The following is an 84,924-nucleotide window of genomic DNA, read 5'->3' on the forward strand; positions in this document are numbered from 1 at the left end:
TCGATCTCCCCGCCCGGCGGGACCGTGAAGCACGGCCAGGACATCTCGAAGCCGAGGTTGGCCCGCATGCCGTGGAAGAACGTCCCGTCGTCCAGCCGCCCCGAGCTCCACAGCCAGGACGGCCCCCACCAGTCGCGCTCCCCCCAGCTGTGGTCGCGCTCGCCGTGCCCGGAGAAGGCGATCTCCTCGCCGCCGGTCCTGATCGTCCCCGTGACCCCGCAGGGGATCTCGTAGCGCGGGATGAAGCCGTAGGGGTAGACCCCGCCGACGGTCGTCCACTCCAGGTCGAACGCGAGCGAGGTCGTGGCGCCGCCTCCCGGGGCGCCGTCCGTGAGGGCGCCCTCGGTGGGGGTGCCGCCGGTCGCGGGGCCGCTCGTGACGGTGCCGTCCGGGTACGCGTACGCCAGGGCGGGATCGTCCAGCACGGCCGCCGCCCCGGCGTCCAGGGTCAACCGGAAGGAGCGCATGGGGTCCGTCACGTCGTGGGTCGCGGAGAACCCGGCGCCCCGCACCGCCAGGTCCGGGCCCGGGAGCGGGACGTGGTGGTCGGCCAGCAGCACCGTGGGCCGGCCGGGGCCGACCAGGCACGCCCAGTACCAGGCGCGCTTCCAGTTCGGGTACAGGCCCAGCCGGACGTAGCCGGCGAGCGAGCCGTCGGCGGTCGCGAAGTCGAGGTAGAGCGACTCGCTCCACAGCGGCTCGACACCGGGCGGGTGCGTCCCCTCGTCCTCGGGCCGCAGCGGCCACGCCCCATGGTCGACGATCTTCACCAAGGCCACTCCCGCGCAGGCGCCCGATCAGGTACCGGCCCAACCTAACCGACCGCGCGCCCGCCGGACAGGTCGCGCGGGGACCACGGCCGTCGCCCCGCGCGAGCGGGCCGGAGGCCACGGGGGCACGCTCAGGGGCGGGGGACCGGCCGCCGGGCCGGGTCGAGCGGGCACCGGCCCGGCGGCCCCCCTCGGTGCCTCTTAGTGCCCCTTCGGTGACTTCTCGGTGCCTTCTCGGTGCCTTCTCAGGGGCCGCCGCAGCCCCCGCCGCCCCCACCTCCGCCACCGCCTCCGCCGTCTCCCCCACCGCTCCCACCGCTCCCGCCGCTCCCGCCGCCCCCGTCACCGCCGTCACCGCCGTACGCGCCCCAGCCACCGTCGCCCCCGCCGTAACCCCCGCGGCGGCTGTGGCGGGAGCGAGGCGCGGGCCGGGACGTGGGCCGGGGCGCGGGGCGGGGCATGGGGCGGGACGGGAGGGAGGGCCGGGGGCCGTTCAGGGACAGGGCCTCCAACAGCTCCTCGTCCTTCATCCGGCTCAGGCCGTGCAGCGCGACGTCGACGACGTCCGGCGGTTCCTGGACGACCCGCTCGCCGGGCCGGGGCGGCAGCGTCCTGTTCTCGAGATACCGCAGGTGGTGGTGCGCGAGCGCGGCCTTGCCGGCGCGGTTGGGGTGGGTGGGATCGGCCCGGCCCGAGCCCGGGGCGTCGATCAGCCCGATCCGGCGCAGCCGCGCGACCTGGGCCGCGACGGCCGGCCCCGAGGTCACCCTCCCCTTGAGCACCCAGACCGGGAGGTCGCCGCCCTCCCCCTCGACCATCGCGAGGATCTCGGCCTGCACCGGGTGGCGGTCCGCCCGCTCCACCCGGCCGGACACCCGGGACAGGTGCCCGTCGCGTCGCACCCGGACATCCCCTCCGGTGGTGAGCGCGGCCAGCGCGGTGTCGGCCAGCCGCTCGGGCCCGCCCGCCAGCAGCGCCAGGTCGTACACGGTCAGCTCCGGGCCCTCGTAGACGCGGGGGGAGCGCGCGGCCAGGCGCATCGCGATCAGCCCGGCCACCGCCAGCAGCGAGACGCCCACGACGACGACGATCTGAAGAGCGGACATGACCACCTCCGGGACGGTACCGCTGCGTGAGGTTCTCCCTACCCGTTACGACGAACGGTGAAGGGCCCGAGTTTCACGGCTCCGGTTCCGGTCCCGGCGACCCTGGAAACCTGCGGACCGGAACCCGGCGAGCCCGTACGTCACCCGATCCGCGAGCCGGGACCCGGTGCGCGGGGGCCAGGTCAGGAGCCCCCGCCCCGGCGGGTGAGGATCGACCACAGCCGGGACCCGGCCGCGGGTCCCCGGACGACCGGCTCCCGGGCGACCGGCTCCCGGACGACCGGCTCGGGCAGCCGTCCCGCGGCGCGCAGGCGGGCGGCGAAGTCGTGGGCGTCGGCGTGCGAGCCGCCCGGCGGCTTGGGGCGGCCCCGCGCGTAGGCGTGGAACTCCGCGGCGAAGGCGTCACCGAGCGCCGTGACCAGGTCGGGACGGAGCCTGGCCACCGTCCTGCGCCGCTTGGCGATCAGGCTGGCCTCCTGGACCCGCAGCCGTTCCCGGTCGAACCCCGACGGCGCCCGCCCGCCGGCCACCAGGGCCGCGACCAGAACCGTCTGCGCCCCGGCCAGCGCCTCCCGGGCGGCACCGGCCGTGTCCGCACCGGCCGTGTCCGCGCCAGGTGTGTCCGCACCGGGCGTGTCCGCACCGGCCGTGTCCGCACCGGGCGTGGACGGGTCCCGGGACGGGAACCCGTCACCGGGTGAGCGCACATCGCCGGACACGGGCGCGGCGGACGGGAACGCGTCCTCAGGCACGGGCCATCGCCCCGCGGATCCGGGAGAGTTCCCCCTCCAGCGCGCCGTCACTGGGGTAGTCGTCGTCCCATTCGAGCAGCACGCCGGGCGGGTCGACCCGCGCGCACAGCTCGGCGAGGATCCCCAGCACCTCGTCGGGGACGTGGGCGGTGTGGGTGTCGTGCCAGAGCCCGTCGCGCGAGTGCCCGCCCGCGACGTGCACGTAGGCCAGTTCGGCGAGCGGCAGGCCGTCCAGCGCGGCGGTGGCCGACAGGCCGAGGTTGACCTGGTTGGTGTAGAGGTTCGCCACGTCGACCAGGAGCCCGACGCCGGTCGTCTCCACCAGCTCGCCGAGGAAGGCGGCCTCGGTCATCTCGTCCTCGGGCCAGCCGAACAGCGCCGCGACGTTCTCCAGGGCCAGCGGGACGGGGAGCGCGTCCTGCGCCCGCCGGACGTTGTCGGCGACGACGGAGAGCGCCTGGCGGGTGCGCGGGACCGGGAGCAGGTGCCCGGCCTCCATGCCCCCCGCCCGTACGAAGGCGAGGTGCTCGCTGACCAGCGGCGCCTCCAGCGCCCGCGCGCAGTCCGCCAGGTGGGCCAGCCGGCGCGGGTCGGGGGGCTCGGCGCCGCCGACGCCCAGGCCGACGCCGTGCGGGATCACCGGCACCCCGCGGGCCCGCAGCACCCGCAGCGACTCCGGAAGCCGGGCCGGGTCGATGTTCTCGGCGACCACCTCGACGAAGTCGATCCCGGGCAGCCGCTCGACGGTCAGGTCGATCTCGGGGCGCCAGCCGATGCCCACGCCCAGCGCCGCGTGCTCAGCCGCCACCGCAACCACCGCCTCCGCAGCCGCCTCCCCCGCCGCAGCTGGAGCCGGAGGAGCCTCCCGAGTCACCGGAGGAGCCGGAGGATCCGCCGGAGTCGCCCCAGCCGCCGGAGCCCATGTCTCCGCCCCCGCCGCCGTAGTTGACGTCCCACGCGCCGGGGGAGCCGCCGCCGCAGGCGCCCGACGAGCCGCTCGAGTCGGGCCGCTGGAGCTCCTCCTGCAGGCCCGGCTCGCCGAGCTCGCCCAGCCCGTACAGGGCCACCGGGATGCCGACGGCGAAGGCCAGGTCGGCCGTGGCGGGCCGGGCCCCCCGCGCGTGGCTCCTGTAGGCCGCCGCCAGCACGTCGCGACCGCTGCGGCTCAGCGTGTCGCGCAGCATCCGCCTCTGCCGCGAGTAGGAGGACAGGCCGCCGATCGTCGCGAGCAGGCCGATCAGCACGGTGGGCAGGCCCCGCAGACCGGGGCCGGCGATCAGGCAGCCCACGGTGAAGACGGCCGCGGCGACGGAGGCGATCAGGAGCCGGTTCAGCAGGGTCCGCGCGTGGTCGAGCGCGCTGTCGGGGACGAGCAGGCCCAGGCCGAGCAGCCGGTAGCGCAGGCCCTCCATGGCCTTCCCCTCGGCCACCGCACGGCGCAGGTCGCCCACGGGGGCGGAGCCGCCGCGCTGGTGGAGCGTCTCCATGACGGCGTGCTCGACCGGGTCGGGAGAGGGCGGGGCGCCGGCGACCAGGCTCACCAGGCCGCCGCGCGAGATCCGGATCGGTCCGGCCTTGGCCAGCAGGCCGAGCGCGGTGTTGATCACTCGTCGCGGCCCACCGGAGAGGTAGGCGAGCTCGTACGGGGTGGGCGGCCCCGCACTGTTGCCCGCCATCACCGAGCGGACCCGGCGCTGTTCACGGCGGAGTGCGGAGGCCGTCAGGATGACGACCAGGGCGATGGCGACGGCGACGACGAACAAAAGGGACATGTCCGCCTCCTCGGGGGGAAGGTGGGGCGCTGGTTGACGTCCCGGATGTACAGGTAGACGCGCACAGCCTGGCAGAAGTTTCGCCGCCCCTCGACGGCGGGCCGGTGATACGTCGCTCACCGGGAGGTAGAGGCCCGTGACCGGCCCTTTCCCGCCGTCCCGGCCGCCCCCGGCCCTTCGCCCCCGGGCCGGCCGCCGACGTCCGCCGCGTTCCCGGTGCTGTCCCCGGAGCGTCCTCCCGGTACGCCGCCGCCCGCGTCCGGTCCGCGGGAACGCGGGCCGGACGCGGGCGGCGACTCGACGGGAGCGGCGGCGTCAGCCGAGACGGGCCAGGAGCGCCTCGTACTCCTCCCAGAGTTCCTTGGGCATGCGGTCGCCGAAGGTCTCGAAGAAGGCGGGGATGAGCGCGGCCTCCTGCCTCCAGACCTCCTCGTCGACGCTGAGCAGCATCCGCATGTCCTCGGCGGAGATGTCCATGCCCTCGGTGTCGAGCCCGGCGGGGAGCAGGCCGATGGGGGTGCTCACCGCCTCCGCCCGGCCGTTGAGGCGGTCGACGATCCACTTGAGCACGCGGGTGTTCTCGCCGAAGCCGGGCCAGACGAACCTGCCCCGCTCGTCCTTGCGGAACCAGTTCACGTAGTAGACGCGCGGCAGGTCGGCGTTCTCGCGGCGGCCCATCCTGAGCCAGTGCGCGAAGTAGTCGCCCATGTTGTAGCCGCAGAAGGGCAGCATCGCGAACGGGTCGCGGCGCAGCTCGCCCACCTTGCCCTCGGCGGCGGCGGTCTTCTCCGAGGCGATCCCGGCGCCGATGAAGACGCCGTGCTGCCAGCTCAGCGCCTCCGTCACCAGCGGCACCGCGCTGGCCCTGCGGCCGCCGAACAGGATCGCGGAGATCGGCACGCCCGCCGGGTCCTGCCACTCGGGCGCGATCGTCGGGCACTGCGCCGCCGGGACCGTGAAGCGGGCGTTGGGGTGCGCGGCGGGCTCGGCGGAGTCCGGCGTCCAGTCCCGGCCCCGCCAGTCGGTCAGGTGCGCCGGGGGCTCGTCGGTGAGGCCCTCCCACCACACGTCGCCGTCGTCGGTGAGGGCGACGTTGGTGAAGATGCTGTTGCCCCACAGCGTCCTGATCGCGTTGGCGTTGGTGGACTCGCCGGTGCCGGGGGCGACGCCGAAGAACCCCGCCTCGGGGTTGATGGCCCGCAGCCGTCCCCCGTCGTCGAAGCGCATCCAGGCGATGTCGTCGCCGATGGTCTCGACCTTCCACCCCGGCAGGGTCGGCTGGAGCATCGCCAGGTTGGTCTTGCCGCAGGCGCTGGGGAACGCGGCGGCGATGTAGCGCGTCTCCCCCGAGGGCGGGGTGAGCTTGAGGATGAGCATGTGCTCGGCCAGCCAGCCCTCGTCGCGGGCCATCGTGCTGGCGATCCGCAGCGCGTAGCACTTCTTCCCGAGCAGGGCGTTGCCGCCGTAGCCCGAGCCGTAGGACCAGATCTCCCTGGTCTCGGGGAAGTGGCTGATGTACTTGGTGGGGTTGCACGGCCAGGGCACGTCCGGCTGTCCGGGCTCCAGCGGGGCGCCGACCGAGTGGACGGCCTTGACGTAGGCGCCGCGCTCCTCGATGAGGCGCAGCGCGTCCTCGCCCATCCGGGTCATCACCCTCATCGAGACGACCACGTACGGGGAGTCGGTGATCTCCACGCCGAGCTGGGAGATCTCCCCGCCCAGGGGGCCCATGCAGAACGGCACCACGTACATGGTCCGGCCGCGCATGCTGCCCTTGAAGATCTCACCGAAGGTCCGGCGCATCTGGTCCGGGGCGATCCAGTTGTTGGTCGGCCCGGCGTCCTCCTCGCGCTCGGAGCAGATGTAGGTGCGGTCCTCGACCCGGGCGACGTCGCTCGGGTCGGAGGCGGCGTAGAAGCTGTTCTGCCGCCTGGCCAGGCGTTTGAAGGTGCCCTGCTCCACGAGCAGGTTGGTGAGGCGCGTCCATTCGGCCTCGGAGCCGTCGCACCACTCGATCCTGTCCGGCTGTGTCAGTTCGGCGATCTCCCTGACCCATGCGGCCAGCTCGGCATGGCCGGTCGGGGCGGCGGTCACATCTGCGGTAACGGACACTACGTGGGCTCCTTTGCACTTCTCGCGGCCAAAGCATCATTGACGACACACCCGCGTTCGATCCAATTGGCATAGACCATTGAATTCGCGCGGAAGGACGCCCCTGGGCTCTCTACCGATCATCGCCGACAGGGTGTGACCTGGTAGGAGGCGCCTGGTTTCAAAGGCTTTACCCAGAAGAAGTGCGACTAAAAAAAGCCTTCCCGCCAGTGGTATAGGCCAATGAGAAAGGTCTAAACCAATGGACCGGAAGGTTCAGACCAATTTCTCGGCCATTTCCGCTGACCAGGGTCAGGAATTCGCGCCGGGCCCGGCCGCGCGGACGCGGTCGACGTGCCGCAGCGCGTCCCTGAGATCGGCCAGCCAGGTGTCGGTGTGGTCGCCCACCAGGCGTACGCACCAGGCGAGCGCCTCGCTGCGGCTGCGCGCCACCCCGGCCGCGACGAGGGTGTCGAGGACCCGGCGTTCGGACTGCCTGAGCCTGGTCATGACGGGCACCGAGAGTGTGGTGAACATCACTTTCTCCTCCCCCACGGCGACGCCCCAGGAGACCTTCCTGCGGAAGCGGCGCTCGGCCTCGTGGGCGATCTCCATCCGCCGTTCCCTGGTCTCCTCGCGGAAACGCAGGACCCCGCCCTCCACGGCGGCGGCGCGCTCGACCTCCGAGACGCCCTCACCGAACGCCGGGGGCCGGAGCCCGCCGATCACCGTGATCTCCTCCCGGTCCACGACGATCTCCGGGTCGCCCTCGAACCACTCACCGGGCAGCCGTCCCGAGAACCAGCCGCGCACCGTCTCGACCGCTTCGTTGTTTTCCATGTAATCGAGATTACATCGCAATAACCGGCTCGGCCAGCACCCAACGCGACGGGAACGCGACGGGCGGTCAGCGGACGCGGGCGGCGACCTGGGGGCTGATCCGTACCACTCCGGCGAAGTTGCGGGTGGTGACCGGGACGAGCTTGACCACGTCCCCGGTCCTGGGGGCGTGCAGCATCTTCCCCCCGCCCCAGTAGATCGCCACGTGCGAGACGTAGCCGGGGTTGGTGGGGTCGTGCCGCCAGAACAGCAGGTCGCCGGGCTGGGCCTGGGCGAGCGGGATCTGCGGGCCCGAGACGAACTGCTGGTGCGTCACCCGGGGGACCTTGACGCCCGCCTGGGCGTACGCCCACTGGACCAGGCCCGAGCAGTCGAAGCTGTCGGGCCCCTCGGCCCCCCACACGTACGGACGGCCGACCTTGCCGGCGGCGGCGGTGAGCGCGGTGGTGAGCTGGGAGGTGGTCATGAACGACCCCGCCGCCCAGGTCGTGCGGCGCGGCGCCGTCAGCACCGGGTTGATCACGACGACCTGCCCGCCGGGGGGCAGGACCTCCAGCAGGGCCCGGCGCAGCTTCGCGGAGTCCGCCCGGGGGGCGCTCACCACCAGCGCGTTGTTCTGCGGGATGCCCAGCGCCCGGGCGGTCTGGCGGGAGACCACCGCGTCGATGGCGCCCATGCCCATGGTGGCGTAGGCGCCGACGCGCAGGTTGCGCCCGGCGGTGGTGAGAGTCTTGCCCAGCGGCATGCCCCCGTCGCTGCCCAGGACGAAGGAGACGGCGACCTCACCGGCCGAGACGTTGCGCCAGAGCCGGTCCGAGCGCGCGGTCGGCCCGGGGGTGTAGGCCCGGAACGTCGAGGGGTTCACGCCGAGCGTCTGCACCCGCTTGCCGTCCAGGAGCACCTCGGCGGCGTCGGCGCGCTCCACCGCGCGCACCCCGGCCAGCCGGCCGACCCTGGCGATCACCCTGGCGCCGAGCGGGCGCGGCGCGACGACGAACAGGTGCGGCTGCCGCATCGAGGTCAGCGGTGCCACCGGGGACGGCGCCGAGGACGGCACCGACGAGGGTGTCGCGGGCGCCGTGGGCACCGCGGACGCGGTGGGGACGGGCTCGGCCGCCGCGGCGGGCGCGGTGGCCACGGACCTGCGCACGACCGCCGTCCCGGGGTCGGCCTGCGGCATCTGCGTGAGGACCGCCAGGCCCGCGGCGGGCACGCTGACGGTCAGGACCGCGACGACGAAGAAGAGCCGCCGCAGGCGGACGGCACGGTGGTGACGGTGGTACGGGTGCCGGGACGCGGGACCGAGACGGGGACGGTAGGCGAGATCACGACGGGCCTCCCGGATCAGATCGGTGACACGTGGCCGCCGATAGAACACGACATATCCCCTTCCCCGATGACCCAGCCCTACGAGGGTGCCTCACAGCGCACCACAATGCACGCGAACCGCGCAAAAACTGTTCACGCCGGACACGACGATCCGCCGGGACGGAGGTCCCGGCGGATCCGTGGAACGACGGAGGCGGTGGTCAGTTGCCGATGTACGGCACCGCCTCGAGGATCTCCACCGTGTTGGAACGGCCGTTGGGCATCGTGTAGGTCGCCTTCTCGCCGATCTTCTTGCCGTTGATCGCCGCGCCGAGGGGCGACTTGGGCGAGTAGACGTCGATCGGGGCGCCGCTCTCCTCCCGGGAGGCCAGCAGGAAGGCCACCTCCTCGTCGTCACCCTCGAAACGGACGGTGACCGTCATGCCGGGACCGACCACGCCCTCGGTGCGGGGCGCCTCGCCGACCCTGGCACTGTCCAGGATCTGGCGGAGATGGAAGATCCGGGCCTCCATCTTGCCCTGCTCGTCCTTGGCCGCGTGGTAGCCGCCGTTCTCCTTCAGATCCCCCTCTTCGCGGGCGGCCTCGATCTTCTTGGCGATGTCGACGCGCCCGGGCCCCGAGAGGTGCTCAAACTCAGCCTTCAGGCGGTCGTACGCCTCCTGAGTGAGCCAGGTGACGCTCTCGTTGTGGGAGTCGGCCACGGGTTCTCCTTGCTTCCTCTAGGGGGCATGGTGCTTCGGGGGAGTTGCGGACGGGCGAATCTCGAAAGGCTAACAACTTAAGCCCCCGACCGCCTCCCCAAATGTCTCACTATACGAGATAGCAGTACTGGACTTCGACCGAAGTGGCCTGGGCACTGGTCTCTAGCCGTTCGGTAAGCCGGACATGCTCCTCACCAGGGGGGATAGCGACCTCCTTGTTGCCCACCTCGGCATGGTCGACATCGGTGGCCCGCAGCCGGCAGAGCGCCGAGCGGTCCGCCGGCTTGTACGCCTCGAAGGTGACCCGCACGGAATCGCCGCGACTGACGTCGAACGTGATGACCTGCTCGTAGACTTCCGTGTTGCCCTTGGCCGACCACATCACGTAGCCCCACCCGCCGGCGCAGACCGCGCAGAGGATCGCGATCACCACGTGCACGACCAGGCGCCCCCGGCGTTCCGGACGGTCGGGAAAGTCGCCCGGGGTGCCGAGGACGGGACGGTCCTGACGGCCGTTCTCGGCTTCTCTGGTGGCCATGGCGGAATCTCCCTGCACTACCTCGGTGTTATCCGAGACGATTGTCCCTCTCGAGGGTGTCGCCCTCGCGACCGCCCAAGAGAAACTAACCTTTCTTCGGAGTGACGTAAGCCGAGGGCACGCGGGACGAGGCGCCGGAGCGGCGCGGGGGGCACGGCCGGAGCGGCCGTCCGGCCCGCGCGGCGGCCCGAGGGACTCGAAGAGCGTGACCGACACAGAGGAGACACCGAGCACCGTGAGTGCACCACTCAGGCTGATGGCCGTTCACGCGCATCCCGACGACGAGTCGAGCAAGGGCGCCGCCACCATGGCGCGCTACGTGGCCGAGGGCGTGGACGTGCTGGTCTGTACGCTCACCGGAGGCGAGCGCGGGTCGATCCTGAACCCCAAGATGGACCGCCCCGACGTCCTGGAGAACATCGCCGAGGTCCGGCGGCTGGAGATGGAGCGCGCCCGCGAGATCCTCGGCGTGCGCCAGCGCTTCATGGGATTCGTCGACTCCGGCCTGCCCGAGGACGAGAACGAGGCCCTGCCCGAGGGCTGCTTCGCCGTGCAGCCGATCGAGGTCGCCGCGCAGCCGCTGGTGGCGGCCGTCCGGGAGTTCAGGCCGCACGTGATCCTCACCTACGACGACGACGGCGGCTACCCGCACCCCGACCACATCATGACCAACCGCGTCTCGGTGGAGGCCTTCGAGGCGGCCGCCGACCCCGACCGCTACCCCGGCACCGGCGAGCCCTGGCAGCCCCTGAAGCTCTACTACCACATGGGTTTCACCAAGGACCGCTTCGAGGCGCTGCACGAGGCGATGAACGCCCGGGGCATCGGCTCCCCGTACGCCGACTGGATCGCCCGCTGGGAGGACCGGCCGCAGAAGTGGCCGGTGACCACCCGCGTGCCCTGCGGCGACTACTTCGAGGCCCGCGACGAGGCGCTGCTCGCGCACGCCACCCAGGTGGACCCGGACGGTTTCTGGTTCGTCTGCCCGCGCGACCTCCAGCGGGAGATCTGGCCGACCGAGGACTACCACCTGGCCCGCTCGCTCGTGGACGTCGAGCTTCCCGAGAACGACCTGTTCACCGGCGTCCACGCCGACGCGGTCTCGCCCGCCTGCCGCTGACGTGACCGCGAGGGGGCGGTGGCAGACTTGAGGTGTGATTGCATTCGACACCGCCCCCCCGGAGGCCGACGTCAGTCCCGGCCTGCTGGGCTTCCTCGTCGTGGCGGGGCTGGGGTTCGCCCTCTACCTCCTCGTCAAGTCCATGAGGAGGCGGATCTCCAAGATCGAGGTCCCCTCGGAGGCGGAGCTGAGGCGGCAGCGGGACGGCGCCGCGCCCCCGGCACCCGCGTCGTCGGGACCGACGGCCCCCGCCGCCCCCGCGGCTCCCGCGCCTCCGGTGGTGCCTCCCGCGACGCCCACGGCTCCCGCGACGCCCACGGCTCCCGTGGCGCCCCCGGTGGTGCCCCCCGCGACACCGCCCGACGCCCCCTAGGGCCGGCTCCCGCCACACCGACACCTCCTAGGACGATCATGGCCGACGACGCCGACGACACGACGGACGGGACCGGCCCCGCCGTCGCCGTCTCCGACGACCCCGGAGCCTCCCGCTTCGAGATCACGCTGGACGGCGTGGCCGCCGGGTTCGCCGCGTACCGGCTGCGGGCCGGGAGGATCGTCTTCACCCACACCGAGATCCTGCCCGCGTTCGAGGGCAGGGGCCTGGGCGGACGGCTGGCCTCGGCGGCCCTCGACGCGAGCCGGGACTCCGGCCGCCCGGTCGTGCCGCTCTGCCCGTTCATCGCCGGCTACATCCGGCGCCACCCCGCCTACCGCGACCTGGTCGCTGAGGACTACGCCGACCTCCTCGACAAGGAGACCTGAGCCGCCGTACGGCGTCCGCCCGGCCGCCGGAACGGCCCGTCAGTCGCCGAGGGCGTCCGTCGAGGACCAGGCGCGCTCCAGCGCCCTGGGCAGGCCCCAGTGGCCCAGCGGGGTGAGCACCTCGGTCCGGTCGACGATCCCCAGGCAGGCCCAGAGCGGGGTGACCGAGCTGAAGAGCGTCTCGGCCGCGTCCAGATCCTCCGGCTCGTCCATGTCGACGTCGATGTCCTCGGACTCGGCGATGAGCCGGGCGATCCGTTCCGGCGAGGCCAGCACCCCGGGGCCGCGCCTGGCCAGGGCGGCGACCACGGCCAGCCAGTCGGCGTGGTGGATCGCGCAGAGCGCGGCCAGCACCGCGTCCTCCGGGCCGAGCTCCCCCTCCAGGTCGGAGAAGATCTCCACCCGGTCGTCCTCCTCGGGCAGGTCGGAGATCGGCCCCGCGATGCCCGCCGTGACGGTCATCCACAGCTCCTCGTCGTCCTCGGGCAGCGGCTCCGCCTCGTACCCCGCGCAGGCCCGCAGCACGTTGCCGGGATAGCCGGGCCTGCCGAGCATCTCGCGCAGCCGGGTGGCGGCGACCCGCAGGTCCCTGGAGGGCCGCTGGGGGGCGGGCAGCTCGGCCAGGATGCGGCGCAGCTCGCCCAGGGCGAACGCCTCCTCCTCGTCCCAGGCGGCGAAGAGCTCCTCGTCCTGCTCGTCGGAGACGGCCGTGCCGGGGACCCGCCCGTCCGGCAGCGGGCCGGTGAGCCAGCGTTCCTGCAGGTCCGCGTAGTCCTCCCTGGCCCGTTCGTCGCCCCGGGCGAGCGCGTCCGGGTCGATCTCGCCCTCGGCGACCCGCTCCTCCAGGTAGGCGACCAGCCTGCGGAACATCTCCTCGCCGACCGGCCCGCGCTCGTCCTCCTCGGGCCAGACGAAGAAGCTCCGGGTGAGCAGGAGCGGCTCGGTGCCGGTGGACTCCATCCAGCGCTGCACGTCCCCCACGGTCGCGCTACCGGACTCGATCGCGCTGAGCGTCGCCTTCGCCGAGTCCCAGAACGGGGCCGAGAGCGGGTTGCCCGCCGCGAGCAGCGCCCGCCTCAGGTCGGGCAGCGCCACCAGCGCCACCCCGGACGGTACGGCGAGCAGTGCGCGGGCGACGTCACGCCGGGTCAGCCCGGAGGCCGCCCTTCCGGCGTGCGTGCAGACGAAGTCGAGATCCACGCCCAGTGAGCCTACGCCCGAAGTGCCCCGAGCACACCATCCGAGGGTTCGTCGCGCCCGCTTCGGGGGGTGAGCGCGACGTCCGTCCGATCTGCCTGCACAATGGAGGACGGGACCCGCGAGAAGGACACAGGAGAAGATGGCCACGCACCCCTCCGACGAGCTGGCCTTCACCGTCGATCTGGGCGAACCCGGCACCTACGCCGTGGTGCACGTCCGCGGTGAGCTGGACTGGAACAGTGCCCCGACCCTCACCACCATGGTCGAGCACCTCTGGGACTTCCTCAGGGACGGCTGCCTGACGCTCGACCTGGAGCCGATGACGTTCTGCGACTCGATGGGGCTCGGCACCCTCATCGAGATCTCCAAGGGCTGCCGGGAACGGCGGGTGCGCCTCGTGCTGGCCGCCCCGCCGCCGTCACTGCGCCGCACCCTGACGATCACGGGCCTGACCGCGGTGTTCGATCTCCGCGACACCCTCCGGGAGGCGCTGGAGGACCGGCGGGCCGACGCCGACGACGGCCAGGTCGGCGCCCTCGGCTGAGCCCTCGCCACCGGCGGCCCGTGACCGTCGCACCGGCCGCGTCCGGGCGCGGAGGGCGCCCGGATCACCCCTCCACGCCGGTCGCCCGGTGCGGGGCGCCGACCGGCTTGGACTCCGGTGATCCACGCTGGCGCAGGTAGACCGAGAGCACCACCATCGACAGCACCGCCAGGAACTCCGACTGCCAGTTCTGCAGGGTGCGGTCCCAGAAGTCGGCCGAGAGCGCGTACTCCCCCCAGCTCACCGGGTCCTCCAGCCGGGCGAGTCTGCGGGTGTTGTAGGCCGCCGTGCCCGCCACCGACTGGGCCAGCCAGGAGAGCACGAAGATCGTCCCCATGACCAGGCCGAGAGAGCGTCCGTACAGGGCCTGGCGCAGCCCGCCCGCGCCGGCCCAGGCCGGGCTGTCGGCGGTCGCGTGCCGTCCGGTCCCCTGCTCGGCGTCGCTCTCGGTGCCCTCCTGGCCCGGTTTCTTCGACTCGGGCGACCCTCGCTGCACCAGCCAGATGGTCGCCAGGATGAAGAGCAGGAACTGCAGGTACTCCGACTGCCAGTTCTCCGCGACGTCGACCGCGAAGTCGGAGGAGGTGACGTACTCCGTCCACGACAGCGGCGCCGACCCCTCGGCGAGCCGGTCGTCGTTGACGGCGGCGTTCCCGGCGAAGGACTGGCCGATCAGGGCCAGCAGGAAGGCGGCCAGGAAGAACAGGCTGAGGGCGTTGTCCCTGACGAAACGTCTCATCGTGCCCCCTAGCGCCGCAGCAGGCCGATGGCGAAGAAGCAGACCAGCCCGACAACGATGATCGTGACGGTGGCCGCGAACAGGATCCGCATGTCAGGTGCTCACCTCGCAGTCGTAGGGCAGGTCCCGGCGGGGCGCGCACCCGGCACCGCGGACCAGCCAGCCGGTGGGGAAGCGGTGCAGGAAGACCGTGTCGCGCGCCAGCCGGACCCGGGCCTCGTCCCCCCAGACCTCGGCGTCGAGCACCTCACCGCCGGGCAGGTCGAGCTCGACGACGGAGGCGGCGCACGTCCGGCCGCCGGTGGCGAGGCTCCCGGCCGCCTCGGGGGCCAGCAGGGCGCAGGCCCGCTCGGCGTCGCGCGCCTGGAGGGCCTCGTAGAAGCCGCGTGCCGCCTGCCGCGCGGGCCGATCGTCCGAGGACGCGCAGCCCGCCACGCACGCCACGAGGACCGTCACGGCCAGCACGGCGGGAGGAATTCTCATCCGTCGTCTCTGCCCCATCGGACGTGATTATCACACCGCGCCCCACGGGCCCGCCCGTTCACGGGCGTGACACGCCGGGCGTGGCCGGGCGACCGGTACCCGCCGTCGCGGGAGCGGGGCCGTGGCGGCGTGGCGGGCGTGGCGCGGGCCGTGGCGGCGTGGCGCGGGCCGTGGCGGCGTGGCGCGGGCCGTGGCGGCGTGGCGCGGGCCGTGCCGCCGTTTTCGGCGGATCTTCCGGGGCATGCACGACCGTATGCCTGATCTCGACAACACCCTCCCCCTGCTGCTGGAGGGCTACGGCTGGCTGCCGAACCTCCGGCGCCGCACCGGGGACGACGTGGTCCGCACGCGCCTGCTGGGCATGCGCGTGACGGCGCTGTGCGGGCCCGAGGCGGCGCGCTTCTTCTACGACGAGGACCACATCCGGCGCGCCGACGCCCTGCCCGGCCCGATCAAGAGCACGCTGACCGGCCACGGGGCCGTGCACACCCTGGACGGCGCCGACCACCGCCTGCGCAAGGCGATGTTCATGTCCCTCATGACCGAGGAGGGCGTGCGCGCCCTGGTCGGCCACACCGTGGCGGCCTGGGACGACGCGGTGGCCTCGTGGCCCGCCGGGCGCCCGGTCGTGCTCTTCGACGAGGTCGCCCGGGTGCTGACCCGGGGGGTGTGCCGGTGGGCCGGTGTCCCGCTGGCCGGCGGCGACGTGAACGCGACGGCCCGCGCCCTCGTGGCCCTGGTCGACGGCTTCGCCACCGGCGGGCCGCGGCACTGGCGGGCCCGCGCGGCCCGCGGGCGCCTGGAGGCGTGGCTGGCCGGTCTCGTCCGGGACGTGCGGGACGGGGTGCGCTCGGCGCCGGCGGGCTCGGCGGTCGAGGTGGTCGCCGGGCACCGCGGCCCCGGCGGCGAGCCCCTCGACCCGCGCGTGGCCGCGGTGGAACTGCTCAACGTGATCCGGCCGACCGTGGCCGTGTGCTGGTACGTCACGTTCGCGGCCCACGCCCTGCACCGCTGGCCCGAGCAGCGCGCCGCCCTGCGCGAGGTCGACGACCAGAGCCTGTTCGCCGAGATGTTCGCCCAGGAGGTCCGCCGCTTCTACCCGTTCGCCCCGTTCGTCGGCGGCAGGGCCGTACGGGACCTGACCTGGAAGGGACGGCCTATCGGGGCGGGCTCGCTGGTGCTGCTCGACATCTACGGCCAGAACCACGACCCCTCCCTGTGGAAGGACCCCTACACGTTCGACCCGCAACGGTTCGCCGGCCACCGGCCCGGCTCCTTCGACCTGATCCCGCAGGGCGGCGGCGACCCCGACACCGGCCACCGGTGCCCGGGGGACGCGATCAGCGTCGCGCTCCTGCGGGCCCTGAGCGTCCGGCTGGCGCGGCTGGACCACCGGGTGCCCGCCCAGGACCTCCGCATCTCCCTGCGCCGCATCCCGGCCCGTCCGGCGAGCGGGTTCCTGCTCACCCCGGTGCGCCCCGCCGGGAGCTGACCCCGGCGCCGGACCATCCCGCCGCCGGGCCGCCGGGACCGCCCGGCCGCCCGGCCACTGGGCCGCCCGGCCACCGGGCCACCGGGCCGCCCGGTCGCCGGGACCGCCGACGGCGGCGGGCCCGTTCCCGGGGCGTCCGTCCCATGGCCCCCCGGACGGCGGCGGTCCCGCCCGGAAACGGCCGGGAGAGCCGGGGCGGCCTCCAAGAACCCCCGCAAAAGATGAAATGATGGACGGATGCGCGCGAGCGAACGGAACAATGTCATCGTGACCGGCCGCGAGGACGGAACACCCGTGATGCTCGCGCACGGCTTCGGCTGCGACCAGAACCTCTGGCGCCTGGTGGTGCCCGCGCTGGCCGAGCGGTTCCGCGTGGTGCTCTTCGACCACGTGGGGGCGGGCCGGTCGGACATGTCGGCCTGGCACCCGGAGCGCTACTCGACGCTGGACGGCTACGCCGACGACGTGCTGGAGATCTGCCGGGAGCTGGACCTGGACCGGCCGGTGTTCGTGGGCCACTCGGTCAGCTCCATGATCGGCGTACTGGCGGCGATCCAGGAGCCGGACCGCTTCGGCAAGCTGGTCCTGCTCACCCCGTCACCGTGCTACATCGACGACGAGGACGGCTACCGGGGCGGGTTCAGCGCGGCCGACATCGAGGAGCTGCTGGAGTCGCTGGACAGCAACTACCTGGGCTGGTCCGCGGCGATGGCTCCGGTGATCATGGGGAACCCGGACCGCCCCGAGCTGGGCGAGGAGCTGACCAACAGCTTCTGCCGCACCGACCCGCAGATCGCGCGCGTCTTCGCGCGGACGACGTTCCTGTCCGACAACCGGACCGACCTGGCCAAGGTCACCGTGCCGACGCTGGTCGTCGACTGTGCCGTCGACGCCATCGCCCCGCCGGAGGTGGGCGCGTTCGTGAACGCCCAGATCCCCGGCAGCCGGCTGGTCACCCTGGACGCCGTCGGCCACTGCCCCCAGCTCAGCGCGCCGCAGATCACCGCGGAGGCGATCACCTCCTTCGTGGCGGGCCCCGGGTGACGGCCGATTCCGGGCCCGTCCCCCGCCAGGGCGGCGCCCCCGACGTCTCCCAGGCCACGCTGTTCGGGGAGTTGCTGGAGGACAGCGCCGACGACCTGTACGAGCACGCGCCCTGCGGTTACCTGTCCACCCTGCTGGACGGCCAGATCGTCAAGATCAACAAGACCCTGCTGGGCTGGCTCGGCCACACCCGCGAGCAGCTCGTGGGCCGGCGCCGCTTCAGCGACCTGCTCACCGTCGGCGGCAGGCTCTACCACGAGACCCACTTCGCGCCCCTGCTGCGCATGCAGGGCGAGCTGGGCGGGGTGGCCCTGGAGATGCGGACCGCCGAGGGCACCCGGCTGCCCGTCATGGTCACCTCGGTCCTGAAGACCGACGACGCCGGCCGGCCGCTGCTGATCCGCACCACCGTCTTCGACGCCCGCGACCGCCGGGCCTACGAGCGCGAGCTGCTCCGCGCCCGCCAGGAGGCCGAACGCGACCGGGAGCGGCTGAAGCGCCTGGTGGCCACCCTGCAGCGCAGCCTGCTCCCCCCGGTGCTGCCGCGGGTGCCGGGGATGGAGATCGCGGCGCACTACCACATCGCCTCCCCCGACCAGGTGGGCGGCGACTTCTACGACGTGTTCCCGCTCGGCGACGACCGGTGGGGGGTCTTCCTGGGCGACGTGTGCGGCAAGGGGGCCGGGGCCGCGGCGCTGACCTCGCTGACCCGCTACACGCTGCGCGCCGCCGCCGCCCACGACCCCGCCCCCCTCAAGGTGCTGCGCACCCTCAACACCGTGCTGCGCCAGGAGTACACCGACGACGAGATGCGCTTCTGCACGGTCATCTTCGGCCTGGTCGTCCCGGACGGCGACGGCTTCGCCGTCACCCTGGCCAGCGGCGGCCACCCCCCGGCGCTGCTGCTGCGCGCCGACGGCGGCGCCCGGTACCTGCAGACCCCCGAGGGCCTGCTCATCGGCGTCCTGGCCGAGGCGCGGTTCAGCGCCGTCGAGACGCGGCTGGGGCCCGGCGACACCCTGCTCCTCTACACCGACGGGCTGACCGAGGCCCGTACCGGCGACGGCGGCCGGTACGGCGACGAGGCCCTGCTCGCCTTCGCCGGCGGCCTGGCGCCCATCACCCCGCCCGCGGTCGTGGCCGCGACCGCCGAGCTGCTCGGCACCTTCGGCGCCGGCCTGGACGACGACACCGCCCTGCTGGCGCTGGGCGTCCCGGCCAGGTCCGCCGACCAGGTGTGAGCCCGGCCGTGGGGGTAGACGTGGGGAAGGGCCGTGAGGCGCGGGGGACGCGCACCCCGCCAGGAGAGCGTACGCACCGCGTACACGGGAGAGGGACCGATGAACCGCTTGAAGGACGCGACCAGCCCCTACCTGCTGCAGCACGCCGACAATCCCGTGGAGTGGTTCCCCTGGGGGGACGAGGCCTTCGCCGAGGCGCGGCGCCGGGACGTGCCGCTGCTGATCAGTGTCGGCTACAGCGCGTGCCACTGGTGCCACGTGATGGCCCACGAGTCGTTCGAGGACGAGGGCACGGCCGCGTTGATGAACGAGCACTTCGTCAACGTGAAGGTCGACCGCGAGGAACGCCCGGACGTGGACGCGGTCTACATGTCCGCCACCCAGGCGATGAACGGCCACGGGGGGTGGCCGATGACGGTCTTCGCCACCCCGGAGGGCCACCCGTTCTACACCGGGACCTACTTCCCGCGGCAGCAGTTCCAGCACCTGCTCACCGGGGTGTCGAACGCCTGGAACGGTGACCGCGCCGCGGTGCTGCAGCAGGGTTCGAAGATCGTGGAGGCGCTGAACGAGCGCTCGGCGCTACCGTCCGGGCCGCTGCCCACCCCGGACACGCTCGCGCGGGCCGTACGCGGCCTGGCCGGCACCTTCGACGCCGAGCGGGGCGGCTTCGGCGGGGCGCCCAAGTTCCCGCCGTCGATGGCCCTGGAGTTCCTGCTGCGCCACGCCGCGGCGCAGGCGCTCGGCGCGGCCCATGACCAGGGCGGCACGGGGCAGGGCGCCACGGCCCGGCCGGGCGCCGAGGAGGGGGCGGGGGCGACCGGGGAGGCGGCGGCGGCCATGGCCGTCCGCACGCTGGAGGCCATGGCCCGGGGCGGGATCTACGACCAGCTCGCCGGGGGGTTCGCCCGCTACAGCGTGGACGCCGACTGGGTGGTGCCGCACTTCGAGAAGATGCTCTACGACAACGCCCTGCTCCTGCGGGTGTACGCGCACTGGTGGCGCTCGACCGGTTCGGCGCTGGGCAGGCGGGTCGCGCTGGAGACCGCCGACTGGCTGCTGGCCGAGATGCGCACCCCCGAGGGGGGCTTCGCCTCCGCGCTGGACGCCGACAGCGAGGGCGTGGAGGGCAAGTTCTACGCCTGGACGCCCGAGGAGATCCGCCAGGTCCTGGGCGAGGAGGACGGCGACTGGGCGATCGGCCTGTTCGAGGTGACCGGGACGTTCGAGCACGGCACCTCGGTGCTCCAGCTCCTGACGGACCCCGACGACCCCGAGCGGTTCGCCCGGGTGCGCTCGGCGCTGCTTCGGGCGCGGGCCCGCCGGGTGCGGCCCGGACGCGACGACAAGGTGGTGGCCGCCTGGAACGGCCTGGCCGTCGCCGCCCTCGCCGAGGCCGGCGCCCTGTTCGACCGGCCCGACCTCGTCGAGGCGGCCCGGCGGGCGGCCACGCTGGTCGACGAGCTCCATCTGGACGGCGACCGGCTGCTGCGCACCTCCCGGGACGGCCGGGCGGGCCCCAACGCCGGCGTCCTGGAGGACTACGCCGACCTGGCCGAGGGCCTGCTCACCCTGTACGGGGTGACCGGCGAGGTCCGCTGGTTCCGGCGGGCCGGGGCGCTGCTGGACGCGATCCTGGAGCGCTTCTCCGACGGCGCCGGCGGGTTCTACGACACCGCCGAGGACGCCGAGAGCCTCTTCCAGCGCCCGCAGGACCCCACCGACAACGCCACCCCGTCGGGCCAGTTCGCCGCGGCCGGGGCCCTGCTGTCGTACGCGGCGCTGACCGGTTCGGCCCGGCACCGCGAGGCGGCCGAGGCGGCCCTGGGCACGGTGACGGTCCTGGCCGACCGGCACGCGCGGTTCGCCGGCTGGGGCCTGGCGGCGGCCCAGGCGGCGGTGTCCGGCCCGGTCGAGGTGGCGGTCGTGGGCCCGGCGGACGACCCCGCGACGGCGGTGCTGCACCGCACCGCGCTGCTCTCCCCCGTGCCCGGCCTGGTCGTGGCGCTCGGCGAGCCCGGCTCCGGCGAGGTCCCGCTGCTGGAGGGCCGGGGCACGGTGGGCGGCGAGCCCGCGGCCTACGTGTGCCGGGGCTTCACCTGCCGGATGCCCGTCACCACCCGGGCCGCCCTGCTGGCCGAGCTGGCGGGCGGAGCCTGACGCCGGGCCGCCGGGCGGCGGCCGTCCAGAAGGGACGCACGCGGGCCCGGCCGTCCCCGGGGTTCCGGACCCGCGGACCGGGCCGGCGCCGGCCCCCGCTAGGGGGTGCCGAGCCGGCGGCCCAGGCCGTCCAGGCCGAGGTCGTCGTATCCGCCGTCCCGGTCCCAGCCGCCGTCCTGCTCGCTCCAGCCGCCTCCGGGCCCGTCGCCGGGCCCCTGTCCCGGCCCCCGGCCGGGCGGCTCACCGGCGCCGGGCCCCTGGTCGGGGGCCGGGACCTCCCGGTCCGGGGTCGGGTCGCCGCCGGGCTCCGAGCCGCCGTCCTGGCCGGTCCCCGGTGACGGGGAGGGGGCTCCCTGTCCCGCGCCGGAGCCGTAGTCGCCGTACGGGCTGGAGTAGCCGTAGCCGGACGGCTCCCCGAACTCCTTGACCGGCTTGCCCTTCATCGCCTCGGTCATGAAGGCGCGCCAGATCTGCGCCGGGTAGGAGCCGCCGTACAGGGCGCTGCCGTTCACCGTCACGGGCTTGTTGTCGTCGCGGAACATGTCGACGGCCACGGCGAGCTGCGGGGTGAACCCGGCGAACCACACGGCCGCCGACTCGTCGGTGGTGCCGGTCTTGCCCGCCACGGGACGGTCGGTCAGGCGGGCGCCCGAACCGGTCCCGGCCTCGACGACCCGCCGGAGCGCGTAGGTGGCGTCGACGGCGGCCTGCTCGCCGAAGGCGCGCCTGCCCTTGGTGGAGCTCCTGACGGTCCGGCCGTCCGCGTCGGTGATCGAACGGATCACGTGGGCCTCGCGGTGGACGCCCTCGGCGGCGAAGGCGGCGTACCCCGAGGCGTTCTGCACCGCGCTCACCGAGGCCACGCCGAGCGGGAGCGTGGCGGCGCCCCGGTGCGGGGCGAGCTGCTCGGCGGGGATCCCGGCGTTCTGGGCGACCTTGACGACCTTGTCCAGGCCGACCCTCTGGCCCAGGTCGACGAACGCGGTGTTCACCGAGCTCTGCGTCGCCCTGACCAGGTTGACCTGGCCGTAGGAGTAGCCGCCCGAGTTGGGGATGTCGGCGGAGGCGACCCGCAGCGGCGAGTTGCCGTTCACCAGGGTCTCCAGGCCGAAGCCGTTGTCGAGGGCCGCGGCCAGCGCGTACGCCTTGAAGGTCGACCCGGCCTGCACCTTGGCCGAGAAGGAGTTGTCGAACTTGTTGGCGGCGTAGTCGCGGCCGCCGTAGAAGGCCGTGACCTCGCCGGTCGCGGGATCGACGGCGGCCAGGCCGGTGCGGACCTTGCGGGGGGTGCCCTCGGGCAGCACCGAGGTGACGGCGCGCTCGGCGGCGGCCATCAGGTTCTTGTCGAAGGTCGAGACGATCTTCAGTCCGCCCTGGTTGATCACCTCGTCGGTGTATCCCCTGCTCTTGAGCTCGGCCGTCACCTGGTCGAGCATGTAGCCCTCCTGCCCCCTGGGGTCGAAGATCGCCCGGGGTCTCGCCAGGACCGGGAAGGTCGCCGCGGCGGCCTGCTCGGAGGTGATCGCCCCGATGGCGGCCATCGCGTCGATCACCGACCTCCAGCGCTCCCGGGCCGCGTACAGGTCGGCGCCTTCGGGGTCGGCGAACCTGGAGGGCTGCTGGATCACCGCGGCGAGATAGGCGCTCTCGGCCAGGTTCAGCCGGCCGAGGTCCTTGCGGAAGTAGGCCCCGGCCGCGGCGTGCACCCCGTCGGCGCCCCGGCCGAAGTAGATGGTGTTGAGGTACTGCTCCAGCACCCAGTCCTTGGACTTCGACCGGTCCACCTTCAGGGAGATCATGACCTCCTTGAGCTTCCTGACGATGGAACGTTCCTGGCTCAGGCCGCTGTAGTAGTTGCGGACCATCTGCTGGGTGATGGTGGAGCCGCCCTGGAGCTGCTGCCCGGTGACCGTGGACCACATCGCGCGGAAGGTGCCCTTGAGGGAGACGCCCTGGTCCTCGTAGAAGGAGCGGTTCTCCGCGGCGATGACCGCGTTGCGCAGGACCTGCGGCACCTTGTCCAGGGTCACGCTCCTGCGGTTGACGCCCTGGCGGGCCAGCACGGTCCTGCCGTCGCGGTAGTAGATCACCGACCCCTGGGCGGTGGCCTTGGGCTGTGTGCTGTCGGGGATGGGGGTCATCGCCCAGACCACCCCGAGCAGGCCGAACGCCGAGACGACGGCAACGCCGAACAGGACGAGTGTGACCTTCAGGACCCTTCTCCTGGAAACGCTCGTCCGACCCTTCACCACGCGTGACCCCCCGATAGGACCCGTCGCACACCCCGTACGACCTGCAAGGACCGCTAAGGGTAAACGATGGATAACGGTGTCTGGCCCCTGCTTGGCATGGTACGGCTAGCCCCTCGCCTTGCGGGGGACATCGGCCACCAAAGGCAGAACACGGTATGGCACGGGAGTGTCCAAGGCGATCACCGACGACGTCCTGACCACGCCGTGGACGTCGACGATCAGGTCGATCACCCGCTGCAGGTCGGCGTTGCTGCGCGCCACCACGCGGCAGTGCATGTCGTCGCCGCCGGTGATGGTGTGCACCTCCAGCACCTCGGGAATGGCCGCGAGCTGGTCGGAGACCGGGTCGTGGCCGCTGACCTGGCGGATCTGCAGGGTCACGAACGCGGTCACGTCGTAGCCGAGCGCCGCCGGGGCGACGTCCGGCCCGAACCCGGTGATCACCCCGCGGGCCGACAGCCGGTCCAGCCGGGCCTGGACGGTCCCCCTGGCCACCCCCAGCCGCCGCGAGCACTCCAGCACGCCCAGGCGCGGCTCGGCCGCGAGCAGGGTGATGAGCCGCGCGTCGAGCTCGTCGATCGTCATGATGTACAGGCGCTCCGGGATGACCGATGGGTAACTGGGCAGATTGTATAGAATTTCAAGTCACTCTTGCACAGACAGCCCAGTAAAACAGACAGTATGGGCATGAGCGACATCTTCCCCGTGAACGGCATGGATGCCGTGGTCTTCGCCGTGGGCAACGCCAAGCAGGCCGCCCACTACTACTCCAGCGCGTTCGGCATGCGGCTCGTGGCCTACCGCGGCCCCGAGAACGGCAGCCGCGACGAGGTGTCCTACGTGCTCACCTCGGGTTCGGCGCGGTTCGAGTTCCGGGGCGCGGTGCGCCCGGGTACCGGCGTCTCCCGGCACGTGGCCGAGCACGGCGACGGTGTGATCGACCTCGCCATCGACGTCCCCGACGTGGAGCGGGCCTACGCGCACGCGCTCGCCCAGGGCGCCAGGGGCCTGGCGGAGCCGTACGTCATGGAGGACGAGCACGGCAAGGTCGTGGTCGCGGCGATCGCCACCTACGGCGAGACCCGGCACTCGCTGATCGACAGGTCCAACTACAGCGGCCCCTACCTGCCCGGCTTCGTGGCCGCCGAGCCCCTGGTGGCGCCCCCGGCCGTCCGCAACGGCCGGCTGTTCCAGGCGGTCGACCACTGCGTCGGCAACGTGGAACTCGGCAAGATGGACGAGTGGGTGGAGTTCTACCGGCGCGTCATGGGCTTCACCAACATGGCGGAGTTCATCGGCGACGACATCGCCACCGAGTACTCGGCGCTGATGTCCAAGGTCGTCGCGGACGGCACCCGCAAGGTCAAGTTCCCGCTCAACGAGCCGGCCATCTCCAAGAAGAAGTCGCAGATCGACGAGTACCTGGAGTTCTACGGCGGCCCCGGCGTGCAGCACATCGCGCTGGCCACCAACGACATCCTGACCACCGTCGACCACATGCGCGCGGCCGGCGTCGCCTTCCTGGACACGCCCGCCTCCTACTACGACGACCCCGAGCTGCGCGCCCGCATCGGCGAGGTCCGCGCCCCGATCGAGGAGCTCAAGAAGCGCGGCATCCTGGTCGACCGGGACGAGGACGGCTACCTGCTGCAGATCTTCACCAAGCCGGTCCAGGACCGCCCGACCGTGTTCTTCGAGCTGATCGAGCGGCACGGCTCGCTCGGCTTCGGCAAGGGCAACTTCAAGGCGCTCTTCGAGGCCATCGAGCGCGAGCAGGACCTGCGCGGCAACCTCTGACCGCCCCGCCCCGCCCCGCCCCGCCCCGTCCCCGCACGGGCGGCCACCGGACGAACCGCCCCGGGTAACGCCTCCCGGGGCGAACCGGTACCCGTCCTTGGCTTTGCCGTGGCGCCCTCGGGGCGATCAATCCGGAACGGGACCGGCACCCTCACCGCACGACCGGACACGACCCAGAACGAACGGGCGCAACCGGACACGAACAGGTACGAACGGCCACGAACGGGGACCGGGTCCCCTCTCCGGCCTCACGCCCGCCGGGAACCACCGGCGGGCGTTCGCGCCCGGACGCCCGAGTGATCTTCGCCACCCGTGGCCGTACCGATAGTCCCGGCTTTCGTACTTTGTCGGTCGCGCGGGAGGCCCGGCGCCGATCCCGGCGCCCGGACGCCCGCCGCGGACGCCTGACCTGCGCGGGCCGGTCGCGTAGGGTGCCATCACTGGCTCGGCCGTACGGGCCGGGGAAGGGGGCTTGAGGTATGGCGTCCAAGCGGCCGGCCACCACGGCGACCACCGCTCTTCTCGGCGTGCTCGGGATCGTCGGCACGGTCGCCTGCTCGGCGTCGAGCGGGGAGAGCGCCGCCGGCACGACCCCCGCCTCGGCCCCCGTGTCGGTCTCGGCCCCGATCTCCGCCGCGGAACGCGAGTCCGGGCCCGGCGCCCCCGGGATCGGCGACCCCGACTTCCCCACCGACGGCAACGGCGGCTACGACGTGGGCCGCTACCGGCTCAGGCTCGACTACGAGCCCTCCTCCCGGCACCTGTCGGGGACGGCCAGGATCGAGGCGCGGGCCACCCAGCCCCTGACCGGCTTCAACCTCGACCTGTCGGGGTTCACCGTCCGCCGGGTCACCGTCGACGGCAGGCCCGCCAGGTTCGACCGGAGCGGGACCGAGCTCACCGTCACCCCGGCCACCCCCGTCCGGAACGGCGCGTCCTTCGCCGTCGAGGTCACCTACGCCGGGGAGCCCAAGCCGGTCCGCGGCTCCTCCAACCTGGGCACGTACGGATTCATCCCGACCCGCGACGGCGCGTTCGTCACCTGTCAGCCGAACGGCGCCAAGACCTGGTTCCCGGGCAACGACCACCCGTCGGACAAGGCGCGCTACGACTTCTCGATCACCGTCCCGGCCGGCCTGACCGCGCTGGCCAACGGCGAGCTGGTCGGCACGCCCAGGACCACGAACGGCCGGACGACCTTCCAGTGGCGGGAGAACCACCCGATGGCCAGCTACCTGGCCACCATGACGCTGGGCAGGTTCGAGATGCGCCAGGGCAGGACGCCGGGGGGCCTGAAGAACCTGGCCGCCGTCGATCCCAAGTACCGCGGCGAGCTCCAGCACCTCTACGACACCTCGGGCAGGGTCACCGACCACTGGAGCACGCTGTTCGGCCCCTACCCCTTCTCCTCCACCGGCGGCGTGGTCGACGACTTCCCCGCCGGCTACGCCCTGGAGAACCAGACCAAGCCCATGTACGGCGGGTTCGCGCCGGACGACTCGATCATCGCCCACGAGCTGGCCCACCAGTGGTTCGGCGACAGCCTCAGTATCAAGCGCTGGCGGGACCTCTGGCTCAACGAGGGCTTCGCCACCTACGCCGAGTGGCTCTGGTCGGAGCACGAGGGCCGGGCCACCGCCGAGCAGCTCTTCCGCAGGAACCACTCGGCCGCCGCCGACGACCCGATCTGGAGCTACGCCCCGGGCAGGGCCAGGGCCGACGACCTGTTCAACAACTCCGTCTACACCCGGGGCGGCATGACGCTCCACGCGCTCAGGCAGCGCATCGGCGACCCGGCGTTCTTCAGGCTCCTGCGGGAGTGGGCCGCCGAGCACCGCTACGGCAACGTCACCACCCCGCAGTTCATCGCCCTGGCCGAGAGGATCTCCGGCAGGGACCTCGACGCCCTCTTCGACGCCTGGCTGTTCACCCCCAGGAAGCCCACCGCCTGGTGACGCTCCTCCCGGGGTCCTCCCCGCGCGCCGGCCGTCCGGCACGCGCGGATTCCCCGGCCCGTCAGCCTCCCCCGCCCTTCGGCGTCCCGTCACGGCCCGATGACGTGGCCCCGGCACCGGGCCCGGCCACGGTCCCGTGGCGCCGCCGGGGGGCGACCCTGCCCCACGGTTTCACCACGGAGACGACCACCATCAGCGCCAGCGTGCCCACCATGACCACCGAGCCCCTCAGCAGGTCGTCACGGACGGCCGAGTAGGCCGGGTCGAGCAGCTCGGCCCGGCGGATCGCCTCGACCACCCAGCCGCCCAGCCACACCGGCGCGAAGACCATCAGGGCCAGGGTGAGCAGCAGCTTCACCAGCACCCACCGGTACCGCACCAGACCCCACTTCGTCTTCAGCCCCAGCAGCACGCCGGTGACCAGCGAACCGAGGGCGAGCAGGATCAGCACCCACCGGTCGAGCAGGTGGGCGATCTCGTGGACGGGGACCCGCAGCTCGGGTACGGACAGGGCGAAGAGGTTCAGGGCGAGCTGGGTGAGGCCGACGCCCAGCCATCCGACCGAGGTGGTGTAGTGGAGGATGTCGAGGATCTGCTTGCCACGTCTCGTCACGCGCTTCATGCCCCAACGGTCGCGGCCCGTGGCGGTCGGCGGGAATCCCGCTGGAGGCGTGCCGGAGGTATAGCCAGCCATATGGGCAGGCGCCGCCCGCGGCCGTACCCTGCCAGGATGTCCACCCCGTGGGAAGCGATGGCGAGCGGCCCGCAGCGGTTCCTGCTCTCCCTCTGGCCGCTGCGCTGCCTGGCCTACCTGGCGTCGGGAGCGGTGACGGGCGCGGTCGCCCTGGTGGTCGTCGTGGTGCTCGGCACGTCCGGGGTGCTGCTCAGCGTCGTGGTCGCGGGGATCGCGATCCTCGCGGCCCTCGCCCGGCTGACCGGGCCCTACGCCGCCCTGGAGCGGGCGCGGCTGAGGCTGGTGGACGCGCGCTGGGCGCCGCCGCCGGACCGGTGGCGGGTGCTGGGGTACGGCCTGCTCGCCGCGACCGTGCTGTGGCCCGTCGAGCTGGCCGTGTCCGTCGCGACGGTGCTGCTGACGTCGAGCACTCTGTTCGGCCCGGCCGTGGTGCTCCTCCTGCCGCCGGCCGCCGTGCCCGCCGGGCTGCGGCTCGGCGAGTGGATCTGGCTCACGCCGCCGATCGGCGTCGTGGTGACGATCGGATCGGCGTACGTGCTGGCCGCGGTGGCCGGAGCGCGCGCCGCGATCGCCCGCCGGTTCCTCACGACCGGCGGCACCGGCCGGCTCGTCGAGATCCAGCGTTCGCGCAGCAGGCTGGTCGAGGGGTTCGAGACCGAACGCCGCAGGATCGAGCGGGACCTGCACGACGGCGTGCAGCAGAGCCTGCTCGCCCTGTCGATGCGCCTGGGCCTCCTGCGGATGCGCCTGGGCGACGACGCGGAGGTCGGCGCCCTCCACGAGGAGTCCCGGCGGGCGCTGCGGCAGCTTCGCGAGGTGGTGCAGGGCATCCACCCGCACGTGCTGACCGACCGCGGCATCGGCGCGGCCGTCGACGAACTGGCCGCGCAGTCGCCGCTCCCGCTGCGCGTGAGGGTACGGCTGCCCGGCCGCCTGCCGGCCGCCGTGGAGGGCGCCGTGTACTTCACGGTGAGCGAGGCCCTCTCGAACGCCGCCAAGCACAGCGGCGCGCGTGAGGTGGAGGTGACGGTCGGGCTGGTCAGGGGGCTGCTCGAGGTGACGATCACCGACGACGGGCGGGGCGGGGCCGCCGCCGGGCACGGAACCGGGTTGCAGGGTCTGGCGGACCGGGCCGACGCGCTGGGCGGGCGGCTGCTCGTCGCCAGCCCCGCCGGCGGCCCCACCACGCTCCGTCTGGAGATCCCGTGCGGATCGTGATCGCCGAGGACTCCGTGCTGCTGCGCGAGGGGCTCGCGCAGCTTCTGTCCCTGTCGGGCCACGTCGTGGTCGCCCAGGTCGGCGAGGTGCCCGCCCTGCTGGAGGCGGTGGAGGCGCACGAGCCCGACCTGGTCGTCACCGACGTGCGCATGCCGCCCGACCAGCGTGACGAGGGGCTGCGCGCGGCGATCCGCCTGCGGCGGGAGCGGCCGGGCCTGCCGATCCTCGTGCTCAGCCAGTACGTGGCCCAGGAGTACGCGGCCGAGCTGCTCCGTTCGCACGCCGCAGCGATCGGCTACCTGCTGAAGGAGCGGGTGGCCGACACCGCCGAGTTCCTGGCGGCGGTGGAGCAGGTCGCCTCCGGAGGCGTCGTCGTCGATCACGAGGTGGTGCGCCGCCTGCTGAGCCGGAACCGCTCTCCGCTCGCCCGCCTCACCCCGCGCGAGCTCGACGTGCTCCAGCACATGGCGGAGGGCTTCTCGAACGCGGCCATCGCCAGGACGCTGGGCGTCACCGAGGTGGCCGTGTCGAAACACATCGGGAGCCTGTTCGGCAAGCTCGGCCTGCAGCCCGCCGCCGACGACAACCGCCGCGTCCTGGCCGTGCTCGCCTACCTGCGGGCCACCCCGGGGGCGTCAGGACACTGACGGCGGCGGGGACGGCGGGGAACGCGGGCGGAAGGGCGGCGCGTCGGGGGCGGGGCCGCTGCCGTCCCCGCCGCCTCAGGCGCAGACGACCTTGTACCCGTCCGCCCGCAGGGAGCCCAGGACGTCCTCGGAGTGCAGCGGCCCCTTGGTCTCCAGCTGGAGCTGGACCTCGACCTCGCCCGGGTGCATGCCCAGCCGCTGGTGGACGATGTCGAGCACGTTCGTGCCCAGGTCGGCCAGCCGGGACAGCAGCGTCGCCAGCGCGCCCGGCCGGTCCGCCAGCGGCACCCTCAGCGTGAGGTAGCGCCCGGCGGCGGCCAGGCCGTGCCGCAGGACCTTGGCCAGCAGCAGCGGGTCGATGTTGCCCCCCGACAGCACCGCCACCACCGGCGGCTCGAAGACCTCGGGGTGGGCCAGGATCGCGGCCACCCCTGCCACGCCCGCCGGCTCGACGACCTGCTTGGCGCGCTCCAGGCAGAGAACCAGGGCCCGGGAGATCTCGCTCTCGGTGACGGTCACGACGCTGTCCACCAGGTAGTGGATCAGCTCGAAGGGCAGCTCCCCCGGCCGGCCCACCGCGATGCCGTCGGCCATCGTCAGGGCGGGCCTGACGTCGACCGGGTGCCCCGCGGCCAGCGACGCCGGGTAGGCGGCGGCCAGCTCGGCCTGCACGCCCACGATCCGTACCCCCGGCCGCAGCGACTTGACCGCGAGCGCCACCCCGGCGGCCAGCCCGCCGCCGCCCAGCGACATCACGATCGTGCCGACCTCGGGGAGCTGCTCGACGATCTCCAGCCCGATCGTGCCCTGCCCGGCGATGACGTCGGCGTGGTCGAAGGGATGGATGAACACCGCCCCGGTCCGCTCGGCGTGCTCGCGGGCCCGCTCCAGCGCGACGTCCACGGTGTCCCCCGCGAAGACCACCTCCGCGCCGTAGGAGCGGGTCGCGGCCACCTTGGGCAGCGGCGCCCCCCGGGGCATGTAGACGGTCGCGGCCGTCCCGACCAGCCCGGAGGCCAGCGCCACGCCCTGGGCGTGGTTGCCCGCGCTCGCCGCCACCACCCCCCGCCGCCGCTCGTCCCCGGTCAGCCCGGCGATCCTCACGTACGCCCCCCGGATCTTGAACGAGCCGGAGCGCTGCAGGTTCTCGCACTTGAGGTGGACGGGCCCGCCCACGACGCCGGAGAGCACGTGCGAGTGGAGCAGCGGGGTGCGCAGCGCGACGTCGGCCAGCAGCCCGCGCGCGACGACCACGTCGTCGTAGGTCACCTGGGGGACCACCCGGAGGTCTGCCATGCCGTCATCGTACGACCGCCACCCCGCCCGCCCCGCACCGAAGCCCACCGGCGGCCGGTGGGGGCCTCCCCTTCCGCCGCCACCGAGGATCGCCTCACGGGCGGTCGGGGGGCCTCACGGGCGGGCGGGGGGCCTCACGGGCGGTCGGGGGCCGGGCGGGCGGAGAAGACCAGGACCGAGGCCGTGAAGGCGTGGACGTGGTTGTTGCCGCCCACCGGGCCCACCTCGCCGGCGGCGAAGAACCCGGCCACCCCGACCGGTCCCAGCGTGTCGTGGACGGCGACGGCGTCGTGGTCGGCGCTGCCGAACATGGCCGAGCCGCGGCCGTTGCAGGAGAACAGCAGGGCGCCGTCCACCCGGCCGAACTCCTCGCGGTGGGCGTCCAGCAGCTCGTACAGGTCCTCGTCGGCGGTGGCGGCGTCACGGACCTGGAAGCGGACGGTACGGCCGATCTCGACGACGTCGCCGATGGCCACCGCCTCCCGCTCGGGGTCGATGCCGAGCACGCCCCGGATCAGGAAGTCGCCGCGCTCGTGCCGTTCGGCGTACTCGTCCATGGCGACGCCGATCTGCAGGCCGGAGGCGACCAGGTCGCGGTCGTCCTCGTCCAGGGCGCTGACGATCTCCTCCAGCCGGGCCAGGGCGGGCTGCCCGGCGAGCTCCAGCAGGAGGTTGTCCTCGGCGGAGGTGACGGCCATGGTCGGGCCGATCGGGCGGCAGCCCTGGCTGACCACGGTGGCGACGTTGACGTCGCCGCTGAGCAGCACCCCCACCGCGCCCTCGGTGTGGACCTGCCCGTCGGCGAAGAGCCGCACCGCCCCGCGCCCCCGGATGGCGTTGGCCAGGCCGCCGATCAGCGGGAGGTCGCCCAGGACCTCGGCGGAGCGCTCGACGAAGCCGTCGGTGGGGAAGCTGTAGGGGTCGGTGAGCAGGATGGCCGCCCGGTCGTCGGGGGCCCTGTCGGGCAGGCCCACCACCACGAAGCGGTCCTCGGTCTTGAGCGTGTCGAGGGCGAAGGTCGTCAGCCGGGCCCCCTCCAGGGTGGCGGCCCAGGCGCTGACCGCGGGGGTGACCTCGACCCCCTGGCCGTCCCCGATGACCCCGGTGGCGCTGCACCCCACGACGGCGGCGCCCGGCGCCATGGCCATCGCGCGCAGTCCCGCCCGGGAGACCTCGTCCGGGTCCTCCCCGCAGATGAAGAAGCAGAGCAGGTCCGCCGGCCCGGACAGGCCGGACAGCGCCCGGCGCACGGCGGTCTCGGCCGCGGTGACCAGATCGGTCCCCGTCGCGAGGCCGTCGGCGAAACGACTCGTCATCAGCGCCACTCGTCCGCCCCTCCCTGTCGGTCGTGACTCCCGCCGGGGCCGCCGGGCGTCCCGTGGCGGGAGCCGTGACGGGAGCCCTGCGGTGCCCGCTCCTGGAGCGATTGTCCCCACTGCCGGGACAAGCACTCACCCCGATCGCCCGCAATATCGCCGCACCGGATCCTCAAGATCCTCAAGGAGGGGAGGAGTGCCGGACGGGGCGTTGTGGACGTAGGCTCGATCCCGTGCCTCATATCCCAGAGCCACGTACTCTGCGCGAGCTGCGCGCGAGCGGCCATATTCACCGTACGGTAAAGGCCGAGATCCGCGAGAACCTCCTGGCCCGCCTGCGGGCCGGGGAGCCGCGGTTCCCGGGCATCGTGGGCTTCGACGACACCGTCCTGCCCTACCTGGAGCGGGCCCTGCTCGCCGGGCACGACCTGGTCCTGCTCGGAGAGCGCGGCCAGGGCAAGACCCGGTTGATCCGCACCGTGACCGGGCTTCTCGACGAGTGGACCCCCGTCGTCGAGGGCTGCGAGATCAACGACCATCCCTACGAGCCCTCCTGCGCCCGCTGCCGCCGCCTGGCGGCCGGGACGGGCGAGGAGCTGCCGATCTCCTGGAAGCACCGGGACGACCGGTACGGCGAGAAGCTCGCCACCCCCGACACCTCCGTCGGCGACCTGATCGGCGACGTCGACCCCATCAAGATCGCCGAAGGGCGGACGCTCGGCGACCCGGAGACCGTCCACTACGGGCTGGTCCCCCGGAGCAACCGGGGCGTGTTCTCCGTCAACGAGCTGCCCGACCTGGCCGAGCGGATCCAGGTCTCGCTGCTCAACGTGCTGGAGGAGCGCGACATCCAGGTCAGGGGCTACAACCTGCGCCTGCCCCTGGACATCCTGCTGATCGCCAGCGCCAACCCCGAGGACTACACCAACCGGGGCCGGATCATCACCCCGCTGAAGGACCGCTTCGGCGCCGAGATCCGTACCCACTACCCGCTGTCGGTGGAGACCGAGCTCGTCCTGATCCGCCAGGAGGCCGCGCTCGGCGAGGTGGGCGCCGACCTGCCCGACCACCTCGTCGAGGTGATCGCCCGCTTCACCCGGCTGGTCCGGGAGTCCACCGCGGTGGACTCGCGCTCGGGGGTCTCGGCCCGCTTCTCCATCGCCGCGGCCGAGACCGCGGCCGCCTCGGCCGTACGGCGGGCGGCGCTGACCGGCGAGGACCACGCGGTGGCCCGGGTGGCCGACCTGCCGGGCATCGTGCACACCCTGCGCGGCAAGGTGGAGTTCGAGGTCAGCGAGGAGGGCCGGGAGATCGAGGTGCTCTCGCACCTGCTGCGCAGGGCGGTGGCCGAGACCTTCCGCGGCACGCTCGGCGGCAGCGACCTGAACCCGCTGCTGGAGAGGTTCTCCGAGGGGGCCCAGGTCGAGTCGGGGGTGACGGTCCCCGCCGCCGAGCTGCTGCGCCGGGTCGGCCCCGTCCCGGGCCTGGCGAGGATCATGTCCCAGCTCGGCATCGGCGACGAGTCCCCCGGGCACGCCGCCGCAGCGCTGGAGTTCGCCATGGAGGGTCTCTACCTCCTGCGCCGTCTGTCCAAGGACGAGGTGGACGGTACGACGGTCTACCGCACCTAGGGGGTCCGCATGAGCTATCGCTACGGCGAATACCGGGACGGGCCCGATCCGCTCGCCCCGCCCTACGACGTCCGTTCGGCGCTGGACCGGATGGGCGACGCGGTCCTGTCCGGCTCCAACCCCGCCCACGCCCTGCGCGACCTGCTCAGGGAGGGGCTGCCCGGGGCACAGGACCGGCGCGGCCTGGAGGACCTGCTCCGCGAGGTGCGGCGGCGCAGGCGTGAGCTGCGCGAGCGCGGCCGCCTGGACGGCACCCTGGAGAGGGCCAGGGCGCTGCTGGACAAGGCGATCGGCCAGGAGCGGGCCGAGCTGTTCCCCGACCCCTCCGACGACGCCCGGCTGCGCGAGGCCGAGCTGGCCGCGCTCCCCGACGACACCGCGAGCGCCATCCGGGAGCTGGGCGAGTACGGCTGGCGCTCGGAGGCCGCCCGGCGGACCTTCGAGGAACTGCGCGACCTGCTGCGCAGGGAGGTGCTCGACAGCCAGTTCCGCGGCATGCGCCAGGCGCTGGAGAACCCCGACCCGGCCGCCATGGAGCGGGTCAGGGAGATGATGACCGACCTGAACGACATGCTCGACCGGGACGCCCGCGGCGAGCACACCCAGGCCGACTTCGAGCGCTTCATGGAGAAGTACGGGGACATGTTCCCGGAGGCGCCGCGGAACCTGGAGGAGCTGGTCGACACCCTGGCCCGCCGGGCCGCGGCCACCCAGCGCCTGCTGGCCTCGCTGAGCCCGGCCCAGCGCGAGGAGCTCGGCGCGCTGGTCGAGCAGACGCTGCGGCAGGCCGGGCTGGACGAGCAGATGCGCCGCCTGGGCGAGTCCCTCCACGCCCGCCGTCCCGACCTGGCCTGGGACACCCCGGAGCGGTTCGGCGGCGAGGAGCCGATGGGGATGTCCGACGCGGTGGGCGCGCTGGACGAGCTCGCCGACCTGGCGCAGCTGGAGGCCTCGCTCCGCCAGGACTATCCCGGCGCGCGGATGGACGACATCGACGAGGACGCGATCCGGCGTGCCCTGGGCCGTTCCGCCGTGGACGACCTGGAGGCGCTCAGGCGGGTCGAGCGCGAACTGGAGGCCCAGGGGTACCTCCGCCGCCGGCGCGGCAAGGTGGAGCTCACCCCCAAGGCCGTCCGGAGGCTGGGCGAGACCGCGCTGCGCCGCGTCTTCACCTCCCTGGAGGGGGGACGGCGCGGCGACCACGACCAGGTGGACGCGGGCTCGGCCGGGGAGCTCACCGGCTCGTCACGCCCGTGGCGGTTCGGCGACGAGCAGCCGATCGACGTGGTCCGCACCGTGGTCAACGGCGTCCGGCGCTCCGGGGGCACCGGCTCGGTGACCCTGACGGTGGACGACTTCGAGGTGGCCGAGACCGAGCGGCGCACGGCCGCGGCGGTCTGCCTGCTGGTGGACCTGTCGTACTCGATGGCCCTGCGCGGCACCTGGGCCGCCGCCAAGCAGACCGCGATGGCGCTCCAGGCCCTGGTGACCTCGAAGTTCCCCCAGGACTCGGTGCAGATCATCGGTTTCTCCAACTACGCCCGGGTGCTGCAGCCCGACGAGCTGGCGGGCCTGGAGTGGGACATGGTCCAGGGCACGAACCTGCACCACGCCCTGCTGATCGCCGGGCGCCACCTGGACCGCCACCCCGACTTCGAGCCGGTCGTGCTCGTGGTCACCGACGGTGAGCCCACCGCCCACCTGCGGCGCGACGGGTCGGCCGCCTTCGCCTGGCCGCCCGCCTCCGAGACGCTGGAGCTGACCCTCGCCGAGGTCGACAAGATGACCCGGCGCAGGGCCACGCTGAACGTCTTCATGCTCGCCGACGACGAGCGCCTGCGGGACTTCGTGAACGAGGTGGGACGCCGCAACGGCGGCCGGGTCTTCTCCACCGGCGCCGACCGCCTGGGAGAGTACGTGGTCAGCGACTTCCTGCGGACCCGCCGTACCCGCTGATCCGCCGCGCCCGCCGGGCCGCCGCCTCCTGGCGATCGCCGGGGCGGCGGTCAGGCGTCCGCGTAGGCGACGTAGCGGCCGAGCGCGAGGTCGAAGCCGTCGCGGCGGTGGCGGTACGAGCGGTAGCAGGGCCGCCAGGCCGTGCTGTTGCCGACGCCCGCGCGGGCGTCGGCGATGGCGGAGCCGATCCGCTCGGGGGCGAGCAGGAGGCCGCCGCCGAGGTAGCGGGCCCCGGCCAGGACGGTGGGGGTCTCCCGGTCACCGCTCAGGTAGCGGCCGTGGCGCCAGCCGCTCTCCTCGTCCCAGACCAGCGCCTCCCCCCGGGCCAGCCGGACGGTGACGGTGCGCGGGTCACAGGGCCCGGACCACCAGTCCTCCACCTGCTCCCCCAACGCCCTGGTGACTCCGGCCGCGTAGCGGGCCGGTCGCTCGCGCCACTCCTCGCTGTACGGCTCGACATGTCTGATGCTCACGGGGCACTCCCTTGTGCCGTCCTACCCGATGGAAACGCCCGCCCGGCACGACCGCGGCCTCACCGCCGCAGGTCCTCTCACACGGGAACGAGCTCGTCAGCGATCCTACTGACCCGCCCGGGGTACTCAGAGCAAGAATGCGAAGATTGGTCATTTTGTACGATCTTTGGCGCGCGTTGACCCGACCGTGACCGGATCGGAACCCCCCGCCCCGCCCGGCCCCGTCCACCGGTACGCACCATCCGTACCGGAAGGGGAGAGAACATGAGCCCGACGCCCGCCGGGGTCCTCGTCGCGCTGACGCTCGTGGCCCGCGTGTGTCACGAGGTGCGCACGGTGGCCGGTCGGCGACCACCGTGCCTACCCGGGCGAGATCGCCGGAGACTAGTCTCTGGCGCATGACAGACCTGCTGCTCTGGCTGCACATCGGATTCGCCATCTTCGCCCTCGGGCCGATCACCGCCGCCACCATGTCCACCCCCAGATTCATCCGGGCCAAGGACGTCGGCGTCCTGCGGTACCTGCACAAGACCACGCGCGTCTACGGCATCGCGTCCGTCGGGGTCCTCGTGTTCGGGGTGCTGCTGGGCCGCGAGTTCCTCAGCAGGCCGTACCTGTCGGTGTCCATGACGCTCTTCATCGTCGCCGCGGTGCTGCTGGTCATGGTGGACCGCGACCAGGGCACCGCCATCAGGGTCCTGACCAGCGACAGCCCCGACGACGACGCCAAGGTGCAGACCGGCCGGATCGCCGCGCTGTCCGGTGTGATCGTGCTGATCTGGATCGTCATCCTGGTGCTGATGGTCTGGGGGGACCCCGTCTGAGCCGGGCCCTCGGCCGGGCCCCGCTCCGGGCCCGCGTTTTCGAGCCCGGCCCCCGAGCCGGCGTCCTCGAGCCCGCGTCCTCGAACCCGGTCCCCGGACGTGCGTCCTCGAGCCCGGGCCGCGCCCCCGCGGCCCGGGCGGCCGCCCCGCCGGGACGGCCCGGCTAGCCCAGCGCCTGGGCCAGGTCGGCGAGCAGGTCGTCGATCGACTCGATGCCCACCGACAGGCGGACGAGATCGCCGGGCACCTCCAGCGGCGACCCCGCCACGGAGGCGTGCGTCATCCGCCCGGGGTGCTCGATCAGCGACTCCACCCCGCCGAGCGACTCACCCAGGATGAACAGCCTGGTCCGGTCGCACACCTCGACCGCCTCGGCCTCGCCGCCGGCGACCCGGAAGGAGACCATGCCGCCGAAGCGCTTCATCTGCTTGGCCGCCACCTCGTGACCGGGGTGGTCGGGCAGGCCCGGGTAGAGCACCGAGGTCACCCGGGGGTGGGCCAGCAGCAGGTCCACCACCCGCTCGGCGTTCTCGCAGTGACGGTCCATCCGCACCCCGAGCGTCTTGAGGCCGCGCAGCGTCAGCCACGCGTCGAACGGCCCGGGCACCGAGCCCATCGCGTTCTGGTGGTAGGCGAGTTCCTCGCCCACCGCGGCGTCGCGCGCGACGAGCGCGCCGCCGATCACGTCGGAGTGGCCCCCCACGTACTTGGTGGTGGAGTGCACGACGACGTCCGCGCCGAGCGCGAGCGGCTGCTGCAGGTACGGCGAGGCGAAGGTGTTGTCCACCACCAGCAGCGCCCCGCAGTCACGGGCGAGCTGGGCCAGGGCCGCGATGTCGGCGACACCGAGCAGCGGGTTGGTGGGCGTCTCGACCCAGATGAGCCTGGTCTTCTGGGTCATGGCCGCCGCGACCGCCTTCAGGTCACCCAGCGGGACCGGGTCGTAGTGCAGCCCCCAGCGCTCGTGGACCCTCGCGAACAGGCGGTAGGTGCCCCCGTAGGCGTCGTTCGGGATGACCACGTGGTCCCCCGGCCTGCACAGGGCCCGCAGCACCGTGTCCTCGGCCGCCAGGCCCGACGCGAAGGCCAGCCCCCGGGCACCGCCCTCGACCGCCGCCATGGCCTCCTCCAGGGCGGTCCTGGTGGGGTTGGCCGACCGGCTGTACTCGTATCCGGCGCGCAGCCCGCCCACACCGTCCTGCTTGTACGTGGACACCGCGTAGATCGGCGGCACCACGGCCCCCGTGTGGGGGTCGGGGTCCTGACCCGCGTGGATCGCCAGCGTCTCGAATCCATGGTTCATGGGTCCACGCTACTTGCTACGGCCGCGCCCTCACCGCCAGGAGAGCCGCTCCCCACCGGCCCGGGCCGCCCCTCCCCTCACGTCCCCGTCCCGCCGGTCGGCGTGGTCCTCGCCGATCCGCGAGAGCAGCACCGGGTCGGCCAGCACCAGGACCACACCGACCAGAAGGCCGGCGATCAGCAGCAGTATCCCCACGATGGTCATCTCTTCTCCCCGTCTCTTCCCTCCGCGACCCCTCCAGCATCCGCGCCGGGGGCATCGCGCCACCTCCCCTGAAGGTCCGGTCCAGGCCGGGGACGCTCGGCCGAACGGCCGATACGAATGTCGGCCGTCGGGCCTAGGCTCGGTGACCGTGGGAGAGAACAGCCGGCTCGTGTACTGGGTCAAGAGACTCAGCGAGATCGCGTTGATCGGCTGGCTCCTGTTGCTGCTCCTGATCGACGTGCTGCTGTGGGCGTCCGCGCCCGACGGCGTGGGGTGGCTGACCTCGGTGTGCGGGGGCCTGGGCATCGCGGCGGTGCTGCGGCGCCGGCGGCACCGCGTGAGCGACCTGCGCGTCCTGCTGGTGGTGTCGGTCCTGGCCACATTGATCATCGGGAGCTCCGGCGCGGACGGCACGCCGGGCCTGGCCGAGACCGGGGCGCTGCTGATCCTCGTCGTGGGCGGCCTGCGCTCCATCGAGCCGGTCCGGCGGGCCTCGCTGTTCGCGCTGGCCACGATGGTCGTGCTGGAGATCTCGTGCGCGCGCATCCCCGAGGCGAGCGCCGGGGTGGCGGTCGGGTTCCTGATCTTCGTCGGCTGGTCCTTCGCCGCCGGGACCGGCGCCTACCTCCGCTTCCAGATGGAACGCCGCCGCGAGGCCGTCGACTCGGTACGGCGGGCCGAGCGCCTGGAGCTCGCCAGGGAGCTGCACGACCTGGTGGCCCACCACATCACCGGGATCGTGGTGCAGGCCCAGGCGGCCAAGGTCGTCGCCGAGCAGAAACCCGAGGCCGTGGTCCCCTCGCTGGAGGCCATCGCAGGCGCCGGCGCCGACGCCCTGACGTCGATGCGCCGGCTGGTCGGCGTGCTGCGCGCCCAGGACCAGGCCGCCCGCTCACCGGGCAGCACGCTCATGGACATGCGCACGATGGTGGAGCGCTTCTCCTCGGCCGGCCCCCAGGTGGCCTTCGAGATCGGCCAGGGCATTACCGACGACACCGTGGCCCCCGAGGTGATGACCACCCTTCACCGGGTCCTGCAGGAGTCGCTGACCAACGTCCGGCGGCACGCCCCGGGCACCGGCTGGATCGAGGCCGACCTGAAGCTGGCCGACCGCCCCGACCCGGACCCCTGGAGCGGGCACGTCCCCTGGACCGGGACCACCGTGCGGCTGAAGGTGCGCAACTACGGCTCGGTGACCGACGCGCGGATCAGCCGCCTTGGCGGCGGTTTCGGCCTGGTGGGGATGGCCGAGCGCGTCGAGGCGCTCGGCGGGCGGCTGCTGGCCGGCCCCACCCGGTCCGGGGCGTGGGAGGTCATGGCGGAGTTCCCGCTCCGGCCGGAGACTCCCTGACCGCGGGAGCACGGCACGGCCCCCCGCCCCGGGGTCCGGTCAGTGGTTGGCGAGGAAGGCCAGCAGGTCCTGGCGGGTCAGCAGGCCGACCGGCTTGCCGTCGTCCAGGACGACCGCCGCGTCGGCCTTCTCCAGCGCCTCGACGGCGATGGAGATCGGCTCGCCCGCGCCGATCGTCGGCAGCGGCTGCGACATGTGCGAGGCGATCGGGTCGGTCGGCCGCACCCGGCCCCGGTAGAGGGCGTCCAGCAGGTCGCGTTCCAGGATCGAGCCGACCACCTCGGCGGCCATGACCGGCGGCTCCTCCTTCATCACCGGGAGCTGCGACACCCCGTACTCGCGCATGATCGCGATGGCCGTGTCGACCGACTCGTGCGGGTGGGTGTGCACGAACTCCGGCATGCCGGGGCCCTTGCGGACCAGCACGTCCTTGACCAGGCCCTCCTCGCTGGGGGTGGTCAGGAAGCCGTAGTCGGCCATCCACTCGTCGTTGAAGATCTTCGACAGGTAGCCGCGGCCGCCGTCCGGCAGCAGCACGACGACCACGTCGTCCGGCCCGGCCCGCTCGGCCACCCGCAGCGCGGCGACCGTCGCCATGCCGCAGGAGCCGCCCACCAGCAGCGCCTCCTCGCGGGCCAGGCGCCGGGTCATGCCGAAGGAGTCCCGGTCGGAGACCGCGATGATCTCGTCGCAGATCGTGGTGTCGTAGTTGGCCGGCCAGATGTCCTCGCCGACGCCCTCCACCAGGTAGGGGCGCCCGGTGCCGCCGGAGTAGACCGAGCCCTCGGGGTCGGCGCCGATGACCCTGACCCGGCCGCCGGAGATCTCCTTGAGGTAGCGGCCGGTGCCGCTGACCGTGCCGCCGGTGCCGACGCCCGCCACGAAGTGGGTGATCCTGCCCTCGGTCTGCTCCCAGATCTCCGGACCGGTGGAGTGGTAGTGGCTCTCGGTGTTCTGCGGGTTGGAGTACTGGTCGGGCTTCCAGGCGTTCGGCGTCTCCCTGGCCAGCCGGTCGGAGACCGAGTAGTAGGAGTCGGGGTGGTCGGGGGAGACCGCGGTCGGGCAGACCACGACCTCGGCGCCGTACGCGCGCAGGACCGAGATCTTGTCCTGGGCCACCTTGTCCGGCACCACGAACAGGCAGCGGTACCCCCGCTGCTGGGCCACGATGGCCAGGCCGATCCCGGTGTTGCCCGAGGTGGGCTCCACGATCGTGCCCCCCGGGCGCAGCTCGCCCGACTTCTCGGCGGCGTCGATCATCCGCACCGCGATGCGGTCCTTGACCGAGCCGCCGGGGTTGAAGTACTCCACCTTCGCGAGCACCTGGGCACCGATCCCCTCGGTCACCTTGTGCAGCCGGACGAGGGGGGTGTTGCCCATCAGCTCGACGAGCGAATCATGTACGCGCACCGGGATAATCACCTCGAAATACCAAAGCTGGGTCAGCTTGTTTGTCGTGCGCCGTGATCCCATGGGGGTGGCGGGCCTCGGCGTGGGTTCCAAGGCAACGCTACCGCCCCGCACGGAGGGAGCGACGCCTCGTGATCCGGACGCCCGGGACGGCGCGTGCCGCCCGCCGCATCGCCGCCGCGGCCGCGGTCGGCGGAGGGGGCGTCACCGCGCTCGGCGCGGCGGCCTACGGGCTGCTGCTGGCCGAGGCGCTGGTGGCCCGCCGCGCGGTCGGCCGCCCCCACGGCATGGAGGGGCCGCCGTCCGACGGCGTCTACGGGCCCTTCGGCGGCGAGCCGATCCGGCTGACGATGCTCGGCGACTCCCTCTCGGTCGGGCTGCGCACAAGGCCGTGCGGCGGCTGCGGGAGGCCGGGGCCGAGGTGGTCGTGGGCACCTGCCCGGACCTGGGCACGGTACGGCCGATCGCGCAGCCGCTGCGCTGGGTGACCCGGCGCTGGAGCCGCCAGCTCGCCGCGGCGCAGACCGTCGCGGTGGTCGAGGCGGGCGGGCGGACGGTGGCCTTCGCCGACCTGCTGGGACAGGAGTTCGACACGAACCCGGCGGAGATGTTCGGCCTTGATCGTTACCACCCATCTGCACAAGGTTATCTACAGATCGCTTACGCGGTGCTACCTTCTGTGTGCGGCGCGTTGGAGCTGTGGCCCGAACCCCGGGCCCGGCGCGCCGAGTCGATCTACCTCGCGGCGGCCAAGGCCGCGGAGGAGCCCGGCGCCGAGGTCATCGCGACCCGTGTCGGCGGCCGCGCCACCGGACCTCACGGACGGTGGGCCACCATGCTCGGCCGCAGGCACGGAGCGCGGCCCGACCGCGCCTGAACACGGTCACCCTCCGCCGCGACGCCGTAACGCCTCGCCCGCATTGGAGTGGAATACCCGTGATCCGGCCCCTCGCGAAACCGTCCCTGGTGCTCGCCGGAGTTCTGACCCTGGGCGGCTGCTCCGGCAGTGAAGCGGCCACCCCGAGCCATCCCACCTGGCACAACACCGAGATGAACGCGGTCAGCCGCACCACCGTCGCCGGCGGTGTGGCCGCGACGACCTCCATGAAGCCCGACGGCACCCTCGAGACCGTGGCGCTGGACCTGGTCACCGGCAGAAGGCTGTGGGCTCACCCCTCGACCATGGCGGGCCGCCTGCCCGGCATGGGGGTCTCCCCGCCGGCGATCGTCGAGACCGCCTCCGGGCGGACCGTCGCGGTGGCGATCGATCCGGCCAGGCGGGGGCGCTGGAAGGCCACGCTGGTCGGGCTCGACGGGCGGACCGGGGCACGCAGGTGGACCCGGCCGGTGCACTCCACGTTCGGGCCGCAGCGGTGCGGGGCGTACGTGTGCGTGTCCGAGAACACCGCCCTGGCCGGCGCCCGTGTCGTCGTGCTCGACCCGCTCACCGGCAAGGTCGCCTGGCGGCTGCCCGGCATCGCCGAGGCCCAGTGGTCCGACGCCTCCCGGGTGGTCTTCCTCCGCCTGGCCCGCCACCCCGTCCTGGAGGCGCACGAGCTGGGGACCGGCAAGGTCCTCTGGCGGGTCCCGGTCGAGGACGCCCTCGGCACCGGGATAGACCTGTCCGGTGGCTGGTCCTTCGGCGCGACCGCGACCGACCTCGTCGGGTACGTCGCCCCCTACACCAACCCGAAGACGAACCGGGCCTCCGCCTTCGGCCTGTTCTCGGTCCGCCTCTCCGACGGCAGGATCAACTGGATGCGCCCCTCGGTGGTGCGCGTCTACCCCAGCGGCAGCCCGGGGCTCGCACCGGTGGTCCGCCCGGTCGACCAGGAGGGCCGCTACGGCGGGTTCGCCCGGCTGGCCGCCGAGGACGGCCGGGTGCTCGGGCAGATCTCCGCCGAGCAGGTCCCCGAGGCGGGCTGGTGGCTGGCCTTCCCGCCCCGCATGGAGAAGGTCGGTTTCCTGCGGCACGGCAAGCCCGGCACGGCCTTCGACCTTCCCACCGGCCGCGCCGCCGACGTCAGGGACGCGCACGCCTGGTCCTTCTGCGTGACCGACCCCAAGCCGCTCCCGCTCAAGGGCCAGCCTCCCGGCTTCTACTCGGTGGCCTCGCTCTGCGAGTTCCGGCTCTCCGACGGCACGCGGGTCGCCGGGCCGGGCGTCCCGCCCGCCTGGTTCACCGGCAGCCAGAACGGGTGGCGGATGTGGCGCGACGAGAAGGGCGGCCTGCACGGCATCAAGGACGGCGACGGCACCGCTCCCGGCATGTACGGCTGACACCCGGCACGCGCACACGGCCGGCATCCGGCACGCCCGGCCGCGCGCCGGCCGCGTGACCGGTCCGCACGGCGGGCCCCGTCTCCGGACGGGGCCCTGTGCGTCCGGTACAACATTCTGTTTCGGCCACCCCCGGGACGTGGATTCCCGCATACCGCGCGGTACGCTCCGCTGCAGGAGCAGATACGAACCCAGGAGAGCCACATGCCCGAGGCAGTCATCGTCGCGACCGCGCGCTCGCCCATCGGACGCGCCTTCAAGGGGTCCCTCAAGGACATCCGCCCCGACGACCTGACCGTACAGATCATCCAGGCGGCGCTTGCCAAGGTCCCCCAGCTCGACCCGACCACGATCGACGACCTCATGCTGGGCTGCGGCCTGCCCGGCGGTGAGCAGGGCTTCAACATGGGCCGCGTGGTCGCCACCCTGCTCGGCCTGGACACCGTTCCGGGCACCACCGTGACCCGCTACTGCTCGTCCTCCCTGCAGACCACCCGGATGGCCCTGCACGCCATCAGGGCGGGCGAGGGCGACGTCTTCGTCTCCGCGGGCGTGGAGTGCGTCTCCCGCTTCGCCAAGGGCAACTCCGACTCGCTGCCCGACACCCAGAACGCGCTCTTCGACGACGCCCGCGCCCGCTCGGCCCGGGCAGCCGAGGGAGGCGGCGAGGTCTGGCGCGACCCGCGCGAGGACGGCCTGCTGCCCGACATCTACGTGGCGATGGGCCAGACCGCCGAGAACCTCGCCGCGCTCAAGGGCGTCTCGCGCCAGGAGCAGGACGAGTTCGGCGTCCGGTCCCAGAACCTGGCGGAGAAGGCCATCGCAGGAGGCTTCTGGGAGAAGGACATCACCCCGGTGACCCTGCCCGACGGCACCGTGGTGAGCAAGGACGACGGCCCCCGCGCCGGGACCACCTACGAGGCGGTCTCCGGGCTCAAGCCGGTCTTCCGGCCCGACGGCACGGTCACCGCGGGCAACTGCTGCGCGCTGAACGACGGCGCCGCCGCGGTGATCGTGATGAGCGACACCAAGGCCGCCGAGCTGGGCATCACCCCGCTGGCCCGGATCGTCTCCACCGGCGTGACCGGCCTGTCCCCCGAGATCATGGGCCTCGGCCCGGTCGAGGCCTCGAAGCAGGCGCTGGCCCGGGCGGGCATGTCCATCGGCGACGTGGACCTCGTCGAGATCAACGAGGCGTTCGCCGCCCAGGTCATCCCGTCCTACCGGGACCTCGGCATCGACCTCGACCGGCTCAACGTCAACGGCGGTGCCATCGCGGTGGGGCACCCCTTCGGGATGACCGGTGCCCGGATCACCTCGACGCTGCTCAACAGCCTGGCCTTCCACGACAAGGCGATCGGCCTGGAGACCATGTGCGTCGGCGGTGGCCAGGGCATGGCCATGGTCCTGGAACGCCTCAGCTGACCGAGCGCGCCGCCCGGGGACGACGCGCCCCGGGCGGCGCCGGAGCCCCCGGCCCGAACGACTCCGAGGGACTCCGGGCGGCTCCGGGCGGCTCGGCGGGCTCCGGGGCGCTCCGGGGCGCTCCGGGGCGCTCCGGGGGTCGAACGGATCCGGGCGGCTCAAGGCGCTCAGGGCAGCTCAGGGCAGCTCAGGACGGCTCAGGACGGCTCAGGACAGGTGCCCTTCTCACCCTTCGCGGCCCCGTCCCGGCCTCCCGCCGGTTGCGTGGACCCGTCAGCCGTGGACGTCGGGGCCGGCCCGGGTGATGTCGATCCTCACGATCACCCGCCGGTCCTTCTCCATGACCGCCCGGTAGTCGTCCCAGTCGGGGTGCTCACCGGAGATGTCGCGGTAGTAGGAGACGAGGAGCTCCATCGCCTCGGGGAGCGGGACGATCTCGGCCGTGCCGTCGATCTGGACCCACTCGCCGAAGAAGGCGTCCGTCGTGACGCAGAGCGAGACCTTCGGGTCCCTGCGCAGGTTGCGGACCTTGGCCGCGGTCTCCCGGGTGCTGATGATCGGATTCCCCCGCGCGTCGATCCCCACCGTCACCGGGGAGAGCTGGGGGCGGCCGTCGGCGTGCGTGGTCAGCATGACCGCGCGGTGGTTGGCGCGGATGAAGGCACGTGCCCTGTCATGATCCATACGTCCATCATGACGGGCCCGTCGAACACGATCCAGGTCTCCGTCGTGGGCCGGCATGTCGGAGCCCGCACCACCGGGATGGCGCGGGCTCGGCTGAGATCGGCGGCCTCTACAGGTAACGGTTACGACGGTGCCGCTCGTGCTCGTGCACGATGGCGGCGGCGTAGCCGTGGGACAGCCCGTGCTCGTCGGCGAGCCAGGTGGCGCGCTCGTCGCAGCGGAGGAACGACGGGCCGTTGTCGATTGCCTGGAACCACTCCGGGAGTGCGCGCCCCGTGATGTCCGGGACCCTTGCGATCAGCTTGCTCTGCGTCTCCATTGAGTGGTTCAACGACATGGGCACCTCCACGGATAGGCTCCTTTGCTCGACAGTGCATCACGAAAGCGCAGATGGCAAGCCCCGCGATGCTTCTTCCGTCGTGCTTCGTCCATCCCCCGGCCGCCGCCTGTTCACTCGTGCCCCGGCCCGGAAAACCGGAGAGCCCCGCCGGAGGGGTTCCGGCGGGGCTCTCCTTGAGGATTCGTCAGTCGCTGCTGCTGAAGTAGCTCAGCAGACGCAGGATCTCCAGGTAGATCCAGACCAGCGTCATGGTGAGGCCGAAGGCCATCAGCCAGGAGTACCTCGCCGGGACGCCGTCCCGCACCCCGCGCTCGACCTGGTCGAAGTCGAGGAGCAGGAAGAAGCAGCCGATGAGGATCGTGGCGATGCTGAACACGTACGCCAGCGGGCCACCGGCGCGGATGCCGATGCCGTCCTCGATGAAGAACCCGGCCAGCAGGTTGACGAGCATGAGGCCCATCAGGCCCAGGCCCGCCGCCACGACGAACTTGGTGAACTTCGGCGTGACCCGGATGATGCGCAGCGAGTAGACCGTCAGCATGGCGCCGAAGGCCAGGGCCGTGCCCACCACCGCCTGGAAGACGATCCCGGCGTAAAGATCGTTGTAGACGTGGCTGATCACACCGATGGCGACACCGTAGGCGACGGAGTAACCGAGGATCAGCACCGGGTTGGTGCTCTGCTTGAACGAGATCACCAGGGCCAGCACCAGGCCGACGATGACGCCGACGATCGCCGCGACCATGCCGAGGTTGAGCACCCAGGCCGCCGCCGCCGTCACGACCAGCGTGCCCAGCGTGATGAAACCGCGCACGACCACGTCGTCGATCGTCATCGCCCGCTGCGCGGGCGGCGCGTACGAGGGCGTGTCGTACATACCCTGAAGCTGGTCAGGGGTGGGGGTCGGCATGCCCCAGCCCTGCTGATTCCCCTTAGCCTGCCGACTGAAAATGGGGTTCCTGCTCTCCATCGCTGCCTCCACGCTGCGACCTACGCGATCAGCGTATTAGATCGGTTGTCACACGGCCGTATCGTGTTGATATCCATGTTGCTCGGATGGCCGCACGGCTACCGCCGCTGGTGTCAACGAACGGGTGCCGCGTCTGGTTCCCGGGCCTCACATCCGTTTCACCGGCCGCCCGCCGGAAAGGCGCCCCGAGGTCCGCGAGGTCCGCGTCCGCCCCGGACATCCGCTGCCCGATCCCCGTACGCCGGTCATGCTCGCCTCAACCCTCACGGGCCTCATTTTATGCCCGCCACCCTGGGGATCTCCAGAATGCGGGAATCGGGCTTTCGCGGTGTTCCGGACGCCCGGCGCGCCTGCCCGCGCCCGGCCCCGCGCCCGGGGCGCGACACGGTGACGGTGGCGACGGCGGTGCGTCACCGCCACCCGGACGGCGCTCTTCCCGGCTCTCCTCGGGCCCTCCCGGGGCCTTTCCCGGCGTGACGCCCCGAGGCCGGTCCACCGCCCGGCCGCCCCACCGGCGCCGGGCCGGCCACCCCGCCGGTCCGGCCGGCCGTCCCGCCGGGAAAAGACCCATGAGTGCATTCGCGGGCCGATGACGTCCGTTCGGCGACAAACCGCGCGGGAGTGGCCGCCACGAAAAGAGCCACGGTCGCGTTTCCACTGCTCGGGGGCACCATTCGGCGGGTCTCCATAGGTGCCCCCGGAGGGACTCGAACCCTCACTCGAACCCTTTTAAGGGGTTTGCCTCTGCCATTGGGCTACGGGGGCGCCGTAATCATACGTAACGGACCACTCATGCGTAACCGCTGGAGCCAACCGTCGCATGTCCGGCGGCCGGAAATCTACGGATCGCCCCGAATACCGGTGATCCGGATGGGACGAAGAGCCACGTGAAACGACGAATCCGGAGGCGGGCGACATCGCCCGCCTCCGGATTCGAACCGTCCGGTTCCGCGTCCTCGGAGCTCATGGAGCTCGTAAGGCTCGCGGAGCTCAGCTCGCCGCCGCCCTGCGGAACTCCGTGCGGGGCTCCTCGATCTCCCCGAGGGAGACGGTCTCGCGCTTGAAGAAGAGCGCCAGGGTCCAGTCGGCGGTCACGCGGACCTTGCGGTTGAAGGTGGGGACCCGCGACAGGTGGTAGGTGCGGTGCAGGAACCACGCGAGCAACCCGCGGACCTTGATCCCGTAGACGTTGGCGACGCCCTTGTGCAGGCCCAGCCCGGCCACGGAGCCCACGTAGCGGTGGCGGTAGTCGACCAGCTCCTGACCGCGCAGGCTGCGGGTGATGTTGTCGGCCAGGACCTTGGCCTGCCGTACGGCGTGCTGCGCGTTGGGCGCGCAGTACTGACCGGGGTTGGTCACGTCGGGCACGCCCGCCACGTCGCCGGCCGTGTAGGCGTCCTCGACGCCGACCACGGTCAGGCGGGTGGTGGCCTTGATCCGGCCACGCTCGTCCAGCGGCAGGTCACCGGCGTTGACGACCGGGCTGGGCTTCACACCGGCGGTCCACACGATGGTGGCCGCCTCGAACTCGTCACCGTCGGAGAGCTTGACCAGGCCGCCCTCGCAGGAGTCCAGCCGGGTGTTCATCTTGAGCTCGATGCCGCGCTCACGCAGCTGCTCGGCGGTCCACTTGCCCATCTCCGGGCCCACCTCGGGCAGGATGCGGTCGGTGGCCTCGACGAGGACCCAGCGCATGTCCGCACGGGAGATGTTGCGGTAGTAGCGGGCGGCGTCGACCGCCATGTCCTCCAGCTCGGCGAGCGCCTCGATGCCGGCGTAGCCGCCGCCGACCACGACGAACGTCAGGGCGCGCCTGCGCAGGCCCTCGTCGTCGTCGCTCTCGGCCCGGTCGAGGAGCTCCAGCACCCGGTTGCGGAGCGCGATGGCCTCGCCGACGGTCTTGAAGCCGATCGCGGCGTCGGCCAGGCCGGGGATGGGGAGGGTCCGGGAGACCGAACCGGCGGCCATGACCACGATGTCGTACTCGATCTCGTGGGGCGTGCCGACGTTGGGGGCGAAGGTGACCGACTTGGCCGCGTGGTTGACCTTGGAGACCTTGCCGTTGAGGATCGTCGCCTTCGAGAGCACCCGGCGCAGGGGCACCACCACGTGCCGGGGCGAGAGGTTTCCGGCCGCCGCCTCGGGCAGGAAGGGCTGGTAGGTCATGTGGGACTCGGGGGTGAGAACGGTGATTCGCACGCTTCCGTCGCGCAGTTCCTTGCGAAGGGTGTGCTGCAGGCGCAGCACGGTGTAGAGGCCGACGTAGCCTCCGCCGACTACCACGATGTGCTTGGAGTTGCGGTCCACTGTGACGCCATCCTTAAGTTTCGAGGCTTGTGAAACCTTTCACAAGCATACCTCCGCGTCTCCCCACGCGCCAGGGGCGCCTCCGGCAACGGGGCCGGATTTTTCGCTGCTGGTTAGGAAAATCAGTTTTTCACAGGATAATTCCGTGCGATCTTCCCTTTGTGATCGACTTCACAAGGTGCGCAGGGCGTTCGCCCTGGTGAAGAGGTCGTCGAGCATCCGGGCGGTCACCCGGCCGGTGAAGGTGTTCTGCTGGCTGGGGTGGTAGCAGCCCAGCAGCCATGTCCGGGTGCCCGAGGAGGAGACGAGCTCCACTTCGGCGCCGTGACCGAAGGAGGGTCGCGGGCGGGGCACCGTGTAACCGGCCTCCCCGAGGGCGGGCCAGAGCGCCTGCCAGGCGAACCCGCCGAGCGCGACGACCACCCGCAGGTCGGCCGAGGCCAGGGCGATCTCGCGGGCCAGCCAGGGGGAACACGCCGCCCGCTCGGCCGGTTCCGGCTTGTTGGCGGGCGGGGCGCACCGCACGGCCGCCGCCGTCCGCGCGCCGATCAGGCGCTGCCCGTCGCCTGCGCGCACGCTCGTCTCCTGCGCGGCCAGGCCCGTCCGGTACAGCGAGGCGAACAACCAGTCACCGCTGCGGTCCCCGGTGAAGATCCTGCCCGTCCTGTTGCCGCCGTGCGCCGCCGGGGCCAGCCCCACGATGAGCACCTGCGGCCTCTCCTCGCCCCACCCGGCGATGGGCCGCCCCCAGTAGGTCTCCGTGGCGAACGCCCGCCTCTTGACCGTCGCCACCTCCTCGCGCCACTCGACCAGGCGCGGGCAGGCCCGGCAGACGGACTGGGCGGCCGCGAGCCCGCCGAGGTCGGGGATCCTCGACGCGAGCTCGCGCACCTCGTCGGGGGTGCGGGCGACGGGGGTGTCGGGCCGGGCGGGGTCTTCGGGCCAGCCCGAGCCGGGAGGAACGTGGGTCATCCTCCGATGGTGCCCGATCCCGGGCCCGCCCGGGCCGTCCCGCACCCGCCCCGGGCCCGCCTTGAACCGTCCCGGGTCCGCCTCGGACCGCCCGGAGTCCACTCGGAGCCCACTCGGAGCCCGCCCGGAGGCCGCGCCGGGCCGCGCCGGGCCGCGCCGGCACGCGAAAAGGCGGCGCCCGCGAGGTGCGGACGCCGCCTGTCGTACTCGGGGAACGGCCGGCGCCGAGGCACCGGCCGCGTCACCGTGACCCGTCAGGTGTCACCGTGACCTGCCGGACCGTCAGGCGCCGGAGGCCGAGGTGCTCGGAGCCGGGGCGGGCGCGTCACAGGTGAACTCGCCCTTCTCGGCGGCGGTGGTCGGGCCGCCGTCGACCTCGATCGCGCGCCTGGACTCGTTCTTGCCGACGGCCGAGACGGTCCAGGTGTCGCTCACGCTCACGCTCTGCGGGCCGTGACCGCCGAAGTACTGACGCTGCCAGTCGCCCGCGACGCCGTCACGGATCCAGCGGTACTTCACCGCGACGTGGCCGCGGGAGACGCCGATCGTGCCGGTGAAGGTACGGGTCGCCGGGCAGGCGCCGGAGGCCTTGGCCGGAGCGCTGACCGAGGCCGAGACCTTGGGAGCCTCGTCCTGGCAACGGATCTTGAAGTACTCGCGGCCGGAGGAGGTGTCCACCGGGCCCAGGATCTCCAGCGAGGCCCAGCCCCTGAAGTCGTCACGGGGCTTGATCACGTGGAAGACCCTGCGCGAACCGTCGACGCGGACGGCGTCACGCTCGACAACGTGGCCGTTGACGACGAACTGGTAGCGCACCCAGCGGGTGCCGGAGGCGCTGATGCGGCCGACCAGGGTGGCCTTGCAGTCACCCTCGTCCACCCAGAGCCGCGCGTCGACGCGAGGCTTGGGCGGCCGGATGACCTCGTGGTCGTCCTCGCCCCCGCCGCAGGAGACCGCGAAACGGCCCTTGGCGGAGGTGGCGGCGCGGGGAGCCAGGAGCTGGATGGCCTGCCAGCCCTTGACGTCGCCCTTGAAGGTGGCGCTCTCCCTGACGGTGAAGTGCTTGACGCCCTTGCCGCGGAAGGTGAAGCTCTTCACCTTGCCCTTGGACCCGTCACCGCGCAGCCAGCGGTAGGCGACGGTGGTCTTGCTCTTGACGGCCTTCACCTTGAGCTTCGAGGAGAAGGTCACCTTGACCGGGCACTCGCCGCTGTACCTGGCGGGCGAGGCCTTGGGCGTGCCGGCCCAGACCGCGGGCCTGGGCTTCGGCTTGGCGACGGCCGAGGTGGCCGCCGTCGCCGTCTGGCTTCCGCTGGCCGCCGCTGCGGGCGTGACCAGCAGGCCAGTCGCCATCGTCGCCAGCATGGCCACGCCGGCTCCTGTTGCGGCTAGCTTTCGTGCTAGTCCGGACTTCATGAGGGGGTGCTCCGTTCGTTGGGAGACAAGATCGCCCATAGGAGACGGTTGCCGCCCCGGCGTCATCCGTGCCAGGTCTCACGGCAAAGCCTCCCCAAGGCTCCTTTAGCACACCATAAACGGAAAATCTTTCTCAATACTCCTGAACGCCAGAATTGTTACGGCTTGTTATGGTTTAGCGATAGACCATGCGATACCGTCGAGGATGTCACGCTCGCTGGTGACCACTTCGCCGAAACCGTACCGGCTCACTATGCGGTCCAGGATGAGCGCTCCCGCGCCGATGACGTCGACCCGTCCCGGATGCATGACGGGAATCGCCGAGCGCCGCGCGACGGCCATTCCAAGCAACCGCTCGGCGATGTCATGCACCTGACCTGCCGCGATTCTTGAATGGTGGATTTTCTCCGGGTCGTACTCCGGCAGTTCGAGCGCCATCCCGGCGACGGTGGTGACGGAGCCGGCGAGCCCGACCAGGGTCATCGCCCGCTCCACGGGCACCTCGGCCGCCACCCGGTCCAGCGCGTCGTCGATGTCGGCCGTCGCCGCCTCGACCGCCTCGGCCGACGGCGGGTCGCCGGCGTCGCGCAGGTGCCGCTCGGTCAGCCGGACGCACCCGATGTCCACCGAGAGGGCGGCCTCCACGTGCGTGGAGCCGAGCACGAACTCGGTCGACCCCCCGCCGATGTCGACCACCAGGTACGGCGGGCGGGTGCCCTCGCAGGAGGGCATCCCCGTCTCGGGCGAGAGCCGCACCAGATCCCGGGTGGCGCCGGTGAACGACAGCTCCGCCTCCTCGGCCCCGGTGATCACCTCGGGTTCCGTCCCGAAGATCTCACGTACGCCGTCCACGAACTCCTGCCGGTTGGCGGCGTCGCGGGTGGCACTGGTGGCGACCACCCGGACCCGGGCGGCCTCGTGCCGGTCGATGAGCCCGGCGTAACCGCGCATGGCGGTGAACGTGCGCTCCAGGGCCTCGGGGGCGAGCCTGCCGGTCCTGTCGACGTCCTGGCCCAGCCGGACGATCTCCATCCGGCGTTCGACGTCGGAGAGACCGCCGGCGCCGACGGCGGCGATGAGCAGGCGGACGGAGTTGGTGCCACAGTCGATCGCGGCGACGCGCATCACGCGGCCTCCTTCGGGGCTCGGGACAGGGCCGGGGTCGGGGTCGGGTTCACGGCCACGGTCCGGGACGCGACCGCGACCGGGATCGAGGCCGAGGTCGAGATCAAGGCCGGGGGCGGCGTCGGGGGCCGGGAGGCGGCCGGGGGCGCGGTCCTGGGCGGGAGCGGGGTCATCGCGGGTCCGCGTCCTCGACGCAGGGCCCGGCGGCCCACCACGCGCCGAGCGCGTCGAGGGTCTCACGGCCGAACGGGTTGCCACCGGGCACCGCGAGCTCGTGCCCGGCCAGGGCGTGCAGGCACTTCACCCGGGTGGGCATGCCCCCGGTGCTCTGCATGTCCCGTGGCAACGGCTCCAGGCCGTCCTCGGCGGCGGCCCGGTCGCGGCGGGCCAGGTAGTCCTCGTGGGCCGCCCGGTAGGCCTCGGCCAGCTCCGGGTCGTCGGCCAGCCTGGCCTGCATCTCCCGCATGATCCCCGACGTCTCCAGCGTGCCGATGGCGGAGGCCGCCCGGGGGCACGTCAGGTAGAACAGCGTCGGGAACGGCGACCCGTCGGGCAGCCTCGGCGAGGTCTCGACGACGTCGGGCAGCCCGCACGGGCAGCGGTGCGCCACCCCGCGCAGTCCTCGCGGCGTCCGGCCGAGCTGTCGCTCCACCGCCGCCACGTCGCGGTCATCGACCATTCGTGACACCCCCTGAAAGACGAGGACCAGGGTATCGGCGTCACCCGGTCTCCTTGGCCGCCTTCTCCCCGCCGCCGCTGTCGGCGGCCTTGACCGAGTCCCACAGGGTCGCGTACCACGGCGGCCTGACCGTGGCCTTGCGCTGACCGGCGCCGCCGTCGCGGGAGGGCGTCTTGCCCATGACGACGTAGCACTTCTCCCCGGGGGCGCAGTAGAAGAGCCGCTCCCTGCCCACCCGCTTGATGAAGCCCGGGTCCCGCGACTGCCTGAGGCGGTCGTCCAGGGCCTTGATCGCGGCGATCTCCCTGGCCTTCTCCTGCTCCAGGTGGGCGATCTGGCGACGCTGGACGACGTACTCCCTGACGGGGTAGGCCAGGCTCATGGCGATCGCGCAGACCACGATCGCGAGGATCGCGGCCCGTCCGGTCAGCTGTGGCCGTGCCGCCATCGCCCCTCCTTCGTCCGCTTCGTCCGCTTCGTCCGTGCGCGTCCGTGCGCGTCCGTGACGCGGGCCCCTGCCCCGTACGGGGACCGATCCCGGCACCGGCGCTCCCGCCCCCGGACCGGCCCGCCCGGAGGCCCGCTCCCGGGCGGGAGCGGGCCTCCGGGCGGAAGGCCGCCGCCGGAACCGAAACTACCGGCGGAACCTCGGGAACGCGGCGCGACCCGCGTAACGGGCCGCGTCGTCCAAAAGCTCCTCGATGCGGAGGAGCTGGTTGTACTTGGCCACCCGGTCGGAACGGGCCGGGGCACCGGTCTTGATCTGGCCGCAGTTGGTGGCCACGGCGAGGTCGGCGATCGTGGTGTCCTCGGTCTCGCCGGAGCGGTGGCTCATCATGCAGCGGTAGCCGCTGCGGTGGGCCAGGTCCACCGCGTCGAGCGTCTCGGTCAGGGTGCCGATCTGGTTGACCTTGACCAGCAGCGCGTTGGCGGTGCCCTCGGCGATGCCGCGGGCCAGGCGCTCGGGGTTGGTCACGAACAGGTCGTCGCCGACGAGCTGCACCTTGTCGCCGAGGGCGCGGGTGATGGCGTTCCAGCCCTCCCAGTCGCTCTCGTCCAGCGGGTCCTCGATGGAGACCAGCGGGTAGTTCGCGACCAGGTCCTCGTAGAAGGCGATCAGCTCGGCCGAGGACAGGCCCTTGCCGTCGATGGTGTAGACGCCGTCGGAGTGGAACTCGGAGGCGGCCACGTCCAGGGCCAGCCCGATGTCCTCGCCCGCCACGTATCCGGCCTTCTCGATCGCGACCAGGATGAGGTCGAGCGCGTCGCGGTTGGAGGGCAGGTTCGGGGCGAAGCCGCCCTCGTCGCCAAGACCGGTGGCGTAGCCCTTCTCCTTGAGCACGGCCTTGAGCGCGTGGTAGACCTCGGTGCCCATCCGCACGGCCTCGCGGAACGTCTCCGCCCCGATGGGCGCGATCATGAACTCCTGGACGTCGACGTTGCTGTCGGCGTGCGCGCCTCCGTTGAGGATGTTCATCATCGGCACCGGCAGCACGTGCGCGTTCGGCCCGCCGAGGTAGCGGAACAGCGGCAGCTCGGCGCTCTCGGCGGCGGCCTTGGCCACGGCCAGCGAGACGCCCAGGATCGCGTTGGCGCCCAGCCGCGCCTTGTTGGGCGTGCCGTCCAGGTCGATCATGACCTGGTCGATGCTGCGCTGCTCGGTCGCGTCGAAGCCGAGGATCTCGTCGCCGATCTCGTCGGTCACCCCGAGGACGGCCTTCTCCACGCCCTTGCCGCCGTAACGCTCGTCGCCGTCACGCAGCTCCACGGCCTCGAACTGGCCGGTCGAGGCACCGCTGGGGACCGCGGCGCGGCCCTGGCTGCCGTCGTCCAGGAGGATGTCGACCTCGACCGTCGGGTTGCCCCGGGAGTCAAGGATCTCGCGGGCGGTTACGCCCTCGATGGAAGCCACGAAGCGCTCCTAAAGTCGCAGGACAGTTTGCCTCAGAAGCCTACCGAGCCTTACTTACCGGTACGTCGGCCGGTACCGGGTACCGCGATCCCGTCGTCCGGCGGCCGGGAACCCTTCACGTCCCGGACACCTCACGGCCGCGGAACCCCCGCGACCGGGGCCCCCTCACGGCCGCGAACCCCTCGCGGTCCGGGCCCTCGCGGCGGCGTCAGGGCAGCCCGTCGCGGACCCGGTCACGGTAGGCGCGGGCGACGGCGCGCAGCTCGGCCTCCGGGTCGAGCCCGGCCGCGTGCGCCTGGCGGACCAGCTCGAAGAGCCGCGCGCCCAGGCCGTCGGCCGGGACCCCCTCGGGAAGCTCCACCGGGGCCCCGGCGCGCTCGGCGCGGCGCAGGAGCTGGGCGGCCAGGGAGAGGGCGGGCTGGCCCATCGGGACGCCGTCGACGGCCGAGCCCGGATCGCCGCCGTTCTTGGCCGCCCGCTCGGCCGCCTTGATCGTCTCCCAGTTGGCGCTGACCTCGCCCGCGCCGTCCACCCGGGTGTCGGCGAAGACGTGCGGGTGGCGCCGGACGAGCTTGGAGACGATCCCGTCGGCCACGTCGTCGATGTCGAACCCGCCGTCGTCACTGTCGCCCGAGCCGCCGCCGACGCCTGCGCCGGCGCGGTCCCGGGCGACCCTGGCGTGGAAGGCCACCTGCAGCAGCAGGTCGCCCAGCTCCTCGCGGAGCGCCGCGTGGTCGCCCTCCTCGATGGTCTCCAGCACCTCGTAGGCCTCCTCGATGAGGTACGGGGCCAGGGACTCGTGGGTCTGGCGGGCGTCCCAGGGACACTCGACGCGAAGGCGGTCCATCACCCCGACCAGGTCCAGCAGCCGGGCGCCGGGCAGGTCGTAGGAGCCGGGCACGATCTCGATCACCGGCGGGTCGTCGAGGGCCACGGCGGCGTGGCCGATCGAGCGCATCAGCGCCTCGTCGGCCTCCAGCCACACCACGGTCGCCTCCTGGGCCTCGCGGACCAGCGCGGGCGGGTCCGGGACGACCACCTCGACCTCGATCCCGGCCTCGGCGAGGTAGGGCAGGTGCGGGTGGGCGGCGGAGCCGGTGCGGACCGGCCCCTCCTGGAGCGCCTGCCACGCGCGGTGGCCGAGCAGCCCCGGGGCGACCCGGGGCGAGGTGGTGACGACGATCAGCGGCATGCCGGGCGCTACTGCTGCGGCGGCACGGGAGCCGCCGGGGCCTTGACCTGGGTGCTGAAGCGGTCGCCGGCGACGAAGAGGCCGGGCTGCTGCTCGCTCGGCGCCGTGTTGAGCTGGCCGTAGCGGGGGTTCCATTCGACCTTCACGGTCGCCGCGTCCTTCTCGGCCTGCGGCCTGCCCTTGTCGACGGACGCCTGGTCCATGCCCCCGCCGTAGCCGCCGGCGAGCTTCTCGACCATCACCTGCGCCCGCAGGAACTCGCGCATCCGCGAGGGGGGCACCGCGACCTGGAGCAGCTGCTGCTCCAGCTTCTGCATGCCTCCCAGCCTGGCGACCAGCTGGTCGACCTCGCCCTCGGTGGCCGTGAGGCCCTTGCGCTCGGCGGCCTTCACGAACTTCTTGGCGGTGACCATCTGGTAGAGCACGACCTGCGGGACGCTGCCCGGGAACTGCAGCTGCGCGGGGGTGGCGCCGACCTTGGCCAGCGCCCCCTCGTACTCGCGCACGTCCCTGTCCAGCTCGGCGGAGCTGATCCGTTCCCCGCTCACGATCGCGGCGGCGCCGGCCTGGTTGGGCGAGCAGGCGGTCAGCGCGACCCCGGCGGCGGCGACCGCCAGGATGACGCGTACTCGAGTCGACTTCACATGCGTTCCCTTCACGACAAACGCCGCTTACTTTACCCGTACGGGTTCGAGGAACATGGCCTCGACGAGATCGCCGCACCATGTGAGCAGCTCCAGGTCGCGCAGCGGCTGGCCGCCGAGCGGTCTGGTCTTGGGCACGGGCACCAGCAACGTACCGGCCGCCTGCTTCAGCAGCGCCTTCGGGTAGAGCCTCTGCAGCCTGACCTGCTGGGAGTCCTTCAGGTCCACCGGGGCGAACCTGATGTTCTGCCCCTGCAGGGTGACGTCGCTCAGCCCGGCGCGGCGGGCCCTGATCCGGAAGCGGGCCACCTCCAGCAGGTTCTCCACCTGCTGGGGCGGGCGCCCGTACCGGTCGACGAGCTCGTCGCGGACCGCGGCGATGTCCTCGTCGGAGCCGATCGCGGCGATCCGCTTGTAGGCCTCCAGGCGCAGTCGCTCGGAGGTCACGTAGTCGTGCGGGATGTGGGCGTTGATCGGCAGCTCGACCTTGACGTCGGGCCGCTCGTCCTCGCGGGGGGTGCCCGCCAGCTTGGCCTTCTGCTCCTGGACGGCCTCGGCCATCATCCGCACGTACAGGTCGAAGCCGACCCCGGCGATGAACCCGGACTGCTCGGCGCCCAGGATGTTGCCGGCGCCGCGGATCTCCAGGTCCTTCATGGCCACGTACATGCCCGCGCCCATCTCGGTGTGCTGGGAGATCGTGGCCAGGCGCTCGTGGGCGGTCTCGGTGAGCGGCTTCTCCGGCGGGTACAGGAAGTAGGCGTAGCCGCGCTCGCGGCCCCGGCCCACCCGGCCGCGGAGCTGGTGGAGCTGGGACAGGCCGTAGTTGTCGGCCCGGTCGACGATCAGCGTGTTGGCGTTGGGCACGTCCAGGCCCGACTCGACGATCGTGGTGCAGACCAGCACGTCGAACTCGCGCTCCCAGAAGCCCACCATGATCTTCTCGAGCTGGTGCTCCTGCATCTGGCCGTGCGCGACCGCGACCCTGGCCTCGGGCACCAGCTCCCGCAGCATGGCCGCGACCTTGCCGATGCTGGCCACCCGGTTGTGCACGAAGAAGACCTGGCCGTCGCGCATCAGCTCACGGCGGATCGCCGCGCCGATCTGCTTCTCGTCGTACGGGCCGACGAAGGTCAGGATCGGGTGCCGCTCCTCGGGCGGGGTGAGGATCGTCGACATCTCCCGGATGCCGGTCAGGCCCATCTCCAGGGTGCGCGGGATCGGCGTGGCGGACATGGCCAGCACGTCGACCTGGGTGCGCAGGTGCTTCATGGCCTCCTTGTGCTCGACGCCGAACCGCTGCTCCTCGTCGATGATGATCAGGCCGAGCTGCTTGAACCGCACCTCGGGCGAGAACAGCCGGTGCGTGCCGATCACCACGTCGACCGAGCCCTCGCGCATGCCCTCCAGGGTCGCCTTGACCTCCCCGTCGCTCTGGAACCGCGACAGCGCCCTGACGTTGAGCGGGAAGCCGGAGAAGCGCTCGGCGAAGGTCGACATGTGCTGCTGCACCAGCAGTGTGGTCGGCACCAGCACGGCCACCTGCTTGCCGTCCTGCACGGCCTTGAACGCCGCCCGCACCGCGATCTCGGTCTTGCCGTAGCCCACGTCGCCGCAGATCAGCCGGTCCATCGGGATCGGGCGCTCCATGTCGCGCTTGACCTCGTCGATGGCCTCCAGCTGGTCGCCCGTCTCGGCGTAGGGGAAGGCGTCCTCCATCTCCCGCTGCCAGGGGCTGTCGGGGGCGAAGGCGTGGCCGGGCGAGGCCATCCGGGCCGAGTACAGCCGGATCAGCTCCCCGGCGATCTCCTTGACCGCCTTCTTGGCCTTGGTCTTGGCCTTGGCCCAGTCGGCGCCGCCCATCCGGTTCAGGGTGGGCGACTCGCCGCCGACGTAGCGGGTGACCTCGTCGAGCTGGTCGGTCGGCACGTAGAGCCGGTCGCCCTTGGCGTACTCGATCACCAGGTACTCGCGGGTGGCGCCCTGCACGGTGCGCTGCACCATCTCCACGTAGCGGCCCACGCCGTGCTGCTCGTGCACGACATGATCGCCGATCTTGAGCTGGAGCGGGTCCACCATGTTGCGCCGCCGGGAGGGCAGCCGCCGCATGTCCTTGGTGGAGGCCTTCTGGCCCACCAGGTCCAGGTGGGTCAGCACGGCCAGCGACGGCGTCACGAAGCCGTGCTCGACCAGTCCGGTGGTCACGTGCACGACCTGGGCGTCGAGCGTCCCGGTCAGGCCCGGCTCCAGGCGGGCGGGCAGGTCGACGCCCTTGAGCAGCTCCACCATGCGCTCGGCCGGGCCGTGGCCCTCGCTCAGCAGCACCACGACCCGCTCGGAGTCGAGCCAGCCCTTGATGTCGGCCAGCGCCCGCTGGGTGTCGCCCCGGTAGGACTCCACCTCGCGCGCGGCCAGCACCAGGCCGTCGTGCGGGTCGCCGGAGCCGTCCACGACGCCGGCCGTGACGCCGCCGGCCGTGCCCTCGGAGCCGGCGCCGGTGGCGCCGAAGGGGGCGATCGACCACCAGGGCAGGCCCAGCTCACGCGCGTGGTCGCGCAGCTCCTCCAGCGTGCGGAAGGCCGCCTCGCCCAGGTCGATCGGGGCCTCGCCGCCGGACGCCGCGGTGATCCAGGACGCCTCCAGGAACTCCTGACTGGTGCGCACCAGCTCGTCGGCACGGCCGCGGATCCGCTCCGGGTCGCACACGAGGATCGCCGACTGCTCGGGCAGGTGGTCGATCAGCAGGTCCATCTCCCCGGCGAGCACCGGGGCGAACGCCTCCATGCCCTCCATCGGGATGCCCTCGGCCAGTTGCCGGAGGATCTCGGCCAGCGCGGGGTGCGCCTCGGCCAGCTCCGCGGCCCGCTCCCTGACCTCGGGGGTCAGCAGCAGCTCCCGGCAGGGCGCGGCGAACAGGCCGTCCTCGGCCACCTCCAGGGAACGCTGGTCGGCGACCTTGAACCAGCGGATCTCCTCGACCGTGTCGCCCCAGAACTCCAGGCGCAGCGGGTGCTCCTCGGTGGGCGGGAAGATGTCGAGCAGGCCGCCCCTGACGGCGACCTCGCCGCGCCGCTCCACCATGTCGACCCGGTGGTAGCCGTTCTCCACCAGGGCCTGCACCACCGCGTCCGGGTCGGCGTCGTCCCCGGCGCGCAACCGCACCGGCCGCAGGTCCCCCAGACCGCGCACGATCGGCTGGAGCAGCGCCCTGACCGGCGCGACGACCACGTGCAGCGGCCCGGCCGAGTGATCGCCCTCGACCGGGTGGGCCAGCCTGCGCAGCACCGCGAGCCGCTGGCCCACGGTGTCGCCGCGCGGCGACAGGCGCTCGTGCGGGAGCGTCTCCCAGGCGGGGAAGACCGCCACGGTGCTCTCGTCCAGCAGGCTGGTCAGGGCCGAGGCGAGATCCTCGGCCTCGCGCCCGGTGGCGGTCACCGCCAGCACGGTCCTGGCCGTCCCCTTGGCCCCCTCCCGGGCCAGCCCGGCCACCGCGAAGGGCCGCAGCGCGGGCGGCGCGACCAGCGCCACGTCGGACGGGTCGCCCCCGCGCACGTCCCGCAGGAGGGAAGCCAGCACAGGTTCCCCGACGACAAGATCAAGAAGTCCGGAAAGGCTCATCAGATTCGCCCACAGCCCCACGACGGCAACACGACGGCCCCGGGCCGAGAAGACACGGGGTTCCCCGTCAAGGCTACTTGGCCCGGCGCCCGCCCTCGCATGGAGCGGTAAATGCACGATGAATCGTGCCGGGTTGACTACTCTCGGTTATATGTCTGAGGTGAGATCGGTCGTCGAGCGAGACGACGTGCTGAGTCAGCGGATCAGGGACCAGTGGAGCGGCCAGCTCGGCCGGCGGCTGGACATCCTGATCGCCGGGTGCGGATGGCCCGAACCCCTCGATCTGGCACAGACGGAGACCAGGGTCATCGGCATCGACGAGGACCTGCCCGTCCTGCGCACCAGCACGTCCGCCCGCAAGGACCTGGACTCCTGGACGCTGGGCGACCTGCGCTCGGTGCCGGTGCCCCCGCGCGCGTTCGACGTCGTCTACGTGTCGTTCCTCCTGGAGAGGATCGAGCACGCCGAGCTGGTGCTCGACCGACTGCTCACCGGGCTGCGTCCCGGCGGGCTGCTGCTGGTCAGGATGCGCGACCGCGCCTCGGCGTACGGGGTGTGCGACCGGCGGACGCCGGCGGCGCTGCGGCGGCTGCTGTGGCGCCGGTTCACCCCGCCGGGCACGGTGGGGCCGCTGCCGGCCGTCTACGAGCCGATCGCCTCGCGCGAGGGGATGCACTCCTTCTGCCTGGTCCGCGGGCTGATGGTGACCGAGGACATCTCCGCCCGCAGCGGTCCCGCGCTGGAGGGACCTCTCGGTAAGCTTGCCCGCGCCGCCTGCTCGGCGGTGGAGACCCTCTCCAGGGGACGCCGGCCCGCATCTCGCGACGAGGTGACCATGGTGATCCGCAAACCCCAGAGCCACTTCGCCCGGCTGGTCTGAGACACGGCCGCCGGTCGTCCCGGCTCGCCCGAGGGGGGCGCCACCCGGGGCGGGCGGGCCGGAACGACCGACGAGCGGGATTGTGGAGCAGATGACGGCGCCTTTCGAGTGGACCCCCGACGCCCGTGAGCTGGCCGACCTCGAGCTGTTGCTCTCCGGCGCCTTCAGACCCCTGACGGGCTTCATGAGCTCCGCCGACGCGCACGCGGCCGACGAGCGCGGCACGCTCGCCGACGGCACGCCCTGGCCCGTGCCGGTCACCCTGACGCTGCCGGACGACCACCCGGCCGCCCCCGGCGACCGGATCACCCTGCGCGACCCCGAGGGCGCCGCGCTGGCCGTGCTGACCGTCGAGGGGCGCGAGGACGGCTTCGTCGCCGGGCCGGTGGAGGCCCTCGACGCCCCCGAGCACGGCCCGTTCGCCCGGCTCCGCCGCACGCCCGCGGAGATCCGCAAGGAGCTGGGCGAGCGCGAGGCCGTGCTGGCCGTGACCATGCGCGGGCCGCTGGGCGACCTCGACGACCTGCTGGCCACCGCCCAGGAGCTGGAGGCGTCGATCCTGCTGCTCCCGCTGGCGTACGGCGAGGGCGGGCCCGCGGTGGTCCGCGCCGCGCTCAAGGCCCGCGACCGGCTGCCCGAGGACACGGTCGTGGCGGTGGTGCCGCTGGCGCCCAGGGAGCCCGCGCTCGATCTGGAGCTGCGCGAGCGCATCGCCGAGGCCTACGGCGCGAGCGAGCACCTGGCCGGTCCGGAGCCGGTGACGCTCCCGGGGCCGCCGCACCGGCGGGGACTGGTGGTCTTCTTCACCGGCCTGTCGGGCTCGGGCAAGTCCACCGTCGCGCGCGGGCTGCACGACGCGCTGCTGGAGCGCGGGACCCGCACGGTGACCTTCCTGGACGGGGACGTGGTGCGTCACCTGCTCTCGGCGGGGCTGACCTTCTCCAAGGAGGACCGCGACCTCAACATCCGCCGCATCGGCTTCGTCGCCGCCGAGGTCGCCCGGCACGGCGGGCTGGCGATCTGCGCGCCCATCGCGCCGTACGCGGCCACCCGCGAGGAGGTGCGCGCGATGGTCGAGGCCGTCGGCGCCGACTTCGTGCTTGTCCACGTCTCGACCCCGCTGGCCGAGTGCGAGCGCCGCGACCGCAAGGGGCTCTACGCCAAGGCCCGCGCCGGGATCATCCCCGCCTTCACCGGCGTCTCCGACCCGTACGAGGAGCCCGACGACGCCGATCTGGAGATCGACACCACCGACATCGGCGTGGACCGGGCGGTCCACCAGGTGCTCGACCCGCTGATCCAGGGCGGCTGGATCCGCTGACCGCCGGCCCCGGGGGGCCGGCGGTCAGCGGACGGGCCGGCGCGGGGGGACGGGCCGGCGCGGCGGACGGTTCAGCGCGGGGGGACGGCGGGGCGCAGACGGGGGTCGCGGGCGAGCTCGCCGAAGGTCCTGCGGGCGCCCGGCGTCGTGTCGAACCGGGTGTCGCCCCGCGGGGCCTTCGGCGAGTCGAAGTACACCAGGGCCTTGATCCGCGGATAGTCGCGGAGCCCGGCCCGTACCGAGGCGAAGAAGGACTCCTTGAAGGCGGGCCGGTCGTGCCGCTCGAAGACGCCCCACTCGGCCACCATGACGGGCTTGCCGGGGAAACGCTCCCCGGTCCAGCGGTAGAACCCCGGCCACCGGGGGAAGTCGGGACGGGTCTTGTTGACCAGCGCGTCGAAGCCGTCGACCCGGTGGTCCGCGTAGGGGTCCATCGCCACCCAGTCGACCACGTCGTCGCCCGGGTAGAGCCGCTCGAACCAGGGTTGCGAGGCCCAGTTCGGCGCGCCCATGTAGGTCATCACCGTGACCGCGTTGGTCACGCCGCCGGCGCGCAGGCGCGCCACCACGTGCCGGAACATGGCCGCGTAGTCGGCGGCGGACATCCCCGCGCCGGGGGTCTCCAGCACGTCGTTCTCGGGTTCGTGGTGGACGGTGAGGAAGAACCTCTCGGGGAAGGTCCTCACGATGTGGGCGGCCAGCCGGTCGATCCGCGCGTCCAGCGCGCCACCGGCGATCTCCGCCCAGGTGTAGGAGTGGTCGACGGACGGCTTCCAGTTGACCAGCAGGATCCTGCGGCCGTCCGGGTCACGGGCGATGGCGCGCTCGGCGGCGGTCGGGAAGAGCTCGTCGCCGCGGTGGTAGACGTGCATGATGTCGGCCGGGCCGCCCATCCGCCTCTCGGCCCTCTCCAGCGCCCGCTGCGGACGCCGGCCGGTGAAGATCTCCGGCGCGATCCCCCACCAGGCGCCGCAGGAGGGGACGAGCGTCCTGCTGACCTCGCAGGCGGTTCGTCCCGCGTCCCCCGCGTCTCCTCCGCCCTGCCCGGCGTTCCCGGTGCCCCCGGTGCCCCCGGTGCCCCCGTCGGCGTCGGCCCCGCCCGCGCCCGTGGCGCTCCCGACGACACCTGCCCCGTCCGCGCTCCCGGGGCCGGCGGCCCCGGAGGCGCAGGCCTCGCCCCGGCAGCCGCTCAGCCCCGCGACGGCCAGCGCCACGCAGCCCAGTCCCAGCGCCAGGACCAGGCCTGAACCGCCTATTTTGACCATGCGCGGAATTACCTCTATAGAGCCATTTGTCTGATGCAACGATCCCTCGCAGATGTCGTCCGCAGGCATTCGCCGGCCGTCTTGGGGAAACACCTTTCCATCGCCCGGACGCGCCCCGTCCAGGACTTTGCCGCTCCATTCCACACTCCCCGGAGCGGGGAAGGGAAATATGAACAAACGTCCGTTATATAGGCGTGATCAGCCGGACCAACGCGAGGAAAATCTTGCGTACCGGTCCGGGGAAAGGAAAAGCCGACCTATAGTTCCAAGGGTTCCCAGCAGCTGTTCGCCGGAGAGGCACCCGCGAAACATGAGCTCGTCACCGGACGTCCCCGCCCGCCGTTCAGGTGGAGACCTGGCGGACTACGTGTCGCTCCTGCGCCGCCGCCGGTTGATCGTCCTGTCCATGCTCCTCGCCGGGACGGGCGGCGGTCTCGCCCTGCTGTGGGCCACCCCTGCCTCCTACACCGCCTCCGCGCAGGTCCTGGTGACCCCGGCCGGCCCCCAGGAACAGGTCAACCAGGTGACCGCCCGCCAGCGCGAACCGCTCAACCTCGACACCGAGGCTCAAATCGCCCGGTCGGCGGTGGTCGCCGCCAGGGCCCGCGGGCTGTTCGGCGGCCTCTCCGGGCCGGCCGAGGTCTCCGTACCGCCCAACACCTCGGTCCTGGAGATCTCGTGCACGGCCGCCGCGCCGGCGACGGCGGCCTCCTGCGCCGACGCCTACGCCCTGGCCTACCTGGCCCAGCGGCGAGAGTCGTCCACCCAGACGCTCACCGCCCAGCTCAAGGCGGTGCTGGTCAAGCTGAAACAGGTCAACGCGAGCCTGACCACGGTCGCCACCACCCTTCCGGGACTGGGCAACGGCACGGCCGAGCGCGCCCTGGCCCTCCAGCGGCAGAACGTCCTCCTGCGCCAGGTCCACGCCCTCACCGCCCGGTACGACGCCCTCAGGACCGTCGCCGTCACCCCCGGCTCGGTGATCAGCCGCCCGGTGGCCCCCACCGAGCCCCGCGCCCCCCGGCCCCCCCTCTACCTGGGCAGCGGCCTGATGACCGGACTGCTCTGCGGGGTGGGGTGCGCCTGGATCCGCGACCGCCTCGACACCACCCTGCGCGACACCGCCGACGTCAGGCGGCTGACCGGCCTGGAGGCGGTCGACGACGAGGGGCTGCGCGGCCTGGGGGGCGCGGTGCTCGTGGTCTCCGTGCCCGGCACCCCGCCCCGGGAGGTACGACGTGCCGCACGGGCACTGCGGGAACGGGGGGTGCCGGTGGCGGGCACCCTGCTCACCGGCGGCGCTTTCTCGCCCTCCGCCGTACAGTCCCCGCACACGCCGCGCGCCGACGGGATCGTTCCGTCGGGGCGGACGGTCGCGGGCGGGCGGAGAGGGCGCCTGCCGTGAGAGGCCCGTGTCCGGCCGCCTGGCCGATCGCCGCGCTCCTGGTCGGGTACCCCGCCTGGTGGGCCCTCGGCTTCGGCGGCCTCTGCGTGATCGCGGTGGCCCCGGCGATGGCGGCGGTGCTGTGGCGACGACGGCCGATCAGGGCGCCGCGCGGGTTCGGGCTCTGGCTGCTCCTCCTGGCGGGCTACCTGATCAGCGCGGTCATGCTCGGCGAGATGCCCCCCGGGACCTACGGCGAGTTCGGTGCCGGGCGGCTCATCGGTTACCTGATGCGCCTGGCCCTCTACGTCTCCCTGCTGGTCATGGTGCTCTACCTGGGAAACCTGACCGAGAAGGAGCTGCCGCAGCTCACGCTGGTGCGGATGCTCGGCGCGCTCTTCGTCACGACCGTGGCGGGCGGGCTGCTGGGCGTGTTCGCCCCCCGCGCCACCTTCACCTCTCCGGTCGAGACGGTCCTCCCGGACTGGATCAGCGGCAACCCGTTCGTCCACAACCTGATCCACCCCACCGCGGCACAGACGCAGTGGGTGCTCGGCCACCCCTCGCCCCGCCCCGAGGCGCCGTTCGAGTGGGCCAACGCCTGGGGCGGCAACCTGTCGGTGCTGCTCGTCTGGTTCGTGGTCGGCTGGTGGGTGTACGGCGGCCCGCGCAGGCGGACGGCCGCGGTCGCGCTGGTCGCGCTGGCCGCGATCCCGGTGGTCTACTCGCTCAACCGCGGGCTGTGGCTCGGGCTCGGCGTCGCCGCCGCGTACCTGCTGCTGCGCCTGGGCGGGCGGGCACGCGTGGCCACCTGCGCGATCCTGACGGCGGCGGCGCTGGTGTTCGCCCTCAGCCCGTTGCGGGCGATGGTGGGCCAGCGGCTGGAGAGTCCGCACAGCAACGACATCCGCGCCTTCACGGTGACCGCGACCCTCGCGGCCGCGGGCACCTCCCCGATCATCGGGTACGGCAACACCCGCAACGCCAGGGGCAACCACCGGACGATCACCACCGGGAAGACCGACTGGTGCGTCACCTGCGGCCACCCACCCCTGGGCGGCGACGGCCACCTCTGGCACCTCATGATCACCCAGGGGTTCACGGGAGCCGCGCTCTACGTGGCGTTCTTCGCCGGGGCCGTCCGCCGCCACTGGCGTGACCGCAGCCCGATCGGCGTGGCCGGGGTCCTCGTGATGATCCTCACCCTGCTCTACATGTTCGTCTACGACGGCCTGGTCACGCCGCTCAGCCTGTACCTGATCTCGTTCGCGCTGCTCTGGAGGAACTCGATGGCGAGGACGGCCGCATGAACGACGCCCGCGCCCGCCTGCGCTACCTCGACCGGACCATCGACCTGCTCTTCCCCGGCCCCGGGGAGGCGAGGCCCTACACCCTGCTCCCGCACCGGCTGCTGCCCCGCAGGCTGGTCCCGCGCGCGTGGTGGCACCCCGGCGGACGGATCATGGTCCGCTCGGGGCGCGACGGCATCGAGAGCCATCTGAGCGAGGTCTTCGGCACCCGCCTCCGCGTCACGCTACGGGTGTCCCCGGCCCGGCGGGCCAACCGCAAACCGATCCTGGAGGCGCGCGCCCCCGACGGGCCGATCGCCTTCGTGAAGATCGGCGACACCGACCTCACCCGGGAACTCGTCGCCCACGAGGCGCGGACGCTCGGCCTGCTCGCCGGCGTGCCGCTGAAGACCGTCGTCCCGCCCGCCGTCCTGCACCACGGGTCCTGGCGCGGTCTGTCCGTGCTGGCACTGACCCCGCTCCCGGTGCGGCGGGGGCGCATCCGTGACGACGTCCTCACCGCGGCGATCGCCGAGATCGCCCGCATCCCCGCGCCCCCGCCCCCGCCCCCGGTCCCGGTCCCGGTCCCGGTCCCGGTCCCGGATCAGGCGTCCTTCGGGGATCCGCCCCACCGGCTCGCCGGCCCGGACGGTGCGACCTCCGAGGAGGAGGCGGCGACGGCCTCCTTCGCGGAGGGTTCGGCGGAGGGCGCGACGGTGGCCTCAGCGGCGGGCCTCGCGGACACCCGTCCTCTGGAACGTTCCCACGGCGAGGATTTCGCCTGGCACGGAGACCTCACGCCGTGGAACATCTCGCGCGGCCCCGACGGGCGGCTGCTGGTCTGGGACTGGGAACGGTTCGGCACGGGGGTCCCGCTGGGCTTCGACGCCGTCCACCACTTCTTCCACCGCGCGCTGCGCCGCCAGGACCCGGTCACCGCGGCCGGGGCCTGCGTGGCCCGCGCCCTGCGGATCCTGGCCCCTTTCGGGCTGTCGGCCGCCGAGTCCCGGCTCACCGCCGTCCGTTATCTGATCGCGCTCGCCGACCGGCACGCGGCCGACGGTCACACCCCGCTCGGGCCGCCGGAAGCCTGGCTCGACCCGGTCGTCGACGGCCAGGAGGCCCTGCTGTGAGCCCCGCCTTCACGAGACCCTCCGCCCCGGGAGCCGCCATGGGACCCGTCGCCCTGAGGCCGGCGCTGAAAAGCGCGGCCCACACGATCTCGTGGACCGCCGGACGCCTCACCGCGTCGCGGCGGACGCCGCCCTCCTTCCTCATCGTCGGGGCCCAGCGCTGCGGCACCACCTCGCTGTACCGCGCCCTGTCCCGGCATCCACTGATCTTCAAGCCCCTGCTGCACAAGGGCGTGCACTACTTCGACACGGCCTACGGCCGGGGTCCGTCGTGGTACCGGGCGCACTTCCCCCTGGAGGCGTCGCTCTCCCGCGCGGCACGCAGGTACGGTCACCGTCCCCACGTCTTCGAGTCGTCGCCCTACTACCTGTTCCATCCGCTGGCCGGGCCGCGGATCGCCCGCGACCTGCCGGGCGCCAGGCTGATCGTGCTCGTCCGCGACCCGGTCGAGCGGGCCTTCTCCGCGCACGCCCACGAGCTGGCCAGGGGGTTCGAGACCGAGGCCTCCTTCGCCAGGGCCGTCGAGCTGGAGGAGGAACGGCTGGCCGGTGCGGCCGAGGCCCTGTGCTCCGCGCCGGACTCGACGAGCCTGGCCCACCGCCATCACGCCTACCTGGCCCGGGGCCGCTACGCCGAGCAGCTCGCCCGGCTGGAGCCGCTGGTCGGCCGGGAACGGATCCTCGTCCTCGACAGCGGCCGGTTCTTCACCGAGCCGGAGATCACTTACGATCGCGTGCTGGCGTTCCTCGGGCTGCCGCACCTGGGCGACCCGGTGTTCGAGCGGCACAACGCCCGGCCCCGACCGGCTCCGATGCCCCCGCGACTCCGCAGCGAGCTGGCCGACCGCTTCGAGGAGCAGGACGCCCTGCTGATCTCGTGGCTGGGCACGGAACCCTCATGGCGCCGCTGACACCGGCGGGCGAGACGGAGAGGCCCGCGCGGCCGGTGCCCACCGGCCGCGCGGGCTCCGAAGAGGGCGGGGCGGTTCACCAGGACTCAGAGCCGGTCCCCGGGAACTCCGGGCCGGTCTCCGAAGGCCCCGGGCCGGTTCACAAGGACTCCGGGCCGGTTCCCGGAGACCCCGGGCCGGTTCCGGCAGACCCCGGACAGCCGATCTCCGGGAACGGCGACCGGCAGGTCTCCGGGGACAGGGTGGCGGGACTGGCCGGGGCGGGTGCCGGTGCCGTCGCGCAGTTCCTGACGGTCGTCCTGGTCGTCAGGGGGACGGACCCGAAGACGGCCGGCGCCTTCTTCGCGGCGACCACCCTGTGCCTGCTGGCCGCCACGGTGCTGCGGCTGGACGCGGGGAACGGGCTGGTCCACGTCCTCGCCGGCTCCCGGACCTCCGGCCGCCCCCGCGCCGTGGGCCACCTGCGCGCGGCGACGGTCCCGGTGGCGTCGCTCTCGCTGGCCGTGGGCGCCGTGGCCTTCCTGACCGTCTCCGACCCCGCGCTGCGGGTGCTGGCGGTGGCGTTGCCCGCGGTGACGTGCTCGGGCGTCGTGGTGAGCGCGACCCGCGGGTTCGGGACGATGTGGCCGACGCTGCTGCTGACCGGTGTGCTCCAGCCGGTGGGCCAGCTCGTCCTGGTCGCGGCGGTGGTGGCGACGAGCGGCGACGGCGCTGCCCGGAGCGGCGGCGACGGCGGTGTCGGCGGCGACGGCGGCCTGGTGCCGTCGCTGGTCGCGGCCTGGGTCCTGCCGTACCCTGTGGTGCTGTCGCTGGCCTGGCTCTGGCTGCGCCGGCGACTGCCGAGGACGTCCCCACGCCCGCCGGGCACCGCGTCCGAGCTGTGGCGCCACACCTGGCCGCGGTCGCTGGCGGCCGGGGTCCAGGCGGTGTTCCAGCGGCTGGACGTCGTGATCGTCGCCTCGCTGGCGGGACCGGCCGAGGCCGCCGTCTACACCGCCGCCACCCGGTTCAAGGTCGTGGGCCAGCTCGCCGGGCAGGGGCTGGCGCAGGCGGCGCAGCCGAGGCTGGTGCGCGCCCTGGCCGGAGGCGACCTGGCACGCGCCCGCGAGCTGTACCGGTCGTCCACCCGCTGGCTGGTCGCGCTCACCTGGCCGATCTGGCTGGGGTACGCGGCGTCCGCACCGTGGCTGCTCGGCGCGGTCTTCGGCGAGGAGTACGCCTCGGGCGCGCCGGTGGCGCTGGTGCTGGCCGCGACCATGCTGCTCGCCACCGCGTGCGGGGCGGCCGACGTGGCGCTGACCGCCGCAGGGCACACCGGCGCCGGCCTCGCGTACCTCGTCGCGGCCGTCACGACGACGGTGCTGCTGGACCTGTTGCTCGTCCCCTGTCTCGGCTCGCTCGGTGCGGCCCTCGGCTGGGCGGGAGGCATGGCGGTCAAGAACCTGCTGCCGCTGTGGCACGTCCACCGCCGGTACGGCCTTCACCCCTTCGGGCCGCGACATGACCGCGACGTCCGCGCGCCCGGTGCACGGAGGGTGCGAAGACCCCGGAGAGCCGAGACGCCCGCGAGCCGGGGCGCGCGGCAAGCGCGGTGGGCGCGGTGGGCGCGGTGGGCGCGGTGGGCGCGGTGGACACGGTGACCCCCGTTCTGGTCACCGGGCTGCCCCGGAGCGGGACGAGTTGGACGGGCAGGATGCTCGTCGCCGGCGGGGAGCTGGTCTACGTCAACGAGCCGCTCAACCCCGAGCACCCGCCGGGCCACTGCCCGGGGGTGCTGGACGCCGTGGTCGGGCATCGCTTCCAGTACGTCTGCCCGGACAACGAGCGCGACTGGCTGCCCGCCTTCACCCGGACCGTCGCGCTGCGCTACGGATTCCTGGCCGAGTTGCGCCGCAACCGCTCACCGTACGACCTGGCGAGGATGGTCCGGTACGGCGGCGCGTTCACACTGGGGCGGCTGGCCGGGCGCCGGGCGCTGCTGGACGACCCGTTCGCGCTCTTCTCGGCGGGATGGTTCGCCGACCGGCTTGGATGCCGGGTGATCATCCTGTTGCGCGACCCGGTGGCGTTCGTCGGCAGCTGGCAGCGGCTGGGCTGGGCGGTCCACCTCGGCGACCTGTTCGACCAGCCGCTGCTGATGCGCGATCACCCGCACCTGGAGGAGCTGCGCGCGCTCGCCGGCTCGCGGGACGACGTCGTCACGACCACGGCACTGTGGCGGGCGGCCGCGATCAGCGCCACCCGCCTCGCCGAACGGCACCCGCGGATCACCCTGGCCCGCTACGAGGACCTGGCCCTCGACCCGCTGACAGGTTTCCGCCGCCTGTACGAGCAGGCCGGTCTGACCTGGTCAGCCCGTGCTCGGGAACGCGTCCGGCGCGCGTGCACGGCCGCCCCCCGGGCGGGTGCCGGCGACTTCACCTGGCACGGCCTGTCCCGTACGGCCTACCGGCCGACGGACTCGCGCCGCGCCCTCGCCGAGGCCGGCGCCCGGCTGAGCGCGGAGGACGCCCGCCGGGTCAGGGAACTCGCCTTCCCTCGGCGTCCACGTCCGTCCCGGCCCATCTGAGGACCGTCCACCTGAGAACCGCCCGTCCGGGGGTTCGTCTTCCGCCGGGACCAACGGCCCATTCGGCGCCCCGGCCGGGGACCGCGACGCGGGGGCGGCGGTCAGGAGAACAGGCCCCGGACCAGCGAGACCACCAGGAGGCGGATCGCGTACGGCAGGTCGTCGACCAGGTATCGGCGGGACAGCCTGGCCGGTTCCCCCGCCAGCCGGAAGAGCCACTCCAGGCCCGCACGGCGCATCCATCGCGGCGCGCGGCGCGCGGTGCCCGCGGCGAAGGCGATCGCCGAGCCGCAGCCGACGAACCAGGTCCCCGGCAGGTCACGGCGGAGGGAGGCGATGAGCCGTTCCTGCTTGGGAAAGCCGAGGCCGACGAAGACCAGCCGGGGCGCGGCGGCGATCACGGCGTCCCGTACCCGGGCGTGGCTCTCGGGGTCGTCCTCGAACCCGTACGGCGGGGTGTGGGTCCCGGCGACCGTCAGCGCCGGATGGCGGGCCACCAGCTCGCGGGCGGCCCGCGCGGGGGCGCCCTTCGGGCCGCCGAGCAGGTACACCGGGTGGCGGTAGAAGGCGGCGGCCTCGGACAGCGACCAGATCAGGTCGGCGCCGGTGACCCGGCCGGGGACGGGGGTGCCGAGCAGCCTGGCCGCCCATACCAGCGGCATGCCGTCCGCGACGACGATGTCGGCGCCCTCGACGAGCGCGCGGGCCCGAGGATCGCGGGCGGCGATCCGGCCGATGTCGACGTTGGGGGTGACGAGGTGGCCGCCCCTGCCGTCCTTCAACGCGGCCACCACGTGGTCGACGACCTCACCCTCGGTCATCGGGTCGAGCGCCACCCCGGCCACGTGCACGCGCCTGCGCAGCCGTCTGCGGGTGGCCCTGTCCGGCCGACGTCGCCGGCGGGAGGCGGCCCGCGCCGCCCTCCGCCGGGCGACCGGTGCCCCGGCCTGCCCGGCGACGGCGGGCAGGCCGGGCACCGGACCGTGACCGCTGGAGGCGGCCCGGTGCTCGGTGGACACGGGTCGGTGATCCGTGGGTCCGAGGTGATCGCCTGGGGCGGGATGCTCGGCGGACGTGGGTCGATCGGTGAACCCGGGGTGGTCGGCGGACCCGGGGTGGTCGGCGGACCCGGATCGATGCCCGGTGGAAGCGGGGTGGCGGCCGGTGACGGGCGGTGGCGGCGCGGGCGCCGGGATCGGGATCATGGCGTGGCGGGTGACGGCGAGCACGGCCCGGCCCGGTGCGGGTGGGGCGCCTCGGAGATCGCGGCGCACGACGCCCCGTGGACGCCCCACGTCCTGCCCGTCCGCGAACGACGCCGACACGGACGACGCCGATACGGACGACGCCGGCACGGACCAGGCCGAAACGAGCGATGCCGACACGGACGGCGCCGGGACCGGCGACGTCATGACGGGCGACGGCATGACAGGCGACGGCATGACAGGCGACGGCGTCGCGGGCGGGATCATCATGGGCGCCGTCATCGCGAGGTCGAGACGGACGGTCGTGCGCGGGCGTTCGGTCAGGGGCGCCATCAGATACCGCGTCCCCGGTGGTGCAGGACGCTGAGCAGGCCCCGGGCGGGAAGCAGCCCCGCCGCCACCGCGAGCGCGATGGGAGCCCGGAGCTCGCCGTGCCGGGCGGTGAACGCCCGCCAGGCCCAGCGGCCCGCCTCCCGCCTCCGGCCCAGGGCCGCGTGGTGGAAGGCGAGCTGACCGTAGACCCGCGCCGCGCCGCGCGGATCCACGGCCAGATCAGGGTGCCGGGCGAGCATCCACTCCAGCCCGGCGATTCGGTCGGCCCAGCGGGTCACGTACGCCGAGCCGCCCCAGCGCACCCGGACCAGCGGCCGGTCGACGTGCACGATGGGGTGCTGGGCGGCGGCGCGCAGCGCCAGATCCCAGTCCTCGTTCTGGCCCCCGGGGGCGCTCTCGTCCACCCAGAGGCCACCGCGCCGGAACACGAACGTCGAGGAGTGCACCATCACCATCCGCGAGCGCACCAGGTGACGGTAGGTGACGCGGCCGGTCCCGGCCAGGCGGGGGATGCGGCGCGAACCGTACTCGATCTCGATGGCGCAGCTGGAGAAGCGCGCCCCCGGTTCGGCCTCCAGCGCCGCGACCTGAGCGGTGATCTTGCCCGGGAGCCACTGGTCGTCGTCGTCGCAGAACGCGATCAGGTCGGTGGCCAGCGCCGCGATGCCGGTGTTGCGGGCACCGGGCAGGCCGGGGGTGAGCCGGTTGGCCATCACCCGCACCCCGCGCGCGGGAGCCCCCTCCGGGGAGGCGGTCAGCGCCCTGCCGACCAGCAGGTCGGCCACCTGGTCGGCGACCCATGCCGGGTCGCCGCCGTCCACGACGACCACGACCTCGACGGGACCGGGGTGATCCTGGCCGAGCACGGCGAGCGTGGCCGCGCGCAGCTGGTCGGGCCGGTGTCCCCGGGTGGGGATGACGACACCCACCGATGTGTTCACGCGAGTCTCCTGTGGTAACCGTACTTGATCATGAGGGGCCAGGTCAGTGCGGTGACCAGGCGCAGGCGGCGGGACGAGGCCGCGGCCCGCCAGCCGTCGTCCCTGGTCAGCTCCGTGCGGCCGACCGTGAAGCGCACCGGGTTGCCCGAGGCCGTGTGCGCCGTGGACAGCTCCGCCCAGCCGCCCGAGAGGAAGTCGAGACGGCACGGGACGCCGATCGCGGCGACCAGGCGCCTGAGGGTGTCGGCGGGGTCGCCGAGCAGGTCCTCGTAGCGGACCCGGGTGACCGGGACGCCCCTGCGGGCCAGCAGCTCCAGCCCGAGGTTCTCGCTCAGCCAGTGCAGCGAGGTGCGGGCCGGTGACCAGTGGGTCATCAGATGTCCGTCCTCGGGACGGGCGACCCTGCGGCGCCAGGAGTGCGCGACCGCGCGGGGGTCGCGGACCACGTGGACGACGTGGACGTCGACCCCGGCCGCCGCCAGGCAGAAGGCCAGGGAGGCGTGCTTGCTGGAGTCGATCACGACCGGGCAGTCGGCGACCTCCCCTGCGGCGTCGTACAGGCGGCGGTGGGCGGCGACGTACTCGACGAGCTCCGCGGTGCCGGAGGCCGGCCACCTGCCGGTGCCCGCCTGCTCCTCGGCCAGCAGCCTGGCCAGGGTCGGGATCCGCCGGGTGCGGTCCACGCGCGGCCTGAGCTCGATCATCCGCCGGGCCGTCTCCGCGGACCAGCCGCCGAACGCGCGCTCGCCGACCTTCTCCCAGAAGGGACACGAGCCGAAGGGCGCACCGCACCCGCACGCCTCGTCCGCGAGCACGCTCCTGGCCCAGAGGTGGACGACCTCGCCGAGCGGCGCGATACCGGGAACCTCCCCGAGCAGGCGCTCCAGCAACGTGGTCCCGCTACGGCCGAGACCACCGAGGAAGACCACCCGGGCGGGTGACGGACTATCAGACACAGGCGCGAACCCCTACCCCACGGATACGGAACGCGACGAGGCTAGCGCGTAGCGTGACGGAGGGGTCAGAGAACGGACAAATGATCTACCCAGCGTGCGGGCACGCCTCCCCGGCGACGGCCCGCGCCGATCCGCCCTGTGACGCGGACGCCCGCGTCCGCCGCGCCGATCCACCCCGGGGCGTCCCGAGAGCCGTGGAGAGCCGTGGAGAGCCGTGGAAAGCCCTGGAACCTCCTGGAACGCAGAACGCCCGCGCCCGCGCCGCGCCCGGCCCGTGGCGTACGGGTGGGGCGCGGCGCGGGCGCGGGCGGGCGGTCTACCTGGCGTCGACGATCATCCCGGCGCCGACGGTGTTGTTGGTGGCCTCGTCCACGAGGATGAAGCCTCCGGTGAGGCGGTTGCGGGCGTAGTCGTCCACGAACAGGGGCTGGGTCACCCGGAGCGAGACGCGCCCGATCTCGTTGAGCCCGAGCGATCCGGCCGTCTCGTCCCGGTGCAGGGTGTTGACGTCCAGCCGGTAGTGCAGCTCCTTGACCAGGGCACGCGCACTGCGGGTGGTGTGCTTGACGATCAGCTTGGAGCGCGGGGCCAGCTTGACCGTGTCGGCCATCCAGCAGATCATCGCCTCCAGCTCCTGCGAGGCGTTCGGCTGGTTGTTGGGACGGCAGATCATGTCGCCGCGCGAGATGTCGATGTCGTCCTCCAGCCGGAGGGTCACCGACATCGGCGGGAACGCCTCCTCGATCGGCCCGTCGAAGGTGTCGATCGACGCGATGCGGGTGGTCAGCCCCGAGGGCAGGTGCATGACCTCGTCCCCCGGCTTGAGCACGCCGCCCGCGACCTGCCCGGCGTAGCCGCGGTAGTCGTGCAGGGACGGGTCGGTGGCCCGCTGCGGGCGGATGACGTACTGCACCGGGAAGCGCACGTCGACCAGGTTGCGGTCGGAGGCGATGTGCACGTGCTCCAGGTGGTGCAGCAGGGAGGAGCCGTTGTACCAGGGCGTGTTCTCCGAGCGCGCCACCACGTTGTCGCCGTGCAGCGCCGAGATCGGGATGAACGTGAGGTCCGGCGCGTTCAGCTTGGAGGCGAACGCGGTGAACTCCTCGCGGATCTGCTCGAACCTCTCCTGGGAGTAGTCGACCAGGTCCATCTTGTTGACGGCCAGCACCAGGTGCGGCACCCGCAGCAGGGTGGTCAGGAAGGCGTGCCGGCGCGACTGCTCCAGCACGCCCTTGCGGGCGTCGATCAGGACGATGGCCAGGTCGGCGGTGGAGGCGCCGGTGACCATGTTGCGGGTGTACTGAATGTGGCCGGGGGTGTCGGCGATGATGAACTTCCGCCGGGGGGTGGCGAAGTAGCGGTAGGCCACGTCGATGGTGATGCCCTGCTCCCGCTCGGCCCGCAGGCCGTCGGTGAGCAGCGACAGGTCGGTGTACTCGGTTCCGCGGTCACGGGAGGTGCGCTCGACCGCCTCGAGCTGGTCCTCGAAGATCGCCTTGGAGTCGAAGAGCAGCCGCCCGATGAGCGTCGACTTTCCGTCGTCGACGCTTCCCGCCGTGGCAAAACGAAGGATGTCCATCAGATTCTCGGCAGGAGACCGTCGGTGACCCGACGGGCGGCGCCGTCCCTCCTCGTGAGGTGTCGTTCTTCCGTTTCAGGGGTCAGGAGCCGGCCGCCGGACGCGTGCGGGGACGCGCCCTCGCCGGGGAGGGGGCGGGCCGCTCCGGAGAGGGCCGCCCGCGTGCGCGGGGGCATCAGAAGTAGCCCTCTCGCTTGCGGTCCTCCATGGAGGCCTCGGAGGCGCGGTCGTCGGCGCGGGTGGCGCCGCGCTCGGTGATCCGGGTCACCGCGATCTCGTCGATGATCTCCTCGACCGTCGCGGCCCCCGACTGGACCGCGCCGGTGCAGGTCACGTCGCCGACCGTGCGGTAGCGGACCGTCATCTCCACCAGCGGCTCGTCCTCGTCGCGGGTGATGAACTCGCTGTCGGCCAGCAGCATGCCGTCGCGCTCGAAGACCTTGCGGGTGTGGGCGTAGTAGATCGAGGGGATCTCGATGCCCTCGCGGCGGATGTAGTCCCAGATGTCGAGCTCGGTCCAGTTGGACAGCGGGAAGACCCGGATGTGCTCGCCCTTGCGGATCCTGGCGTTGTAGAGGTTCCAGAGCTCGGGGCGCTGGTTCTTCGGGTCCCACTGGCCGAAGTCGTCGCGGAAGGAGAACACCCGTTCCTTGGCGCGGGCCTTCTCCTCGTCGCGGCGGGCGCCGCCGAACACCGCGTCGTACTCGTTCTCCTCGATCGCGTCCAGCAGCGTGGTGGTCTGCAGGCGGTTGCGCGAGGCCCTGCGGCCGGTCTCCTCGACGACGCGGCCGGCGTCGATGGAGTCCTGGACGCTCGCGACGACCAGGCGCGCGCCCAGCTCGGCGGCGCGGCGGTCGCGGAACTCAATGACCTCGGTGAAGTTGTGGCCGGTGTCGACGTGCATCAGCGGGAAGGGGATCGGCGCGGGCCAGAACGCCTTCTCCGCGATGCGGAGCATGACGATGGAGTCCTTGCCCCCGGAGAAGAGCAGACAGGGACGCTCGAACTCGGCCGCGACCTCGCGCATGATGTGGATGGCCTCTGCCTCGAGAACGTCGAGCTGCGACGTGGTGTAGTCGCGCTGAAGCATCTGTCTCTCCTAGCGGGGATTAGCGGTGCAGATCCCGGATTCCGGCGAGCAACGTTGGCGCCAGTCCCGGTAGGGATACCAGGATATCCGGCAGCGAGGGGTCGGGCTGGTTGTAGGCCAGCGGCGAGCCGTCGATCCTGCTCGCGTGGGCGCCCGAGGCCAGGGCCACCGCGACGGGCGCGGCCGAGTCCCACTCGTACTGGCCCCCGGCGTGCACGTACGCCTCGACCTGACCGGTGAGCACCGCGGAGATCTTGGCGCCGGCCGAGCCGATCGGCACCAGGTCGGCCCCGGCGAGCTCGGCGAGGGCGCGGACGAACTCCGGCGGCCGGGTCCGGCTGACCGCGATCCTCGGCCGGGCGCCGGGCCGCGGGGCGGGCGTCACCGGGGGTTCGAGCGTCGAGAGCGTGCGGCCCTGGGCGGGCAGCGCGACGGCCCCGGCCGTCAGCGTGCCGCGTTCCCAGAGCGCGACGTGGACCGCCCAGTCCTCGCGGCCCTCCTCGGCGAACTCCCGGGTGCCGTCGAGCGGGTCGACGATCCAGACCCGGTCGGCGCGGAGCCGGCGCGGGTCGAGCCGCTCCTCGCTCGTCGCCTCCTCCGACAGCACGCTGTCGTCCGGGCGCAGCCGGGACAGGGCCTCCATCAGGAACAGGTGGGAGGCGGTGTCGCCCTCCTTGCGCAGCGCGGAGGGGTCGGCGAAGCCGCGTCCGGCGCGCAGGGCGGCCAGTCTCCCGCCCGCGTCGGTCGCCAGCTCGGCGGCGAGTGCGTGATCGTCGCGAACGGTCATCAGTATGCTCCAGCTCCTCGCACGACGGCCGACCAGGTCTTCCACAGGATCTGCAGGTCCAGCATGAGGGACCAGCTCTCCACGTAACGCAGGTCCAACCGTACCGATTCCTCCCACGAAAGGTCCGAGCGACCGCTCACCTGCCACAGGCCGGTCATCCCCGGCTTGACCAGCAGGCGGCGGCGGACGTCGTCCCCGTACCGGGCCACCTCCTCGGGCAGCGGCGGCCGGGGGCCCACGAGCGACATCTCGCCCAGCACGACGTTGATCAGCTGGGGCAGCTCGTCCAGGGAGCGGCGGCGCAGCCTGGCGCCCAGCGGGGTCACCCGGGGGTCGTTACGGATCTTGAAGAGCATGCCCGGACCGTCGCTGGACAGGGTGATCCTCCGGTGCTCCGCGTCGGCGCGCATCGTCCGGAACTTGTAGATCGTGAACTCGGTGCCGTCGCGTCCCACCCGGCGCTGCCGGAAGAGCACCGGCCCCGGCCCCGAGGCCCGCACCGCGACGGCCAGGCCCACCAGGAGCGGCAGGAGCAGCACGAGCAGCAGCGCGGCGCCGAGCCGGTCGAACAGGTTCTTGAGCAGCCGCCGCAGCCCCGACAGCTCGGGGTGGTCCACGTGCAGCAGCGGCAGCCCGGCCGCCGGGCGGATGGTGATCCGCGGCCCGGCCACCTCCATCAGGGCGGGGGCGACGACCAGGTCGGTGTCGCTCTCCTCCAGCCTCCAGGCCAGCCGGCGCAGCGCCGTGCCGTCCATCTCCGGGCAGGCGAGCACGGCCACGGTGTCGGCGCGGACCCGCACCGCCGCGAGCGCGACGTCGGAGAGGTCGCCGAGCACCGGGACGCCCTCCACCTGCCGCGTCCCGCCCGAGGGGACGCACACGCCGATGATCTCCAGGCCGTGGTAGCGCTCCCGGCGGAACCGGCGGACCAGCTCGGCGACGGCCACCCGGTGGCCCGCCGCCACGACGCGGCGCATGCAGCCGCCCCGCGCCCGCCTGCGGTGCAGGCGGCGGCGCAGCGCGTACCGCGCCAGGAGGGTGAGCAGCGTGGTCAGCGGCAGCGCCAGCACCACGTACCCGCGGGCCACCTCGGTCTTGGTCAGGTAGGCGACGACGGCGAGGGCGGCGGTGAGCATGAGGCCGCACTGCAGGATCCGCTGGAACTCCTCCGAGCCCAGGCCGACCAGGCGGGCCTCGTAGGCGCGGTTCAGCGCCACCACGCAGACCCAGACCGCGGGCAGGGCCGTGCTCAGCACGACGTACGGGAAGACGTAGGCGGTAACCTCGCCGAATCGGAGGATCAGCGCGAGCGCCCCGGCCAGGGCGGCGCAGACGGTGTCGGCGACGAAGGCCATCGCCCGGTGCCCCCGCATCCAGTCCGGCTCGCGCCTGCGCCCGGCGGGCATCCCGCCCGTCGTCGCCCTGGGCGCCGCCGGGACCGCGGTCACGTCGCGCACACGCTCCCCCTGCGTAACCGTTCACGGACAGACAGTCATGGAATGCTATCGGCGGCTGGAAAGGCCCGAGGGTTGAAGACGGAAACGTACATCTCTGTAGACATAGAGGCCGATGGCCCGATTCCCGGGCCGTACTCGATGATCAGTTTCGGCATGGCGGTGGCCGGGAGGATGACCGGCAGGGTCTTCGAGCCCGTGGACCCGCGAGGCCGCACCTTCTACGCGGAGCTGCGGCCGATCAGCGACGACCACGTCCCCGAGGCGCTCGCCGTGAGCGGGCTGGACCGCGACCTGCTGGTCCGCGAGGGCCGCGACCCGGCCGAGGCGATGCGGGAGGCCGCCGGGTGGATCCGCGAGGCGAGCGGGAACGGCTCGCCGGTGCTGGCGGCCTACCCGCTCTCCTACGACTGGATGTGGATGTACTGGTACTTCATGCGCTTCACCGGCGCCTCGCCGTTCGGGCACTCGCGCTGCATCGACCTCAAGACGCTGTACGCGGCCAAGGCGGGCGTGCCGATCGGCTGGGCCACCAAGCGCCAGATGCCCGCCCACCTGCGCTCCGGCCGCCCGCACACCCACCACGCCCTGGACGACGCGGTGGAGCAGGCCGAACTCCTCCAGAACCTGATGGCCTTCACCCCGCCCGGCTAGCCCGGCCGGTCCCGCCGCCCCGGCGAGAGGGCCCGGTCGGGGGCTCTCCCGCCGATCACGAAAGGTCACCCCACGGGCCCGCGGCGCGATGACCGCGTCAGCAGAACATCGGCTCGCCGGCGTCCTTGGGAACCTCGGGCATGGAGTCGACGACCTTCACCGCCGTCACCGCCATGCTGCTGCTCTCGATCTCCCTGACCCGCCCGCCCTCCCGCTGCCCGATCCAGCTCCGGTAGCCGAGGAACCGGTACGTGCCCGGCTCGAAGATGAGCTCCCCGCGTTCCCAGCCGTCGGGGGTCTCGTACTTGAGCGAGGCGCCCACGCCGTGTCGCCCGGCGGGGTCGGTGAGGTCCGGAACGACGGTCGCGGTCGTCATCCGGGACAGCGCGGCGAAGACCGTGGCCCTGGTGCGGGAGGGGGTGAGCGGGTTCTGCGCCAGCGTGAACAACCGGCTCCCGACGGCCTTCTCGACCCGCATGGCGATCTCGTTGCGGTCCAGGTCGTCCTCTCCTCGCCTGCGCCGGTCCGCCCGGACGAACGCCTCCGCGTCCCGGCGGATCGTCGCCAGAGCCCGATCGGGGTCGGCGGGAAGGTCGGCGGCCCCGGGAGGAAGGCCCGGGGAGCCCTCGTGGCACTGCCCCGCGCGCCGGTACTCCACCGTTCCGGGGGACTGCACGTGCTCCGGGTCACGTCCGCTGACGACGCGTGTCCGCCCGTACGTCGAGCGCGTCAGGGCCCTGGCGGGATCGCCGGCCGGCATCCAGATCTCACGGCGCACGTCCTGGGTGTACTCGCCCTCGGAGCCGCTGGCGTACGTGACGTTCTTCTGGTCGATGTAGAGGAACCGCCCCGGTCCGGGCCGCACGTCCTCCCGCGCCGCGACAAAGGCCGCGTGCCGGAGCAGCTCGGCGGCGCCGGCCGGGGGCGTCCCGAACGGCGCGAGGTCCCGATCACCGCGCACCAGGATCAGTCCCGCGGTCACCGCGACCGCGAGGCCCGCGGCCACGCCGGCCCTCATCGCCCACCTGCCGCCGGGGAAGGCGGAAAGCGGTCGCCGGGGCGAGCGGGCCGGCCGGCGGTGGCCGCTGCCGGCCCGCTCGGCCTCGACCTCCCCGGCCAGCAGCGCGCGTGCGCGCGCGATCGCCTCGGGCGCGGGTCCGGGCAGGCCGTCGTGGTGGCTCTTGATCGCTTCGAATTCGTTCGTCACAGTTCCTCCTCGACGGGGCCGATGATCGTGCGGAGCTTCCTGCGGGCGCGGTTGAGACGCGACCCCACCGTTCCCCGGGGTATGCCGAGGGCCTCGGCGACCTCCTCGTAGCCGAGCTGGGCGCAGGCGACCAGCAGCAGGACCTCCCTGTCCCCGGCCGAGAGCCGGGCGAGGCCTGCGGCGAGCCGGGGCCGCATGACCGCCGCGGAGACCCGTTGCGCCACGCGCTCGTCGTGACCGGCGATCTCCGTGGCGGTGGCGCTCCTGGCCAGCGCCCGATACCTGCGCGCCTCGCCGCGACGATGCTCGGCGACCAGGTTGGAGGCGATGCCGTACAGCCAGGGGCGGGCGCTGGCGCGGGTGAGGTCGAAGCGGGCCCGGTCGCGGAAGGCGCGCAGAAAGGTCTCCGCCGCGAGGTCGTCCGCGGCCGCCTCGCCCAGACGCAGGTGGACGTAGCGGTGGATGTGCGCGAAGTAGCGGTCGAAGACGGCACCGAAGCGGTCGGGATGACGCAGCGACGCCTCCAGCACCTGCGCGTCGGTGTCCTCGCCGGGGGGTGCCGAGTCTTGGGGGGGAGCTGTCATGAACGCCGGTCTCTCAATCGGTTGTGTCGGCCACCCGTGGTTCGGCGAACCCCCGGTTCTTGTTCACGGTCCGGCACGGACCCCTACGTCCCCCGCGACCGCCGCGGCGAGGGACCGGGGCGCGGGAAGATCATCCCGTTGGGCGCTTCGAGCGGCCTCGCCGCGACGCGAGGTGTCGCCCTGGGGGGAGACTTGGCGGGTGACGATCGAGAACGTCCCCTCGGGGCCGCCGGTGACCAGCCCTTCCATCGTGCTGCTCACGCTGGCGCACCGGATCGGGTCCGAGCTCGGCGCCGCCCTGGCGCCGCTCGGGCTGACGGTCAGCCGGCTCGGCCTGCTGGGCCACATCTCCTCGGTGCCGGGGGCGTCTTTCAGCGACCTGGCGCGGATGTCCGGGATCACCGTCCAGAGCGTCCACACGGCGGTGAAGGCGCTGTCGGCCGCCGGGCTCGTCCGTGACACCACCGCCCGCGCCGGGTCGGCCTCGGCGATCGAGCTCACGCCCGAGGGCAGGCGCCTGATGCGGGCGGCGATGACGGCCGTGTCCGAGGTCGACGAGGTGCTGTTCGGCCCGGACGCCGACCCGGTCCAGCGCCGGATCGCCGACACCGTGCGCGCCGCGTTCGGGGATCCCTCGCGGTCCTGAACCGCGGCGCGGGACGCCGCCGGACACCGGCGGGGCGCCCGGCGTCCCGCCACGACACCCTCCCCACCTTCAGGCTGACTGAAAGCACTGCTAGGCTTCAGGTTGCCTGAAGGTCTGAGGGGAGAGCCCGTGGAAGGTCTGCTGCTGTCGATCCACGTACTGGCCGGCATTGTGTTCGTGGGGGGCTCGGCCGTCGCGGCGAGCCTGTTCCCCCGCTACGTCCCGGTCGCGGCGGGCGTCACGGTGAACACGGCCGGGGCGGGCACGGGCACCGGCCCGCCGCCGGACCCCCCGGAGACCTCTTCCGAGGACCGCAGCCGGGCCGTGGCCGTCGCGCTGCACCGCATCACCCGCGTGTACGGCGTCCTCGGCGTCGTCGTCCCCGTCGTGGGGATCGCCCTCGCCCTCGTCCAGGGCCGGATGGGCGAGATCTGGGTCAACGTCTCCATGATCCTCACCGCCGGCGCGGGCGGGCTGCTGGCCCTGCAGATCTACCCGCGCCAGCGCGACGCCCTGGCCGCCCCCGGCGACGGCGGGCGGCTGCGGACCCTGAGCATGCTCGCCGGGATCTACAACCTGCTGTGGGCGATCGTCGTCGTCATCATGATCGTCCGACCGGGCGCCTACCCCTGACGTCTAGCGGGGCGGGCCGGAGACGCTCAGGTCGATGCCGTGGAAGGCGTTCTGGGTCTGCTCCAGGCCGACCTTGATCAGCGACTCCACCACGTCGGCCGCGCGGTCGACCAGGAACGCCAGATCCTTGCGCTCGGCCGTGGCGAAGTCGCGCAGGACGTAGGAGGCGGTGTCCATCCGGCCCGGCGGGCGGCCGATGCCGAACCGCACCCGCAGGTACTCCTTGGTCGCCAGGGACTTGGTGATCGACTTGAGCCCGTTGTGGCCGTTGTCGCCACCGCCGAGCTTGGCCCTCAGCGCGCCGTAGGGGACGTCCAGCTCGTCGTGGACCACGACCACGCGGGCCGGCTCGACCTTGTAGAAGTCCAGCAGGGCCTTGGTCGGCCCGCCGGAGAGGTTCATGAAGGAGAGCGGCTTGGCCAGCACGGCGGGGGCTCCCGCCAGGCGGCCCTCCAGCACCTCGGCCCGCGACCTGTGCGCCTTGAACCGCCCGCCGGCTCGCGCCGCGAGTTCGTCCAGCACCATGAACCCCGCGTTGTGGCGGTTTCCGGCGTACTCCGGCCCGGGGTTCCCCAAACCCACGACCAACCAGCGGTCCACGATGACGATCCCTTTCATACGCGCGTCAGGGCGGCTCGCGCGCGAGCCGCCCTGACAGGTCTGGCGGGTTTGCCGTAGAAGGCTACTCGGCGTTCTCGTTGGCGTCGCCCCCGGCGGCCGGGGCGGCCTCGGAGGTGGCGGTCTCGGCGTCGGGCTCCGGCTCGGCGACCGGGGTCGGGGCCACGATCAGGACCAGCGCCTCGGGGTCGGCGGCCAGGGTCGTGCCCTCGGGCAGCTTCAGCTCGGCGGCGGTGATCTGGGTGCCGACCTCCAGGCCCTCGACGTCGACCTCGACGCCCTCGGGGATGTGCGTGGCCTCGGTCTCGACGGAGACGGAGACGAGCTGCTGGTCGAGGATGCCGTCGGCGACCTCGCCCACCACGGTGACCGGGATCTCGACGGTGACCTTCTCGCCACGCCGGACCAGGATGAGGTCCACGTGCTCCAGGAAGCCCCTGATCGGGTCACGCTGGACGCCCTTGGGCAGCGCGAGCTCGGTGACCGCGCCCTCGAGGCGGATCAGCACGTTCGGCGTACGCAGGGCGAGCAGCAGGTCGTGGCCGGGCAGCGACAGGTGCTGGGGCTCGGTGCCATGTCCGTACAGGACGACGGGTACCTTGCTCTCGCGGCGGATCTTGCGCGCGGCGCCTTTTCCGAACGTGTCGCGGAGCTCGGTCTTGATTACCACTTCGGACATGGTGGATCTCCTAGGGATCTCGGGAGCGGAAAAGGTGCGCTCCCCCTCACCCGCCCTAGCGGAAGGCGTTACGAGCGCACACAATCTCACAACCATACAGTGTCATGGCGACGCTGCGCGTCGCGGTGAGTCTGTGCTCATGGCGACGCTGCGCGTCGCGGTGAGCCCGCTGGGACCCGGCTCCTTCCCTCGTCGAGGGGGATCGCTCGTTCCTCACGATCCCCCTCTCCT

The 84,924-nt window shown here is 73.0% G+C and carries 78 protein-coding genes and 1 tRNA gene; 31 read left to right on the forward strand and 48 right to left on the reverse strand.

From position 1 onward, the window contains the following. From AB0G16_RS21235 to AB0G16_RS21280, 10 genes are all read right to left on the reverse strand, one after another. A partial coding sequence (locus tag AB0G16_RS21235) for a hypothetical protein (RefSeq protein ID WP_362807324.1) occupies window positions 1–770 on the reverse strand: 770 nt, incomplete at its 3' end. A 245-nt stretch (window positions 771–1,015) separates the two neighbouring features. Next, window positions 1,016–1,876: a TIGR04222 domain-containing membrane protein gene (locus AB0G16_RS21240; RefSeq protein WP_362807327.1), complete on the reverse strand. Its 861-nt coding sequence runs from the start codon at window positions 1,874–1,876 to the stop codon at window positions 1,016–1,018. Between the two features lie 182 nt (window positions 1,877–2,058). Beyond that, entirely contained in the window at window positions 2,059–2,628 is a 570-nt protein-coding gene (locus tag AB0G16_RS21245; protein WP_362807330.1) for a hypothetical protein, read from the reverse strand. Then, window positions 2,621–3,436, reverse strand: coding sequence for a DUF692 domain-containing protein (locus AB0G16_RS21250; protein WP_362807333.1), 816 nt, complete (start codon window positions 3,434–3,436; stop codon window positions 2,621–2,623). The genes AB0G16_RS21245 and AB0G16_RS21250 overlap by 8 nt, the downstream gene beginning before the upstream one ends. Then, the gene (locus AB0G16_RS21255; RefSeq protein ID WP_362807336.1) at window positions 3,426–4,400 is read right to left on the reverse strand and encodes a TIGR04222 domain-containing membrane protein; all 975 of its coding nucleotides are present in this window, start codon (window positions 4,398–4,400) and stop codon (window positions 3,426–3,428) included. The genes AB0G16_RS21250 and AB0G16_RS21255 overlap by 11 nt, the downstream gene beginning before the upstream one ends. Window positions 4,401–4,715: 315 nt before the next feature. After that, a complete protein-coding gene (locus AB0G16_RS21260) occupies window positions 4,716–6,512 on the reverse strand; it encodes a phosphoenolpyruvate carboxykinase (GTP) (RefSeq protein ID WP_362807339.1) in 1,797 nt (598 codons plus the stop codon). 291 nt (window positions 6,513–6,803) lie between these two features. Beyond that, window positions 6,804–7,331 (reverse strand): hypothetical protein, encoded by a 528-nt coding sequence (locus tag AB0G16_RS21265; protein WP_362807341.1) that lies wholly within the window; start codon window positions 7,329–7,331, stop codon window positions 6,804–6,806. 67 nt (window positions 7,332–7,398) lie between these two features. Next, window positions 7,399–8,709, reverse strand: coding sequence for a C40 family peptidase (locus AB0G16_RS21270; protein ID WP_362807344.1), 1,311 nt, complete (start codon window positions 8,707–8,709; stop codon window positions 7,399–7,401). Between the two features lie 151 nt (window positions 8,710–8,860). Continuing rightward, window positions 8,861–9,361: a transcription elongation factor GreA gene (greA, locus tag AB0G16_RS21275; RefSeq protein WP_362807347.1), complete on the reverse strand. Its 501-nt coding sequence runs from the start codon at window positions 9,359–9,361 to the stop codon at window positions 8,861–8,863. A 109-nt stretch (window positions 9,362–9,470) separates the two neighbouring features. Further along, complete coding sequence (locus AB0G16_RS21280) at window positions 9,471–9,899, reverse strand: DUF4307 domain-containing protein (protein WP_362807350.1); 429 nt, start codon at window positions 9,897–9,899, stop codon at window positions 9,471–9,473. A 235-nt stretch (window positions 9,900–10,134) separates the two neighbouring features. Between AB0G16_RS21280 and mca the strand changes: the two genes are divergently transcribed. Genes mca through AB0G16_RS21295 form a run of 3 tightly spaced genes read left to right on the forward strand, consistent with a single transcriptional unit; the run spans window position 10,135 to window position 11,781 of the window. Further along, a complete protein-coding gene (gene mca / locus AB0G16_RS21285; RefSeq protein ID WP_362807352.1) occupies window positions 10,135–11,019 on the forward strand; it encodes a mycothiol conjugate amidase Mca in 885 nt (294 codons plus the stop codon). A gap of 34 nt (window positions 11,020–11,053) precedes the next feature. Beyond that, on the forward strand, window positions 11,054–11,392 hold the full coding sequence (locus AB0G16_RS21290; protein WP_362807355.1) for a hypothetical protein: 339 nt from the start codon (window positions 11,054–11,056) through the stop codon (window positions 11,390–11,392). Between the two features lie 38 nt (window positions 11,393–11,430). After that, window positions 11,431–11,781, forward strand: a complete 351-nt coding sequence (locus tag AB0G16_RS21295) for a GNAT family N-acetyltransferase (RefSeq protein WP_362807358.1) — start codon at window positions 11,431–11,433, stop codon at window positions 11,779–11,781. 39 nt (window positions 11,782–11,820) lie between these two features. Here the strand turns inward: AB0G16_RS21295 and AB0G16_RS21300 are convergent, their stop codons facing one another. Continuing rightward, window positions 11,821–12,981, reverse strand: a complete 1,161-nt coding sequence (locus AB0G16_RS21300) for a hypothetical protein (protein ID WP_362807361.1) — start codon at window positions 12,979–12,981, stop codon at window positions 11,821–11,823. A 139-nt stretch (window positions 12,982–13,120) separates the two neighbouring features. On the opposite strand from AB0G16_RS21300, the gene AB0G16_RS21305 reads away from it, so the two are divergent. Continuing rightward, window positions 13,121–13,525 carry an STAS domain-containing protein gene (locus tag AB0G16_RS21305; RefSeq protein ID WP_362807364.1) on the forward strand — a complete coding sequence of 135 codons (405 nt, stop codon included), beginning with the start codon at window positions 13,121–13,123 and terminating at the stop codon, window positions 13,523–13,525. Window positions 13,526–13,589: 64 nt separating this feature from the next. Here the strand turns inward: AB0G16_RS21305 and AB0G16_RS21310 are convergent, their stop codons facing one another. Together AB0G16_RS21310 and AB0G16_RS21315 are read right to left on the reverse strand one after the other, a co-directional pair. Next, on the reverse strand, window positions 13,590–14,264 hold the full coding sequence (locus AB0G16_RS21310) for a DUF6766 family protein (RefSeq protein WP_362807368.1): 675 nt from the start codon (window positions 14,262–14,264) through the stop codon (window positions 13,590–13,592). Between the two features lie 93 nt (window positions 14,265–14,357). Continuing rightward, on the reverse strand, window positions 14,358–14,747 hold the full coding sequence (locus AB0G16_RS21315) for a hypothetical protein (RefSeq protein ID WP_362807371.1): 390 nt from the start codon (window positions 14,745–14,747) through the stop codon (window positions 14,358–14,360). A 241-nt stretch (window positions 14,748–14,988) separates the two neighbouring features. On the opposite strand from AB0G16_RS21315, the gene AB0G16_RS21320 reads away from it, so the two are divergent. The 4 genes from AB0G16_RS21320 (at window position 14,989) to AB0G16_RS21335 (ending at window position 20,684) form a co-directional block, all read left to right on the forward strand. Further along, complete coding sequence (locus AB0G16_RS21320; RefSeq protein ID WP_362807374.1) at window positions 14,989–16,239, forward strand: cytochrome P450; 1,251 nt, start codon at window positions 14,989–14,991, stop codon at window positions 16,237–16,239. 237 nt (window positions 16,240–16,476) lie between these two features. Continuing rightward, complete coding sequence (locus AB0G16_RS21325) at window positions 16,477–17,283, forward strand: alpha/beta hydrolase (RefSeq protein ID WP_362807377.1); 807 nt, start codon at window positions 16,477–16,479, stop codon at window positions 17,281–17,283. Beyond that, window positions 17,280–18,524 carry a SpoIIE family protein phosphatase gene (locus AB0G16_RS21330; protein WP_362807380.1) on the forward strand — a complete coding sequence of 415 codons (1,245 nt, stop codon included), beginning with the start codon at window positions 17,280–17,282 and terminating at the stop codon, window positions 18,522–18,524. The genes AB0G16_RS21325 and AB0G16_RS21330 overlap by 4 nt, the downstream gene beginning before the upstream one ends. A gap of 99 nt (window positions 18,525–18,623) precedes the next feature. Further along, window positions 18,624–20,684, forward strand: a complete 2,061-nt coding sequence (locus AB0G16_RS21335; RefSeq protein WP_362807383.1) for a thioredoxin domain-containing protein — start codon at window positions 18,624–18,626, stop codon at window positions 20,682–20,684. Between the two features lie 98 nt (window positions 20,685–20,782). On the opposite strand, the gene AB0G16_RS21340 is transcribed toward AB0G16_RS21335, so the two are convergent. Further along, window positions 20,783–22,936, reverse strand: coding sequence for a transglycosylase domain-containing protein (locus AB0G16_RS21340; protein ID WP_362807386.1), 2,154 nt, complete (start codon window positions 22,934–22,936; stop codon window positions 20,783–20,785). A 105-nt stretch (window positions 22,937–23,041) separates the two neighbouring features. Then, entirely contained in the window at window positions 23,042–23,521 is a 480-nt protein-coding gene (locus AB0G16_RS21345) for an Lrp/AsnC family transcriptional regulator (RefSeq protein ID WP_362807389.1), read from the reverse strand. A 102-nt stretch (window positions 23,522–23,623) separates the two neighbouring features. On the opposite strand from AB0G16_RS21345, the gene hppD reads away from it, so the two are divergent. After that, window positions 23,624–24,733 (forward strand): 4-hydroxyphenylpyruvate dioxygenase, encoded by a 1,110-nt coding sequence (gene hppD / locus AB0G16_RS21350; RefSeq protein WP_362807392.1) that lies wholly within the window; start codon window positions 23,624–23,626, stop codon window positions 24,731–24,733. A gap of 479 nt (window positions 24,734–25,212) precedes the next feature. Then, window positions 25,213–26,688, forward strand: coding sequence for a M1 family metallopeptidase (locus AB0G16_RS21355; protein ID WP_362807395.1), 1,476 nt, complete (start codon window positions 25,213–25,215; stop codon window positions 26,686–26,688). Between the two features lie 61 nt (window positions 26,689–26,749). Here AB0G16_RS21355 and AB0G16_RS21360 read toward each other — a convergent pair whose 3' ends face one another. Further along, complete coding sequence (locus AB0G16_RS21360) at window positions 26,750–27,310, reverse strand: hypothetical protein (RefSeq protein WP_362807397.1); 561 nt, start codon at window positions 27,308–27,310, stop codon at window positions 26,750–26,752. A 108-nt stretch (window positions 27,311–27,418) separates the two neighbouring features. Here AB0G16_RS21360 and AB0G16_RS21365 point away from each other — a divergent pair, with 108 nt between their 5' ends. Together AB0G16_RS21365 and AB0G16_RS21370 are read left to right on the forward strand one after the other, a co-directional pair. After that, entirely contained in the window at window positions 27,419–28,600 is a 1,182-nt protein-coding gene (locus AB0G16_RS21365; RefSeq protein ID WP_362807400.1) for a histidine kinase, read from the forward strand. After that, window positions 28,588–29,247, forward strand: coding sequence for a response regulator transcription factor (locus tag AB0G16_RS21370; RefSeq protein WP_362807403.1), 660 nt, complete (start codon window positions 28,588–28,590; stop codon window positions 29,245–29,247). The genes AB0G16_RS21365 and AB0G16_RS21370 overlap by 13 nt, the downstream gene beginning before the upstream one ends. 75 nt (window positions 29,248–29,322) lie before the next feature. On the opposite strand, the gene ilvA is transcribed toward AB0G16_RS21370, so the two are convergent. Both ilvA and AB0G16_RS21380 read right to left on the reverse strand, forming a co-directional pair. Further along, complete coding sequence (ilvA, locus tag AB0G16_RS21375) at window positions 29,323–30,543, reverse strand: threonine ammonia-lyase (protein WP_362807406.1); 1,221 nt, start codon at window positions 30,541–30,543, stop codon at window positions 29,323–29,325. Window positions 30,544–30,677: 134 nt separating this feature from the next. Further along, a complete protein-coding gene (locus AB0G16_RS21380) occupies window positions 30,678–31,859 on the reverse strand; it encodes an FIST N-terminal domain-containing protein (RefSeq protein ID WP_362807409.1) in 1,182 nt (393 codons plus the stop codon). Between the two features lie 233 nt (window positions 31,860–32,092). Between AB0G16_RS21380 and AB0G16_RS21385 the strand changes: the two genes are divergently transcribed. Then, on the forward strand, window positions 32,093–33,490 hold the full coding sequence (locus tag AB0G16_RS21385; protein WP_362807412.1) for a sigma 54-interacting transcriptional regulator: 1,398 nt from the start codon (window positions 32,093–32,095) through the stop codon (window positions 33,488–33,490). A 9-nt stretch (window positions 33,491–33,499) separates the two neighbouring features. Beyond that, window positions 33,500–35,446, forward strand: coding sequence for a hypothetical protein (locus tag AB0G16_RS21390; protein WP_362807415.1), 1,947 nt, complete (start codon window positions 33,500–33,502; stop codon window positions 35,444–35,446). A gap of 50 nt (window positions 35,447–35,496) precedes the next feature. On the opposite strand, the gene AB0G16_RS21395 is transcribed toward AB0G16_RS21390, so the two are convergent. Beyond that, the gene (locus AB0G16_RS21395) at window positions 35,497–35,919 is read right to left on the reverse strand and encodes a DUF6292 family protein (protein ID WP_362807418.1); all 423 of its coding nucleotides are present in this window, start codon (window positions 35,917–35,919) and stop codon (window positions 35,497–35,499) included. 398 nt (window positions 35,920–36,317) lie between these two features. On the opposite strand from AB0G16_RS21395, the gene AB0G16_RS21400 reads away from it, so the two are divergent. Then, window positions 36,318–36,743 carry a hypothetical protein gene (locus tag AB0G16_RS21400; protein ID WP_362807421.1) on the forward strand — a complete coding sequence of 142 codons (426 nt, stop codon included), beginning with the start codon at window positions 36,318–36,320 and terminating at the stop codon, window positions 36,741–36,743. Between the two features lie 163 nt (window positions 36,744–36,906). On the opposite strand, the gene AB0G16_RS21405 is transcribed toward AB0G16_RS21400, so the two are convergent. Beyond that, window positions 36,907–38,046, reverse strand: coding sequence for a cystathionine gamma-synthase (locus tag AB0G16_RS21405; protein WP_362807424.1), 1,140 nt, complete (start codon window positions 38,044–38,046; stop codon window positions 36,907–36,909). Window positions 38,047–38,076: 30 nt separating this feature from the next. After that, on the reverse strand, window positions 38,077–38,250 hold the full coding sequence (locus AB0G16_RS21410; protein ID WP_362807427.1) for a hypothetical protein: 174 nt from the start codon (window positions 38,248–38,250) through the stop codon (window positions 38,077–38,079). 148 nt (window positions 38,251–38,398) lie between these two features. Here AB0G16_RS21410 and AB0G16_RS21415 point away from each other — a divergent pair, with 148 nt between their 5' ends. After that, complete coding sequence (locus AB0G16_RS21415; protein WP_362807429.1) at window positions 38,399–39,601, forward strand: histidine kinase; 1,203 nt, start codon at window positions 38,399–38,401, stop codon at window positions 39,599–39,601. 39 nt (window positions 39,602–39,640) lie between these two features. Here AB0G16_RS21415 and AB0G16_RS21420 read toward each other — a convergent pair whose 3' ends face one another. Beyond that, window positions 39,641–41,011 carry a cystathionine beta-synthase gene (locus AB0G16_RS21420; protein ID WP_362807432.1) on the reverse strand — a complete coding sequence of 457 codons (1,371 nt, stop codon included), beginning with the start codon at window positions 41,009–41,011 and terminating at the stop codon, window positions 39,641–39,643. A 131-nt stretch (window positions 41,012–41,142) separates the two neighbouring features. Here AB0G16_RS21420 and AB0G16_RS21425 point away from each other — a divergent pair, with 131 nt between their 5' ends. The 4 genes from AB0G16_RS21425 (at window position 41,143) to AB0G16_RS21440 (ending at window position 44,716) form a co-directional block, all read left to right on the forward strand. Then, window positions 41,143–41,499 (forward strand): hypothetical protein, encoded by a 357-nt coding sequence (locus tag AB0G16_RS21425; RefSeq protein WP_362807434.1) that lies wholly within the window; start codon window positions 41,143–41,145, stop codon window positions 41,497–41,499. Beyond that, window positions 41,439–41,888 (forward strand): hypothetical protein, encoded by a 450-nt coding sequence (locus AB0G16_RS21430; RefSeq protein ID WP_362807436.1) that lies wholly within the window; start codon window positions 41,439–41,441, stop codon window positions 41,886–41,888. The genes AB0G16_RS21425 and AB0G16_RS21430 overlap by 61 nt, the downstream gene beginning before the upstream one ends. A gap of 59 nt (window positions 41,889–41,947) precedes the next feature. After that, complete coding sequence (locus tag AB0G16_RS21435) at window positions 41,948–43,291, forward strand: PQQ-binding-like beta-propeller repeat protein (RefSeq protein WP_362807439.1); 1,344 nt, start codon at window positions 41,948–41,950, stop codon at window positions 43,289–43,291. Between the two features lie 204 nt (window positions 43,292–43,495). Continuing rightward, complete coding sequence (locus tag AB0G16_RS21440; RefSeq protein ID WP_362807442.1) at window positions 43,496–44,716, forward strand: acetyl-CoA C-acetyltransferase; 1,221 nt, start codon at window positions 43,496–43,498, stop codon at window positions 44,714–44,716. A 273-nt stretch (window positions 44,717–44,989) separates the two neighbouring features. On the opposite strand, the gene AB0G16_RS21445 is transcribed toward AB0G16_RS21440, so the two are convergent. The 14 genes from AB0G16_RS21445 to mfd all read right to left on the reverse strand — a co-directional run bounded on the left by AB0G16_RS21445 (window position 44,990) and on the right by mfd (window position 60,575). Continuing rightward, window positions 44,990–45,400, reverse strand: a complete 411-nt coding sequence (locus AB0G16_RS21445) for a PPOX class F420-dependent oxidoreductase (RefSeq protein ID WP_362807445.1) — start codon at window positions 45,398–45,400, stop codon at window positions 44,990–44,992. Between the two features lie 109 nt (window positions 45,401–45,509). Continuing rightward, window positions 45,510–45,737: a DUF4287 domain-containing protein gene (locus tag AB0G16_RS21450; protein ID WP_362807448.1), complete on the reverse strand. Its 228-nt coding sequence runs from the start codon at window positions 45,735–45,737 to the stop codon at window positions 45,510–45,512. Between the two features lie 187 nt (window positions 45,738–45,924). Continuing rightward, window positions 45,925–46,710 carry a Bax inhibitor-1/YccA family protein gene (locus AB0G16_RS21455; RefSeq protein WP_362807451.1) on the reverse strand — a complete coding sequence of 262 codons (786 nt, stop codon included), beginning with the start codon at window positions 46,708–46,710 and terminating at the stop codon, window positions 45,925–45,927. Window positions 46,711–47,402: 692 nt separating this feature from the next. Next, window positions 47,403–47,475, reverse strand: a tRNA-Leu gene (locus AB0G16_RS21460). A 225-nt stretch (window positions 47,476–47,700) separates the two neighbouring features. Then, window positions 47,701–49,017: an NAD(P)/FAD-dependent oxidoreductase gene (locus tag AB0G16_RS21465; protein ID WP_362807454.1), complete on the reverse strand. Its 1,317-nt coding sequence runs from the start codon at window positions 49,015–49,017 to the stop codon at window positions 47,701–47,703. Window positions 49,018–49,188: 171 nt separating this feature from the next. Beyond that, on the reverse strand, window positions 49,189–49,989 hold the full coding sequence (locus AB0G16_RS21470; protein ID WP_362807457.1) for a uracil-DNA glycosylase: 801 nt from the start codon (window positions 49,987–49,989) through the stop codon (window positions 49,189–49,191). 282 nt (window positions 49,990–50,271) lie between these two features. Then, the gene (locus AB0G16_RS21475; protein WP_362807460.1) at window positions 50,272–51,360 is read right to left on the reverse strand and encodes a hypothetical protein; all 1,089 of its coding nucleotides are present in this window, start codon (window positions 51,358–51,360) and stop codon (window positions 50,272–50,274) included. Window positions 51,361–51,573: 213 nt separating this feature from the next. Then, the gene (locus tag AB0G16_RS21480; RefSeq protein ID WP_362807463.1) at window positions 51,574–52,533 is read right to left on the reverse strand and encodes a Ppx/GppA phosphatase family protein; all 960 of its coding nucleotides are present in this window, start codon (window positions 52,531–52,533) and stop codon (window positions 51,574–51,576) included. 166 nt (window positions 52,534–52,699) lie between these two features. Continuing rightward, window positions 52,700–53,209 carry a DUF501 domain-containing protein gene (locus AB0G16_RS21485; protein WP_362807466.1) on the reverse strand — a complete coding sequence of 170 codons (510 nt, stop codon included), beginning with the start codon at window positions 53,207–53,209 and terminating at the stop codon, window positions 52,700–52,702. A gap of 40 nt (window positions 53,210–53,249) precedes the next feature. Then, on the reverse strand, window positions 53,250–53,657 hold the full coding sequence (locus AB0G16_RS21490; protein ID WP_362807469.1) for a septum formation initiator family protein: 408 nt from the start codon (window positions 53,655–53,657) through the stop codon (window positions 53,250–53,252). Between the two features lie 186 nt (window positions 53,658–53,843). Then, on the reverse strand, window positions 53,844–55,121 hold the full coding sequence (gene eno, locus AB0G16_RS21495) for a phosphopyruvate hydratase (protein ID WP_362807472.1): 1,278 nt from the start codon (window positions 55,119–55,121) through the stop codon (window positions 53,844–53,846). Between the two features lie 208 nt (window positions 55,122–55,329). Then, window positions 55,330–56,313 (reverse strand): MazG family protein, encoded by a 984-nt coding sequence (locus AB0G16_RS21500; RefSeq protein WP_362807475.1) that lies wholly within the window; start codon window positions 56,311–56,313, stop codon window positions 55,330–55,332. Between the two features lie 8 nt (window positions 56,314–56,321). Further along, window positions 56,322–56,957, reverse strand: a complete 636-nt coding sequence (locus AB0G16_RS21505; protein ID WP_362807478.1) for a SurA N-terminal domain-containing protein — start codon at window positions 56,955–56,957, stop codon at window positions 56,322–56,324. Window positions 56,958–56,984: 27 nt separating this feature from the next. Next, window positions 56,985–60,575 carry a transcription-repair coupling factor gene (gene mfd / locus AB0G16_RS21510; protein WP_362807482.1) on the reverse strand — a complete coding sequence of 1,197 codons (3,591 nt, stop codon included), beginning with the start codon at window positions 60,573–60,575 and terminating at the stop codon, window positions 56,985–56,987. A gap of 151 nt (window positions 60,576–60,726) precedes the next feature. On the opposite strand from mfd, the gene AB0G16_RS21515 reads away from it, so the two are divergent. Together AB0G16_RS21515 and cysC are read left to right on the forward strand one after the other, a co-directional pair. Next, entirely contained in the window at window positions 60,727–61,455 is a 729-nt protein-coding gene (locus AB0G16_RS21515; protein ID WP_362807485.1) for a methyltransferase domain-containing protein, read from the forward strand. A gap of 91 nt (window positions 61,456–61,546) precedes the next feature. Then, window positions 61,547–62,776 carry an adenylyl-sulfate kinase gene (cysC, locus tag AB0G16_RS21520; protein WP_362807488.1) on the forward strand — a complete coding sequence of 410 codons (1,230 nt, stop codon included), beginning with the start codon at window positions 61,547–61,549 and terminating at the stop codon, window positions 62,774–62,776. Between the two features lie 71 nt (window positions 62,777–62,847). Here the strand turns inward: cysC and AB0G16_RS21525 are convergent, their stop codons facing one another. Then, window positions 62,848–64,041 carry a hypothetical protein gene (locus AB0G16_RS21525; RefSeq protein WP_362807491.1) on the reverse strand — a complete coding sequence of 398 codons (1,194 nt, stop codon included), beginning with the start codon at window positions 64,039–64,041 and terminating at the stop codon, window positions 62,848–62,850. A gap of 310 nt (window positions 64,042–64,351) precedes the next feature. Between AB0G16_RS21525 and AB0G16_RS21530 the strand changes: the two genes are divergently transcribed. Genes AB0G16_RS21530 through AB0G16_RS21555 form a run of 6 tightly spaced genes read left to right on the forward strand, consistent with a single transcriptional unit; the run spans window position 64,352 to window position 71,327 of the window. After that, window positions 64,352–65,446: a Wzz/FepE/Etk N-terminal domain-containing protein gene (locus AB0G16_RS21530; protein WP_362807494.1), complete on the forward strand. Its 1,095-nt coding sequence runs from the start codon at window positions 64,352–64,354 to the stop codon at window positions 65,444–65,446. Next, the gene (locus AB0G16_RS21535; protein ID WP_362807496.1) at window positions 65,443–66,735 is read left to right on the forward strand and encodes a hypothetical protein; all 1,293 of its coding nucleotides are present in this window, start codon (window positions 65,443–65,445) and stop codon (window positions 66,733–66,735) included. Before AB0G16_RS21530 ends, AB0G16_RS21535 begins: the two co-directional genes overlap by 4 nt. Beyond that, window positions 66,732–67,847, forward strand: coding sequence for a hypothetical protein (locus AB0G16_RS21540; protein ID WP_362807499.1), 1,116 nt, complete (start codon window positions 66,732–66,734; stop codon window positions 67,845–67,847). Before AB0G16_RS21535 ends, AB0G16_RS21540 begins: the two co-directional genes overlap by 4 nt. A gap of 38 nt (window positions 67,848–67,885) precedes the next feature. Further along, on the forward strand, window positions 67,886–68,758 hold the full coding sequence (locus tag AB0G16_RS21545; protein ID WP_362807502.1) for a sulfotransferase: 873 nt from the start codon (window positions 67,886–67,888) through the stop codon (window positions 68,756–68,758). Beyond that, window positions 68,746–70,398 carry a lipopolysaccharide biosynthesis protein gene (locus tag AB0G16_RS21550; protein WP_362807505.1) on the forward strand — a complete coding sequence of 551 codons (1,653 nt, stop codon included), beginning with the start codon at window positions 68,746–68,748 and terminating at the stop codon, window positions 70,396–70,398. The genes AB0G16_RS21545 and AB0G16_RS21550 overlap by 13 nt, the downstream gene beginning before the upstream one ends. Then, the gene (locus AB0G16_RS21555; RefSeq protein WP_362807508.1) at window positions 70,359–71,327 is read left to right on the forward strand and encodes a sulfotransferase; all 969 of its coding nucleotides are present in this window, start codon (window positions 70,359–70,361) and stop codon (window positions 71,325–71,327) included. Before AB0G16_RS21550 ends, AB0G16_RS21555 begins: the two co-directional genes overlap by 40 nt. A gap of 101 nt (window positions 71,328–71,428) precedes the next feature. On the opposite strand, the gene AB0G16_RS21560 is transcribed toward AB0G16_RS21555, so the two are convergent. The 7 genes from AB0G16_RS21560 to AB0G16_RS21590 form a co-directional block, all read right to left on the reverse strand. After that, on the reverse strand, window positions 71,429–72,346 hold the full coding sequence (locus tag AB0G16_RS21560; protein ID WP_362807510.1) for a WecB/TagA/CpsF family glycosyltransferase: 918 nt from the start codon (window positions 72,344–72,346) through the stop codon (window positions 71,429–71,431). A gap of 518 nt (window positions 72,347–72,864) precedes the next feature. Continuing rightward, on the reverse strand, window positions 72,865–73,806 hold the full coding sequence (locus tag AB0G16_RS21565; protein ID WP_362807513.1) for a glycosyltransferase family 2 protein: 942 nt from the start codon (window positions 73,804–73,806) through the stop codon (window positions 72,865–72,867). Further along, window positions 73,803–74,762, reverse strand: a complete 960-nt coding sequence (locus tag AB0G16_RS21570) for a sulfotransferase (protein ID WP_362807516.1) — start codon at window positions 74,760–74,762, stop codon at window positions 73,803–73,805. Before AB0G16_RS21570 ends, AB0G16_RS21565 begins: the two co-directional genes overlap by 4 nt. A 316-nt stretch (window positions 74,763–75,078) precedes the next feature. Further along, window positions 75,079–76,341, reverse strand: a complete 1,263-nt coding sequence (gene cysN / locus AB0G16_RS21575) for a sulfate adenylyltransferase subunit CysN (protein WP_362807519.1) — start codon at window positions 76,339–76,341, stop codon at window positions 75,079–75,081. Between the two features lie 175 nt (window positions 76,342–76,516). Next, entirely contained in the window at window positions 76,517–77,431 is a 915-nt protein-coding gene (cysD, locus tag AB0G16_RS21580; RefSeq protein ID WP_362807521.1) for a sulfate adenylyltransferase subunit CysD, read from the reverse strand. 19 nt (window positions 77,432–77,450) lie between these two features. Beyond that, window positions 77,451–78,218: a 3'(2'),5'-bisphosphate nucleotidase CysQ gene (locus AB0G16_RS21585; protein ID WP_362807525.1), complete on the reverse strand. Its 768-nt coding sequence runs from the start codon at window positions 78,216–78,218 to the stop codon at window positions 77,451–77,453. Continuing rightward, window positions 78,218–79,573 carry a sugar transferase gene (locus AB0G16_RS21590; protein ID WP_362807549.1) on the reverse strand — a complete coding sequence of 452 codons (1,356 nt, stop codon included), beginning with the start codon at window positions 79,571–79,573 and terminating at the stop codon, window positions 78,218–78,220. Before AB0G16_RS21590 ends, AB0G16_RS21585 begins: the two co-directional genes overlap by 1 nt. 240 nt (window positions 79,574–79,813) lie before the next feature. Here AB0G16_RS21590 and AB0G16_RS21595 point away from each other — a divergent pair, with 240 nt between their 5' ends. Beyond that, entirely contained in the window at window positions 79,814–80,326 is a 513-nt protein-coding gene (locus AB0G16_RS21595) for an exonuclease (RefSeq protein WP_362807528.1), read from the forward strand. Between the two features lie 97 nt (window positions 80,327–80,423). On the opposite strand, the gene AB0G16_RS21600 is transcribed toward AB0G16_RS21595, so the two are convergent. After that, entirely contained in the window at window positions 80,424–81,533 is a 1,110-nt protein-coding gene (locus AB0G16_RS21600; protein ID WP_362807531.1) for a CU044_5270 family protein, read from the reverse strand. Further along, window positions 81,530–82,117, reverse strand: a complete 588-nt coding sequence (locus AB0G16_RS21605; protein ID WP_362807534.1) for an RNA polymerase sigma factor — start codon at window positions 82,115–82,117, stop codon at window positions 81,530–81,532. Before AB0G16_RS21605 ends, AB0G16_RS21600 begins: the two co-directional genes overlap by 4 nt. Window positions 82,118–82,316: 199 nt before the next feature. On the opposite strand from AB0G16_RS21605, the gene AB0G16_RS21610 reads away from it, so the two are divergent. Then, window positions 82,317–82,763: a MarR family winged helix-turn-helix transcriptional regulator gene (locus AB0G16_RS21610; protein ID WP_362807537.1), complete on the forward strand. Its 447-nt coding sequence runs from the start codon at window positions 82,317–82,319 to the stop codon at window positions 82,761–82,763. A gap of 129 nt (window positions 82,764–82,892) precedes the next feature. Further along, a complete protein-coding gene (locus AB0G16_RS21615) occupies window positions 82,893–83,396 on the forward strand; it encodes a hypothetical protein (protein ID WP_362807540.1) in 504 nt (167 codons plus the stop codon). Between the two features lie 3 nt (window positions 83,397–83,399). Here the strand turns inward: AB0G16_RS21615 and pth are convergent, their stop codons facing one another. Both pth and AB0G16_RS21625 read right to left on the reverse strand, forming a co-directional pair. Continuing rightward, window positions 83,400–84,014 (reverse strand): aminoacyl-tRNA hydrolase, encoded by a 615-nt coding sequence (gene pth / locus AB0G16_RS21620; protein WP_362807543.1) that lies wholly within the window; start codon window positions 84,012–84,014, stop codon window positions 83,400–83,402. Window positions 84,015–84,078: 64 nt separating this feature from the next. Next, window positions 84,079–84,693, reverse strand: a complete 615-nt coding sequence (locus AB0G16_RS21625) for a 50S ribosomal protein L25/general stress protein Ctc (protein ID WP_362807546.1) — start codon at window positions 84,691–84,693, stop codon at window positions 84,079–84,081. Window positions 84,694–84,924 lie beyond the last annotated feature (231 nt).

It is taken from the genome of Streptosporangium sp. NPDC023615 (assembly GCF_040640155.1).
GTDB lineage: Bacteria > Actinomycetota > Actinomycetes > Streptosporangiales > Streptosporangiaceae > Streptosporangium.

Excerpts from the sequence above, each read along its gene's own strand:
- AB0G16_RS21305 (WP_362807364.1), top strand. The coding sequence starts at position 13,121 with ATGGCCACGCACCCCTCCGACGAGCTGGCCTTCACCGTCGATCTGGGC.
- AB0G16_RS21445 (WP_362807445.1), bottom strand. The coding sequence starts at position 45,400 with ATGGATCATGACAGGGCACGTGCCTTCATCCGCGCCAACCACCGCGCG.
- AB0G16_RS21540 (WP_362807499.1), top strand. The coding sequence starts at position 66,732 with ATGAACGACGCCCGCGCCCGCCTGCGCTACCTCGACCGGACCATCGAC.
- AB0G16_RS21440 (WP_362807442.1), top strand. The coding sequence starts at position 43,496 with ATGCCCGAGGCAGTCATCGTCGCGACCGCGCGCTCGCCCATCGGACGC.
- AB0G16_RS21365 (WP_362807400.1), top strand. The coding sequence starts at position 27,419 with ATGTCCACCCCGTGGGAAGCGATGGCGAGCGGCCCGCAGCGGTTCCTG.
- AB0G16_RS21320 (WP_362807374.1), top strand. The coding sequence starts at position 14,989 with ATGCACGACCGTATGCCTGATCTCGACAACACCCTCCCCCTGCTGCTG.
- AB0G16_RS21380 (WP_362807409.1), bottom strand. The coding sequence starts at position 31,859 with ATGACGAGTCGTTTCGCCGACGGCCTCGCGACGGGGACCGATCTGGTC.
- pth (WP_362807543.1), bottom strand. The coding sequence starts at position 84,014 with ATGAAAGGGATCGTCATCGTGGACCGCTGGTTGGTCGTGGGTTTGGGG.
- AB0G16_RS21315 (WP_362807371.1), bottom strand. The coding sequence starts at position 14,747 with ATGAGAATTCCTCCCGCCGTGCTGGCCGTGACGGTCCTCGTGGCGTGC.
- AB0G16_RS21310 (WP_362807368.1), bottom strand. The coding sequence starts at position 14,264 with ATGAGACGTTTCGTCAGGGACAACGCCCTCAGCCTGTTCTTCCTGGCC.
- AB0G16_RS21485 (WP_362807466.1), bottom strand. The coding sequence starts at position 53,209 with ATGGTCGATGACCGCGACGTGGCGGCGGTGGAGCGACAGCTCGGCCGG.
- cysN (WP_362807519.1), bottom strand. The coding sequence starts at position 76,341 with ATGGACATCCTTCGTTTTGCCACGGCGGGAAGCGTCGACGACGGAAAG.
- AB0G16_RS21515 (WP_362807485.1), top strand. The coding sequence starts at position 60,727 with ATGTCTGAGGTGAGATCGGTCGTCGAGCGAGACGACGTGCTGAGTCAG.
- AB0G16_RS21280 (WP_362807350.1), bottom strand. The coding sequence starts at position 9,899 with ATGGCCACCAGAGAAGCCGAGAACGGCCGTCAGGACCGTCCCGTCCTC.
- AB0G16_RS21545 (WP_362807502.1), top strand. The coding sequence starts at position 67,886 with ATGGGACCCGTCGCCCTGAGGCCGGCGCTGAAAAGCGCGGCCCACACG.
- AB0G16_RS21490 (WP_362807469.1), bottom strand. The coding sequence starts at position 53,657 with ATGGCGGCACGGCCACAGCTGACCGGACGGGCCGCGATCCTCGCGATC.
- AB0G16_RS21360 (WP_362807397.1), bottom strand. The coding sequence starts at position 27,310 with ATGAAGCGCGTGACGAGACGTGGCAAGCAGATCCTCGACATCCTCCAC.
- AB0G16_RS21265 (WP_362807341.1), bottom strand. The coding sequence starts at position 7,331 with ATGGAAAACAACGAAGCGGTCGAGACGGTGCGCGGCTGGTTCTCGGGA.
- mfd (WP_362807482.1), bottom strand. The coding sequence starts at position 60,575 with ATGAGCCTTTCCGGACTTCTTGATCTTGTCGTCGGGGAACCTGTGCTG.
- AB0G16_RS21550 (WP_362807505.1), top strand. The coding sequence starts at position 68,746 with ATGGCGCCGCTGACACCGGCGGGCGAGACGGAGAGGCCCGCGCGGCCG.
- AB0G16_RS21530 (WP_362807494.1), top strand. The coding sequence starts at position 64,352 with ATGAGCTCGTCACCGGACGTCCCCGCCCGCCGTTCAGGTGGAGACCTG.
- AB0G16_RS21605 (WP_362807534.1), bottom strand. The coding sequence starts at position 82,117 with ATGACAGCTCCCCCCCAAGACTCGGCACCCCCCGGCGAGGACACCGAC.
- cysD (WP_362807521.1), bottom strand. The coding sequence starts at position 77,431 with ATGCTTCAGCGCGACTACACCACGTCGCAGCTCGACGTTCTCGAGGCA.
- AB0G16_RS21590 (WP_362807549.1), bottom strand. The coding sequence starts at position 79,573 with ATGGCCTTCGTCGCCGACACCGTCTGCGCCGCCCTGGCCGGGGCGCTC.
- AB0G16_RS21595 (WP_362807528.1), top strand. The coding sequence starts at position 79,814 with ATGATCAGTTTCGGCATGGCGGTGGCCGGGAGGATGACCGGCAGGGTC.
- AB0G16_RS21240 (WP_362807327.1), bottom strand. The coding sequence starts at position 1,876 with ATGTCCGCTCTTCAGATCGTCGTCGTCGTGGGCGTCTCGCTGCTGGCG.
- ilvA (WP_362807406.1), bottom strand. The coding sequence starts at position 30,543 with ATGGCAGACCTCCGGGTGGTCCCCCAGGTGACCTACGACGACGTGGTC.
- AB0G16_RS21470 (WP_362807457.1), bottom strand. The coding sequence starts at position 49,989 with ATGACCCACGTTCCTCCCGGCTCGGGCTGGCCCGAAGACCCCGCCCGG.
- AB0G16_RS21325 (WP_362807377.1), top strand. The coding sequence starts at position 16,477 with ATGCGCGCGAGCGAACGGAACAATGTCATCGTGACCGGCCGCGAGGAC.
- AB0G16_RS21625 (WP_362807546.1), bottom strand. The coding sequence starts at position 84,693 with ATGTCCGAAGTGGTAATCAAGACCGAGCTCCGCGACACGTTCGGAAAA.
- AB0G16_RS21405 (WP_362807424.1), bottom strand. The coding sequence starts at position 38,046 with ATGAACCATGGATTCGAGACGCTGGCGATCCACGCGGGTCAGGACCCC.
- AB0G16_RS21295 (WP_362807358.1), top strand. The coding sequence starts at position 11,431 with ATGGCCGACGACGCCGACGACACGACGGACGGGACCGGCCCCGCCGTC.
- AB0G16_RS21345 (WP_362807389.1), bottom strand. The coding sequence starts at position 23,521 with ATGACGATCGACGAGCTCGACGCGCGGCTCATCACCCTGCTCGCGGCC.
- hppD (WP_362807392.1), top strand. The coding sequence starts at position 23,624 with ATGAGCGACATCTTCCCCGTGAACGGCATGGATGCCGTGGTCTTCGCC.
- AB0G16_RS21355 (WP_362807395.1), top strand. The coding sequence starts at position 25,213 with ATGGCGTCCAAGCGGCCGGCCACCACGGCGACCACCGCTCTTCTCGGC.
- AB0G16_RS21450 (WP_362807448.1), bottom strand. The coding sequence starts at position 45,737 with ATGTCGTTGAACCACTCAATGGAGACGCAGAGCAAGCTGATCGCAAGG.
- cysC (WP_362807488.1), top strand. The coding sequence starts at position 61,547 with ATGACGGCGCCTTTCGAGTGGACCCCCGACGCCCGTGAGCTGGCCGAC.
- AB0G16_RS21500 (WP_362807475.1), bottom strand. The coding sequence starts at position 56,313 with ATGCCGCTGATCGTCGTCACCACCTCGCCCCGGGTCGCCCCGGGGCTG.
- AB0G16_RS21455 (WP_362807451.1), bottom strand. The coding sequence starts at position 46,710 with ATGGAGAGCAGGAACCCCATTTTCAGTCGGCAGGCTAAGGGGAATCAG.
- AB0G16_RS21390 (WP_362807415.1), top strand. The coding sequence starts at position 33,500 with ATGAGCTATCGCTACGGCGAATACCGGGACGGGCCCGATCCGCTCGCC.
- AB0G16_RS21525 (WP_362807491.1), bottom strand. The coding sequence starts at position 64,041 with ATGGTCAAAATAGGCGGTTCAGGCCTGGTCCTGGCGCTGGGACTGGGC.
- AB0G16_RS21255 (WP_362807336.1), bottom strand. The coding sequence starts at position 4,400 with ATGTCCCTTTTGTTCGTCGTCGCCGTCGCCATCGCCCTGGTCGTCATC.
- AB0G16_RS21410 (WP_362807427.1), bottom strand. The coding sequence starts at position 38,250 with ATGACCATCGTGGGGATACTGCTGCTGATCGCCGGCCTTCTGGTCGGT.
- AB0G16_RS21400 (WP_362807421.1), top strand. The coding sequence starts at position 36,318 with ATGACAGACCTGCTGCTCTGGCTGCACATCGGATTCGCCATCTTCGCC.
- AB0G16_RS21585 (WP_362807525.1), bottom strand. The coding sequence starts at position 78,218 with ATGACCGTTCGCGACGATCACGCACTCGCCGCCGAGCTGGCGACCGAC.
- AB0G16_RS21335 (WP_362807383.1), top strand. The coding sequence starts at position 18,624 with ATGAACCGCTTGAAGGACGCGACCAGCCCCTACCTGCTGCAGCACGCC.